Annotated in this window: 112 protein-coding genes and 1 tRNA gene (2 of these 113 cut by a window edge); 28 read left to right on the plus strand and 85 right to left on the minus strand. The window is 39.3% G+C overall.

From position 1 onward, the window contains the following. Positions 1-1,046, plus strand: partial view of a porin gene (locus I6F50_RS03320; RefSeq protein ID WP_165728728.1) — the 3' portion only. 85 nt of this gene lie to the left of the window's left edge; only the last 1,046 of its 1,131 coding nucleotides appear in the window; its start codon lies off the left edge, out of view; it ends in the stop codon at positions 1,044-1,046. Positions 1,047-1,058: 12 nt separating this feature from the next. Continuing rightward, positions 1,059-1,466, plus strand: coding sequence for a phosphate ABC transporter substrate-binding protein (locus tag I6F50_RS03325; RefSeq protein ID WP_024594050.1), 408 nt, complete (start codon positions 1,059-1,061; stop codon positions 1,464-1,466). A 441-nt stretch (positions 1,467-1,907) separates the two neighbouring features. Here I6F50_RS03325 and I6F50_RS03330 read toward each other — a convergent pair whose 3' ends face one another. The 8 genes from I6F50_RS03330 to rlmE form a co-directional block, all read right to left on the minus strand. Next, on the minus strand, positions 1,908-3,533 hold the full coding sequence (locus I6F50_RS03330; RefSeq protein WP_024590962.1) for a methyl-accepting chemotaxis protein: 1,626 nt from the start codon (positions 3,531-3,533) through the stop codon (positions 1,908-1,910). A gap of 198 nt (positions 3,534-3,731) precedes the next feature. After that, positions 3,732-3,816, minus strand: a tRNA-Leu gene (locus tag I6F50_RS03335). Positions 3,817-3,897: 81 nt separating this feature from the next. Beyond that, positions 3,898-4,251, minus strand: coding sequence for a preprotein translocase subunit SecG (gene secG / locus I6F50_RS03340; protein WP_002962769.1), 354 nt, complete (start codon positions 4,249-4,251; stop codon positions 3,898-3,900). 1 nt (position 4,252) lies between these two features. Next, positions 4,253-5,002, minus strand: a complete 750-nt coding sequence (tpiA, locus tag I6F50_RS03345; protein WP_007586641.1) for a triose-phosphate isomerase — start codon at positions 5,000-5,002, stop codon at positions 4,253-4,255. A 71-nt stretch (positions 5,003-5,073) separates the two neighbouring features. Next, positions 5,074-6,423, minus strand: coding sequence for a phosphoglucosamine mutase (gene glmM / locus I6F50_RS03350; protein ID WP_007586638.1), 1,350 nt, complete (start codon positions 6,421-6,423; stop codon positions 5,074-5,076). Further along, positions 6,420-7,268 (minus strand): dihydropteroate synthase, encoded by an 849-nt coding sequence (folP, locus tag I6F50_RS03355; protein ID WP_197141439.1) that lies wholly within the window; start codon positions 7,266-7,268, stop codon positions 6,420-6,422. Before folP ends, glmM begins: the two co-directional genes overlap by 4 nt. A gap of 78 nt (positions 7,269-7,346) precedes the next feature. After that, a complete protein-coding gene (gene ftsH / locus I6F50_RS03360; protein ID WP_032827068.1) occupies positions 7,347-9,290 on the minus strand; it encodes an ATP-dependent zinc metalloprotease FtsH in 1,944 nt (647 codons plus the stop codon). A gap of 66 nt (positions 9,291-9,356) precedes the next feature. Then, complete coding sequence (gene rlmE / locus I6F50_RS03365) at positions 9,357-9,986, minus strand: 23S rRNA (uridine(2552)-2'-O)-methyltransferase RlmE (RefSeq protein ID WP_007586629.1); 630 nt, start codon at positions 9,984-9,986, stop codon at positions 9,357-9,359. An 88-nt stretch (positions 9,987-10,074) separates the two neighbouring features. Here rlmE and yhbY point away from each other — a divergent pair, with 88 nt between their 5' ends. After that, positions 10,075-10,371 carry a ribosome assembly RNA-binding protein YhbY gene (gene yhbY, locus I6F50_RS03370; protein ID WP_002963153.1) on the plus strand — a complete coding sequence of 99 codons (297 nt, stop codon included), beginning with the start codon at positions 10,075-10,077 and terminating at the stop codon, positions 10,369-10,371. Between the two features lie 80 nt (positions 10,372-10,451). Here the strand turns inward: yhbY and I6F50_RS03375 are convergent, their stop codons facing one another. Further along, the gene (locus I6F50_RS03375; protein ID WP_165728722.1) at positions 10,452-10,955 is read right to left on the minus strand and encodes a histidine phosphatase family protein; all 504 of its coding nucleotides are present in this window, start codon (positions 10,953-10,955) and stop codon (positions 10,452-10,454) included. Then, positions 10,952-12,106, minus strand: a complete 1,155-nt coding sequence (locus I6F50_RS03380) for a serine hydrolase (protein ID WP_165728721.1) — start codon at positions 12,104-12,106, stop codon at positions 10,952-10,954. Before I6F50_RS03380 ends, I6F50_RS03375 begins: the two co-directional genes overlap by 4 nt. Positions 12,107-12,219: 113 nt before the next feature. On the opposite strand from I6F50_RS03380, the gene I6F50_RS03385 reads away from it, so the two are divergent. From I6F50_RS03385 to I6F50_RS03410, 6 genes are all read left to right on the plus strand, one after another. Beyond that, on the plus strand, positions 12,220-13,023 hold the full coding sequence (locus I6F50_RS03385; RefSeq protein ID WP_007586622.1) for a hypothetical protein: 804 nt from the start codon (positions 12,220-12,222) through the stop codon (positions 13,021-13,023). Between the two features lie 429 nt (positions 13,024-13,452). Next, positions 13,453-14,235, plus strand: coding sequence for a MipA/OmpV family protein (locus tag I6F50_RS03390; protein ID WP_010553867.1), 783 nt, complete (start codon positions 13,453-13,455; stop codon positions 14,233-14,235). Further along, on the plus strand, positions 14,225-14,608 hold the full coding sequence (locus I6F50_RS03395; protein ID WP_007586617.1) for a DUF3019 domain-containing protein: 384 nt from the start codon (positions 14,225-14,227) through the stop codon (positions 14,606-14,608). Before I6F50_RS03390 ends, I6F50_RS03395 begins: the two co-directional genes overlap by 11 nt. 25 nt (positions 14,609-14,633) lie before the next feature. Further along, complete coding sequence (locus I6F50_RS03400) at positions 14,634-15,338, plus strand: response regulator transcription factor (RefSeq protein ID WP_024590954.1); 705 nt, start codon at positions 14,634-14,636, stop codon at positions 15,336-15,338. 19 nt (positions 15,339-15,357) lie between these two features. Then, positions 15,358-16,650 carry a HAMP domain-containing sensor histidine kinase gene (locus I6F50_RS03405; protein WP_101216201.1) on the plus strand — a complete coding sequence of 431 codons (1,293 nt, stop codon included), beginning with the start codon at positions 15,358-15,360 and terminating at the stop codon, positions 16,648-16,650. A gap of 204 nt (positions 16,651-16,854) precedes the next feature. Then, positions 16,855-18,210 carry a sodium-dependent transporter gene (locus I6F50_RS03410; RefSeq protein WP_197175315.1) on the plus strand — a complete coding sequence of 452 codons (1,356 nt, stop codon included), beginning with the start codon at positions 16,855-16,857 and terminating at the stop codon, positions 18,208-18,210. Positions 18,211-18,289: 79 nt separating this feature from the next. Here the strand turns inward: I6F50_RS03410 and I6F50_RS03415 are convergent, their stop codons facing one another. Next, on the minus strand, positions 18,290-18,739 hold the full coding sequence (locus tag I6F50_RS03415) for a GNAT family N-acetyltransferase (protein ID WP_165728719.1): 450 nt from the start codon (positions 18,737-18,739) through the stop codon (positions 18,290-18,292). A 74-nt stretch (positions 18,740-18,813) separates the two neighbouring features. Then, entirely contained in the window at positions 18,814-19,557 is a 744-nt protein-coding gene (locus I6F50_RS03420; RefSeq protein ID WP_007586609.1) for a sporulation protein, read from the minus strand. A gap of 265 nt (positions 19,558-19,822) precedes the next feature. On the opposite strand from I6F50_RS03420, the gene I6F50_RS03425 reads away from it, so the two are divergent. After that, positions 19,823-21,397: a cation:proton antiporter family protein gene (locus I6F50_RS03425; RefSeq protein WP_007586608.1), complete on the plus strand. Its 1,575-nt coding sequence runs from the start codon at positions 19,823-19,825 to the stop codon at positions 21,395-21,397. 350 nt (positions 21,398-21,747) lie between these two features. After that, positions 21,748-21,972 (plus strand): DUF3820 family protein, encoded by a 225-nt coding sequence (locus I6F50_RS03430; RefSeq protein WP_007586607.1) that lies wholly within the window; start codon positions 21,748-21,750, stop codon positions 21,970-21,972. Positions 21,973-22,061: 89 nt separating this feature from the next. Here the strand turns inward: I6F50_RS03430 and I6F50_RS03435 are convergent, their stop codons facing one another. The 6 genes from I6F50_RS03435 to ilvY form a co-directional block, all read right to left on the minus strand. Beyond that, entirely contained in the window at positions 22,062-23,309 is a 1,248-nt protein-coding gene (locus tag I6F50_RS03435) for an ATP-binding protein (RefSeq protein WP_197175316.1), read from the minus strand. Positions 23,310-23,334: 25 nt separating this feature from the next. After that, on the minus strand, positions 23,335-24,027 hold the full coding sequence (locus I6F50_RS03440; protein WP_007584133.1) for a response regulator: 693 nt from the start codon (positions 24,025-24,027) through the stop codon (positions 23,335-23,337). 14 nt (positions 24,028-24,041) lie between these two features. Further along, a complete protein-coding gene (locus I6F50_RS03445) occupies positions 24,042-24,422 on the minus strand; it encodes a DUF3019 domain-containing protein (protein ID WP_197116694.1) in 381 nt (126 codons plus the stop codon). Between the two features lies 1 nt (position 24,423). Continuing rightward, a complete protein-coding gene (locus I6F50_RS03450) occupies positions 24,424-25,236 on the minus strand; it encodes a MipA/OmpV family protein (RefSeq protein ID WP_165728717.1) in 813 nt (270 codons plus the stop codon). A 447-nt stretch (positions 25,237-25,683) separates the two neighbouring features. Then, on the minus strand, positions 25,684-26,730 hold the full coding sequence (locus I6F50_RS03455; protein ID WP_197160114.1) for a GGDEF domain-containing protein: 1,047 nt from the start codon (positions 26,728-26,730) through the stop codon (positions 25,684-25,686). Between the two features lie 116 nt (positions 26,731-26,846). Beyond that, positions 26,847-27,752 carry an HTH-type transcriptional activator IlvY gene (gene ilvY, locus I6F50_RS03460; RefSeq protein WP_165728716.1) on the minus strand — a complete coding sequence of 302 codons (906 nt, stop codon included), beginning with the start codon at positions 27,750-27,752 and terminating at the stop codon, positions 26,847-26,849. Between the two features lie 138 nt (positions 27,753-27,890). Here ilvY and ilvC point away from each other — a divergent pair, with 138 nt between their 5' ends. Continuing rightward, positions 27,891-29,363: a ketol-acid reductoisomerase gene (gene ilvC / locus I6F50_RS03465; protein WP_024589917.1), complete on the plus strand. Its 1,473-nt coding sequence runs from the start codon at positions 27,891-27,893 to the stop codon at positions 29,361-29,363. 192 nt (positions 29,364-29,555) lie between these two features. After that, the gene (locus I6F50_RS03470; RefSeq protein WP_197118732.1) at positions 29,556-31,475 is read left to right on the plus strand and encodes a methyl-accepting chemotaxis protein; all 1,920 of its coding nucleotides are present in this window, start codon (positions 29,556-29,558) and stop codon (positions 31,473-31,475) included. A gap of 88 nt (positions 31,476-31,563) precedes the next feature. Here the strand turns inward: I6F50_RS03470 and I6F50_RS03475 are convergent, their stop codons facing one another. Beyond that, a complete protein-coding gene (locus I6F50_RS03475) occupies positions 31,564-31,893 on the minus strand; it encodes a GIY-YIG nuclease family protein (protein ID WP_165728714.1) in 330 nt (109 codons plus the stop codon). Between the two features lie 107 nt (positions 31,894-32,000). On the opposite strand from I6F50_RS03475, the gene I6F50_RS03480 reads away from it, so the two are divergent. Then, positions 32,001-32,360 carry an outer membrane protein assembly factor BamE gene (locus I6F50_RS03480; protein WP_004335706.1) on the plus strand — a complete coding sequence of 120 codons (360 nt, stop codon included), beginning with the start codon at positions 32,001-32,003 and terminating at the stop codon, positions 32,358-32,360. Positions 32,361-32,493: 133 nt separating this feature from the next. On the opposite strand, the gene I6F50_RS03485 is transcribed toward I6F50_RS03480, so the two are convergent. Continuing rightward, the gene (locus tag I6F50_RS03485; protein WP_007584122.1) at positions 32,494-32,817 is read right to left on the minus strand and encodes an RnfH family protein; all 324 of its coding nucleotides are present in this window, start codon (positions 32,815-32,817) and stop codon (positions 32,494-32,496) included. Further along, a complete protein-coding gene (locus I6F50_RS03490) occupies positions 32,814-33,254 on the minus strand; it encodes a type II toxin-antitoxin system RatA family toxin (RefSeq protein ID WP_007584120.1) in 441 nt (146 codons plus the stop codon). The genes I6F50_RS03485 and I6F50_RS03490 overlap by 4 nt, the downstream gene beginning before the upstream one ends. Before the next feature lie 147 nt (positions 33,255-33,401). Between I6F50_RS03490 and smpB the strand changes: the two genes are divergently transcribed. Together smpB and I6F50_RS03500 are read left to right on the plus strand one after the other, a co-directional pair. Further along, positions 33,402-33,881: an SsrA-binding protein SmpB gene (smpB, locus tag I6F50_RS03495; RefSeq protein ID WP_010553883.1), complete on the plus strand. Its 480-nt coding sequence runs from the start codon at positions 33,402-33,404 to the stop codon at positions 33,879-33,881. Positions 33,882-34,627: 746 nt separating this feature from the next. Beyond that, a complete protein-coding gene (locus I6F50_RS03500) occupies positions 34,628-37,219 on the plus strand; it encodes a TonB-dependent receptor (RefSeq protein ID WP_024608153.1) in 2,592 nt (863 codons plus the stop codon). A 59-nt stretch (positions 37,220-37,278) separates the two neighbouring features. On the opposite strand, the gene I6F50_RS03505 is transcribed toward I6F50_RS03500, so the two are convergent. Both I6F50_RS03505 and fadR read right to left on the minus strand, forming a co-directional pair. Next, positions 37,279-37,884, minus strand: coding sequence for a peroxiredoxin (locus I6F50_RS03505; protein ID WP_166421016.1), 606 nt, complete (start codon positions 37,882-37,884; stop codon positions 37,279-37,281). A gap of 364 nt (positions 37,885-38,248) precedes the next feature. Further along, entirely contained in the window at positions 38,249-38,962 is a 714-nt protein-coding gene (gene fadR, locus I6F50_RS03510; RefSeq protein WP_004335692.1) for a fatty acid metabolism transcriptional regulator FadR, read from the minus strand. Positions 38,963-39,505: 543 nt separating this feature from the next. Here fadR and dsbB point away from each other — a divergent pair. Both dsbB and I6F50_RS03520 read left to right on the plus strand, forming a co-directional pair. After that, entirely contained in the window at positions 39,506-40,024 is a 519-nt protein-coding gene (dsbB, locus tag I6F50_RS03515) for a disulfide bond formation protein DsbB (protein WP_165728713.1), read from the plus strand. 1 nt (position 40,025) lies between these two features. Then, the gene (locus tag I6F50_RS03520; RefSeq protein WP_165728712.1) at positions 40,026-40,328 is read left to right on the plus strand and encodes a DUF6170 family protein; all 303 of its coding nucleotides are present in this window, start codon (positions 40,026-40,028) and stop codon (positions 40,326-40,328) included. 24 nt (positions 40,329-40,352) lie between these two features. On the opposite strand, the gene I6F50_RS03525 is transcribed toward I6F50_RS03520, so the two are convergent. After that, complete coding sequence (locus I6F50_RS03525) at positions 40,353-40,649, minus strand: helix-hairpin-helix domain-containing protein (protein WP_165728711.1); 297 nt, start codon at positions 40,647-40,649, stop codon at positions 40,353-40,355. A gap of 312 nt (positions 40,650-40,961) precedes the next feature. On the opposite strand from I6F50_RS03525, the gene I6F50_RS03530 reads away from it, so the two are divergent. After that, complete coding sequence (locus tag I6F50_RS03530; RefSeq protein ID WP_165742291.1) at positions 40,962-41,279, plus strand: YebG family protein; 318 nt, start codon at positions 40,962-40,964, stop codon at positions 41,277-41,279. A gap of 274 nt (positions 41,280-41,553) precedes the next feature. On the opposite strand, the gene putP is transcribed toward I6F50_RS03530, so the two are convergent. Next, positions 41,554-43,032 (minus strand): sodium/proline symporter PutP, encoded by a 1,479-nt coding sequence (gene putP / locus I6F50_RS03535; protein ID WP_165728709.1) that lies wholly within the window; start codon positions 43,030-43,032, stop codon positions 41,554-41,556. Positions 43,033-43,364: 332 nt separating this feature from the next. On the opposite strand from putP, the gene I6F50_RS03540 reads away from it, so the two are divergent. Beyond that, a complete protein-coding gene (locus tag I6F50_RS03540) occupies positions 43,365-44,591 on the plus strand; it encodes an EAL and HDOD domain-containing protein (RefSeq protein WP_007584100.1) in 1,227 nt (408 codons plus the stop codon). 262 nt (positions 44,592-44,853) lie between these two features. On the opposite strand, the gene I6F50_RS03545 is transcribed toward I6F50_RS03540, so the two are convergent. Genes I6F50_RS03545 through ccmA form a run of 10 tightly spaced genes read right to left on the minus strand, consistent with a single transcriptional unit; the run spans position 44,854 to position 52,571 of the window. After that, positions 44,854-45,585 (minus strand): VacJ family lipoprotein, encoded by a 732-nt coding sequence (locus I6F50_RS03545; RefSeq protein WP_007585858.1) that lies wholly within the window; start codon positions 45,583-45,585, stop codon positions 44,854-44,856. 9 nt (positions 45,586-45,594) lie between these two features. Then, positions 45,595-46,845, minus strand: a complete 1,251-nt coding sequence (ccmI, locus tag I6F50_RS03550) for a c-type cytochrome biogenesis protein CcmI (RefSeq protein WP_197141425.1) — start codon at positions 46,843-46,845, stop codon at positions 45,595-45,597. Further along, on the minus strand, positions 46,846-47,307 hold the full coding sequence (locus tag I6F50_RS03555) for a cytochrome c-type biogenesis protein (RefSeq protein ID WP_165739534.1): 462 nt from the start codon (positions 47,305-47,307) through the stop codon (positions 46,846-46,848). Further along, complete coding sequence (locus I6F50_RS03560; RefSeq protein ID WP_165728706.1) at positions 47,307-47,876, minus strand: redoxin family protein; 570 nt, start codon at positions 47,874-47,876, stop codon at positions 47,307-47,309. The genes I6F50_RS03555 and I6F50_RS03560 overlap by 1 nt, the downstream gene beginning before the upstream one ends. Beyond that, entirely contained in the window at positions 47,873-49,843 is a 1,971-nt protein-coding gene (locus I6F50_RS03565; RefSeq protein WP_197175319.1) for a heme lyase CcmF/NrfE family subunit, read from the minus strand. The genes I6F50_RS03560 and I6F50_RS03565 overlap by 4 nt, the downstream gene beginning before the upstream one ends. Positions 49,844-49,845: 2 nt before the next feature. After that, the gene (ccmE, locus tag I6F50_RS03570) at positions 49,846-50,325 is read right to left on the minus strand and encodes a cytochrome c maturation protein CcmE (protein WP_007585848.1); all 480 of its coding nucleotides are present in this window, start codon (positions 50,323-50,325) and stop codon (positions 49,846-49,848) included. Further along, positions 50,322-50,525 (minus strand): heme exporter protein CcmD, encoded by a 204-nt coding sequence (ccmD, locus tag I6F50_RS03575; protein WP_007585846.1) that lies wholly within the window; start codon positions 50,523-50,525, stop codon positions 50,322-50,324. Before ccmD ends, ccmE begins: the two co-directional genes overlap by 4 nt. A gap of 2 nt (positions 50,526-50,527) precedes the next feature. After that, the gene (locus I6F50_RS03580) at positions 50,528-51,265 is read right to left on the minus strand and encodes a heme ABC transporter permease (RefSeq protein WP_007585844.1); all 738 of its coding nucleotides are present in this window, start codon (positions 51,263-51,265) and stop codon (positions 50,528-50,530) included. Then, a complete protein-coding gene (gene ccmB / locus I6F50_RS03585; protein WP_024608159.1) occupies positions 51,265-51,951 on the minus strand; it encodes a heme exporter protein CcmB in 687 nt (228 codons plus the stop codon). The genes I6F50_RS03580 and ccmB overlap by 1 nt, the downstream gene beginning before the upstream one ends. Then, on the minus strand, positions 51,951-52,571 hold the full coding sequence (gene ccmA, locus I6F50_RS03590) for a cytochrome c biogenesis heme-transporting ATPase CcmA (protein ID WP_165728705.1): 621 nt from the start codon (positions 52,569-52,571) through the stop codon (positions 51,951-51,953). Before ccmA ends, ccmB begins: the two co-directional genes overlap by 1 nt. A 113-nt stretch (positions 52,572-52,684) precedes the next feature. Between ccmA and I6F50_RS03595 the strand changes: the two genes are divergently transcribed. Continuing rightward, the gene (locus I6F50_RS03595) at positions 52,685-55,138 is read left to right on the plus strand and encodes a flagellar hook-length control protein FliK (RefSeq protein WP_197118704.1); all 2,454 of its coding nucleotides are present in this window, start codon (positions 52,685-52,687) and stop codon (positions 55,136-55,138) included. 2 nt (positions 55,139-55,140) lie between these two features. Continuing rightward, positions 55,141-55,449 (plus strand): EscU/YscU/HrcU family type III secretion system export apparatus switch protein, encoded by a 309-nt coding sequence (locus I6F50_RS03600; protein WP_024589934.1) that lies wholly within the window; start codon positions 55,141-55,143, stop codon positions 55,447-55,449. A 31-nt stretch (positions 55,450-55,480) separates the two neighbouring features. Here I6F50_RS03600 and I6F50_RS03605 read toward each other — a convergent pair whose 3' ends face one another. From I6F50_RS03605 to I6F50_RS03755, 31 genes are all read right to left on the minus strand, one after another. Beyond that, complete coding sequence (locus tag I6F50_RS03605; RefSeq protein ID WP_024589935.1) at positions 55,481-55,882, minus strand: DUF2802 domain-containing protein; 402 nt, start codon at positions 55,880-55,882, stop codon at positions 55,481-55,483. A 17-nt stretch (positions 55,883-55,899) separates the two neighbouring features. Further along, the gene (locus I6F50_RS03610; RefSeq protein WP_002959294.1) at positions 55,900-56,397 is read right to left on the minus strand and encodes a chemotaxis protein CheW; all 498 of its coding nucleotides are present in this window, start codon (positions 56,395-56,397) and stop codon (positions 55,900-55,902) included. A 24-nt stretch (positions 56,398-56,421) separates the two neighbouring features. Continuing rightward, the gene (locus I6F50_RS03615) at positions 56,422-57,216 is read right to left on the minus strand and encodes a chemotaxis protein CheW (protein ID WP_165728703.1); all 795 of its coding nucleotides are present in this window, start codon (positions 57,214-57,216) and stop codon (positions 56,422-56,424) included. A gap of 3 nt (positions 57,217-57,219) precedes the next feature. Continuing rightward, a complete protein-coding gene (locus tag I6F50_RS03620) occupies positions 57,220-57,990 on the minus strand; it encodes a ParA family protein (protein ID WP_007585827.1) in 771 nt (256 codons plus the stop codon). A 12-nt stretch (positions 57,991-58,002) separates the two neighbouring features. Next, positions 58,003-58,962 (minus strand): flagellar motor protein MotB, encoded by a 960-nt coding sequence (locus I6F50_RS03625; RefSeq protein ID WP_197175321.1) that lies wholly within the window; start codon positions 58,960-58,962, stop codon positions 58,003-58,005. A 1-nt stretch (position 58,963) separates the two neighbouring features. Beyond that, positions 58,964-59,728 (minus strand): flagellar motor protein, encoded by a 765-nt coding sequence (locus tag I6F50_RS03630; RefSeq protein WP_165739544.1) that lies wholly within the window; start codon positions 59,726-59,728, stop codon positions 58,964-58,966. Continuing rightward, positions 59,721-60,887: a chemotaxis response regulator protein-glutamate methylesterase gene (locus tag I6F50_RS03635; RefSeq protein WP_197175323.1), complete on the minus strand. Its 1,167-nt coding sequence runs from the start codon at positions 60,885-60,887 to the stop codon at positions 59,721-59,723. The genes I6F50_RS03630 and I6F50_RS03635 overlap by 8 nt, the downstream gene beginning before the upstream one ends. A 58-nt stretch (positions 60,888-60,945) precedes the next feature. Further along, a complete protein-coding gene (locus tag I6F50_RS03640; protein ID WP_165721591.1) occupies positions 60,946-63,153 on the minus strand; it encodes a chemotaxis protein CheA in 2,208 nt (735 codons plus the stop codon). 15 nt (positions 63,154-63,168) lie between these two features. After that, positions 63,169-63,942, minus strand: a complete 774-nt coding sequence (locus I6F50_RS03645; protein WP_007585814.1) for a protein phosphatase CheZ — start codon at positions 63,940-63,942, stop codon at positions 63,169-63,171. A 17-nt stretch (positions 63,943-63,959) separates the two neighbouring features. Beyond that, the gene (gene cheY / locus I6F50_RS03650; protein ID WP_008132609.1) at positions 63,960-64,343 is read right to left on the minus strand and encodes a chemotaxis response regulator CheY; all 384 of its coding nucleotides are present in this window, start codon (positions 64,341-64,343) and stop codon (positions 63,960-63,962) included. Between the two features lie 40 nt (positions 64,344-64,383). Then, complete coding sequence (locus I6F50_RS03655) at positions 64,384-65,094, minus strand: RNA polymerase sigma factor FliA (RefSeq protein WP_007585810.1); 711 nt, start codon at positions 65,092-65,094, stop codon at positions 64,384-64,386. Positions 65,095-65,120: 26 nt separating this feature from the next. After that, a complete protein-coding gene (locus I6F50_RS03660; RefSeq protein ID WP_007585809.1) occupies positions 65,121-65,981 on the minus strand; it encodes a MinD/ParA family protein in 861 nt (286 codons plus the stop codon). After that, positions 65,974-67,455, minus strand: a complete 1,482-nt coding sequence (gene flhF / locus I6F50_RS03665) for a flagellar biosynthesis protein FlhF (protein ID WP_007585808.1) — start codon at positions 67,453-67,455, stop codon at positions 65,974-65,976. Before flhF ends, I6F50_RS03660 begins: the two co-directional genes overlap by 8 nt. 21 nt (positions 67,456-67,476) lie before the next feature. Beyond that, positions 67,477-69,588 (minus strand): flagellar biosynthesis protein FlhA, encoded by a 2,112-nt coding sequence (flhA, locus tag I6F50_RS03670; RefSeq protein WP_197175325.1) that lies wholly within the window; start codon positions 69,586-69,588, stop codon positions 67,477-67,479. 72 nt (positions 69,589-69,660) lie between these two features. Beyond that, positions 69,661-70,791, minus strand: coding sequence for a flagellar biosynthesis protein FlhB (gene flhB / locus I6F50_RS03675; protein WP_007585806.1), 1,131 nt, complete (start codon positions 70,789-70,791; stop codon positions 69,661-69,663). A gap of 9 nt (positions 70,792-70,800) precedes the next feature. Continuing rightward, positions 70,801-71,580 (minus strand): flagellar biosynthetic protein FliR, encoded by a 780-nt coding sequence (gene fliR / locus I6F50_RS03680; RefSeq protein ID WP_165728698.1) that lies wholly within the window; start codon positions 71,578-71,580, stop codon positions 70,801-70,803. A 2-nt stretch (positions 71,581-71,582) separates the two neighbouring features. Then, positions 71,583-71,852, minus strand: coding sequence for a flagellar biosynthesis protein FliQ (gene fliQ / locus I6F50_RS03685; protein ID WP_002959325.1), 270 nt, complete (start codon positions 71,850-71,852; stop codon positions 71,583-71,585). A gap of 40 nt (positions 71,853-71,892) precedes the next feature. Further along, positions 71,893-72,633, minus strand: coding sequence for a flagellar type III secretion system pore protein FliP (gene fliP / locus I6F50_RS03690; protein ID WP_165725378.1), 741 nt, complete (start codon positions 72,631-72,633; stop codon positions 71,893-71,895). Positions 72,634-72,637: 4 nt separating this feature from the next. Next, the gene (fliO, locus tag I6F50_RS03695; protein WP_007377952.1) at positions 72,638-73,021 is read right to left on the minus strand and encodes a flagellar biosynthetic protein FliO; all 384 of its coding nucleotides are present in this window, start codon (positions 73,019-73,021) and stop codon (positions 72,638-72,640) included. After that, positions 73,018-73,416 carry a flagellar motor switch protein FliN gene (fliN, locus tag I6F50_RS03700; RefSeq protein WP_007585803.1) on the minus strand — a complete coding sequence of 133 codons (399 nt, stop codon included), beginning with the start codon at positions 73,414-73,416 and terminating at the stop codon, positions 73,018-73,020. Before fliN ends, fliO begins: the two co-directional genes overlap by 4 nt. A gap of 20 nt (positions 73,417-73,436) precedes the next feature. After that, positions 73,437-74,528, minus strand: a complete 1,092-nt coding sequence (gene fliM, locus I6F50_RS03705; RefSeq protein WP_024592743.1) for a flagellar motor switch protein FliM — start codon at positions 74,526-74,528, stop codon at positions 73,437-73,439. A 9-nt stretch (positions 74,529-74,537) separates the two neighbouring features. Then, positions 74,538-75,068 (minus strand): flagellar basal body-associated protein FliL, encoded by a 531-nt coding sequence (gene fliL / locus I6F50_RS03710; RefSeq protein ID WP_007585800.1) that lies wholly within the window; start codon positions 75,066-75,068, stop codon positions 74,538-74,540. A 57-nt stretch (positions 75,069-75,125) separates the two neighbouring features. Then, a complete protein-coding gene (locus I6F50_RS03715; RefSeq protein WP_197175327.1) occupies positions 75,126-77,213 on the minus strand; it encodes a flagellar hook-length control protein FliK in 2,088 nt (695 codons plus the stop codon). A gap of 89 nt (positions 77,214-77,302) precedes the next feature. After that, positions 77,303-77,749 (minus strand): flagellar export protein FliJ, encoded by a 447-nt coding sequence (gene fliJ, locus I6F50_RS03720; RefSeq protein ID WP_024589948.1) that lies wholly within the window; start codon positions 77,747-77,749, stop codon positions 77,303-77,305. After that, the gene (gene fliI, locus I6F50_RS03725; protein WP_024589949.1) at positions 77,749-79,083 is read right to left on the minus strand and encodes a flagellar protein export ATPase FliI; all 1,335 of its coding nucleotides are present in this window, start codon (positions 79,081-79,083) and stop codon (positions 77,749-77,751) included. Before fliI ends, fliJ begins: the two co-directional genes overlap by 1 nt. Before the next feature lie 18 nt (positions 79,084-79,101). Continuing rightward, positions 79,102-79,908 carry a flagellar assembly protein FliH gene (fliH, locus tag I6F50_RS03730; RefSeq protein ID WP_165728696.1) on the minus strand — a complete coding sequence of 269 codons (807 nt, stop codon included), beginning with the start codon at positions 79,906-79,908 and terminating at the stop codon, positions 79,102-79,104. A gap of 3 nt (positions 79,909-79,911) precedes the next feature. Then, positions 79,912-80,952, minus strand: a complete 1,041-nt coding sequence (gene fliG / locus I6F50_RS03735) for a flagellar motor switch protein FliG (protein WP_007581881.1) — start codon at positions 80,950-80,952, stop codon at positions 79,912-79,914. Beyond that, positions 80,945-82,660: a flagellar basal-body MS-ring/collar protein FliF gene (fliF, locus tag I6F50_RS03740; protein WP_007581880.1), complete on the minus strand. Its 1,716-nt coding sequence runs from the start codon at positions 82,658-82,660 to the stop codon at positions 80,945-80,947. Before fliF ends, fliG begins: the two co-directional genes overlap by 8 nt. A gap of 20 nt (positions 82,661-82,680) precedes the next feature. Then, positions 82,681-83,013: a flagellar hook-basal body complex protein FliE gene (gene fliE, locus I6F50_RS03745; RefSeq protein ID WP_007581879.1), complete on the minus strand. Its 333-nt coding sequence runs from the start codon at positions 83,011-83,013 to the stop codon at positions 82,681-82,683. A gap of 156 nt (positions 83,014-83,169) precedes the next feature. Beyond that, positions 83,170-84,636 (minus strand): sigma-54 dependent transcriptional regulator, encoded by a 1,467-nt coding sequence (locus tag I6F50_RS03750; RefSeq protein WP_197175329.1) that lies wholly within the window; start codon positions 84,634-84,636, stop codon positions 83,170-83,172. Then, positions 84,633-85,745, minus strand: coding sequence for a PAS domain-containing sensor histidine kinase (locus I6F50_RS03755; RefSeq protein WP_002959347.1), 1,113 nt, complete (start codon positions 85,743-85,745; stop codon positions 84,633-84,635). The genes I6F50_RS03750 and I6F50_RS03755 overlap by 4 nt, the downstream gene beginning before the upstream one ends. Positions 85,746-85,877: 132 nt before the next feature. Here I6F50_RS03755 and I6F50_RS03760 point away from each other — a divergent pair, with 132 nt between their 5' ends. Beyond that, positions 85,878-86,471, plus strand: a complete 594-nt coding sequence (locus I6F50_RS03760) for a DNA-3-methyladenine glycosylase I (RefSeq protein WP_197175331.1) — start codon at positions 85,878-85,880, stop codon at positions 86,469-86,471. Between the two features lie 337 nt (positions 86,472-86,808). On the opposite strand, the gene I6F50_RS03765 is transcribed toward I6F50_RS03760, so the two are convergent. Then, positions 86,809-88,245 (minus strand): sigma-54-dependent Fis family transcriptional regulator, encoded by a 1,437-nt coding sequence (locus I6F50_RS03765; RefSeq protein WP_197175333.1) that lies wholly within the window; start codon positions 88,243-88,245, stop codon positions 86,809-86,811. 432 nt (positions 88,246-88,677) lie between these two features. On the opposite strand from I6F50_RS03765, the gene fliS reads away from it, so the two are divergent. After that, positions 88,678-89,079, plus strand: a complete 402-nt coding sequence (gene fliS, locus I6F50_RS03770) for a flagellar export chaperone FliS (RefSeq protein ID WP_101162758.1) — start codon at positions 88,678-88,680, stop codon at positions 89,077-89,079. 8 nt (positions 89,080-89,087) lie between these two features. Next, positions 89,088-89,387 carry a hypothetical protein gene (locus tag I6F50_RS03775; protein ID WP_165728692.1) on the plus strand — a complete coding sequence of 100 codons (300 nt, stop codon included), beginning with the start codon at positions 89,088-89,090 and terminating at the stop codon, positions 89,385-89,387. Between the two features lie 144 nt (positions 89,388-89,531). Here the strand turns inward: I6F50_RS03775 and fliD are convergent, their stop codons facing one another. The 17 genes from fliD to I6F50_RS03860 all read right to left on the minus strand — a co-directional run bounded on the left by fliD (position 89,532) and on the right by I6F50_RS03860 (position 107,954). After that, on the minus strand, positions 89,532-90,962 hold the full coding sequence (gene fliD / locus I6F50_RS03780; RefSeq protein WP_165728691.1) for a flagellar filament capping protein FliD: 1,431 nt from the start codon (positions 90,960-90,962) through the stop codon (positions 89,532-89,534). A 60-nt stretch (positions 90,963-91,022) separates the two neighbouring features. Then, the gene (locus I6F50_RS03785; RefSeq protein ID WP_165728690.1) at positions 91,023-91,442 is read right to left on the minus strand and encodes a flagellar protein FlaG; all 420 of its coding nucleotides are present in this window, start codon (positions 91,440-91,442) and stop codon (positions 91,023-91,025) included. A 150-nt stretch (positions 91,443-91,592) separates the two neighbouring features. Continuing rightward, the gene (locus I6F50_RS20425; protein WP_197175335.1) at positions 91,593-92,993 is read right to left on the minus strand and encodes a flagellin; all 1,401 of its coding nucleotides are present in this window, start codon (positions 92,991-92,993) and stop codon (positions 91,593-91,595) included. Positions 92,994-93,328: 335 nt separating this feature from the next. Next, entirely contained in the window at positions 93,329-94,816 is a 1,488-nt protein-coding gene (locus I6F50_RS03795; RefSeq protein WP_197175337.1) for a flagellin, read from the minus strand. A 285-nt stretch (positions 94,817-95,101) separates the two neighbouring features. After that, positions 95,102-96,355 carry a flagellar hook-associated protein FlgL gene (gene flgL / locus I6F50_RS03800; RefSeq protein ID WP_165740349.1) on the minus strand — a complete coding sequence of 418 codons (1,254 nt, stop codon included), beginning with the start codon at positions 96,353-96,355 and terminating at the stop codon, positions 95,102-95,104. A 2-nt stretch (positions 96,356-96,357) separates the two neighbouring features. Then, positions 96,358-98,358, minus strand: coding sequence for a flagellar hook-associated protein FlgK (flgK, locus tag I6F50_RS03805; RefSeq protein ID WP_197175339.1), 2,001 nt, complete (start codon positions 98,356-98,358; stop codon positions 96,358-96,360). Position 98,359: 1 nt separating this feature from the next. After that, entirely contained in the window at positions 98,360-99,376 is a 1,017-nt protein-coding gene (gene flgJ / locus I6F50_RS03810; RefSeq protein ID WP_197160377.1) for a flagellar assembly peptidoglycan hydrolase FlgJ, read from the minus strand. 166 nt (positions 99,377-99,542) lie between these two features. Further along, positions 99,543-100,637 carry a flagellar basal body P-ring protein FlgI gene (locus tag I6F50_RS03815; protein WP_165729500.1) on the minus strand — a complete coding sequence of 365 codons (1,095 nt, stop codon included), beginning with the start codon at positions 100,635-100,637 and terminating at the stop codon, positions 99,543-99,545. An 11-nt stretch (positions 100,638-100,648) separates the two neighbouring features. Beyond that, positions 100,649-101,332, minus strand: a complete 684-nt coding sequence (gene flgH / locus I6F50_RS03820) for a flagellar basal body L-ring protein FlgH (protein WP_010553251.1) — start codon at positions 101,330-101,332, stop codon at positions 100,649-100,651. Positions 101,333-101,348: 16 nt separating this feature from the next. Next, positions 101,349-102,137, minus strand: a complete 789-nt coding sequence (gene flgG / locus I6F50_RS03825; RefSeq protein WP_002959420.1) for a flagellar basal-body rod protein FlgG — start codon at positions 102,135-102,137, stop codon at positions 101,349-101,351. Positions 102,138-102,158: 21 nt separating this feature from the next. Continuing rightward, the gene (locus tag I6F50_RS03830; RefSeq protein ID WP_007581863.1) at positions 102,159-102,902 is read right to left on the minus strand and encodes a flagellar basal body rod protein FlgF; all 744 of its coding nucleotides are present in this window, start codon (positions 102,900-102,902) and stop codon (positions 102,159-102,161) included. Positions 102,903-103,059: 157 nt separating this feature from the next. Beyond that, positions 103,060-104,427, minus strand: a complete 1,368-nt coding sequence (flgE, locus tag I6F50_RS03835; protein ID WP_024592770.1) for a flagellar hook protein FlgE — start codon at positions 104,425-104,427, stop codon at positions 103,060-103,062. A gap of 59 nt (positions 104,428-104,486) precedes the next feature. Further along, complete coding sequence (locus tag I6F50_RS03840) at positions 104,487-105,167, minus strand: flagellar hook assembly protein FlgD (RefSeq protein ID WP_007581861.1); 681 nt, start codon at positions 105,165-105,167, stop codon at positions 104,487-104,489. A 13-nt stretch (positions 105,168-105,180) separates the two neighbouring features. Then, positions 105,181-105,612 (minus strand): flagellar basal body rod protein FlgC, encoded by a 432-nt coding sequence (flgC, locus tag I6F50_RS03845; protein ID WP_007581860.1) that lies wholly within the window; start codon positions 105,610-105,612, stop codon positions 105,181-105,183. A 5-nt stretch (positions 105,613-105,617) separates the two neighbouring features. Then, positions 105,618-106,025 carry a flagellar basal body rod protein FlgB gene (flgB, locus tag I6F50_RS03850; RefSeq protein ID WP_002959431.1) on the minus strand — a complete coding sequence of 136 codons (408 nt, stop codon included), beginning with the start codon at positions 106,023-106,025 and terminating at the stop codon, positions 105,618-105,620. Between the two features lie 145 nt (positions 106,026-106,170). After that, positions 106,171-107,001, minus strand: coding sequence for a protein-glutamate O-methyltransferase CheR (locus tag I6F50_RS03855; protein WP_007581859.1), 831 nt, complete (start codon positions 106,999-107,001; stop codon positions 106,171-106,173). Between the two features lie 20 nt (positions 107,002-107,021). Then, a complete protein-coding gene (locus I6F50_RS03860; RefSeq protein WP_007581858.1) occupies positions 107,022-107,954 on the minus strand; it encodes a chemotaxis protein CheV in 933 nt (310 codons plus the stop codon). A 140-nt stretch (positions 107,955-108,094) separates the two neighbouring features. Here I6F50_RS03860 and flgA point away from each other — a divergent pair, with 140 nt between their 5' ends. The 3 genes from flgA (at position 108,095) to flgN (ending at position 109,623) form a co-directional block, all read left to right on the plus strand. Then, positions 108,095-108,802: a flagellar basal body P-ring formation chaperone FlgA gene (flgA, locus tag I6F50_RS03865; RefSeq protein WP_165729499.1), complete on the plus strand. Its 708-nt coding sequence runs from the start codon at positions 108,095-108,097 to the stop codon at positions 108,800-108,802. A gap of 76 nt (positions 108,803-108,878) precedes the next feature. Then, the gene (flgM, locus tag I6F50_RS03870; RefSeq protein ID WP_007581856.1) at positions 108,879-109,199 is read left to right on the plus strand and encodes a flagellar biosynthesis anti-sigma factor FlgM; all 321 of its coding nucleotides are present in this window, start codon (positions 108,879-108,881) and stop codon (positions 109,197-109,199) included. Continuing rightward, positions 109,192-109,623 (plus strand): flagellar protein FlgN, encoded by a 432-nt coding sequence (flgN, locus tag I6F50_RS03875; RefSeq protein WP_024589967.1) that lies wholly within the window; start codon positions 109,192-109,194, stop codon positions 109,621-109,623. Before flgM ends, flgN begins: the two co-directional genes overlap by 8 nt. 147 nt (positions 109,624-109,770) lie before the next feature. Here flgN and I6F50_RS03880 read toward each other — a convergent pair whose 3' ends face one another. Then, positions 109,771-115,343, minus strand: the 3' end of a protein-coding gene (locus tag I6F50_RS03880) for an Ig-like domain-containing protein (RefSeq protein WP_197175341.1). Its footprint extends 13,237 nt past the window's final position; only the last 5,573 of its 18,810 coding nucleotides appear in the window; its start codon lies beyond the right edge, outside the window; its stop codon occupies positions 109,771-109,773.

The following is a 115,343-nucleotide window of genomic DNA, read 5'->3' on the forward strand; positions in this document are numbered from 1 at the left end:
CATCAATTGTCGGTGGTAAAAGTCTGGATAGTGACAGTACTTTGTACGGCTATGATGACGATATCTCTTTTAAAAATGAGAGTAAATTCGCTTTACAATTATCTGCAGACCTACATGAAAAGCTAACAGCTACGGCTCAAATTATTGCGCGTGGAGAGGATGACTTTGACGCTACATTCGAATGGGCATACATTACTTATGAATACAGCGATGAACTGCAATTTAGCGCTGGTAAAATGCGTGTTCCTTTTTACAAGTATTCTGATTTCTTGGATGTAGGTTATGCTTATCGCTGGGTACGTCCGCCAAAATCAGTATACGGTATCCCATTTTCAACTTATGAAGGAGTTAGTGTAGTTTACAGCTCTCAATTAGGTGATTGGGATTCTACGCTTCAAGGCTTTTATGGTGCATTCGATGGTGATATTGACGTATTTGGAACAGAATTACCTGCTGAATTAAATAATTTAGCCGGTATAAACTGGAGTCTATCATACGACTGGTTCAGTGCGCGAGCTGCATACATTGTGGCCGACACTAGCATTTCATCAGAGGATAGCGGCCTAATTGGTCTCGTAAGTGTATTGTCTGATAGTGGCTTAACTAATACTGCGAATGACCTAATCACTGAAGAAGATAAAACGAGTTTCGTTGGCGTTGGTTTTTCTGTTGATTATGAAAACTTTTTGTTTGATGCCGAATATACACAATTTGAGGTTGAAGACAGTATACTGCCAGAACAGTCACAGTATTACGCATCAGTTGGTTACCGTATTGACAGTGTAATTGTTCATTTTACTTATGAAGACAATGATGACAAACATGACTCATCACGTTTTAATACCATTGAGTCAATACCAACCTTAAACTCGGCTGTAAATGGTGCTCTTGAAGGTCTTCGTGCACAAAGTAACGTATACACAATTGGTGCACGTTATGATTTTCACCCTTCCGCTGCTTTCAAAATCGACTTTAGTCGTTTTGAAGATGATATAACCGATACAGAGACGGATGTTGTAGCTGTTGGTGTAGATCTTGTCTTTTAATTGGAGCTTATGATGAAAAAATTAATTTTAGTAAGTGCACTTTCATTGTGCTCAATTAATGTATTTGCAGAAGTTGCTGTGATTATTAATCCAAGCAATGCTAGCACAGTAGATGCTGACACAATAAAAAAGATTTATCTGGGAAAAAGTAAGTCATTTAGTAATGGCGATAAAGTTAATCCTATAAATCAAGATGGTACATCTGTAGCTGATGAATTTAACGACAAAGTAGTAGGTAAGTCTAGCAGTCAGTTAAATGCATATTGGTCAAAGCTTGTATTTACAGGTAAAGGCACCCCGCCTGAAAAACTAACAACTGACCAAGCTGTTATTGATTTTGTTGCTGCTAATAACGATGCTATTGGCTATGTTGATAGCGCTAAAGTGACCGATAAAGTAAAAGTAATTGCTACCTTTTAGCAGTGAAATTGATATAAAAACCACCTACAGGTTAATACTGATAGGTTAATAAATATTTAACTAATCAATAAACCGACCTTCTGGTTCGTTTATGAAGGCTTCTGAATTTATTCAGAGGCCTTTTTTTGCAGCCCACTACAACACTTTTTCTAGCCAATAGTTACGCATCCAATTCAGAAGACTTCTGTCAGCTGAGTGTTGCGAACTGTGCAATTAATATTATTAATTTAATTCAGACTATGTTTATTGAGAACTCAGGGAGTATCCCTAAATAAATAGAGTAATAGTAAGCTAAAGTAGAGCATCACATATTACTAATAAAGCGGGAGTGGACATATACTAGGTATGTCAAACCAGATATCCAAACAAAAAAGCCAGTCAGCGGTTAACTAACTGGCATCAACCCTAGGGTTGATTTTTATACTGGCTCAGTACTAAGCTTTACTCGATTCTAAACTTAGCGGTTGCATCTAATAGGTTATCAGATAGGTAATGTAGGTTTTTGGCTACGTCGCGTACAGCAAGTAGTGAGTCCATAGTATCTTCGAACGATACATGCATATTTGACACATTATCTACTACCATAGCTGCAACGGATGTTTGTTCTTCAGTTGCTGCTGCTATTTGCGAATTCATACCATTAATTTCTAACATTTGCTCTGCGATTTTCTCTATTGAAATACCTGTTTTTTCTGCGGCTGTAGCATTATCTGTTGCCATATCACGTGCTGAAGTCATAGCAGCTACAGATTCATTTGCGGCAGTCGTTAATGATCCCAATAGTTCACGTATTTCATTAGTAGAATGTGCAGTGCGAGAAGCCAGTTCACGAACCTCATCTGCCACTACAGCAAAGCCTCTTCCATGCTCACCTGCTCGTGCAGCTTCAATAGCAGCATTAAGAGCGAGTAAGTTTGTCTGATCTGCAATAGACGTAATTACATTCAAAATCTGCGATACATTTTTTGTATCGTCCGCAAGCTTATTAATAGTCCCTGCAGCTCGATTAATTTCATCACTGAGCGTACGAGAAGCGGTAACTGACATCTGTACTTGTGTACGACTTTGTTCAACTTCTTTCTCGGCCGTTTCAGCAGCGTGAGAAGCGTTAGCTGCAGATTCTGATATATCACCAACACTCTGTTTCATTTCTTCCATAGATTGCTTAACAATTTCAGCATCAGTGGTTTGCTTTGTTGTAGCACGCTCAGCTTGTTCCATACCTTGAACTAATCGTGTTGAGTTTTCCATTAAAGGCTCACATACAGCAATAACTTCAAGAACTGTTTCTCTTAGTAAGGAAATAAATGCGTTAAAATTAATAGAGACTTGGCCAATTTCGTCTTCTGAGTTAACAGATAGCTGTGTGCTTAAAGAACCATTGCCGCTTGCTAATAAACTAAGGTTGTTAGCTGCATCACTCGCAGATGAACCTATATTCTTAGCAATCCAAATAGCCATAAACAATAATAAAATTAATGAAATAATGGATACAGCTAACATTAGAGTTAATGCTTCATCAGAGCGCGCTTTAGTGTTGGCAACCAGTTCAAAAAAACGATTATCCGCTTTTTGTTGAGCGCCTTTAAAACTTTCTAAGACAGATCCATATAAACTTGTTTTAAGCTGCGCTTGTTGCTGAATCTTACTAAAATCAGCAGTACCGTTAACCATACCTGTAGCAATACTTGAGGATATTTTTTCATAATCTGACAACTCATTAATAATATCGTTATTAATGTAGGAGTTATTAAGTTGCGTTATTAAGGTAATATTAGACTCTAAAGTTTGATATACCTCGTCTGCTTTAACTATAAGATCTTGCTCACCAAACGTAACCGCTTGGGTATAAAGTTCATCAAGCTTTTCTAAAAGCCCTACGTTTTGCGACGTTATTTTTACAACTTTATACGATGAGTTACTCATTTCATCGAGAGAAACCTTATTATCATTCATAGCTAAATAGTTTATCAATACGATCACTATGAAAGCTACTACCGCAATGCATGTTATTGCATGTATTTTTTTTGTTATGCTTAGGTTTTGAAAAGAGAAGCCTGAAGCCATACTGTGCTACCTTATTTTATTGTCTATATCTATTATCGGCTTGATATCTATAAGTGTGAGCTAAATTTGTAATATTTCTAGTTTTTTCTAACAAATAGAAGAATTATTTAACAATAAACACACATCGCTCATAAAGCAATCACAATAAATTACAGATACAAAAAAACCAGTAGCATTACTGCTACTGGTTTCTAAATTTGGTGCGGATGGGGGGACTTGAACCCCCATGCCCTAAAGCACCACCCCCTCAAGGTGGCGTGTCTACCAATTCCACCACATCCGCATTTTTTAAGCTTTCGCTTAATTTTTAAACATGTGATTTATTTGAGGACTATAAATCGTTTAACGATAGCTTTACGCTAAATTAGTTTGGTACGTCAGAGCTTTGCTCTTTAGTAGATGTTACTGGAACATCTTCTTCAACAGGAACTACTGTTTCTACTGCTGGAGCTGCTTCTAGGTTTTCCCATTCGTCAGTCTTTTTAATTTGACCAGCAGTTAGGTTTCCTAACACAATGCTTAATACAAAAAATACCGTTGCTAAGCTTGTGGTTGTTTTTGTCATAAAGTTACCTGCACCTGACGAACCAAAAACTGTGCCTGATGCACCAGCGCCAAATGAAGAACCCATATCTGCGCCTTTACCTTGTTGAATTAAAACCATTCCAACTAGAGCCAAAGCCACAACTAAATAAACTACTAATAAAATTTCGTACATCTTATACAGTCCCTTTTGCACTGTTACAGATTGCAGTAAAAGATTCTGCTTTTAGACTTGCGCCGCCAATTAAGCCGCCATCTATATCTGTTTGTGCAAATAATAATTCGCTATTTTTTTCATTAACGCTACCACCATATAAGATGGTAAGCCCTTGTGCTAAATTGCTATCAAGTGATGCAATTTTGTCACGGATAAATTTATGAACAGTTTGTGCCTGCTCTGGCGATGCAGTCTTACCTGTGCCTATGGCCCAAACGGGCTCGTATGCTATCACAGAATCTTTCAGTGCTGCTACACCTAATTTCTCTATTACTGCATCAATTTGTGCAGCAACTACTTGTTCGGTTTGGCCGTTTTCTTGCTCACTTTCGCTCTCGCCTACACATAATATTGGTGTTAACCCAACTTGCTGTGCTCTAGCAAACTTTTCAGCGACTGTTGCATTACTTTCGTTATAAATACTGCGGCGTTCAGAATGACCAACGAGTACGTAAGTTGCACCTAAATCTTTTATAAGCTGCGCATCAACTTCACCAGTAAATGCGCCAGGTGTATTTTCAGAAACAGTTTGAGCTCCTGTAGAAACACCGCTAGCTACCATTGCTGGTACAAGTGGGAATGGAGGAAATAAAACAATGTCCATCTCTTGTGATTTTACATCGTTAATAGCGTCAGACATTTGTTTAACTAACTCTAAAGAGCCATTCATTTTCCAGTTGCCTGCGACCATCGCCTTGCGTATTGCCATTATCCACTCCACATTAGAAAGCGGGCGAGATATTAACTTTTCTCGCCCAAAGTTACAAGAGATTATTGTTATTAATCAGTTTGTTTGCTCATAGATTCTACAACAGCTGCAATTTTTTGAGCGCTGTCTATTACAATCTTTTCTTGCTCGGCTTCAACCATAACACGAACCACAGGTTCAGTGCCTGACTTACGCAGTAAAACACGGCCTTTATCGCCTAAAGCAAGCTCTACTTCTGCTACAGCTGAAAGCACTTCTGGTGCTTTTGTCGGGTCAGTTCCAGCTGTATAACGCACGTTAATCATCTTCATTGGATACTTGGTAAAACCAGCGCCTAAGTCTTGCAATGTACGATTTTGTGCAACCATAGCAGCAAGTACTTGTAAGCTTGAAATAATACCATCACCCGTGCTAATTAAGTCTAGGTTTAGTACATGGCCTGAGCTTTCACCGCCAATTTTCCAGCCTTTTTGCTGTAGTAATTCCATAACATAGCGATCCCCCACTTTACTGCGAGCAAACTCGATACCTTTTGCTTTTAAAGCGTTTTCAAGGCCCATGTTAGACATAACAGTACCAACTACACCACCACCCAAATTATCATCTTGGGCTGCTTGGCAAGCAATAATATAAACCAGATCATCACCATCAAAAACACGGCCATTATGATCAACCATCATCACGCGGTCACCATCACCATCGTATGCAATACCTACGTCGGCTTTAAGTTCAAGCACTTTACGTTTAAGGGTATCTACGTGAGTAGCGCCACATTCATGGTTGATATTAACGCCGTTAGGCTCGCACGCATGTGTTATTACTTCTGCGCCAAGTTCACGCATAACAGAAGGTGCAATATGATAAGTTGCGCCATTTGCGCAATCGACAACAATCTTAAGACCTTCTAAAGACAGGCCTTGCGGGAACTGGCTCTTACAAAACTCTATATAGCGGCCATCCGCACTGACTAAACGCGATGCTTTGCCTAATTTATCTGAAGCAACACATGTCATTTGCTCATCAAGCATCGCTTCAATTTCAAGCTCTACTGCATCATCAAGCTTTAAGCCTTGACCATTGAAAAACTTAATACCGTTATCGTAATATGGATTATGTGAGGCACTAATTACAATACCTGCCTCAGCACGAAATGTTTGCGCTAAATAAGCAACGGCCGGTGTAGGCATAGGACCCAATAATACAACATCAATACCAGCAGCAATTAAACCAGCCTCAAGTGCGGTTTCAAGCATATAGCCCGAAATACGCGTATCTTTACCAATAATTACTTTTTTAGTACCACTTTGCGATAATACACGCCCAGCAGCCCAGCCTAGCTTCATTGCAAATTCAGGGTTTATTGGAGCAGCGCCTACAAGTCCACGCACGCCATCGGTGCCAAAATATTTTCTTTCTTTCATTGTGAAATTCCTTGTTCGCAGGCTTGATATACACCAAGTACATCTGCGGTTTCTTTTACGTCATGTACACGAATAATTTTTGCGCCATTTTGCGCTGCGATTAACGCACCCGCTAAGCTGCCCGCTAACCGTTCATTTGTATTTCTGTTTAATAAATTACCTATCATCGATTTACGAGATAATCCGGCCAATAATGGCAAACCTAATTTATTAAAATCGTCAAACTTAGCCAATATTTGATAGTTATGACTAAGCGTTTTTCCAAATCCAAAACCTGGGTCTAGAATAAGTCGTTCAAACTTAATCCCAGCTGTTTCACATGCTTTAATACGTTCACTAAAAAACATACTTATATCTGCAAACAAATTAACGTAATGAGGTGACGATTGCATGTTCCGGGGCTGCCCTTGCATATGCATTAAACAAATTGCTACATCTTCATACTGCGCAACCGTTTCTAAGGCGTCTATTTCTTGTAAAGCTCTAACATCATTGACTATATCTGCCCCTGCAAGTATTGCTTGTTCCATTACCTGTGCTTTACTGGTATCAATTGAAATAACGCAATCACTGTGCTGACGTATCGCTTTAATAGCGGGGATTACTCGAGCAAGTTCATCTTCTAAGCTAACATCTGGCGCGCTTGGGCGAGTAGATTCTCCCCCTATATCTAAAATTGTCGCACCGTCATCTAATAATTGCATTGCGCGCTTTAGCGCTATTTTGGGATCTAAAAACTGCCCACCATCAGAAAATGAATCCGGCGTTACATTTAGTATTCCCATAATAACGGGCTTTTCAAGATTAAGCGTACGCCCTCTCGGAAGCTTTAATATGTTAGTCATTGCCAACCTTTATTCTTTTTCTAAATAGCTGATACAAAAAAGCCCCGAAGTTCGGGGCTTTCATTACTATTTTAACGATTATTCAGCTTTGTCATCAAGGTTTGTTTCATCTTTTTTTGATGAATCATCAGTCTTTTGACTTTCATCAGCAACTGGTTCTTGAGGTTCTTCCGCTTTTACCGGTTTAGCTTCATGACGGTCATGTGCATCACGCGGTTCACGTACTGGTTGGCGTGCCATTAAATCATCAATTTGCTTAGCATCAATAGTTTCGTATTTCATTAACGCATCTTTCATTGAGTGAAGAATATCAATATTTTCTTTTAATATTTCTTCTGCTCTTTGATAGTTACGATCTGAAAGTAATCGAACCTCTGCATCAATTACTTTTGCCGTGTCGTCCGACATGCTAGATGAACGACTACCGCCACCACCCATATACATTTCGTTCTGATCTTCAGCGTAAAGTAACGGACCTAGTTTTTCACTTAAACCCCAATGTGTAACCATTTTACGCGCTATATCTGTAGCTCGTTCAATGTCATTACTTGCACCCGTTGTTACTTTATCTGCGCCGTAAATAAGCGCTTCAGCAATACGGCCACCATAAAGGCTAGAAATCATTGATTCTAAAAGCTCTTTTGAATGACTAACACGATCTTGCTCAGGCAAGTACATTGTTACACCCAGCGCACGGCCACGTGGAATAATAGATACTTTATAAACTGGATCATGTTCTGGCACCATACGACCAACAATAGCATGGCCAGCTTCATGGTACGCTGTCATTGCTTTTTCTTGCTCGCTCATCACCATGGTCTTGCGCTCTGCGCCCATCATGATTTTATCTTTAGCAGCGTCAAATTCAGCCATACTTACAACACGTTTATTACCACGCGCTGCATAAAGTGCAGCTTCGTTTACTAAGTTAGCTAAATCCGCGCCAGAGAAACCTGGAGTACCACGTGCTATAAGAGCAGCTTCTACGTTATCGCCTAATGGCACTTTACGCATGTGTACTTTAAGTATTTGCTCACGACCACGAATATCAGGTAAACCTACTTCAACTTGACGGTCAAAACGACCTGGGCGAAGTAATGCAGGGTCTAGTACATCTGGTCGGTTAGTTGCTGCGATAACAATAATACCTTCGTTACCACCAAAACCATCCATTTCCACTAGCATTTGGTTAAGTGTTTGCTCACGTTCGTCGTTACCGCCGCCCATACCAGCACCACGTTTACGACCAACAGCGTCAATCTCATCTATAAAGATAATACAAGGCGCCGCTTTTTTAGCTTGCTCAAACATGTCTCGTACACGTGACGCACCAACACCCACAAACATTTCAACAAAATCTGAACCAGAAATTGTAAAAAATGGCACTTTAGCTTCACCAGCAACAGCCTTCGCAAGTAACGTTTTACCGGTACCTGGAGGACCAACCATTAGTACACCTTTAGGAATACTACCGCCAAGTTTTTGAAACTTAGAAGGATCTCGTAAAAAGTCTACCAGCTCAGTAACATCTTCTTTCGCTTCATCACAACCTGCAACATCAGCAAACGTTGTTTTAATTTGATCTTCACTCATTAAGCGAGCTTTACTCTTACCAAATGACATAGCGCCTTTACCGCCGCCGCCTTGCATTTGACGCATGAAGAATATCCATACACCTATAAGCAGTATCATCGGGAACCAAGAAATAAATATACTTGCTAAGAATGATTGTTCTTCAGGTTGTACACCCTTCACATTTACATCATTTTTAAGTAAATCATTTATTAAGTCTTCATCGTACATTGGCATCGTTGTTTGAAAACGCTCACCACTGCTCTTAGTACCAGTAATATTTCCTGTACCGCGGTCGATAATAACTTCTTGTAAAGAGCCACTGCGGACATCTTTTACAAATTGAGTGTAACTTGTTTGACGATCAACTTGCTCGCCGCCATTAAAGCTCTGAAAGACTGACATCAGCACAACTGCAATCACCAGCCATAGTATTAAATTTTTCGCCATATCGCTCAAGGGGTTAACCTCTTGTATCCAATTAATTTAAATTCAACTAAACGCCAAGCAACTGTACTACAGTTTGTATCCAGTCGCTACTATATATACTTCCCGAGAACGGGCACGTGAGGCATCAGGTTTGCGTATTTTCACTGCTTTAAAACTATTACGTACATCTTGCAAGTATTGATCAAAGCCTTCTCCTTGGAAAACTTTAACAATAAATGCGCCATTTTTCTTTAGTACTTGACTACACATATCCAGCGCAAGTTCTACCAAATACATACTACCCGCTTGATCTACTGAGTTATTGCCACTCATATTTGGTGCCATGTCAGAGAGTACCACATCAACATTTTTACCATCAATACGTTTTAACAACGCATTTAATACAGCCTCCTCACGAAAGTCACCTTGTAAGAAGTCAACACCCGCAAGTGAATCCATCGGCAATATATCACACGCGATCACTTGGCCTTTGTCACCTACTTTTTCAGCCAAATATTGAGACCAACTTCCTGGAGCCGCCCCTAAATCAACAACTGTCATACCTGGACGAAGTATTTTATCTCTATTTTGTACTTCATCTAATTTAAAAACCGCTCGGGAACGCCAGCCTTTTTTTTGCGCTTCTTGAACATATTTATCATCAAAATGTTCTTTCAGCCATCGCTGTGAACTGGCTGACTGTTTTTTATTTGTCATAAATTAACACGCAACTAATTAGTAATATTCTCTAGATGGCGTTAGAATACCCTTAATTCAAGCCATATTCAGCAAAATTTGTATAAACATGACATTATCAAACAAACAAAAGCAGTTTTTAAAAGGTCAGGCACATAGCCTTAAGCCTGTAGTTTTACTAGGTTCTAACGGTTTAACCGAAGGCGTAGTAGTAGAAATTCAAAGTGCATTAGAAATTCACGAATTAATCAAAGTTAAAGTTCCAACTGACGATCGTGAAACAAAAGCATTAATTTTTGAAGCAATCGTACGTGAAACTGGTGCGACTAAGCTACAAACGATAGGTCACACTATTGTGCTTTATCGTCAAAGCGTTGAGAAAAAAATACATTTACCGCGTAACTAATTATTCCTGTTAAAGGATTTAGTGCGTTTAAATTAAAAAAACCAGCTTAATGCTGGTTTTTTATTATTTAACATTTTAAATCAAAAACTCATTTTATGATGGGTTACATCATATTCGCTACCATTACTACTGCGCTTCTTATTCAATATAAAGTACTGAGAAAATTGTGTTTCACTCATTGCTGGCACTTTTTCATTCGAAAGTAGCTCGGCTAGTTGCGGTGTTGTATTACTGTGCCCAATAACAACAACTACACCTTTTAGTTTTAGTAACTCATTTTTTAAATCACTTAGCTTACCTGCGTTATACACATTTATTTTGGTATTAAAATGTGCCTGCAAAGGTGCGGCTGTTTGCAACGTGCGTTTATAGTTGCTGCTAAAAAGATGTATATTTTGATGTTCTTTAAACAACGTAACTAAATTATTTGCACGTGCCTTCCCCTCTTCTGAAAGCGCTGGATTTTTACCCGTTAACTTTTCGCTATGACGAAACAAATATATCTCATCAGGTGCTGCAAACACTAAACTACAATTGAATGACATGATTAAAAAAGTGATTGCTAATATTATTTTATTATTCATATTTTTTTACCTCGTTTGTATTCTAATAGCCTGTCGATAAATTCAGTCGTTAGCTCATTGATTACGCCGGTTTCAGCATTAACTATTAAGCTAAAACCAATATTTAAGTGAGGAAATACAACCACATCACTTCTATAACCTTGCACCCAGCCACTATGATAGTAAAGTGTTTCATCAGCATAGTTATAAACGCGCCAGCCTAATCCGTAATAGGCTTCATTGAGGTGTTTTTTCCATACCCTGCGATGCATTTCTTTTTTTGTATGTGTATAAGGGCGTGTTTGTTTTGCTAGAGTATCCAATGACAAAACATCAGGATATTGGCCCAGCTGCGCTCTTAACCAAATAGCCATATCACTTGCGCTAGCGTTCACACCAGCTGCAGGTCCCACTTTATAATAATTTTTTTTAAGCTTAGCGCTATACCAGCGTTTTTTACCCCGCACATGAGGTAGAGCATAATTATTGTCATGCACCATTTGTTCAAAACCTAAGCTCGCATCACTCATTTTTAATGGCTCAAAAATAGCTTCTCGTAACCACTGTCCGTAACTTTTATCGGTGCTTTGTAATATCACATCGCCTATAAGACTAAACATAACGTTTTGATAGCCATAACATTCGCCGGGTTTGCAAATTGGTTTGACGCTAAGCAGCTTTTCAACAATACCTGGGTAATCCATACGAGATTCAATTAAATTGTCGTATGCATTAGGAACTAATCCACTTGAATGGCTCAAAAGATGAAACACCTTTAAATCATCTTGATAAACAGTCCCTTTAAAATCAGTTATGTATTCGCTAACAGGCTTATCTAATTCCAGTAGGCCGTTAGCAGCCAATTTAGCTGATAACGAGCCTGCAAATGTCTTCGAAACAGACGCGAGTCTAAACCGAGTATGCTTATTAACTTTTTGTCCATTTCGTGATTTAGTTACGCCCATGGTGTGGATGTAGTCTGAATTGTTTATATTTACAATCGAAAGCGCTGCACCGGGTATACCTTTACTTTTTAATTTTTTTTGTGCGTAACGGCCGTACTTTTTTACAAATGCATCCCAATCAGGATCCGCTTTTGCTGCAAAACCCATAGAACTAAACAGCAAACACAAAGCAGATAGGCAATACGATAAAGAGTTGAGATACTTCATTTTTTATAAAATTTATCTTTTTAACTACATCTGCGCAGATAATATCATGAAGTTTTGTTTGTACTAACGTACAATACGACGATTATTTGGTTTTAAGCGAGTGTTTAGTACTTATGCGTTTTTTAGTTGTGTCACTTTTTATTTTATTATCAACTGGTTGTGCTATTACAAAGCAACCGGCCGAACCACTGGCTATGCCATTAAAGCCAACATTAAAAAGTCAGACCTATCAACTTGAGTACACTACAGAGCACTCATCTCCAAAAGTTAAATCGGTTCAGCTTCCTGCACATAAAGTAGTTAGAAACCAAACAGTAAAAATCATTACCGATAAGGCAAGCGTAACCGATAAACTTCTATCGCAAATTAGCCAAGCACTGAACGATAAACAACTAAAAGTAACAACTAAAAATAACAGTGACTACACACTGACTATTCAGCAACTCGATTTAACTTTCACAGATGATACTAAGTACGCAATAAAGCAACCAGAGAAGCCATTTACTTTATATTCAAATGTTGCCCAGCAATACCCAACACAACAGTGCGCTGCAATATTTGCACAAGTTAGTATGCGTCTCACGCACAAGTCATCGGGTGATGTTGTTTGGTTTGCTAAATCTTCAATCGACAGTGCAAGTTTTCATCGTGAACCACTAATTTACAATTTCACCGAAGAGCAAAAAATAACAAATGAGCTTGAGGTTGTCGCTTTTATTCATCAGCAAAACACTGACGAGGCCCGAATTGAAAGACTTGGCAAAGATATTCAAATACCTCAGTACAAAACGTTGTCAAAACTATCTAGCCTTACCAAACTTAGCGGTCCATGTAATAGAACAGAAGTAAGTGCATTAACACCTATGATGCAGTTTTACTTGAGTAGTATATTAATCGATAAAATTAAAGTTCAGTAAATTAGGGTCTGTTGATCTTTACGGATTAAAATTTGTTCAAACTAGGGGCTATTTAATCGCGGCGCGAGATTTGTAACCTAGTGGGCTAAGTCAAAACCGAGCAACAAAGAGTAAATAGCCCCTAGGAAGAACCCTTTGGGCAGCGCCTGTTTGGCATTAATGCTACGTTATCGCCCATTTATGGGGAATAGCCACACTGCATAGGCTCTGCCTTACCTAAATACCAAACAGACTGCTGCAAATTTAACCTTGAAAGATCAACAGACCTAACACTTACTACATTTTTTTACAGATTAAAGGAACGAATTAACAATATACTACGCTTAATAACAAATAATAATTAGGCCCTAAGGGATGAGAAACGCTTTGCTTAACCATACTTTACTGAGCATAACACTGCTTTTTTGCTGCATTTTTAGCACGTCGAGTATGGCAAGTAACCGCTATTATGCAGATAATACGTTAGAGCCAACCCAAGGCTTTGCGTGGGATTGGAGTGCTGGTGCGGGCTTTTATATTGAAGATTCTTACCTTGTCGGCATTGAGTCTTACGATAAAGGCGTTGAGCTCGACTTAAGTCTTGCTGTTTCCTACGATAAATTTTACCTTGATTTCGATCACAATCAACTCAGTGGCGGCCTTGTAATAGGCTACAGTCTTATAGATAAATTTGATTGGGGCCTAGATATATTAGGCACAAATACTCAAGCTGGATTTGACGAAAAAGGCCTCGGATTCTATAACCATGGTGTTATAAAAGAACTCCAAGGTATAAAAAAACGTAATTACGACTTTGACGTCGGCCTTCGACTTTCTCGTCGATTTGAAAATTCTCAATTCTCTTTTGAATACCTTCATGATGTATCTGGCGCGCACAATGGCTGGGTTATAAACAGCTTTTTTAGTCACATTTTACCATGGCGAAACTGGGAGTTTAGATCTGGTGTTGGTTTAAGCGCCTACTCTGCTGACTTTACCAATTATTACTTTGGCATTGATAGCGATGAAGCCACCAGCCTTCGCCCGATTTATAGCAGCAATGCCAGTACTAGTATTATTTTTGAGTTCCATGCTGAGTACCCAATAAGCCAAGATTGGGTGTTTTTATCCGGCTGGCTTACCACATGGTTTTCAAAAGAGATTGACGACAGTCCAATTATTTCCCAAGGATATCAACACAAAGCCAAGGTAGGCCTACGTTATGTATTTTAGATGGATCTGTGTATTACTGATCTTCCCCAGTACTTTTACTGTTAAAGCTCAGGAACCTCCTGAAGCACTTATAGCAGTTCCAGACACCTGCGTTGCATTGCGCGAAGGGCGAAATTGCTATGCTGACGTAACGCTAACGTGGGAGCAACCTATCATTGGTAATTACTGCCTACGTGACGCCACCTCAAAGTACATAATGCAATGTTGGCTCAAGCAACAGAGCGGTACCTTTAATTATGCATTTGATTCACAGCAAAGTATTTCATTTGAACTATTTGACAGCAATACCTCTAAAATAATTAGTATTGCCGAAGTAAAGCTTCAATGGGTATATCAAAACAGGCAAAAAAAGCGCCGCTGGCGACTATTTTAATACCAATCGCATTAAGGATATTTTCATGGATAACTATGGCACTATTTTACTCGTTGAAGACGATGTATCACTTGCTCAATGGGTTGCTGAATACTTAACAGAGCAAGGCTACACAACGCATGTTTGTCACAGAGGTGACGAAGTAATTAGCCAAGTCAAAACGTTAAATCCAAATATCGTGCTCCTTGATATTATGCTTCCAGGGCAAGATGGTATAAGCGTGTGTAGAGAACTTCGTAGTTTTTATAATTCGCCCATCATAATGCTCACCGCACGCGATGAAGAAATGGATGAGGTCATTGGTCTAGAAGTAGGTGCAAGCGACTACATAATGAAACCTGTGCGCCCTCGTGCATTGCTAGCGCGTATAAAAGCAGCCCTTCGCCAAAACAATGAGCCAAATACCCCACACGTTAACGAGAGTGTTATTAATGTTGGTACGCTTAGTATTGATACCGAATCTAGAAATGTAAAACTCAACAAGCAAGACGTAAACATATCAAGTGCTGAGTATTTACTGCTTCATTACCTTGCGAGCAATGCAGGCCAAGTGGTCTCGCGTGACGCTGTATTTAAAGCAACCAAAGGCAGAGAATACGATGGGCTTGATAGAAGTGTTGATGTACTTATTTCTGCACTTCGTAAAAAGTTTAATGATGATCCACAAAACCCTGAAAAAATTAAAACTATTTGGGGCCGTGGATATTTACTTGTTTCTACTGCGTGGTAATAAAGTGATGAATAAATAAATGAAAAAGTTTTATATATCGCTTTTAGGCAGTGCACTTTTATCTATTGTGGTATTGGGCTGGCTTATTGATGCTTTTAGTCAACAAGCGCATACCCCACAGGATGAATTTAGTCAGCAAAGTAAAATGATTATGGGTTTTAGCAAGCAATTAGCTAACATACCCACATCTGAGCGCAGCGATTATGTAAAACAACTGGCGCTAGAATTTGATGTTTTAATTGATTATAAACCTAATGAATCACTTGCTTTACCGCCTTCTTTATTATTACAAATGCATACGCCGGGTGGGCTGATTTTAGAAGATCAGCAAGGCTTTTATATGCTTTATAGCAGCGCTGTTTTAAATCCTTTTCACTTATCAATGCGTTTAGATAAAATTTTTGATAGCGAGCAACATAACGACATTATATTAACCTTACTCTTTTACGCAGGCTTATGTGTATTTATGGGGTTTATTATTGCGCCCTTAGCTAAACGATTAACCGTGTTAAATGAAGCCGCTAAAAAGTTTGCCTCTGGTAATGTTCAAGCCCGAATAAAAGTATCGCATTTTACTTACATAAAAGACGTAGAGCTTACCTTTAACCGCATGGCCAGCCAAATAGAGAAACTTGTCGCTGAAAATAAACTAATGGCTTCAAGTTTATCTCATGATATACGCACCCCTATCGCGTGCCTGCGATTTGGTTTAGATGCGGCATTAGATAGCCATGATGAGCAAAAAGTAAAACAGTATTTAACCCGTATGGAAAATGATTTAGACCATATGGAATCGATGCTTAGTAGCTATTTAGCTTTTGCTACTTTAGAACAAAATGCTAATAAGCTGACCTATTCATCAACAAACATTAAGTCCTACCTTGAAGATATTTTAGTTCAACTTGCACCAAAACTTGAAATGCAAATGCTTAACGTACAGCTCAATAGTACAGATAAAATAATAAATGCAGATCTTCACTGGCTTGCTCGCGCAATTACTAACTTATTAACTAACGCATGTGATTTTGCAAGCCAACATATTTACCTGAGCGCAAAGTTACACGAGCAACAGCTTATAATAACGGTAGAAGATGACGGCCCGGGTATCGCTCGAGAAAATTTTAGTAATGTATTTAGCCCATTTTTTAGGGAAGAAGATCACCGTAACAGAGCTGATAAAAGTTACGGCCTTGGTCTAGCTATTGTTGAAAAAGTAGCCGACTGGCATCATGGCAGTGTTAAAGTAAGTAAAAGTACCCAGCTAGGTGGTGCGTGTTTTACTTTCACTATTGCACAGCATCATAATTCGTAAAGCAATAGTTACAGACTGTAATTAACAATTATTAAACAAAATCAACTCGTTATTTTAAACGACTCGATAACAACAATTAAAATCGATGGTTATAACACACACTTTACTTATTAAATTGTGCTAGATCAGCAAATAAGCACTTTTTATTTTTTAACATTTCCAGTAGATTGTCACCGCCGTCACACAATAGAGAAGTACAATAATATGAGCGCAGTTAGAGGCGAGTTCAGCTCTCGCTTTGGTTTTATTATGGCCGCCGCGGGTTCTGCCGTTGGTTTGGGCAATATTTGGGGATTCCCTACACAAACAGCAAGTAATGGCGGTGCTGCATTTTTAGTCGCATATTTAGTGCTTGCGTTCTTTTTAGCCTACCCCGCTTTAATGGCTGAACTTATGATTGGTCGTCATGGCCAAGCAAATGCGGTTTCATCACTTCAAAAAATATCTAATAAGCCATGGCAAAAACACTTTGCCTTTATTGTTGGTTTTGGCGGTATTTTATGTGCTGGCTTTATATTAAGTTTTTACGCCATTGTTGCTGGTTGGATGCTCAGCGCTACAGCTGAACCCATAGCCACTTTAGTTGGTGCCAACACAGCATCTACATGGTTAAGCGAGCAATCACTTACCCGAAACATTATATTCACTCTCGTCTTTATCGTACTAACTGTCGCTATTATCAGTAGAGGCGTTGAGAACGGTATTGAAAAATGGTCAAAACGTTTAATGCCCGCTCTTTTGGGGATTTTATTTGCACTTATTGCTTATGTAATGACCCAAGATGGCGCAATGGAAGGTTTAAAGGCTTACTTAGTTCCTGATTTTTCGTCTATTTTTGACGCAAAACTATTAGTTAGCGCACTAGGACAAGCTTTTTTCTCTTTATCGCTAGGTACTAGCGTAATGATTATTTACGGCTCGTACATCAGCAAAAAAGAAAATCTTGTTTCTTTAGGTGCCTATGTAACCCTTATTGATGTATTTATAGCCTTTGTAGCGGGTTTACTGATTATTCCGGCTATGTATGTAGCGCAAGCTCAAGGCGTTGAAATATTCTCGGCCTCAACAGGTAAATTACTCTCTGAAGATACGTTAGTATTTCAGGTACTCCCTGCTTTATTTGATGGAATGGGCGAAGTTGGCTTATTTGTGGGCTTTTCATTTTTTGCGTTAATGAGTATTGCCGCTTTAACGTCATCTATTTCAATGTTAGAGGCGCCAGTATCATACACTGTAGAACGCTTTGGGATGAAACGCGTTCAGGCAACCTGGTTGATTGGAGCTTTAATTGCTATCGTTAGCATTATAATTGTGTGTAACCTTAGCAGCTTATTTGGCTTAGTGATTACTTTAACTACAAAAGTAGCTCAACCTTTGCTTGGCCTGATGTGTTGTATATTTGTAGGCTGGATTTGGTACAGAAGCTCATTACTTAAAGCAATTAAAGAAGGTAATCCTGAGGTCCATAACACATTGTTTTGGAAAATATGGCCTTGGTATACCAAGTTTGTGTGTCCACTTGCTATTGGTATGGTGTTTTTACACTCATTCTTGAGCTAAATAATACCTTAACCTTAAAATAGTCTTAAATTAAAATAGCCCACATTAGTGGGCTTTTTTATAGCTGCTTAAATTGGATTTATTTAGTGAGTTTTAAAATCATATCTTGATGAGGTATACCGTCTTCTAAATATTCACTTTTATAATCCTCAAAGCCAAAAGAGCGGTAAAAATCAAGTAAGTAAGTTTGTGCACCTATATAAATATCTCGCTCAGGCCATTGTGCTTTGCAGCAGTCTATAGCTTTAGTAATAAGTAAAGTAGCATACCCATTACCACGCGCTCCTTCACTCACTAGCACGCGACCTATTGCGCTGTATTGCTCACTTTTGTCATAACAACGCGCATAAGTTTGTAGTTGCTCATTATCCAATGTATATAAATGCTGTGTATTTGAAGCAATATCTACATCATCAAGTTCAGGGTAAGGACATTTTTGCTCTACAACAAACACATCAACCCGCCCACGCATAATAGTAAAAAGAGTCTGTGTATCAAGAGCATCAAACTGCTCACATTTAAACTGCATATTAAATCCTATAAGCAAAAAACCCAGCTTAGGCTGGGTTTATTAAAATCACTCGCTAGCTTAGTTAGCTTATACTAAGTAAATAAGCGCTCTAGCTGATCACACAACTGCGATAGATTCACATGATCGTGCTCTATGGTCAAATCTACATAACCATCGCCTTTAAAGGCTCTGTCTAGCTCTATAAGCACATGTGTTTTATGTGCCTCTGGTACAAACGATAATTCAATCTCCTGAATGCCAAATAAGCTGCGGCTATTAGGTTTATACTCAAGTTCTTGGTAACACCCAGATAATGACTGAAAAGTTGAAGCCCGTAAGTGGCCTTTTTCTACGTCAGCTTTCATTAAACTAAAACCTAACTTTTCCATCGCTTGCATACACGTTTTAACCGCTTCATTAGGGTAAATGTGTAAATGATCTTTATCTGTTGGGTCAAGTGCTAAGTCTATATCTAGGCCTGTTTCTAGCCATACATGTGATTGATTATAACCTGCATTAATTTCTGTAATAGGTGTTTCAGAATGAAGACGTGCTTCAAAAGGGATGTTTTTAACTTCGCCTGGCTCAATTGTACCAATATCTGTAATTCGCCATTGCTCAATTACATGATTAGTAAAATAATCGCCATCATCACCCGCAACTTTAACACGAGTCATTAATAATAAATCTAAGCCTGCGATATCTTGGCTAACATCCCCTGCTGTGATAACTATTTGTGCGTTAAAAAGTTGACCTGGTTGTAGGTGTTCAGTTTCTAAAATAGTGTCTACTTTTGCAGCACCAATACCTACCGACGCTAAAATCTTTTTAAACATATCTCTCTCCTTAAGCTGAGCTGCTCTATTATTTGCTCTGGCTTAAACTTCTTCGTTATCGCATCTTAACCATATTTAAAAGCTAATGTCAGTGAAAAAATGTTATTTACATACTATTTACGATTAAATAAGTGTTTAATGCGCATTTTTCATACGCAGCAAGGCAAGTAATTGATTAGACGCGTTCATTTTTAGGTCTATTATATTTTCAATGGCATAAATTTTTCGTTACACTGCAACACCAAATGAAGTGATATTAAGAATTATGGAACTAATCTATTTTGCTGCCGCGTTTGTTTGTGGTTTTGCCGTTTATCAATTAAAACTACCTCCTCTTATTGGATTTTTATTAGCAGGCTTTGCTTTAAATTTATCGGGATATAAAAGTACAGAGTTGCTCGATACAATTGCAGCACTTGGCGTAACCCTTCTTCTTTTTAGTATTGGCTTGAAACTTAAAGTTAACAGTTTAATTAAACCTCAAGTTTGGGCACCTGCAACATTGCATATCATTTTTAGCAGTGCGTTATTTAGTGGTTTTATGCTGTTACTTGGCGTATTCGCTATTCCACTATTTGTTGATTTAAGTTGGCAAAGTGCTTTATTGGTTGGGTTTGCGCTTAGCTTTTCAAGTACTGTATTTGCAGTAAAAGTACTTGAAGAGCGCGGAGAAATGGCAAGCCTACACGGCAAAATAGCCATTGGTATATTAGTAATGCAAGATATCTTTGCTGTTATCTTTTTAGCTATTAGTACCGGTAAAGTCCCAAATTTATGGGCAATTGCACTAATAATTGCTTTGCCTTTATTACGACCTGTAATGTATGGCGTGTTGAACCGATCTAAACATGGTGAACTATTACCATTGTTTGGTTTTTTCTTTGCTCTAGTTGCTGGTTATCATGCATTTGAATTTGCAGGCCTAAAAGGCGATTTAGGTGCATTAATAATAGGAATGATGTTTGCCCCTCACAAAAAGGCAGGCGAGCTATCAAAATCCCTGCTTAATTTAAAGGACATATTGCTAGTTGGCTTTTTCTTAAGTATTGGTTTGAGCGCAGAGCTAACCACTAACTCCTTGATTGTTGCTATTATACTTATTTTAGTATTACCCGTTAAAATAGCGCTTTATTATGTGTTCACTAATATATTTAAACTACGCGCGCGTACATCATTACTTACTGCTTTTAGCTTATCTAACTACAGTGAGTTTGGTTTAATTGTATGTGCAGTGGCTGCAACTACAGGCATGATCACCTCTGAATGGCTAGCTGTAATGGCAATTGCTGTTTCTATTACCTTTATAATTGCCTCCCCATTAAATAAACGTTCAAACGAGTTGTACGTCAAAATTGAGCACTGGTTATTAAAGTTCGAAAGCAAAACTCGTTTAGCTGAAGAGCTACCTGTTAACCTTAACGATACTAGAATAGTCATTTTTGGTATGGGACGTATTGGTACTGGTGCTTATGAGACTATCAACGCGACTCACCCAAATGTTGTTGCAGGTATAGATATAAAACCTGAGGTGGTAGATAAGCACGTTAACAGAGGCCGCAACGTCTTAATTGCTGATGCAACCGACCCTGACTTTTGGCAACGAGTAAATCACTCACAAGTAGAAATGGTTATGCTTGCAATGCCAAAGCATATGCAAAATATCTTTGCTCTAGAGCAGCTACAAGCCTCTGGTTATAAAGGCCAAGTAACAGCTATTGCAAACTACCCTGATCAACAAAAAGAACTAGAAGAAATGGGTGTTCATTCTACTTATAACTTTTACCTAGAAGCCGGTAGTGGTTTTGCAGAGCACGTTAAACAAGAGCTATTTAACGAATAATTACTTTTTATAACGTCTATAAATAACAAGGCCTTAATCAGTTAAGGCTTTGTTATTAGTTTTTAAATAAAAAGCAATTCTATTTACATTCCTTTACAAGCCAATTCACCACAACAATGAAAAACAGGTAGACTAACTGTGTTGGTTAAATAAGAACCCATGTTCTAATAATAACTTAATTAGATCCCAGCTAATTAAAGTTCAACTAGGTTTATATCAATCAACATAAAATTATTAAATCAGAGGGCCTACTCCCTCGCAAAATAGGCTGTTTCTTGCCCGTCACAGCCTATTTTATATCTCTAAAATCCCTTACACTTACGCATACTTTAAATACATAAGTAGTTTTTATGGATCCAAAACAACTAAAAATAGCTATTAATACCATAATGCCGTTTGGAAAATATGCAGGACGGCCATTGCTTTTACTGCCAGAGCCTTATTTAGTCTGGTTTAATCAGCAAGGGTTTCCTGACTCAAAACTAGGTAGTCAACTTGCGATGATGTATGAGGTAAAACTAAATGGCCTTGAGCAAATGTTAATGCCATTACTTGAAAAAAATAAAAATAGTTGAGAACTTTTTTAAGTACTTGCGGTCTATTGTATTGCTACTTGTTGATTTTGGTTTTTTAACCGCAAAAAAAGCGCCTCTAGGCGCTTTTTTTATGTCTTTAATTTGAGGGGTAAATATACAATAAATTTAGCACCACCTAAGCTTGAGCTTTCTGCTTTACACTCTCCTTGGTGCCACGACACAATTTTAGCAACTATAGCGAGTCCTAAACCAAAACCACCGGTATCCTTGCCTCTACTTTTATCTAGTCGAGTAAAAGGTTTAAATACATTTTCTCGCTCAGCGGGAGCTATCCCCTCACCATCATCTTCAACAATCAATACGATGTGTTTTGTCTCTTGTAGCAATGAAATTTTAACTTGTTTATGAGTGTATTTGAGCGCATTGCCAATTAAATTTTGAAATACTCGCGCCATAAAGTGACTATCACAGTAATAATTTAAATGCTCAGGGAGGTTTACAGAGAGCGTTGTTCGGGCTTCAAAGTTTAGCTTTTCAACAGTTGTTTTTACCAGCCCAGCTAAGTCACAGTTTATTGGCTGTAAACTAGGTTGTTGAGAGTCTAATCGCGCGTATTCAAGCATTTCAGAAACTAGTGACTCAAGCTCGCTAATGTCTGTTTGCATGTTTGTTAAGTACTGCTCACCTTTTTCGTCAAGCATTTGTTCTTGCAGCATTACAATTGCAAACTTTAAACGTGCTAGTGGTGTTCTAAACTCATGCGACACCGATGAGGTAAGTTCTTGCTGCGCACTAAGTAAAAACTCAATACGTTGCTGCATTACCTTTAATGTATCAGTAATAGGTAAAAAGAAAGACTTAGAAGAGTCGTTTAGTTGAAAGTCTTGCAAACCCTCTACCGCTTCACACGCTTTACGTAGCTTTGCAAAGTCGCGCCATAGTAAAAAGCTCCACAGCCCAACAGGTATACCTACAATAATAAGTAGTAATAAATACGGCCAAACAGAAGGTGATTCCTGCGTTAATACACCTACCGGTCCTACTTGAAGTAATGAGTCATTACCGAGATCTACATACCAAACAATGCGTTGTTGCTTATCGTATAAGTATAAGTAGTGGTTTTGGTTGAGCTGCGATTGTTGTTTTTGAGGGAGTATTAAATCACGTCGTTCAATCACTTTACTTTCAAAGTTGTGCTTTAATTTTTTAAGACCATTTGGAGTTTGTGAGAGCAACCAGAGTGATTGCCCAAACTCATCATCTAAGAAGACCTGTTGTTGCGACTCTTCGTAAGGCCACAATTGCTCTATAACACCGCTTACTACAAACAAAGAAACGATGATATATAAATATAAGCTGGTAAACAGTTTTCCCATTAAAGCCGACTAACCTTAAATAGTTCTAAAGATCCCATGCATCAGAAACAAATAAGTAGCCTTGTCCCCATACAGTTTTTATACGATATGGCTTATCGCTGTTGTCGCCTAATTTTTTACGAATTCGTGATACGCGTACATCCACAGTTCTATCAAGTCCATCGTATTGGCGGCCAATCATATGCTGGTGCACATGTTCTCGACTTAGTACTTCACCCGCATTTGACGCTAATAGCCATAGTAACTCAAACTCGTGCGAAGTTAATACAATCTCCGAATCACTTAGTTTTACAATACGACTTGTTTTATCAATGACTAAATCACCAAACTGGAGCTCTTCGCTTGATTTTACCATGGGTTGTCCACGACGCAGTAATGCATTAATTCGCGCTAGTAATACACGTGGCTCTGCTGGTTTTATTACATAATCATCAGCGCCAAGCTCTAAGCCAAGTACTTGGTCGAAATCTTCACCTTTAGCAGTCAACATTAAAATTGGTAGAGTAAATTTATCTCTTACTTGGCGGCAAACGCTAAAGCCATCTTTACCTGGCAGCATAACGTCTAAAATCATTAAATCGGGTGTATTGTTTTCTAAGTAATTAAACACTTCGTCACCACGGTCTAATACTTCGACTTCAAGGCCATTATGTTCAAGGTAATCTTTTGTTAGTTGTTGTAAACCGAGATCATCTTCAACAAGTAAAATTTTTGGCATTAGTTGCTCCTAAATTAAAAAAAGCTCCACGGAGAGCGAAGCCTACGCCTATTTTTTTTAGCATGGGCGCTTTGTACTTCAACCTGTGTTTTTGCTATTAACACACCCGTATGAGGATTGATTAAGGAGTATATGGTCTCCACCTGAACACGCGCTTTATAATTAAATTGCCCAGAAAGTTGTTGCTCCCAGCATTGAAGCCGTTGCTCTTGCTGATACAAACAGACATCACTGTAGGCGTTTAATTGCCATTTAAATTGTAAATCAAGATCGCAAAAACCCTGCTGTTCAGAGACAACGCAGACTTTTGGAGAAACGCTAAAAAAAGGGGTTTGTGCCACACTAAAACCACTAAAAAAAGTGGTAATAAAGACAACTAATATTAAATACTTCATATTAAAAAGTACGATCGAATCCTATAAATGCAGTCATTGAATAAGTACGTTCGAAGAGCGGACTGCCATCCATAGCCGAATAGTCGTAATATGCTACATGAAAACGAAGAGAGTCAGCCTTACTCAGTGGCCAACGGGCGTCGATTTTAGCATAAGGTTGCCAACTACTACCAACGTCTATTTTGCCAAATTGAGTTTCACCCTCATTAAGTCCATAAAAATAGCTATTTAGTTCCGCAGATTTATAGTTTATTCCAAGTGTTGGCTTTATTTTGAGCTTTCCTATCACAGTATGATACTGCCACTGTAATGCTGCGCGTACACCTCGATAAACATCGGTTATATCATGCAGAGCCTGAACCGAAAAAACATGGTCTTCATTTACATAGTGATATGCAATACCCGCATCCAGTGCAATTTGCCGTTTATGTAAATTATCAATATTAACATAGCGAGAGGACGAGGCTTCATCTTGCATTACGAACTGATTGTTGAGGGCACTACTTTGTAGTGTAAATACATTTTTAGGGTGCCAGTCTATAAAAAAGCGAGACTCAGAGTTGAGTTCACCAACTAGATTAAAGTGATGCTTAGGGGTTTGCAAAAATGAATAACCAAGACGGCCATTATCAAAAAACCATTGCTCTGCATAAAACGCAACTTGAGGAATAAGCACGAGCGGAATATTATCTCCACCATGCAAAGGGTTGGTTATAACTCCAGCCCCCACGCTTAAACTCAAATGCAGACGATCGGTTGTTATATCTTGCTCTGTATAATCATCAGCATGCTTGCTTGCCTGTGTTGCTTGCACCGAAAGGCAAACAAACAAAGTGCTAAAACATAGAGCTGTTAATAATGAGAAGGCATACCGCATCAGCGTAAATCAAAGTATCAAAATAAGTGAGTTCCCCATACTAGCAAGGTCTTTTTAAACTAGCTCTAGCTGGTTACAATTATTCACAATTTGTATACAAAAATGTTAACTTTATGCTTTTCGGACTATTTATCTTTCAAGGTAGTTGTGTCTAAGGACTATATTTTGAGTTGCTTGTGTAATTTTTGACTAATAGTACTTTAAGATCCTTTGAAAATGAGGCACTACGTAGCAAATGCAATTATTCAAATAAAAAATTACTAAGAGCTAACTCGCTAAAGCTCTATTGGGTTTTACCTGCTTGTTTACCAAAACTGAAGTTGGATTAAATCGCCCTAAATTGAGCGGCTTTAACCCAAATAAATCAGAAACCTCTGGCACTTATTAAATATCAGGGGCTATTTCTATACGATTTCGTCCATGTGTTTTGGCAATGTATAAGGCTCTATCTGCACGCTCAACTAAAACAGAACTATTTGTAAATGGCCGTAAAATTGCTAAGCCAAAACTTGCTGAAATAGCACGTTTTGCAGTTACATCATGCTTTTTACGAATCGCCAATTTTGCTATTGCTAAACGAATACAATCTGCAAATGCTATTATATCGTTAATAGTGTCAAAGTAGGCTGTTATGCAAAACTCCTCGCCACCATATCTATACACATTTGCAGCTTCAGTTGTATTTTCTCTCACTTTTTTAGCAACTAGCCTAAGGACTTCATCACCCTTTTGATGGCCAAAATCATCGTTAAAGCGCTTAAAATGATCAATATCAAACATAATGAGTACGGCAAGAGAGTCTTCTTGCGCTTGCTCTGAGTATTCGAGGCAAAAGTTTACAATATCAGAATCAAACTTACCTCGATTATAAAAACCCGTAAGCGTGTCGGTATCGGCTGCTTCCTTTGAAATATTGAGTGCTTCTTTTAAATCTTTTATTTCATTGTAGGCAACGGCTAATTTAGTCTGAAACTCCCGAGCATAATCTTGCATTGCAATAGAATCGTCGGTTAAACGCTCAACACAACCTAGTATCTCATTGTAAGAGTTTACATCAACAAGCATATTTAATTCATTTTGTGAGTCGACTAAACTCGTCGTAAAGCTTTTAGAGTGATCAAGCGTTGTGCTTATATCTTGCTGAACTTGCTCCATAGTTGTATGAAATTTTTCAGTCATTTCTTGAAAAAAAACGAGATCGTCTTGCGTTAAATATTTATCAAAAATTTCTTTTGCTTTGTCTTGTGAACATGTTTGTTGCAGAGCAATAACATGGTCTAACTCAGCATTTAATGAAGGTTTGTTTCCTTGAATATAACAGTACCAAATTGCATAGTTGATGGGTGTAACCGGCATTCGGTATTTTACCATCAAAGGAATCGCCTTTTTTAGGCATTGAGCAGAATGAGCAAGTGATACGGCGTGGTTCATAAATAAACTCTCAAGCGTCATTGTTTTTATTATTAGCGCTCAATGTTAAGTAATAGTAAACTTATACGCAACCTATATTCATACTATTTAACTAACTTGCTTATTCTCTGCGCGCATTAAATCGCTTTTGCATCTAAAGTTTGCGCAATATTCCACAAAGCACTGATTGCAGGGTCATTTAACTCTTTCCTTAATACTGCCAAACCAATATCAAACCCATCAGGCGCTTGCATTTTTGGTGTTAGTATTTGTACTTTATCTTGCAGCGGGCTGTTATCTAGCACTATTTTAGGGACCATTGCGACACCTAATCCTAAGCTCACCATAGATACCATTGCTTCGTGCCCAGCAACTTGTGCGTAAATTTTCCCGTGAATATTATTTTTGCGCCACCAGTGTTCTAACCTTTGGCGAGAAAAACCTTGTTCTGGCACAATAAATTCTAAATCAGACCAATTAATGCCATCACTATTGTGTGTTAATTTTTCTGTGATCGGACATTGAATTTTTGGTCCAATTAATAAAAGTGGAGAATGCCCTATATCTACAAAAGCAATTTGCGCCGGTAACTTATTTGGCTTAGCTGCAATAGCCATTAATTCATGCCCATCTAACACACGGTTTATAGCAAGTGCAGGGTCGCCTGTATTTAATGTTATTTCTATATACTGATGCTGCGCACGAAGTTGCTCTAATATTTGATGTAAAAAACTATAAGATGCAGTAACCGAGCAATAAATACTTACTTTGCCGTAAATATGTTGTTGTGGGTCTTTCACATTCGTTTTAAAACGCTGCCAATTAGCAAGCGTTGCTGTGGCGTAATCAATAAACGACTCACCCTCACGCGTTAATTTAACACTGCGGTTATCGCGTACAAATAATGCAACACCTACCTCTTCTTCCAAGTGTTTTATATTGCGGCTCAAAGTGGGTGCGCTTATATGACAAAGCTCGCTTGCGCGTCCAAAATGAAGTGTTTTAGCCAGTGCTAAAAAGTAGTTTAAATGTTTATGATCCATGCCAAACCCAGTATTTCATATTATGAAACACTTTAATTCAAATATATCATTTTACGCAAGCAACGATTTTACATATGGTGTTTGTAAGCGCAATAAACCTTGCGCATCTAACAAACATGACTTTATAGGACACTAACAATGGCGAATTATTTCAATACCTTACCTTTACGCGAGCAATTAGCGCAATTAGCGCAATGTGAATTTATGGACGCAGGCGAATTTGCCGATGGCGTTGACGCACTTAAAGGTAAAAAACTAGTTATTGTAGGCTGTGGCGCACAAGGTTTAAACCAAGGCTTAAACTTACGTGACTCTGGTTTAGATGTTTCTTACACATTACGTGCTTCAGCTATTTCTGAGCGTCGCCAATCATTTTTAAATGCGTCTGAAAACGGCTTTACTGTTGGTACTTATGAAGAATTAATTCCTACCGCTGACGTAGTACTTAACTTAACACCAGATAAACAACATACCGCTGTAGTAAGTGCAATTATGCCACTTATGAAAAAAGACTCTACACTTGCTTACTCTCATGGTTTTAATATCGTTGAAGAAGGCATGCAAGTACGTGAAGACATTACTGTAATCATGGTTGCACCTAAGTGTCCTGGTTCTGAAGTACGTGAAGAATACAAACGCGGTTTTGGTGTGCCAACTCTGATCGCAGTTCACCCAGAAAATGACCCTCAAGGCCTTGGTTTAGCACAAGCTAAAGCGTATGCAGCGGGTACTGGCGGACATCGCGCAGGTGTACTTAAATCATCATTTATTGCTGAGGTTAAGTCTGACCTAATGGGCGAGCAAACCATTTTATGTGGCATGTTACAAACTGGCTCTATTTTATGTTTTGATAAAATGGTAGAAAAAGGCGTTGATGCGGGTTATGCATCAAAACTAATTCAATACGGCTGGGAAGTAATTACCGAAGCACTTAAGTACGGCGGCGTTACTAACATGCTTGACCGCCTTTCAAACCCAGCAAAAGTAAAAGCGTTTGAACTAAGTGAAGAGCTAAAACTAATTATGCGCCCGCTTTATAATAAGCATCAAGATGACATCATCGACGGCACTTTCTCACGCACTATGATGGAAGACTGGAATAACGATGACGTAAACTTACTTAAATGGCGCGCAGAAACAGCAGAAACTAACTTTGAAAAGACCCCTGCTGGCGATGTAGAAATCTCTGAACAAGAATTTTTTGATAACGGTATTTTAATGGTAGCAATGGTTAAAGCAGGTGTTGAACTTGCATTTGAAACCATGACAGCAGCCGGCATTATTGAAGAGTCGGCCTACTACGAGTCATTACACGAAACGCCATTAATCGCCAATACTATTGCGCGTAAAAAGCTTTTTGAAATGAACCGTACTATTTCTGATACTGCAGAATACGGCTGTTATTTATATAACCATGCATGTTTACCATTACTTGCTGATTTTATGAAAAACGTTGATACAGACATTATCGGTAAAGGCCTTGGCGAGCACAGTAACCAAGTGGATAACCAAACATTAATTCAAATTAACGCTGCATTGCGCGAACACCCAGTTGAAAAAGTAGGTGCTAAATTACGTGGCTACATGTCAGCAATGAAAAAGATTGTTTAACCCTAAACAATAAATGTTTCGCTTGTTAGAAACCAAGCCCGTATGCTTTTTGCATGTGGGCTTTTTTATGCCTGTTAATAAAACTTTAATCAATCTGGTATATCTTTGCCTATTCTGCTTAGCCAATATTTAGTTCCAAATAAATAATGTGCTAATATGTTTTTCTATTTAGTTGTAAAATTAATTAATATCATGACGATACAAAATCTTTCGATCACTCAAAAAATCACAGCTTTAGGCAGTGTTATTGCTATATGCGTAGCCGCACTGATTGGTTTGACTTCCCTACACAGCTCAGAGGATATTATTGAGCGACGTATGATTGAGTCAGAGCTCCCTAGTAAACTGCAAACAATCAGTAATCACATAGGCGGTGAAATCAACGAGTTACTCGGTGCTGCTCAGCAACTATCATCAAACGAATTTATTTTACAATGGGCTCAATCAAACAACCAAGACGATACATTACTATTAAAAGAATTAAATCGCGTTGCCCAGCAATACGATTTAGCCACAGCATCTTGGGCAAATAGAGACACTGCACAGTACTGGAACCAGAATGGGTTTTTGCGTGTGTTAAAAAACGATGCAGCCGATGGCTGGTTCTTTGCTTTTAAGCAATCAAAACAACCTTACTCTATCAGTATTTATCAAGAGTCAGCCAATGATGTGAAAATGTTTGTAAATCATCAGCAAGCTAATGGGACTGGTTTAGCAGGTCTTGCAAAAAGCATCACTGATATGCAAAAGCTATTACAGCAATTTAAAATTGAGCAAACAGGCTTTGTATTCATTGCAGATAAAAGTGGATTGATTCAGCTTCATAAAGATGCAAGTAAAGTAGCTAAAGCAAACATTGATGATTTATATACTGCAAATATTCACAGCCAACTATTTAATAGTAATGGCTTTGCACTAGAAGAAATTAATTTAAATGGCGAACCGACACTTGTAGCTGCTATGCCTATTAAAAACACCGATTTATATGTTGTAGCCCAAGTGCCAAAAAGTGAAGTTTTCGCAAGCGTAAACACCCTGCAATGGCAAATATTTACTTTTACGGTAATTACAGCATTGGTTGCGAGTTTAATCAGTTATTTGCTTGCTCGCTCACTTTCATCTCCACTTTCTAAAATGGCTGAGTTATTTTCACGCTTAGGCTCTGGCGATGCAAATTTAGCATACCGCTTACCAGAATCGAGCCAACCAGAGCTTAACAATCTAAGTAACGGCTTTAACCAGTTTATAAATAAAATAGAAACAGCGATTACTCAAGTTGCGAGCGAAAGTCACGATATTAGAAAAAGCTCTGATCATGTATTTGAACAAGCAAAACGGAACTCCCAAGCAATAGACAACCAAAAAGAACAAACAATATCTGTCGCAGCAGCAATCAACGAAATGGGCGCTACAGTACAAGAAATAGCGCAAAGCGCAGCAAATACAGCTAAGTTAACCGATAACAGCCGCGAAAATACTATTCAAAGCCATAAACAAGTACTCCAAAGCCAAGCAACTATATCAGCCCTTGCCAGCGATATTGATGGCATAACAGAGCAAGTTACTTTGCTTTCTAAAAAAACGGTTGATATTGCAAGTATTGTTGACTCAATTAGAGGCATATCGGATCAAACTAATCTACTTGCTTTAAATGCTGCAATTGAATCTGCTCGCGCAGGTGAACACGGACGCGGCTTTGCTGTTGTTGCTGATGAAGTACGTGCACTGGCAAACCGTACATCGCAATCAACCACCGAAATTCAATCTATGATTGAAGAGCTTACAAAAATATCTGATGATGTAGTTAATGATATTAGCCAATCGAAAGATAAAGCTCAGCAAAGCGTTGGTGCAATGCAAAGCTCTGTTGAATTACTTGATACGATAACCGAAACAGCAAATCAAATAAACGATATGGCTACGCTTATAGCGACTGCAACTGAGCAGCAAAGTAATGTGGTTGCCGATGTAAGTCGTAATATTGAGCAAATTAGCGAAATTAGCGATAAAGCAATGAGCGAACAAATCAATACAGAGCAAGCGATTCGCGACTTAGCCAACAGTGCACAAACACTTGATGCGCTTGTAGCTACCTTTGAACAGCATCGCTAAGCAGCTCTGATATTACACGCCAGCTATGAGCATAAGCTATATTCGAAGATAGTTTTTGCTCATAACGAATATGCTTAATTTACACAAACTAAGTACTTTTGCTATCGCCAGTATTAAATGCTAAAACGTACGCTTCCTTTTTAGCTCTAGGGAGCTTTTTTAATTGATACTCAAGCTTACTTGCTTCACTTTTATTACCTACTTGTTGTTGATGGATAAGTAAAAGAGGCCCTTTTCCTCTAAGGTTTTTAGCCCCTTTACCAGCTTGATGAGTTGCAAAGCGTTTTTCAACATTAGTCGTGATCCCTGTGTACCAATGACCAAATCGTGTTTCAACTATATATAAAAACCAAGTAGACTCAGTTTTTAAAATATTCGTTTCAATATGCTGTAAACTTTTTTCATTATCAGTGGTCAAAACATTACCTTAACGCCCTTAACATAAAACAATTGCTTAAAAGGGTTTTACCTTCAGTGACTAATCGGTATCATGCAGATTATAAAAAATAAGGATCACAACTAACAATGCAGTCGTTAAAAACTTTTTCTCTTTGGCTTATCGTCGCTTTAACACTTAGCTCAGCAGCAGGTTGCTCTAGCTGGGTATACCGAATTAACATTCCACAAGGTAACTTTTTAGAGCAATCGGATGTTGAAAAACTTCGTGTAAATATGACCCGAGAGCAAGTTGTTTATGTATTAGGTAGACCTATTGCCGAGGACGCCTTTGATAACAATACTTGGCGCTATATTTACAGCTTTAATAAAGGCCGTAAAAACGAACAAAATAAAGAGTTAGTAATTAACTTTGAAAATGAAAAGTTAGTTTCAATCTCAGGTGATTATGACCAACCTGAAAACTTTACTACACCGCTAGAGCAATAAACGTCTCAGGTAGTAAAAAAGGTGAGCATGGCTCACCTTTTTTATTGGTTTACTTAAAAAGCTTTTACCATTTTAAAAGACGTTAGCGTGTGATTTAATCTGTTAAATTGTTCGAAGTTTATGCCGATTGGTATTACTTCTCGAGTGGGCGACCACCCGTTATTTTATTTGCACGCCCCTCTTCTTTTGCTTTTTCTGCACGTTTTCTGCGGGCATCTTTAGGATCTGCAATTAGTGGACGGTATATTTCTATACGGTCACCGTCTTTTAATTCATAGTTAGCTTTTACAGTTCGATTCCACACACCTAACGTTAGCGATGTGGCATCTATTTCTGGGCACTTTTCTATAATACCTGACTGAATAACAGCTTGCTCGACTGTAGTCCCTTGTGGCACTTCAATTGATAAACACGTGGCCGTGGTCGGTAATGCAAAGACCACTTCAACATTAATCATACTCGCGCTCCATAAACCTGTTTTGCACGTTGAGTAAATGCACTCACCATATTTTTTGCTACATCGTTAAAAATCTTTCCAAAGGCAAGCTCTATTAACTTACTTGAAAATTCAAACTCTAGGTGCAAATGAACCTTACATGCTTTGGCGTCAAGCTCTTGAAAATGCCAGCGCCCTTTTAAGGTCTTAAACGGACCATCAACAAGGCGCAGTAACACGGTTTGCTCATCAACAAAGGTGTTTTCGGTGGTAAACCACTTTTTTATACCCGCCTTAGATATTTCTAAACTCGCGGTCATGTTATTATCGTGCTGTGAAACAATTTTTGAGTCTGAGCAATTTGGTAAAAACTGTGAATAAGCTTCTACATCATTAACTAGATCAAACATCTCTTTAGTGCTGTACATAACCAGCGCACTTTTTTCTATTTGTGGCATACTCACTCCCAACTGTGTGGGCGAATTTTAGCAAGCTTTGCGCGTTTCCCCAAATTTTCATGCTGCTTAAATTAAAGCTAAATTTTTAAAAGCATTATTAAAAAAATCGATGTAAAACATCTCACATTACGTATATTATAGGGCACTATGGCTAAGAAAAATTCATCAAAATCGACAAGTAATACCATCGCGCTAAACAAAAAAGCGCGACATGAGTATTTTTTACACGATAAGTTTGAAGCGGGTGTTGAACTACAAGGCTGGGAAGTTAAAAGTATCCGAGCTGGTAAAGTAAATATCACAGAAACTTATATTCATCTTAAAAATGGCGAAGCATTTTTACTTGGCAGTCAAATTCAGCCACTTATAAGTGCATCGACCCATGTAATTTGCGACCCGCTACGTTATCGTAAATTGCTATTAAGCAGACGCGAACTTGACCGTTTATTCGGTGCAACAGAGCGCGATGGCTATTCTTTAATAGCTACAGCGATGTACTGGAAAAAATGCTGGGTAAAACTTGAGTTTCATTTGGCAAAAGGTAAGAAATTACACGACAAACGCGAAGACGGTAAAGATAAAGACTGGTCGCGTGAAAAAGAACGCTTAATGAAGCATAAAGCATAATTAAAAACGCCTAATTTATTAGGCGTTTTTAATTTCACCTATATAAAAGCTCAAATAATACCAATTCTCTTAATTAAATAATCTACTTTGAAATAAGAAAATCGTATCGATAACAAGACAAAACTTGTTATACCAATCTGCTTATATATGGGGTCTATTTAACGTTAAGAAAATTACGCTAGAACTAGGCAAAAATTTTTATATCTAGTTGTTCTAAATAAAAAATTTTTAACGACGTTATAGTGCAATTTAATTCGTTAAATTGATCAAAGATTTATGCAGGTTGGTATTACTTAGCCATTATCAGCAATTACTCCTGCATTACCCCACCTCCTGTATCTAGCAGTCGTAAATCAGAAAATTTCAATGCCTTTAGCATCAACTTTAACCCCTCAAATTGATTAAGTATTACTGCGAATTGGTATTACATAATTGAATAAATTAAAAGTATAAAAACAAACATAAGTTTTAATTTATAGAAATAAATTATTACAAATTATTTCTATCATTAGCTATTCCACACATGGCTTCATGTAGCTATATGACAATTATTAACCCTATGTCCTATTCACGCTTAGTTTCACCTAGAAAACAAAGTATAAATAAGGTCATAAAACCCACAAAAAAGCATTGAAACTAATACTTAAATCACAAATCAAGCCAATTGCTAACACTTAAGTTACATGATATTAATACCCGCGCTTGTTAAGCAAATAATTTTATAATATATCAACAAGGACTTAAGGATGAAGCAATCAACTGCATTTACACCAAGCATTATTGTGGGCGCAACACTCGCATTATCAGCAGGTTTTACAACAACAGCCTACGCAGCAGAAGAAGCTAAAAAAGTAGAGCGAATTCAGGTTACTGGTTCTCGTATTAAGCGAACTGATATTGAAGGGCCTTCTCCGGTACAATCAATCGGTAGAGCTGAAATCGAAAACATGGGTTACGATAATTTACAGCAACTTCTAGAAAGAATGCCTGTAGCAGGTAGCGGTACTTTCTCTACTCGTGGTAACAACCAAGATTCAACCGCTAACGGTTCAGCTGCAGTAAGCTTACGTGGCTTAGGAGCCGATGCAACACTGGTATTAATTAATGGTCGCCGTGTATCAATTAGTGCCTTTGCTGAAGGTATCACCAACTCATTTGTAGATATTAACAGTATTCCTGTTTCTGCTATTGAGCGTATCGACATACTAAAAGATGGCGCTTCAGCTATCTATGGCTCAGATGCAGTAGCGGGTGTAGTTAACGTTATCTTAAAGAAAGATATTGATGGGGTTGAGATTAACCTAGGCTATGGCGGTACGGATGGTCCAAATTATGAAGAAACAACAGCAAGCCTAGTTTGGGGTACAACAAGCGAAAAAAGTAGTGCATCTGTTATTATCGATTACTTTAAAAACACATCTCTTTCTTCTGATGAAATGGGCAGCCTTGGCACTGCAAACCAAGCACCTTATGGTGGTGAAGATTTCCGTTCATCTCGTGGTTTCCCAGGCTACTTTTATGTGGATGGCGTTAAAACAATCGACCCTGCCTGTCCTGCTGAAAATGCAACTTCAAGTGGTAGCTGTTTATTTGATTACGGCCCATATGGATATGTTGCCCCAGCATCTGAGCGTGTAGGCGCTATTTCACAATTTGAATACCGCTTTGATAACGGCATTACTGGCTTTTTAGAAATGGCTGTTCAGCATAACAGCTCTGTCGCTGCAGGTGCACCAACACCACTTGATGAAGATGCAGGCCTTACGGTACCCGCTAATCACCCAAACAATCCATTTGGTGAAGACATTCAAATTGGTCGTTACCGTACAGTAGATGCAGGCGCTCGCCAATGGGACATTGAGTCAGACACCTTACGCTTTGTTGCAGGGTTAAAAGGCGAAATAAACGATTGGAGCTGGGAGACAGCGGTACAAAAAGGTCGCAGTAAATCACTACAAACAGGCGATCGTACACAAGGCTGGGTACGCACCGATTTCTTACAACAAGAAATTGATGCCGGTAACTATAATCCATTCGGTGGCACATATAACGACCCAGCTGTAATTGACAGAATCACAACTAGCTTAGTGCGTCGCGGTGAGTCTCATATGACCTCTTTTGACGCTAACATTACAGGTGAAGCGTTTAGTTTTGGTGGCGAAGCTGTAATGATGGCCGCCGGTATTGAGTACCGTGAAGAAGATGTAAATGATATCCCTGATGATCAATTTCAACGTGGCTTAATATTTGGTACTGAATCAGTATCAGCTTCTGCTGATCGTGAACAATACGCTGCATATGTTGAGTTCTCAATCCCACTTGCTGAAAACCTCGAACTACAATTAGCCGGTCGTTACGATGATTATAGCGACTTTGGTACAACAACAAATCCAAAAATAGCTCTGCGCTGGGCACCGACTGATGAAGTAACGGTTCGTGGTTCTTGGGCGCAAGGCTTTAGAGCGCCTTCGTTAGCGCAAATAGGCTTAGGTCCATCACAAAAAAGCCAATTTTTTGTTGATACACAGCGCTGTGAACAAACAGGATTAGATTGCCAAGCACTTGATTACAACATTGAGTTCTCTGGTAACCCTGATTTACAAGCAGAAGAGTCAGAATCATGGAACGTGGGCGTTATCTGGGCACCAACAGCTGAGTTTGGTTTAAGTGTTGATGTATGGAGCATTACTCAAGATAATAAAATCGATGAAGAAGAATTTGGTCCTATTTATGCTGCAGAATGTGGTAACCAAAATAGTACCGTATGTGTTCGTTTAGCTCCTACAGGCGGAGCAAGCTTAGGCACAATACAAAAAATACACAGCACATTTAAAAATTTATCATCGCAAGAAGTGTCTGGTGTTGATGTTTCAGCAAACTATAACCACTCTCTTGATGACTTAGGTTTACTTAAATTTAATTTAGAGTGGGCATATCAAGATAAGTTTGAAAAAGATGGTCGTGATTACACGGGTGAATATGGCTACCCAGAGCATCGCTTTATTTTCTCAACCAACTGGGAAATTGGTGAGTTTAACACCAATGTAAATATCAGTTATGTAGGCGAATTTGAAGATACGCCTGATATCGACTTTGATGGCAATTTAGACTTTGATAGCAATACTTCACGTATGATTGACTCGCAAACGCTTGTTGATTTACAAACGTCGTACCGTATTACTGAATCAGCTAAAATATCTTTAGGTGTTAATAACTTATTTGATGAAGAGCCACCATTTGCAATTGGTGATGGCGATGGCGATTTATACGGTTATGCATCAGCTGTGCATAATCCTCGTGGCCGCTACTTGTACACTAAAGTAAGCTTTTCTTTCTAAATAAAAGACACAAAAAAACCGCCAATTGGCGGTTTTTTTATTTAAAACTAAGGGCTAAATTATAGATCGCCTTCGTTTTCAGATAAGAACTTAGCAACGCCTTCAGGGCTTGCGTCCATACCTTTTTTACCTTCAGTCCAACCAGCAGGACATACTTCACCGTGTTCAGTGTGGAACGCTAGCGCGTCAACCATGCGAAGCATTTCGTCGATGTTACGACCTAGTGGTAAATCGTTCACTACTTGGTGACGTACATTGCCTTCTTCGTCGATTAAGAATGAACCACGAAATGCAACACCTGCTTCTGGATGCTCAACGTCATACGCTTTACAAATTTCGTGTTTAACATCTGCAACTAGTGCGTATTGAACTTTACCAATACCGCCGTCTGCAACAGCAGTGTTACGCCATGCGTTATGTGAGAATTGTGAATCGATAGAAACACCAATTACTTCTACGCCACGCTTTTGAAACTCTTCAAAACGCTTATCAAATGCAATAAGTTCAGAAGGACATACAAACGTGAAATCTAGTGGGTAAAAGAAGATAACTGCTTTTTTACCTTTAATTGTTTCATGAAGGTTATAGCTATCTACAATTTCACCGTTACCAAGAACAGCTGCAGCGGTAAAGTCTGGTGCCTGGCGGCCTACTAATACACCCATTTTATTCTCCAAATATTTTGAGTTTGTTTTCAATTGCTTTCGCAATGCTGGTACTTATATGGGCGCTAAAAATTAAAAACCAATAGCGAACACATATAATTAATTGGCATTCTAAAGTTATTCACTACAAAAGAACAATCGCATTTAACGATGTGAGCAATCGAAAATAACGAACACTTACAACTTGCACTAATCTGCTTGAATAATAGGTCTATTTTGAAGTGTAAATTGCGTTGTAATTAGATAGAACTTTTGACGTTACTGAAGAAAGCTTAATACATTAAATTGTTTAAAAATTCATATAATGCGGTATTAATTTTTACAGCTACAAAAAAACCTGCAAATGCAGGTTTTTCGTTTAAATTTAATCCATTATATCTGAGGGCATATCGCCTCGAATTTTTTGCCAAATCTCACCTGTTTGATGACCGTATTTACGCATCATCGAAATAGCACCATCGTGCTCTTTATTTTCTGCCAAGATTGTTAAATCTTTATAAAACTGACGAGCAAGTTCACGAGTTCCGGCATCAGAGAAGTAATGACAACCAATCTTTGAATAAAAGCCTCTAAAACCGTTGAGTATTAATACATAAATACGGTTATTACCCGCAACGGCTAATTCGTGATGAACTTTATAATCGTAGTCAGCAAATGCCTGCGCAGTGTCTTCTAGCTCATGACTTTGTGATAAAATTTCAATTACACGTTCAGGATTTAACTTAATTGCAGCACGTGTATAAATAGCACTGATATTAGTACGTGCAGATAAAAGCTGATCTGTCAGCTCTGGCATCTTGTCTTCATCTAAGCGCGCTAGTGTTTCAAGAATATTTAAGCCAGACGTCTCCCAAAAGTTATTTACTTTTGTTGGTTTACCATGCTGAATTGTTAACCAACCATCACGTGCTAAACGCTGTAATACTTCTCTCAAGGTCGTTCTTGTTACACCAATTAACTCTGAAAGTTCTCGCTCGGCAGGTAGAATTGAACCTGGAGGGAAATCGCCGTTCCAAATAGATTCAACTATATATTCTTCAGCAAATCCTGCTGGGCTTTTCGCTTTAAAAATTCTCATCCAGTTCCCACTCGAATTAATCAACACTCATCGTTTTACACGAATAACTGACTGATTGTACCAGACGAAGCATAACTAACAAGTAAAGTCAGATATATTAATAAGCAAATGAGTAGAAATTAAAGATTAATAAATAATAAAATTTAGGTTTTTCTAATATCGCTACAATGTATAAATATACAGAGCAATATTCATTGTAGGTACATTGTAATTATTGGTATTTTTATTTACACCATACTTAGCTGAATCAACTTAATACACATAAGTACATTAAAAAGGAACACCTATGCAACAGAGCGTTCTAACAGCAACTTTAAAGAAGTGATTAGGCAATGCACCAATGTTGTATAAGTAAGCGATATAACTTAGCTTATGTATCAATGGGAACTAAGTAGAGCGCCATGTAACCTCTGCTGAGGCTGTATTGAGTAGTCAATAATTTCATCTTATAAAAAGCGACTTCGGTAGCTTTTTTTTCCTTTTTGTTGCCGCATACATTATCCTAGGTCATAATCTAACATCTTATTTAAACGCGGAATTTTTATGAACTGGCTTGCGCAATTACCCACCCAACGTACCCCGTGGCTTTTATTTACAGCTATCGTTTTTTTACTTGAAGTGACCGCCCTTTTCTTTCAATACCAAATGGGATTGGCGCCTTGCATAATGTGCATATATCAACGTACCGCTGTACTGGGTTTATTAGGTGCAGGCATTGTAGGTTCGACTAAACCACAGAGCAAAGCAGTTCGTATATTAGCGTATGTAATTTGGGGTGTATCGAGTGTTTGGGGATACCTTATAGCTCGCGAGCATATTGATATGCAAACCACCACAGACCCTTTTGCATTTAGCTGTGAGTTTGAACCAAACTTCCCATCGTTTATGCCGTTACACGAATGGATACCTAGCTTTTTTCAGGCGACCGGGGATTGTGGAAATATAGATTGGCAGTTTATTGGTTTGAGCATGCCTGCTTGGATGGAAATTATATTTGCGCTATTCTCAATCACTTTGTTTGCGTTAGTGATTAGCCGCTTAATAACAAAAAAATCGATTTAATATGTTTACCTTTTTTTCAAGCCAATTAGATGATCTTAAACACTTAAAAGTGCGCAAGCGCCAGGACGTAATAGCACTTTCGTTAAGTATGTTATCGCCAACTGATAAAGTGTTACTACGTATTATTAAATTAATATTACTAAGTCCACTATTTTTAATATTCACGGTATTTAAAGGTTGGATATTAATCCCGTTTTTGATACTTGGTGGGCTTTGCTATCCGCTATTAACAACACCTATTGAAATTAACTTTGCTAAAAAGCACTTAAGCGATGCATTAAAACAATTTAATCAGGGCGCATAGCGCCCTGATTATTACTTAATAGCTTTAAAGTGAAATTTTCCCCTCTAATTTAGCTAATAGTTTTTTACCAATTCCTTTAACTTGCGATAAATCACTGACGCTTTTAAATTCACCGTTTTCTTCACGATAATCCACAATTGCCTGCGCTTTTTTCTTACCTATACCCGGTAGCTTAGCAAGCATATCTGCATCAGCATTATTTATACTAATTGTCTCAACTTGAGGCATTTGCTTGGTTACTTCCGATAGTTGTGCATATACGGTAGTTGCAGGTAGTAAGCATAATAAGCTTATGATGAGTAAATTTTTTAACGTTTTCATTAAACTTGCCCTTATTCTTCTTTTCTTAATTTTGAGTATTGCTCAGGAAATCAATAAATAAGGAACTGTAAAGTTCATCACTTAAAGTGTACCTAAGCGCATTATCACTATGATCCGAAATCCTGAAAATGCAGCTGGTACAACAAGTGATTGCTTAACTAAAGTAAAGTTACCGTTTTTTGTCAAATTTAAGACACCTAAAAATTAATACTTCACGCTTGCAAATTTACTTACAAACCATTACTGTACATAAAAACAGTAATCTAATGGTTTTTACAAACCACGGTGCCAAGCAATTTTGCAGGAGAAATCATGGCTGTTGTTGTTAAATATGTTGTAGAACGAAACGGAGTCGAGCGTATGACGTTTACTACCAAAAAAGAAGCTGATGCTTATGACAAGATGCTCGATATAGCAGAATCACTTGAGCTAATGCTAGAAAAGGTAGACGTACCGCTTAGTGAGCAACAAATTGAATCACTTGCTTTAGAAATAGCGAAAAGCAAAGATGACTTTATGACTATATTAAAGGGCGGCAAAGATCCCGTTGTTGCCAAAGCGCCAACAAAAAGTAAAAAGTCAGATAATGTTGCATCAATTGAAGATAGCAACGATAAAAAAGCAAGTTAATTCGTAGATTGCCCTTTCCTCGGACGGGACAAACTAAATAAAAAAGGGAGCAACTAAGTTGCTCCCTTTTTTATTATACCAATTCACTTAATTAAGTGATCTATTTTGAGGGTAAAAAAACGTGTTGATAGCTAGGCAAAAAATTCGATATTTAGTTGTTCTAAATGATAATTTTTTAACGCCAGTAGCGACACATTAGCCCCGCAAAATGATTAAGTATTATTGCGGATTGGTATTAATTACTACTCATTCAAAAATGAGTAGTAATTGCTATTTAAAGCTCTTTTTCTACTTCATCAAATAAAGCGGTAATGTTTTGCTCTGGCTCTTTTGTAGCTAAGCTAACAACAACAATTGCGATACTAGATAAAATAAAGCCAGGTACTATTTCGTACATAAAGCTACTTAAGCTTTCACCATTAATAGTAAACGGACCATAAACCCAAACAAGCACTGTAAACGCACCTACTAACATACCCGATAACGCACCGGCAAAATTCATACGTTTCCAGTAAAGGCTGAACAGTACCAATGGACCGAAAGCAGCACCAAAGCCTGCCCATGCATTACTTACTAGGTCTAAAATAGAGCTATCTCTGTCGTAAGCTAAGTAAATAGCAAACATAGCCACTACGGCAACGCTAATTCGACCAACAGTAACTAATTCAAAGTCGCTAGCATCTTTACGTAAAAATGTTTTATATAAATCTTCAGTCAATGAACTTGAGCTTACTAGCAATTGCGATGAGATAGTACTCATGATAGCAGCCAAAATTGCAGCTAGTAAAAAGCCAGCAATAAGTGGGTGGAACAATAACTCAGAAAGAATTAGGAAAATCGTTTCAGGATCTTCAACTACAATATTATTTTCATAAGTATAAGCAGCACCAAATATACCAGTACCAACAGCACCAAGGGCAGCAACAATCATCCATGTCATACCAATACGGCGAGCTTTAGGCATATCCTTAACACTACGTACCGACATAAAACGAACGATGATATGTGGTTGACCAAAATAACCTAAACCCCATGCCATTGCAGAAATAATACCCAATGCAGAGCCTGCTCCAATCCAGTTAAGCATATCTGGATTTACACTATGTAAAGTAGATTCTAGAGGTTGTTCAAGTAAAGAGTATGCAACAGTAGGCACTAGAATCAGTGCGATGAACATAATACAACCTTGCACGAAATCAGTTAAGCTAACCGCTAAAAAACCACCAAACAAAGTGTATAAAACAACGACACCCGTTGTAATGTATAAACCCACTTCATAACTTAAACCAAATGAGCTTTCAAACAATTTTCCGCCGGCTACAACACCAGATGACGTGTAAAGAGTAAAGAAGACTATAATCACAACAGCTGATACAACACGTAATAAGTTTGACTTATCATTGAAGCGATTTGAGAAGTAATCTGGGATTGTTATAGAGTCATTTGCTTTTTCAGTGTACACACGTAATCTAGGTGCAACTAACAGATAATTTAACCAAGCACCAATCACCAAACCAATTGCTATCCATGTACTACTAAAACCAGTAACAAACATCGCACCAGGTAGGCCCATTAAAATCCAGCCACTCATGTCAGATGCACCTGCAGATAGTGCAGCAACACTTGGTGATAGATTTCGTCCACCTAACATGTAACCTGATACATCGCCAGTAGATTGCTTATATGCATATAGTCCGATACCTAACATTACAACAAAATATAATGCTAGTGAAATAATCATTCCTGTTTCCAAATTAGCCTCCGCATAATTATTAATAACAGGCTCTTGATCCGAATATTGACTCTTAAAATATTATAATAAAGACACTATTAGGATAAAAACCATTCTCGCTGACTATATCATGCCTAACAATAAAATCTCCAACTTGTTGCTTCCAGCTGATACAAAAATACTCATGTTGAATAATTTTAAAGCGAATTGGTAAAATATAATGAATTAAATAGAAGAAACACCTTAATTTATAATGATAATTTATTAATCATGCAAATATACGTAATGCTATTTTGAATCTTTTGCCATATATTATTACAATACCCAATTACATCACTCTTACGGAACTGTTTATGTATTTTTACGCTGCACGTCAACCGATTTTAGATAGAGATAAAAAACTTATCGGTTATGAGCTTTTATTTCGTGATGGCGTTGATAACGTATTTCCCGATATAGATGGTGACGAAGCAACAACACGACTTATAGAGGGTAGCCAGTTTAATTTTGGTTTAGAAGATTTAACTGACAATAAACCTGCCTATATAAACTTCACCCTAGAAACACTATCAAAGGGTTACCCTACACTACTAGGTAAAGACACTATAGTTGTAGAAATACTTGAAACTATCCAGCCTGGTAAGCGTTTATTAGCTATCGTTAAAGATTTAAAAGATAAAGGTTACACTATTGCTCTTGATGACTATATTCATCAACCTGTATGGCGTCATTTTTACCCATTTATTGATATTATTAAAATAGACTTTTTAGCATCCGATATAGATACAATAAAAACGGTTCTAAACGATTTAAAACCGCACTCACATATTAAGTTACTTGCCGAAAAAGTAGAAACCTATGAAATTTACCAACAAGCTTTAGAGCTTGGGTTTGATTATTTCCAAGGATTTTTCTTCTCAAAACCTGAAATGGTACAAAGTAAGGCTCTACCACCTTCAGAAATGGCATTAGCTGAATTACTTTACGAAACATCAAGTGTTGATATGGATCTTAAGAAAATCACTGATGTGTTTGAACGTGATGTAAACCTATCTTATAAATTACTTAGGTATTCAAATTCTGCCGCATTTGCAAGACGCGCAGAAATAAGTACCATTAAGCAAGCTCTTATAGTGCTTGGCGCCAATGAAATTAAAAAGCTATTGTCACTACTGTTTGCAGCACAAGTATCAGCAGACAAACCTGTAGAGCTAATTAGGCTATCGCTTACGCGCGCTCGATTTGCTGAATTGCTCGCTATATCCCATGGGCAGTTTAAAGATACCGGCATGGCATTTTTAACCGGTATGATGTCGCTAATGGATGCTATTTTAGATGAGAGTATGGAAAGCGTAATGAAAAAGCTTCCACTTTCTAATGATATAAAAGCAGCGCTATTAAACGATGAAGGCTTGCTAGCAAAATATTTAAACTTAGTTAAATACTACGAACAAGCAAACTGGTCAGCTGCAAACGAGCTAACGAAAGAGCTAAATCTAGGTGAAAAAGTTCCCGATGCTTATCATGAAGCGCTAGCTTGGGTTAATGAACAAATGCAGTTAGTAGTGAACGAAAAATAAACTACCTGAACTCTGGTTAAGATATTTACTAATATATTAAATCATAATGATATTTAAATTTATTTTTCTCTAGCCAGAGATTTTCAGTGAAAACAAGGCGAACTTACGCGTCAATAGTTAGCCTATTGCAAGTAAATTCAACGTAGTTAGCGCTGAAAATAACTGCTCGAGATAGATTTATTATCCAGAGTTCAGGTTAAATATATAAACAGCAAATAAAAACGCCAGCATTTAGCTGGCGTTTTTATGAGTGGCTTTTCAATTATAAACTTTCTAAAAAGTCTTCATCAAAATCAGCTGGCTCTTCTTTTATTGGTGGGTTGCCATCGTACAGCTCATAAATCTGACGCTGGAAGTAAATATCTTTTACAAATAAGTACGGATCAAGTGAATCATTTAATAACCCTTCTTGTGGGATTAATGATGCACGCGCCTCAACTGCTTTTAAAACAAACACTAGAATAGTTTGTGGAGTCGTTAGCGCAACTTCAGGTAATACAAAGTTGTCGACTACATCACCGGTCAGGTTACGTGCTGTTGTAGGACCCATGCCAGGTAGCATTAAATAAGCACCATCACCCACGCCCCATACACCTAACGTTTGTCCAAAGTCTTCATCTACAATTTCAAGACCAAGTGAACTGGCTACATCAAAAATACCAAAAATACCAACCGTAGAGTTAACTAAAAAACGCGCTAAGCTCACACTTGCATTACCCGGTTTACCTTGCAAACCCGCATTAATCATATCGACAGGTGCTGTAATATTACCTGTAAAATTAACAATACCGTTTCTTACCGGTACAGGCGTTACTTCAACATAACCTACAGCAACTGGGCGCAATAAATAAGCATCCAGTACATCCATATTAAAGTCGTATAACGGACGATTAATACTTTGCAGCGGATCTCTGTCATCTACTTTGCTTTGTGGTACTTGAGCACACCCGGCTAGTATCAATAAACATAAAAAAGTAAAACTGTGTTTTAACATCTAACGTCCTTAAGGTATTAATGTATCAATTTGAAGTTGGTAGTCACTTACACTTTCACGCTTTAACGACTCTGAATGACCTTCTAGCTCACCAGAACTTGGCATAACCGAGTCATCTATAGAAATACGCGCCGAAATAATAATATTTTCTGCACTAGATAAGTTAAGCCCTGCAACCATTGCACTACTATCACTCAACTCAACTGTAATTGGAAATGAATAATTAGCGAGTTTAACAGCAGCTAATGGCATTGGCGAACCACTTGCTGCTTTTGCAAATATAAACAAGATACCGTCTTTTGGCTGTTTATCTATAAGCTCTTTTGCAATGTCGACTGTAACTGCAATAGCACCCGTTGTAGTAACTGGCATAACAGAGCCTTCCGTTTGCATTTGCTTCTCTATATCAGCGATACGCTCAGAGATCATGCTATAACGAGAATCATTTTTTTCCATACTCGCAAGTAAAACTTCAAATGCAGCTTTGGCTTGAGGCCAATCTTTACGTTCATAAGCAATGAGTGCTAATAACGAAATTGCATCTAAATTGGTAGGCTCAACTTTTAGTACTTTTGAGAGCATACCTGCCGCACGAGTCATATTAGCTTCGCTACCTTCTAGTAATAAAACTTGGCTATAACTAATAAGTACCTGCATATTATCAGGATTCATACGAAGTGCTTTATCAAATGACTGCTGCGCCATGTCAAATTCATTAAGCGACATAGCAACTCGTCCAAGTAGCATCCAAGCAACTTCATCATCACCTGAGCGGCTAAGCTTTGTACGAAGTGCCAATGCAAAAGCCTGCAGCTCATTTTGGCTAAGCGGCTCACCTTTTTGCATTACAGCACGCTCGCCGTAATCAGCTAAATTATCCATTGCATCATGCCAAGCCGAAATTTGCTGCTGACTACCCGTTAAACCATAAAAAACACCTGTTAGAGCAAGAACAAATGCGCCACCAGTTAAAGCAAAAATACGATTATTACCTTTGCTGTTTAGTGATTTTTCTGGTGATAACTCATTCAATAAACGGCGTTTTAATTCAATAATTGATTCTGCATGATTTACGGTATCAATACGCTGATTGTCTAAATCGGTTTGTAAATCAACTAAACGCTGCTCATAAATGCTAATTAACTCAGCATTGGCGTTATGAGTAATTGTTTGAACGCGCTCTTTTTTTAAAAAAGGCAACATCACAAACCCAAGAGCAACCAGTGTGAGTAAAGCAAAACACGCCCACATTAAAATCATTTAACTTTGCTCCTGACGTTTATTTTGTTCAATTAGCTTAGCTAACAACATTTCGTCGTCACTGCTCCACGTTTGTTTTACTGATGCTTTTCGCTGGCGAATAACAATAAAACCAAAGCCGACTATGACAATTAATACAGGTAATACCCAAAGTACTAAAGTCGCTGGTGTAACTGGTGGGTCGTAATGAACAAAATAGCCAAAGCGGTCAATCATGTAATCAATCACTTCGTCTTTGCTCTTACCTTCTTTAACCAATACGAGTACTTTATCGCGCAAGTCTTTAGCAACCACAGCGTCAGAGTCCGCAATGTTTTGATTTTGACACTTAGGACAGCGCAGCTCTTTAGTTAGCTCTTCAAACAATATTGCTTGTTTGTTGTTATCAAATTGATAGCGATCTTGCTCTGCAAACGCACAGATGCTTACAAAAAGGCTAAGCGTAAGTAGTAACCATTTCATTATTTAAGCTCCTGCATAATTGGCGCAAATTTAGCACGCCATACTCGCGGGTTTATATCGCCCGTGTGATGCAATAAAATAGTGCCGTTTTTATCGACTAAAAATGTTTCAGGCGCACCTGAAACACCTAAATCCAACGACAAAGTACGATGTAAATCTAAGATATTAAATTGATATGGGTCACCCGCACGTTGCAGCATATCGCTCACTTCACTGCGAAGTGATTGCATATCAAAAGGGCCATCAAAGTCAGCATCGTAACCTTGTACGTAATAAAGCCCAATAATTTTAACGCCTTGCTCACGTAACTTAGTTAAATAACCAAGTTCAACTAAACATGTTGGGCACCAAGTACCCCATACATTTAGTAAGTAAACTTCGCCTTTTAAAGACTCGTTGGTCCACGGCTTAATATCTTGCATTAAATCAGGTAGATTAAATGCTGGCATTTCTTGACCTAACCGACCCGTTTGAATTTCACGAGGATTAGCAAAAAGGCCTTGGTATAAAAATACACATACAAAAGCAAATACTAAAAGCGGCGCAATAGCTAAAATTTTACGGTTCATAAAACATTCTCCGATGCAGCTCTACGCGCTGTTTTAGCTGATGTGCGGTAGCGTTTATCAAATAAAATCATAAATCCAGCTAGGGAAATAAGCACACCACCAATCCACATCCAACGAACAAACGGTTTATGATAAATGCGAAGTGACCATGCACCTTGGCTCAACTGCTCACCTAACGCTAAGTATAAATCACGTGTAAAGCCTGCATCTATGGCCGCCTCGGTCATAAACTGCATACCAATATCATACTTACGTTTTTCGGCATGTAAGCGTGTTACTAGCTCATTGTTTTTAAGCACCGATACAACACCCGCATGACCACTGTAGTTCGGCCCGCGAATAGTTTTAACACCATCAAAACGGTATTCATACTCGTTAAGCTGAACTGTATCGCCTTGCTTCATCGATACGTCACGCTCAACTGAATACGCCGATGTAAGCGTTACACCTACAATAACAAACGAAATACCAATATGCCCAAGCACCATAGCCCAGTAACTTACACCTAAGCGTTTTAAACCTTCTTTTAAGGTGCCATGCACTGCGGCTTTAGTGTAAATGTCGATCCCAGTTGATATTGCAATCCAAACCGCAAGCGTAGTGGCCAGTAGCGTAAGTGGTTTTACTAAATCGTAACTTGAAAACAACCAAGCACAGGTAATCACTACACTGGCTAATACGCCCATTAATATTTTGTTTTGTAAGAAAGCCCATTTATTTTGCTTCCAGCGTAAAAATGGTCCTATACCCATCAAAATAGCAAATGGTACTAAAATTATTGCAAACATCTTATTAAAAAATGGTTCGCCAATAGAAATACTGCCCAAGCCCATTTCTTTATGAACCATAGGTAATAACGTACCCAGCAATACGATTAATGTAGCAACTACTAAAAATATATTATTGAGCCATAACGCCACTTCGCGTGATACAAACTTGTATCGGCCTTCACTATGTACTTGCGATACACGCAGTGCATATAACGCTAAGCCACCACCTACAACGATGCCTAAAAAGGCGAGTATAAATAAGCCTCTATCAGGGTCTGTTGCAAAAGCATGCACCGATACAATAATACCCGAGCGCACAATAAAGGTGCCTAACAAGCTTAATGAAAATGCTGCGATAGCAAGTAGTACGGTCCACGATTTAAATACACCACGTTTTTCGGTTACGCTTAATGAGTGTAGTAATGCTGTAGCTACAAGCCATGGCATTAATGATGCGTTTTCGACTGGATCCCAAAACCACCAGCCGCCCCAGCCAAGCTCTGAATATGCCCACCAGCTACCAATTGTGATTCCTAGAGTTAAAAAGCCCCATGCAGTCATTGTCCACGGACGTGACCACTTAGCCCATGTGTTATCAAGCTTACCGGTTAACAACGCAGCAATAGCAAAAGAGAAAGCAACTGATAGCCCTACATAACCCATGTACAGTAATGGCGGGTGAATAATCATGCCCGGATCTTGAAGTAACGGATTTAAATCACGCCCTTCAACAGGGAAATAAGGGAGTAGGCGCTCAAACGGGCTTGAAAGTAGTAAGGTGTACATCATAAAACCTACACCTAAAAAACCAAGTACGCCCAATACGCGAGCACGTAGCACCCAAGGTAATGATTTAGAACGCGCAGCGACAACGGCAGTCCAACCAGCTTGCATTACTAACCACAGTAAAATAGCGCCTTCATGGCCGCCCCATGTAGAGGTGATTTTGTAATACCAAGGCAGTGTACTACTTGAATGATATGCCACATATGATACGGTAAAATCATCCGTTACACTGGCGTAAATAAGTGCTGCAAAAGAGATTAAAACAAAAGCGAATTGCCCAATTGCTAAAGAGGGAGCTGCACGCATTAATCGAAGATTACCGGTATGCGCGCCCCAAAGAGGAAAAATACACAGTAAAACGCTTAGCACCATGGCAAGCGTTAAAGAAAAATAACCAATTTCTGGGATCATAGCTAATTACCACTATCTAAGTTGTATTTTGGTTTTTCGTGCTTAATACCTTTAACTGCCTCTGCAACCTCTGCTGGCATATATTCTTCGTCATGCTTTGCAAGTACTTCAAATGCTTCAATAACATTAGGTTCGATTAATACGCCCTGCGCTACAATGCCTTGCCCCTCACGAAACAAGTCTGGCAATATGCCTTGATAACGCACGGTCACTAATGGACCTGTATCAATTAGCTTAAAGCTTACTTGTAAGCTCTGTTCATTACGCTCAACCGTGCCTGGTACAACCATGCCACCAATACGTAGCTTTTGGCCAATGAATGGTTTTTCTTTATTAGGCCCTTTGCCATCAATAAGTTCGCTTGGCGTATAAAAAAGATTAATATTTTCTTGAAGTGCATAAAGCACTAAGCCAATTGATCCACCAATACCAAACAGTACGGCAATAATTACCAATAGGCGCTTTTTACGTCTTGGATTCATGAGGCTTGTTCCTGTTTAGCTTTTTTAATTCGCGCTTCACGTATTATTTGTTGCTCAACTGAAGCCATAATACGTTTAGTATCTCTTAAAGAGTTCACTAAAATACCAAGTAAAATAAGAGCGCATGTACCAAAAGAAAGCCAGATATAGAACCCATAGCCTCCCATTGCAATAAAATCAGAAAAAGAGTCAAACTGCATAATTACCCCTTATTTAACAACAAACGCACCCACGGTCGGTGCTTTTCGCGTTGCAAAATTTCATTTTTAAGACGAATTAAAGTTACTGTTCCTACAAAAGCAGCAAAGGCTAAAATATTAACCATAAGTGGCCAAAACATACTTGGGTCTATTGCTTTGGTGTCTAGTTTTGTAATGCTTGCGCCTTGGTGTAGCGTATTCCACCACTCAACTGAGTAATGAATAATAGGTAAGTTGATTACGCCCACAATAGCTAAAATAGAAGCCGCACGCCCTGCTGACTTCTTATCTTCAAATGCATGATAAAGCGAAAGCACGCCAAGATATAAAAATAATAAAATAAGTTCCGACGTTAAACGCGCATCCCATACCCACCAAGCACCCCACATAGGTTTACCCCATGCAGCGCCAGTAATAAGCGCTATAGCTGTAATACAAGCACCAACAGGCGCTATAGCAATAACGGCAAGTTCGGCATTTCGTAGTTGCCATACAAGTGCAACAACAGCTGCAATAGCCATTGATGAGTAAGCGCCCATAGATAAAATGGCGGAAGGAACATGAATAAAAATGATACGGTAGCTGTCTTTTTGTTGGTAATCGGCAGGTGCAAAACCAAGCCCCCATACCCATCCAACAATCATACTAACTACAGTAACTACGGCAAAATAAGGCAGTAACGTATTGCATAACTGGTATGCACGCTCTGCTTTAGCATAGGGATGTAACCACTTCCACATTAACTTACACTCACTTTTAAAGCTGACGATATGGCAATTGGTGCGCTAATAATAGCAATAAGTAACATTGCACCAAGGATGGCAAGCTGCCCACTATAATCCAGCGACATAGAGCTGGTATCGATAGCCGACGTTGCAAAAATCAAAACAGGAATATACAAAGGCAGTACGAGTAAACTCATCAAAATACCCCCTTTTTGTAATCCTACAGTAAGCCCTGCGCCTATTGCGCCAATAAAGCTCAATAGTGGAGTGCCTAATAATAATGTTAAAACAGTCGCTGTTAACGCCGTACTTTCTAGGTTTAACAACAATGCAAATAGCGGCGTCATTAATACAAGCGGTAAACCTGTTACCACCCAGTGAGCAGCCACTTTAGCAAGTACGGTTAACGATAACGGGTAAGACGATGCAATTAACTGCTCCAATGAGCCATCATTAAAATCATCTCTAAACAGTTTATCCAAGCCCAGCATGGTAGAAAGTAATGCGGCAACCCAAATAATTCCCGGTGCCATTCTCGCTAGTAAACCAGGCTCAGGCCCGATTGCTAACGGAAATAATGAAATTACAATTAAGAAGAACAAAATAGGATTTACAATTTCAGCGCGCTGGCGAAACGCAAGTTTTACATCTTTGGTAAATACCGCACTAAATAGCAACCAATAAGAATGTTGACGAGTCATTAGTGACGATACTCCAGTGTAACCGTTTGCAAGTTACTAAAATGGGTCGTTAAGTCTTGGTGAGTCGTTAATAAAATAGCACCACCGCTTTGTAAGTGTTCAGTAAATCGGTGCTGCAAAAAAGCAACACCGCTTTTATCAAGCGCGGTAAATGGCTCATCAAGTACCCATAATTTAGAATCACTTAACCAAAGCCTAACCAAAGCTACACGTCTTTGTTGTCCAGCAGATAACATTCTAACCGGTACATCTTCAAGTCCAACAAGGCCAAGTTGCGCTAAAATGGGATACAAGTCAGGCTGGTTTATGTAGCCATTAATTTGTAACCAATGACGAACATTTTCAACGGCACTAAGCTGAGTATTTACACCTGTTTTGTGGCCTATAAAGAGTAGTTCTCTGGCATACTCTTCGTAATACTTAGATATAGGCTGTTCTTGAAATAAAACAGCTCCTTCATCAGGCACAGAAAAGCCTGCGATAATACGCAATAGCGATGTTTTACCAGCCCCATTAGGGCCCGCTAATTGCATGATTTGACCGCTATTAAGGCTAAAATTAAGATCCGCAAACAAACAACGATCTTGCTTGATGCAGGTGACGGACTTAATGTGTAACAAGATGACGATTCTCTCTGCCAAAAATTAGGCGTTAGTCTACCATAATGATAGGGTAATACGAATATTGCTTTAAAATCGATTCACTTAAAATAGAGAAAACTTGATTTAAAATAATGAATACGCCAACGCAAATAACATTATCTAATTCATTGGTTATCAATCAATCGACGAACCCTCAAACCAATGAGTTATCGCAATTACCTAATGAGGTACTTGCGGCTAAAAACATTCAATTTTCGAAAGACTCGATTACGCTTGATGTATTTATTGATAAACATTGGCAGACATTAAGACTTGGCACTACAAGCGCACCTCAAAATTTACAAAAAATAGCCAGTGCTAACATACAACTTAATCCCGATGGCAAACAGCTCAACATCACGCCAAACACTACAACCCTTACTTTAAATCAACCAGTACAATTACAGCGTTTATTAAATTATGTAAGCACGGGCACTGAGGTACAAAGCCAACCAATGGATTTACAAGTGGTTATGTCCCCTACCCCAAAATTAGTAATTGATAAACTTAACGCCAGTATTGCCATAAATAAAGACGTAGCGCAGTTACTTTTAACCGAGCAGCCTTTAAAAGTAGTTGTTAGTACTACTAACAAAGGCGCACAGCTTAATGTTATTAATCGCTTTGCAGATACAATTCATACGCAACCACTTAGCCAAACTAAACTTACTAAATTACTCGTGGCCTTATTACCTAGTGCGCAACTTCAAGCAACACCTAAACTAGCTATTTTGACCCATCCTCAAAAGTCAGGTTCGTTTACAACGCCTATTACTAATCAACAAGTTAGTGAACTACCCAATACCCCCATTAAGGTAAATTTAATAAATCAGGCTGATAAATTACTTATTAAAACCGATACTAATAATATAAAAGTGACGCTTAATAACTCATTTTCTAAACCGTTTAACGAGTTACTTTTAGCTCAAAAAAGCAGTGTCCCTGAAATACCTTTTTCTGCGTCCACTATTAAAGCAAGCCCACTGCTTACACCTAATAGCCCAATAAAATCGTGGCTACAAAATAGCTTTAGTGATTTAAAAACGCGAATTAATGATGCAGTTAAATATTTTGAAAGTAAGCCCTTTGCAGCAGCAAATAAATCTGAGTTAATGCCGCCGTCTGCATCATCTGCGATACAAAGGCCGAGCTTAGTTATGCAATTAACAGTATCACCGTTGAATAGAGTGAATATTACCCAAAATGTAAGTACTGCGTTAAATAGTAATACGAGCAATACTTTACCAGAGCACTTTTCAAGACTTCCGCCACTTGTACAATTAACTCAGCAAATAAAAGGAAGTGTTAGTGTTTGGCAATCATCTACAAATATAACAACAGCTAACACGCCAACGCCAAATAATATTACTCAAAATGGAGTGGCGAGCGCTAAGCCAAGTAATTTAAACGCGAGTCAATTGAGTGCTCTGAATATTAGTACTAACAGTAAAGTTGATACGTTAATTAAGCCTACAAGTGAAATTGTTACTAAAGGGCAAATAACCTCTTCAGTGCAACCAGTAATAAACGGCAACAATCAAAACAGTGCAAACTCAGCCACGATTAAAAACATTCTCCCATTAGCAGAGCCGTTATCTAATATTGCCTCTCGTAGTCAAATGCTACAACCAATAGAAGCAAAGCTATTAAGCACATTATTAAAGCTTCCTGATACCACAATCCCTACGGATAGATTAGCTGGTAACAAACAGCTTTTAAGTAGTCAAATTACTGACATTACAAATAGAGCAACAAAAGACACGCCCGATTTAACTCGCTTAATTAACCAAGCATTTAATCGCATGGTCTCAAGTAATAATGTTAACCCTGCGACCATACAGCGTGAAGTATTAGCCACCTTACAACCATCTCAATTAACGGGTGATACACTACAAAGTAGCTTCACTAAAGGACTTGAACACGTTGCAGTGAGTATTTTAGCAGCCCCTATAATTAGCCAATCAGTAACACCGATAAGCTTTAATAACCAAACTGGCTTAGATGCACTTTTACAAGTACTCATACCTACTTTTAAAACAGGAAACGCGGGAGCAAAAATACTTGAGCAACTGCAGCAAGCTCAAGTTCAAGCATTGGCTAGCGAAATCGTACAAGTTAAAAACACACTTACCCAAGTAAGTGTTTCAACACCAAGTCAACAACCAGACACAAACCCGCTTGCACAATTTTTATTACCAATGAAATTGCCGCCTGAGGCCGCCCAAACAGAAATAACATTGGGGCAATATAAAAAGCCAAGCGCAGATAAATTAGAAGATAAAAATGTATGGTTTGTCAGGCTAAACTTTGATTATGCACAGATTGGGCAATTACAGATTACCGCTGAGTTAATGGATAAAGCACTCGATTGCCAGCTATTAGCCTCAAGCCAAGAAGTAAGCGCAATTGCTCACCCTCACTTAGATAATTTAAGATCCAAACTAGCTAAGCATGGTTTACAGGTTGGAGAGCTCAACTTAAAGCGAGGCGATGCAAATAATCAGGCATTTTATAAATCTCATGCAATTATTAATATTAAGGTTTAGTAATGAGTGATACACCTATTAATAAGTCAGCCATTGGGCTTTTATACGAAGCTGGCAACACCCCCACTGTAAGCGTAAAAGGGTTTGGTGAGTTAGCTGACGAAATAATTGCAGCGGCAAAATTAAAAGGAATTATGATCCACGAAGATGCAGCGCTTGCTAAAACGTTGTCGCATTTAAGCTTAGGGGAAGAAATCCCTAAAGAGCTTTATTATGTAATTGCAGAGCTTATTGCGTTTTCGTATGTATTAAGAGGTCAATTTCCGCCAGGCTGGCAAGACTTTCAAGGTAAGTTAAATATTAAAGCGTGAGATTATTTACACGCTTATAACTAAAAAGGCGCTAAGCGCCTTTTTGTTTATGTAGTGAAAATAGTAATTCGGCTTCTGCTCGCGGTAATTCGCATTCGCGTATCACCTCATCGAGGTCCGCACCTAACTCAACCATTTTTACTGCACGAGAGTAAATTTTAGCATCAGGGTCATCGTATTTTTGCGCAGCTTGTTGTTGTATTAAATCTTGATTTTGTTGCTCAACCTCAAGCACTCGCTTACCAATACTTAAAAGCCCTGTTCTAAGCTCTGAAATTTCACTTCGCAAAATATGAGTTTGCTCTGAGCTATCTTTAAGCTGCTGTAATACAGCATTAACTTCATTCACTTGTTTGTTTTTTAATGCAATTATTAGCGCAAGCGATATAAGTCCTACCGCTAACGCTGATATAGCTATACTAAGTAACAGCATAATTTATTTGGTAAAGCTTATATATCGCTTAACTCATCCCATTCATCATCGCTGAGTAACTTGTTTAAATCGACTAAAATCAGTAGCTCATTATCACGATTACAAACGCCTTGAATAAACTTAGCACTTTCTTCAGTACCAACATTTGGTGCACTATCGATCTCAGAGCTGCGTAAATAAACGACTTCAGATACGCTGTCGGCTAAAATGCCGATAACTTGCTCTTCAGCTTCAATAATTAATATACGAGAATTATCGGTTGCATCAGCAGCTAACAAACCAAAACGTGCACGAGTATCAATAACAGTTACAACGTTACCGCGTAAGTTAATAATACCAATAACGTAAGAAGGTGCACCTGGTACAGGGGCTATCTCTGTATAACGAAGTATTTCTTGTACTTGCATTACATTTACGCCGTAGGTTTCTTCCTCTAGCTTAAACGTAACCCACTGTAAAATTTCATCATTATTATCTGCGTTTTTATTTGCTGACAGTAATTTATCTTGATTCATGCTATTACCCCGTAATGGTCGTTACTACTGACGGCTATCTAAGCCTTTCTCTAATAATATATTTAAATTATCTACATCTATTAAAGCACACATTTTTTCTTTTATAACACCAGCAAGCCATGGGCGCTTACTTTTATTTGTACGCCATTTTACATCTTCTTTACTCAATGTAATGTTATTTATCAACTTTTCAGCTAATAAGCCCCACTGGCTATCACCTAAGGTAATTAAATACTGATAATCTAAAGACGCCTCTAATTTATCATCATACTTTTCTGGCATTACCCAACGAGCAGTATCAACAACATTAAGCTTTTCTTCTCTGTTGAGCATAACGCCTTTAAACCACTTTGGCTTACCAAATAAATGATTTACTTCACCTAATTGATGTATACCGCCTAATGCTTTTAATGGCACAGCCAATGTTAAACCAGCAACTTCAAAAAATAATGCCTGAAATTCACCATCAAAATAGTCAGATTGGCTGGTGGTTATAATCTGTGGTTCTGGTTCTTCTGTAGTCGTACTTATCGACTCTATTACTTCATCGTCAATGGCTTTATTAACTTTTGCGGCTTCAAAAATCGGTTCAACTATTGGCTTAATTTCAGAATTAAGTAAATCTTGATCAAATATTTTTTCTGCCGCTTTTATCTGTTCTTTTGGTTTTAAATGAATATGTTCTTGCTGCGAGTCGTGTGGCATTTGCTCAAGTAATTTTGCGACTGGCTCAAGGTTATCTACAGGCTCGTCTTCACATAACAAAGCCCCTAGGTATTGTTTCATTACTTTTTCATTAGCAAATAATTGCTTACTCATTCATTAACCTTGTTCAATTAAATATTCTAGCAGTGCTTTATATGCGTATACACCACGCGAACGAGGACAATACTCTACAGGCACTTTTTGCGCAAAGCTTGCATCTCTAAATTTAGTATCTACCGGTATCACACCTGGCCAGACTTTATCACCATACGTACTTTGCAGTGTTTTATATGCTTCTAACGATGCTTTAGTACGTTTATCATACATAGTAGGGATTATAGTATATTGATAATCTTTCGCTTGAGAGGTTTGCATTAATTCCATAGTGCGCATCATTCTATCAAGCCCTTTCAGTGCTAAAAATTCCGTTTGCACTGGCACTAAAATTCGCTCACTTGCTGCAAGCGCATTAACCATTAACACTCCTAAAACTGGGGGGCAATCTAAAATGGCATAATCGTAATGTTCACTGATTTTTGCAAGCGCTTTTTTTAGTATTAATCCCATACCTGTTTTATTACCCATGCTTCTATCAAGCGTGGCTATCGCCATTGTTGCGGGTAAAATATCTAGGTTTTCAAGTGTTGATGGGCATAAAGCTTGAAGTATCTCTTCACTTTGCATGCTCGTGCCACGCGCAAAAATATCATATACGCTGACTTCCAAATCTTCTGAGTCAATGCCAAAGTAATAAGTGAGTGATGCATGAGGGTCTGTATCAATAAGCAACACACGCTTACCCTGCAAAGCTAAAATACCAGCAAGGCTCACTGCTGTTGTTGTTTTACCAACACCACCTTTTTGATTTGCGACAGTCCAAATCTTCACATTACATCCTAATTACTGTTCATTGCGCGTTGTTATGCGAATACCACCATGAGGCAAACGAATTATTTTTATTGTATCGTCATCTGAAGGGAGCTCAATTTCAGGCTCTTCCGCTACTGGCTTAACGGCTTGTTCATCACCTTTAATGTCTTGTATCGGTGGTAAACCATACTTAGAAAGTGCAATAACAACTTTACGATTTTCTGCTCGCCCTTGTTCTGTATCGTTACTTACAAAAGGTGAATATTGACCATAACCTTCTATCGCCATTCTGGCAGAATTAATACCTAATGCTTCCAGCTCTACTAAAATAGATGTTGCTCTAGCAACCGAGAGTTCCCAATTTGAGCGAAATATTTCATTGCGAATACTTTCATCATCAGTATAGCCACGCACCCTAATATAGTTATCTACTGGAGCAATAATATCTTTAACAATTTTGACGACTTGCTTTGCCCTAGAGTGTGCAACTGAGCTACCACTTGAAAATAACATACCTGAGCTTAGCTCTATAATCAGCCAATCTTGATTAAGCTCTAAACTGGCTTCTCCATCACGAATTTCATCAATAAGCGCTGACTGCAGCTTAGCAAGTAAGCTATCGAGTGGTTTTCCTAAATATTTTTGTTGTATGTTACTTGTATCACTTTGACCGTCGAGTAACTCTGGACCTTGTTCTTCTTTTAAAATACTTTCACCATAAAGAACTTCTTGTTCAGGTGTCACTCTATCAGTCAATATTCCATTACCATTGACGCCCTCACCTTGCTGGGAGTGCTGGCGGGCAGATTTATCAAAAACGTGTTCAAGGGAGTCTGACAATATTTGAAATTGTTCTTCTTTGTTGATCGCTATCGCATACAGCACCACAAAAAAAGCAAACATAATGGTCATGTAATCGGCATACGATACAAGCCAACGCTCTGTATGTTGATTTTTTGGAGCAGAGTGACGAAGTCGTCGGCGTAGCATGTTATTCGTCCACTAAATTAGGACGCTCTACACGGTAGGCTTCAAGCTTTAATTCTATATTTACTGGGCTTTCGCCAACGCTTATCGCAATCACACCTTCGGCAAGCATTTCATGGTAAAGCATTTTTTGCTCTACACGCTGTTTTAACTTATTTGCCATAGGTAAAAACAATAAATTAGCTAAACCAACACCATAAATGGTCGCGATAAATGCCGTTGCAACGCCTGCACCAAGCATTTGTGGATCGGTAATAAACGACATTGCCTGTATTAAACCAAGCACAGCACCTAAAATACCAATGGTAGGACTGTAGCCCCCCATCGCTTCATAAACACGTGCGGCTTCAAGCAAGCGATCGCGTTCTAGCAGTAAATCAATTTCAAGCGTGTCACGTATTTTTTGCTCTGAGCAGCCATCTACAAGCAAGCTTAAACCTTTTGCTGCATATGCATCTGGGTGAGCTAGCGCTTCGTTTTCAAGCGCTAAGTAACCTTCTTGACGTGCCTTATGAGACCATCGCTTAACTTGCTCTATTGCATCTTCAATATCATATTGTGGCGCAACAAAAACCCAAGAGCTCATATTTAGCATTTTTTTAAAGGTACTTGCTGATGTTTGTAACATAACAGCGCCAAGCGTGCCGCCTAATACAATAATAAGGGCAGGACCATTAAATAAAGCAGAAACAACGCCGCCTTCTAAAGAGTAACCTAGACCTATTGCACCCAGTGCTACAAATAGTCCAAATATTGAGAGTTTATCCACAACCTACCTCTCTCTTGATACGTGCTGCAACATCGCTTAATGCTAAGCTTTCACTCGAAAGCCCCGCATTAGCAATGGCTTGAGGCATTCCATAAACAACACAGCTTTTCTCATCCTGCGCCCAAATAGTTGCACCCGTTTGCTTTAACATTCTTGCACCGTCACGTCCATCAGCGCCCATGCCTGTTAAAACAATAGCAAGCACATCGCCTTGATACGTTTTTGCTGCACTGGCAAACGTTACATCTACACTCGGTTTATAACTTATTCTCTCGCTATGATCTTCAAATACGCGCAGTGTTCTATTTGCACCACGCCCTTCTACCATCATCTGCTGTCCGCCAGGCGCTAGATAAGCCGTTCCTGGTTGTAAGCGGTCACCTTGTTGCGCTTCTTTCACTTTTATTAGGCACAGACCATTTAAGCGTGCTGCGAAAGCAGGTGTAAAAGCCGCAGGCATATGCTGAATAAGTAAAATAGGGTGAGGGAAATTAGCTGGCAATTGAGTCAGTATAGTTTGTAGTGCAACAGGGCCACCTGTAGAAGTGCCAATAGCCACAAGCTGGTATTGCTTTCCACTTGCTCGCATTGAGGCAATATTTGAACCTGACGATGTTGTAGGGGCTGCTCTTTGAAAGCTTCTATCGGGTTGTTTTATCGAAGGCGTTAGTGTGTTTGTTCTTTGCGAAAGTGAGCTTGTTATCGGTTTAGTTGATATTACTGGCTTAGGTGGTGTTGCAGCCTTAAACGTTCGCGGTAAACGTCTTCGCCCTATATCTTTCACTTTATTTTGTAAAAGCTTTATAGCGTCTTCATTATTGCGAGCGATGTCTTCAAATTTTTTCGGTAAAAAATCCATTGCTCCAGCATCTAGCGCATCAAACGTTGCTGTTGCGCCATCACGTGTTAGTGATGAAAACATTAAGATAGGCGTTGGATTACTCGCCATTATCTCTTTAACTGCGCTAATACCATCAAGCACAGGCATTTCGACATCCATAGTGATCATATCTGGACGTAGCTGAGCTGCTTTTTCAACAGCTTCTCTGCCATTCACAGCAAAGCCTATAACTTGTATGTCGCTATCTTGCTCAAGAATTTCGCTTACCCTGCGGCGAAAAAAGCTTGAATCATCAACAACTAAAACTTTAACGGCCATTTAGCTCTCTTATTAAATTTATGCGTAGGTATATATTAAATATATACCTACTTTATTATTAGCCTGCGTAATGTTTTAACATGTTTGGAACGTCTAAAATCAGTGCAATGCCACCATCCGAAGTTATTGTAGCACCCGCCATACCTGGTGTTCCTTGAAGTAACGCATCAAGCGGCTTAATCACTACTTCTTCTTGGCCAATTAATGAGTCAACAACAAAACCAATTTGCTGCGTACCAATTTGCACAATAACTACATGGCCTTTTGCTTTTCGCTGTGAACGATCTGAGCCTTTAACTAACCAGTGCTCGAGGTAGAATAACGGTATTGCCTTTTTACGCACAATAATTGTTAATTGCCCATCAACCACATTTGTTTTCGTTAAATCTAAGTTGAATATTTCACTAACACCTGCAAGTGGTAACGCAAATGTTTGTGCGCCAACAATTACCATTAAGGTCGGTAATATGGCTAAGGTAAGTGGTACTTTTATCTCTAAAATAGTACCTACACCTAACTCAGATTGAATACTTACAGAGCCGTTTAATTGGGTGATTTTAGTTTTCACCACATCCATTCCAACACCACGACCTGAAATATCAGATATCTCTTCTTTTGTAGAAAAGCCAGGTGCAAAAATTAGGTTGTATGCTTCAGTGTCAGAAAGTCGACTCGCTTGATCGTGATCGAGCACGCCTTTACTAATTGCTATTTTTTTCAGTTTCTCAGCATCCATACCAGCGCCATCATCTTTAATGGTCAACAAAATATGGTCGCCTTCCTGAGACGCTGATAAAGTAACATTACCTGTTCTAGGCTTACCGGCAGCCTCACGAACAGCTGGCATTTCAATACCGTGGTCAACTGAGTTTCGAACTAAATGCACAAGCGGATCGGCTAGTGCTTCCACTAAGTTTTTATCTAAATCGGTTTCTTCACCTACAAGTTGTAAGTCAATGTCTTTGTTTAAGCTGCGTGCTAAATCGCGTACTACGCGAGGGAAACGACCAAATACCTTTTTAATTGGTTGCATTCGCGTTTGCATAACCGCGCCTTGAATATCAGCAGTCACTACATCTAAGTTAGAGATTGCTTTACCCATTGCTTCACTGTCTGAATTGGTCGCTAAACTAACCAAACGATTTCGCACAAGTACTAACTCACCAACCATATTCATAATTTGGTCAAGTCGTTTTGTATCTACGCGAACTGTCGTCTCTGCTGCTGGTGGCGCTGATTTTTTAGGCGTTGCTGGCGCTGCTTTAGCAACCGGTTTTTCTACCGGTTTAGAAGCGGGTGCTTTTACAGGTTCTGGTTTTTTTACAGGCACACTCGCTTTTGCAGCTGGTTTAGCTGGGATATTGGGCTGTTTCACAGCTGGAGTGCTTTCTATTGATTTAGGTGCAGTGCCTTTACCATGAAGTTCATCAAGAAGCGCTTCAAATTCATCATCACTAATTTCATCATCTGATGAATTAGCAGTATTTGACGCTGGTTTAGCTGGTTCTACAGGTGCTTTAACTACACTACTTTGCTCAGGTGCTTTACTCGCAACCTCACCAAAACTGCCAACTCCATGTAACTCGTCTAATAAGCTGTCAAATTCATCATCAGTAATATCACCATTAAAATCACTACTACTTGCTACTGGCTTTTCAACTGCAGGACCTTGTCCTTTACCGTGTAGTTCATCAAGTAAGTTTTCAAATTCATCTTCAGTGATTTCGTTTATTTCAGCATCACTAACCGAAGGAGTTCCGCTAAACATTTCATCAAATGCAAATGGATCTTCCTCATCAGCTATTGGCGTATCAACTACTTCATCAAGAGGTTGTTCAACGTCAGTTTCTGAAGCGACTCCGTTAAGCTCGGCTTCTGTTGGAGGTAGGCCCAAAATGTGGAGGGTTTGAAGTAACTCAGGATCTGCTGGTTCTGGCTTATCCCTATTTTGGATAGTCGCGAACATTTCATTAATGGTGTCGAGCGCTTGTAAAATAACATCCATTAACTCTGAATTGACCGTTCGCACGCCTTGACGTAGTAAATCAAATACGTTTTCAGCGCCGTGGCAAGCATCAACAAGTTCTGTCATAGCTAAAAAGCCTGCACCACCTTTTACAGTGTGAAAGCCTCTAAATATGGCATTTAGTAACTCGGTATCTTCTGGATTATTTTCCAGTTCAACTAACTGTTCAGATAAAAGCTCTAGGATTTCTCCTGCCTCTACAAGAAAGTCTTGTAAAATATCTTCATCGACTTCAAACATGCAGTTACTCTCCTCTTAGAAGCCCAAACTTGATAAAAGATCATCGACTTCATCTTGATCAGATACAACATCATTACGCGATTCTTTATCAATAATAGGGCCTTCAGGACCTGCTAAAGTTTGTGTGGCAACTGGTTCTTTTATTTTTTGTTGTTCTACTTTATTCGCTGTGTTGTCACTGTCATCTTGTTCAGCAAACGCTGTTAAAAGATGAAGTAAGCTTTCTTCTACTTCTCTAACAAGTTCTATAACACGGCGAATAACTTGACCTGTTAAGTCTTGATAGTCTTGAGCCATTAGTACATTTGTCATTAAGCTTTGAAGCTCATCCGTTTTATGATGAGAGTTATTCATAAACTTATCGATACTATGGCAAAGTTGTTTAAACTCACCAAGCTCAATCTCCCGGCTCATTAAACGATCCCATGTCGGTTTGATATGAGATATTTCATCTGCAAGTTGCTGAGCTATAGGTAAACTAGCCTCAACAGCATCCATTGTTTTATTAGCCGCATTTTCTGTCATTTCTATAACATAATTAAGCCGCTTTTTAGCATCTGGAATCGCATCTGTCGTTATGTTAGTTAAGCGAGTATCAAGCTCAAAGCTTTTAAGTGCTTCGTGCAGTTGACGAGTCAACTTCCCAACTTCAGCAAATAATTTAGACTGCTCTTGCGAAGCTGTCTCTAAAATCAACTGATTAGCTTTATCTTGCTCATCGTTTTCTAAATAAATGACGAGTTGACGAGCTTGTTCTAACGTTATTTGAGGCGCAGCTGGTGCTGACATAAGCCTCTCCCCCATCATTAGCCTAAGCGTTCAAATACTTTTTCTAATTTAGTTTTTAATGTTCCAGCCGTAAATGGCTTAACAATATAACCATTAACGCCAGCTTGCGCTGCAGCAATTATTTGTTCTTTTTTAGCTTCTGCCGTTACCATCAATACAGGGATATGTTTTAACTTATCATCTGCACGAATTGCTCTTAGAAGGTCAATACCTTGCATTCCCGGCATATTCCAATCTGTAACCACAAAATCAAATACTTGATTTTGTAACATAGGCAGAGCTGTAGACCCGTCATCAGCTTCTTGAACGTTAGTGAAACCTAAGTCACGTAATAGGTTTTTTATAATTCGTCTCATCGTTGAAAAATCATCAACTACAAGAATTTTCATGTTTTTATCCAAAACATCCCCCAGTGAGGTATTAACCTTAGTTTACTTACTACTAGTTTATCCAGTCATTGATTTTAGCTTTAAGCTTAATCATCGCCTGACCATGTATCTGACTTACACGCGATTCACTTACATCGAGTATATGTCCTATTTCTTTTAAATTCATTTCATCGTTATAGTATAAAGAAAGTACCATTGCATCACGCTCTGGTAATGACTTTATTGCATTTAGCAAAGACTCATTAAACCGATCATTTTTAACATTATTAAAAGGTTTGTCTAGCGCTAAATCTTGGCCTACGGGAGTAATAACATCCTCATCTACACCAAGGTCTTCTATACCTAATACTTTACTGGTATTAACATCATTTAAAATATGATGGTACTCATTGAGTGAAATTTCAAGTTTTTCAGCAACTTCTGTATCTGTTGGTTCGCGATTCAGACTGCTTTCGAGCCCAGTAATTGCTTCTGCAACTTGTCGGCTTTTACGGTGTACTGAACGAGGAGCCCAATCACCACGGCGCATTTCATCAAGCATAGCCCCGCGAATACGAATACCGGCGAAGGTTTCAAAGCTTGCGCCTTTTGTTGCATCAAAGTTTTTTGAAGCTTCTATTAAACCTATCATTCCTGATTGAATTAAATCATCAAGCTGAACGCTAGGTGGTAATCGAGCAATTAGATGACATGCCACTTTTTTAACAAGTGATGCATGTTTCTCAACAATCACATTTAAGTTTTGTGTTGATTGATATCCCATAGCTCTATTCACCAATGTTGTCATAATTAGCCGTTTACTAGTTTCTCAATGAAAAACTCTAAATGCCCAGATGGTTGATTTGGTATTGGCCATTTAACTGCTTTTGTCGCCAGCGCTTTAAACGCGAGAGCGGCTGGCGAACTTGGAAAGAGCTCAACAATCACCTTTTGGCGACGTGTTGCTTTGCGCATATTTTCGTCATAAGGAACCGTTGCTACTAGCTCCATTGAAACATCTAAAAAGCGATCGGTAACTTTAGATAGTTTTGCAAACAATTCAGTGCCTTCACGCATACTGCGGACCATATTGGCAACAATTTTGAACTTATAAACACCGTGCTCGCGGCTTAATACTTTAATAAGTGCGTAAGCATCGGTTATTGATGTTGGTTCATCGCACACTACAACCATTACATCTTGTGCTGCTCGTGAGAAGCTTAGCACCATGTCTGAAATACCAGCGGCTGTATCTACAATTAAAATATCAAATTCGGTATTCAATTCGCTAAATGCACGAATTAGCCCGGCATGCTCAGATGGCGATAATTCAACCATACTTTGCGAGCCCGATGTAGCAGGTACAATTTTAATACCAGCAGGCCCTTCAACTAAAATCTCGTCAAGCTCACATTCACCTGACAAAACGTGTGATAAATTGCGCTCTACACGTAAACCAAGCATCACATCACAGTTTGCTAAACCTAGGTCAGCATCCAGCACTAATACTCTATTACCTTGTTGCCCTAGTGCAATAGCGGTATTTAGAGAAACATTTGTTTTCCCCACCCCACCTTTACCACCGGTTACAGCGATAACTTTTACGCCGTTGTTATTGTTTTGACTCATTTTGCGCAGGCCGCTTGCTTGATCTAATACTGTGTTAATCATACATCCCTACTGTACTTGGCGCCACTGCTTGGTGCCTTGAATGTTGTGCTTTTGTTCTTTTTAAATATAACTGCTCAGCCTTTTTCACTAGTTTTTCAGCATTTGCAACACGAATATCTTCTGGCACTCGTTGACCGTTAGTAAGATACCCTATTGGAAGGCGATTTTGAATCGCAATACTAATAATCTCACCCAAACTTAATGATTCATCTAACTTAGTGAAAATACAACCACTTAACTGTACTTTTTTAAAGTGACGTACTGTTTCTTGTAATACATTAATTTGTGCCGTCGCGCTTAGTACTAAGTAGCTGCGAATATCCACACGTTGGTTACGCATTAACGTGTTTAACTGCTCAGTTAAACGTAAATCTCGCTGACTCATACCTGCTGTATCAATTAATACTAGACGTTTATTTCGTAAATGATATAAAACTTCAGCTAATTCATTAGCATCTTTAACTTGCTTTACACCACAACCAATAATACGGCCGTAAGTAGCAAGCTGTTCATAAGCACCAATTCTGTATGTATCAGTGGTTATTAAGGCCACTTTATCAGCGCCATATTTTTGTGCGCCTAAAGCTGCAAGCTTAGCAACTGTTGTTGTTTTACCAACACCTGTTGGACCCACTAACGCATATACACCACCTTGGCGAAGTATTTCATTATTGGTTGTTTGCATTTGATCTTCGACCATCGTTAACAACGCTTTCCAGCCTTGCTTACGAGATACATCATCAGGTACAAAACATGCCATTTGTTGCGCTACTTCTTTATCAATACCCATACCGACTAAGCGGTCAACCATGCAAGCGCGTGTTGGATCGCGACGCGCCATATCTTGCTGCATTAAGCCTGATACTTGATGCTCAAGTAATTGACGAATTGCGTTCATTTCTTCACGCATTGTTGTCATTTCTTCGCTTTCATTATTGGGTGTTTGTTGGCGAGCAGTTACTGGACTATCTAAATCATCAAAGTCGCTGTCTAAATCATCAAAACCTAAGCTATCCGCTTGAGTTTGTGGACGAACTGGCGCTGCATTTTCAGGAGCAAACATATTTTTAGTACGCTGTTCCATAACTGGTTCTTGATAGTTATCGGTAGTATCAATACCTGATTGTGAAAACATTGATGCAAGTTCAGGGGAGCGAGGACGCGGTGATTGGCGCTCTAACAAAGCCTGTAGGCTGTCAGCCACTTTTGCCTGCGGCTCTGGTTTGGCACGCTGAGGCTCTGGTTTTACAAAATTATGCATACTTTGCTGTGGTGCTTGAGCACGCGGCTCTGCAGTACGTTGTGGTTGCGCTGCTACTTTAGGGGCTGCTTTGTCATAATCAACTGCCGCTACAATTTCTACACCGTTAGCCAGCTTCTTATTTGACATAATAACCGCATCAACACCTAACTCATCTTTAACTTCTTTAAGTGCTGTGCGCATATCTTTAGCAAAAAAACGTTTAATTTTCATAATTCAACCCCTGTTAAAATCTTATTGTTGGCCTACAGAGCTAACAATCTTGATCTGTCTTTCGTCTGGTACCTCTTGATAAGACATCACTCTCAATCCTGGAATGGTGTACTTAACAAAACGAGATAACACAGTGCGTAACATTCCTGACGTTAGCAATATAGAAGGTTCACCGGCCATTTCTTGATTTTGATGCGCTTGTGTCAATGACACTTGAAGTCGCTCTGCAAGTCCAGGCTCAATACCGGCACCTTCATCGCCTGCATTTTGTAATGACTGATGCAACATCTGTTCCAACTCAGGTGCCAAGGTTATGACAGGGATTTCTGATGACATGCCAACCGCATCTTGAACAATTAACCTACGCAGAGAAATACGCACTGCAGCCGTTAATACATCGGGGTCTTGGCTACGCGGACCATACTCAACAAGGGTTTGAACAATTGAGCGCATATCGCGAATAGCTACACCTTCATTCAATAAATTTTGCAGTACTTTTACAATTGCAGTTAATGGCAACACATCAGGTACTAGTCCTTCTACTAAGCGAGGATGGCTTTTAGCAAGCATATCAAGCAGGTTTTGGACTTCTTCATGCCCTAGTAACAACGCCGCACTGTTAGTTAATAACTGGCTAATATGAGTGGCGACTACCGTGGCTGAATCTACAACGGTATAACCTAGTGATTGCGCTTCATCTTTTTGATCAGGCTTGATCCATACTGCATCAAGGCCAAACGCAGGATCTTTAGTTTCAACCCCTTTAATTGGGCCAAATACTTGCCCTGGGTTAATTGCTAGCTCGTCGCCATGTTTTAGTTCGCTTTCACCGGTTGAAACACCCATTAGCGTTATTCTGTAAGCATTAGGGTCAAGCTCTAAATTATCGCGAATATGAACAGGCGGTACTAAAAAGCCAAGTTCTTGAGAAAGCTTTTTACGTACACCTTTAATACGATTAAGTAGCTCACCACCTTGAGATTGATCTACCAACGGAATTAATCTGTAACCTACTTCTAAGCCAATTACGTCAACCTGTTGAACATCATCCCAACCAAGTTCTTTTTGCTCTTGTTTATTGGTAATACCTGTTGCAGCGCTTCCGCCACTGGCGGCTTCTTCGGCTTCTGCTGCAGCGGCTTTTAACTTAGTTTGCTGTGTGTAGTAAGCTAAATAACCCAGTAACGCACCTAAACTTAAAAAAGCAAAATGCGGCATACCAGGCACTAAACCCATGATGATCAAAATACCTGAAGCAATAAAGAGTGATTTTTCGTTACCTAGTTGTTTCTTAAATTGGTCACCCATATTGAGCGACTCATTTTGACGTGTTACAACAATCGCGGTACCAATTGAAAGCAGTAAAGAAGGGAGTTGAGCAACTAAGCCATCACCAATGGTAAGTAATGTATATACTTCCATTGCGTTGCCAAAACTCAAATTATGTTGAATCATACCGACAAATAAACCACCAACAATATTGATGATTAATATAACAATACCTGCAATGGCATCGCCTTTTACAAATTTACTCGCACCATCCATTGAGCCGTAAAAATCAGCTTCGCGAGTTACTTCCTCGCGGCGGTCACGCGCTTGCTCAGCACTGATAAAACCAGCGTTTAAATCGGCGTCGATTGCCATTTGTTTACCCGGCATTGCATCAAGGGTGAAACGTGCAGATACCTCAGAAATACGCCCAGCACCTTTGGTAATTACCACAAAGTTAATAATAATAAGGATTAAAAATACGACCAAACCAACTGCGTAGTTACCACCAATAACAACTGAGCCAAACGCTTCAATTACTTTACCGGCAGAATCACCACCATTATGACCTTCAAGTAATACAACTCGAGTGCTGGCAACGTTAAGCGCTAAACGCATAATCGTAGCGATTAGTAATACAGAGGGGAATATACCAAACTCAACCGGCTTCATCGTGTAAACAGTCACGAGTAAAACCACTAATGCGAGGGCAATATTAAACGAGAAAAGAATATCGAGTAAAAATGGCGGTAACGGTAAAATCACCATTCCCAAGGCAGCAAGCACAAGTAAAGGAGTACCTACCCCTTTGGCATAGTCTTTTTTGTCTCTGTTAAGTTGTTGTAATACCGTTTTAAAACTCATAATTCTACAATTTCAAAAAATTGACACTACGTAGAATTAGCAATAACTATTCCAAGTTACTAAGTTAACGGTTTAATACTTGTAGGCATCGGGGATTGGGAGCTTGTTATTGAGCTTAGTTGGACGTTTACCGCGCCCTTTATTAAAGCGCTTAAGCTGAAATACATACGCTAAAACTTGCGCTACAGCAGTAAATAGCTGATCAGGTATTTGCTCTCCTACTTCAGCCGTATGGTAAAGCGCTCGGGTCAACATGGGGGATTCTAAAATAGGTACTTCGTTCCCTATTGCTACTTTTCTAATTTGCATCGCCATTTCATCAATACCTTTAGCAAGTACTATAGGCGCACCTGCGCGCTCTGTATCGTATTTTAATGCTACAGAGTAGTGAGTTGGGTTGGTAACAATAACATCAGCGTCAGGGACATCTTGCATCATACGGTTTTGCGACATTTGCCTTTGTGTTTGCCTAATACGCGCTTTTATTTGTGGGTCACCTTCAGAGTTTTTATACTCATCTTTAATTTCTTGCATTGTCATTTTAAGTTGTTTGTTATGGTTATAACTTTGAAATGGTGCATCAATAGCCGCAATAATAATTAAAGTGCATGAAAGGCCTAAAAACATCCAGCCTAAAATCTCTAAGGCATGAATAATATTACCTGGTGCACTTTCTAAACTTAAATGCAGTATTTCATCAAAATAGGTATTAATTAAAAATATAGCAAAACTTGCAACCAAACCAAATTTTAAAAGTGACTTTACAAGCTCAATAGCCGCTTGCGGGCCAAACATACGTTTAAAGCCTTTCATTGGCGACATTTTACTTGCTTTAGGTGCAGCGGCTTCCCAGCTAAAATTAAAACCACCTAGTAACGTATTCCCAATAAATGCAGCCAAAACTATAATTAATACAAACATAGCCATAGGAAACATTAAAGCGTCTGCAACCTCTCCCCATACGGCAAACATTTTAGTGGTATCAAAGGCTTCGTTGCGATTTAAGCTAAGGGTTCGGCCCATTACATTGTATAAACCTTTGCCAATTTCTGGCCCATACATCAAAAGCGATATAGCCGAAAAAATAAGTACAAACATGGTACCTAGCTCTTTTGAGCGCGCTATTTGGCCTTTCTTTTTAGATTCTTCAAGCTTTTTGGATGTGGGTTCTTCTGTTTTTTCTTGTCCTGAGTCTTCAGACATGACTTTCCCCTAAGGTGAGCAACCAACTAAAGTACACATTAGCTCAACCATTTTTAACCATTGAAACTCAAACTGAGTAACAAAGTTACCTAGTGTCGCCCAAATAATAATAAGTCCCGCTACCAAGGTAAACGGAAAACCAATAGAGAAAATATTTAATTGCGGTGCTGCACGCGTCATAATACCAAACGACATATTAATAACGAGCATCGCGGTAAGCGGTGCAAGTGAAAGTACAAGTGCTGTAGTAAACATCCAGCCGCCCCAGGTCACTATGTCCCAGTAATGATCTACAGACCACCATGTGCCATCAATGGGTAGCACTTGAAAACTATGCACCACCATTTGAATCATCATTAAATGACCGTTAAAAGCAAAAAATAATAGGGTGGCCAAAATAAGGAAAAACTGGCCCACAGCAGGCACACTCGCGCCATTAGAAGGGTCAATAACCGAAGCAAAACCTAAACCGGTTTGCATCGCGAGTATTTGCCCTGCTAACACAAAAGTATTTAATAAAAGTATAGATGCAAAACCAATAGCAACACCAATCATCATTTGTTGAATAACGACTAAAATCATCTCAAACGAAAATAAATTAGTGAATGTAGCTGGGGGCAGAACAGGAACTACAACAAAAGTTACAACAACCGATAAACCCATTTTTATACGTGTAGGAACATTTTTAGCCCCCAAACCAGCCATAATCATAATCATTGAGCTAATGCGTACCAGCGGCAACAAAAAATCGCTCAACCATTGAATAACGACAGCAAAGGGGTATTCCACGTTTAACCTGCAATTTCAGGAATAAGTAATACTAGGCGAGTAAAAAAGTCCATTAGCTCTTGAGTAAGCCAATGCCCACCCACAATAAGCGCACTAATGGTAATTAATAAACGAGGTAAAAAGCTCAATGTTTGTTCATTGATAGACGTTGCGGCCTGAAACACAGCCACAACTAAACCAATAATTAAGCCTGGGACTACAATTGCAGACACAAGCTTAATAACTAAAAAAAGAGCGTCACTTAGGATATCAACAAAAATTTCCGGTTCCATGTTGTACTCCTATTGTTGGGTCATGTTAATGCTTTGCATACTAAGTCCCTAAACCAAAGCTTTTGGCTAGAGTACCCATCACTAAGCTCCAGCCGTCTACAAGTACAAATAACATAATTTTAAACGGTAAGGACACAATCATGGGTGAAAGCATCATCATACCCATCGCCATTAATACTGAGGCGACCACTAAATCAACAATTAAAAATGGGATAAAAAACATAAACCCTATTATAAATGCGGTTTGCAATTCACTGGTTACAAAGGCGGGTATAAGCACTATTAACGGTGTATCTTGTGGCGAATCTAGCTGATCGTAACCTGCAATTTTAGCAAACGTTTCTAAGTCTTTGAGACGCACTTGAGAAAGCATAAAGGCTTTCATTGGCTCTTTAGCCAGCTCTAAAGCTTGTACTGAAGTAACCTGCTCATTTAAGTAAGGTTCTATAGCTCGCTCGTTTACCTGCTGATAAATAGGCGACATTATAAAAATACTTAGAAAAAGCGACATCCCTAATAACACTTGGTTCGACGGTGTTTGCTGCAAACCAATCGCTTGGCGCAAAATGGCGAGTACAACAATTATTCGTGTAAAGGAGGTCATCATAATTATGGCAGCCGGTATAAAACTCAGCGCCGTCATAATTGCTAAAACTTGTAACGTTACTGAGTAATCTTGTGTGCCATCAGCGTTTGTTGTAATAGTAAGCGCATCAATTCCTTCTGCGCTTACATTTGGTACAAACACCATGGCAAAAATAATAAGCAGCCACTTTGTCATAGGTTTAATTCTTTTTATTTTGGTTTGATTGCGGGTTTAAAAGTTTACCAAATCGTTTAGCGAGTTCAGGTAGTTCTTTTTCACTTAATGGAGTTTCTAACTTGTGTAAGTAATTAATACTGTGGGGAGTTACACCAAGTAAATGCTGAGCATTATCTATCTCAACAACCATTAAACGCTCGCGAGAACCCAAAGGTAGACTTCTGACTACTTTAAATTCATCGCTGTTTGCTAAATTTGGATTAAGCTTTTTAACAAAAAATGCCAGCACAATAATTAGTACTAGCACCATTACAAGCGACAGCACCATAGAGAGTATATCTCCAGTAGGTGTTGCCACATCTGCTTTTGAAAAAACGGAACTCGTTAAAGCAACTAATAAGCTCATCGTAGTTTTTTGATCCGCTCTACTTGGCTTATCACGTCAGTTAAGCGAATACCAAACTTGTCGTTTACTACAACTACTTCACCATGGGCTATCAAAGTACCATTAACTAGCACGTCTAGCGGCTCGCCCGCAACACGGTCAAGCTCAACAACAGAGCCTTGGTTAAGTTGCAATAAGTTACGAATATTAATTTTAGAGCGTCCTACTTCCATTGAAATAGTAACGGGGATATCTAAAATAGTGTCGAGTTTTCGTTTTTCATCGCCACTCATTTCGTGTTTTGAATCACTTAACTCATCAAGCTCTGCAACATGTGCTTCGCTACTATCATCTGGAGCTTCGGCTTCTGCTAATGCTGCTGCCCATTCATCCATTGTGTCTTGATCATCGCTCATACTTTTAACCTTTTAATCAATTACCAGTCTAAGTCTACACCGTCAGAGAGGTGTAAATCATCTTCTAGTTCTGCTAATTCTGCATCTGAGTCAATTTTCTTGCCGCCTTTGGTAAATACATGCAGCTCAGATTTAACTGAATCAGGTCGTTTAATTTTTTCACTAATTTGAAGCGCAACATTATCGCGAGAGCGACCCATTTTGGCTCTAAATGTAGGTAGTTCTTCAACAAATACGGTTATATGCTCAGGCATTTCAACCGGAATAATATCACCGGCTTTGAGTTCCATAATTTGTTTTAAGGTTAAATCAACTTCAAGTAACTGAGTTGATATTTCAACCTCTACATCCATTATTTCATCGCGAAGCGCTTTGCTCCAACGTAAATCAGTATCTTCAGTATCAGACTGAACACCCGCATCTAACAGCTCTCGAATTGGCTCAAGCATTGAATACGGAAGTGCAATATGAAAATCGCCACCGCCACCATCGAGCTCAATATGAAAAGAACTAATAACCACAACCTCAGTTGGGCTTACAATATTAGCCATAGCTGGATTTACTTCAGAATCGAGATATTCAAACGATACATCCATAACCGGTGCCCAAGCTTCTTTATAATCTTCAAAGATTATTTTAAGAAGCATTTGTACAATTCGGCGCTCTGTTGGGGTAAATTCTCGGCCTTCTATTTTTGCATGATAACGCCCGTCACCACCAAAAAAGTTATCTACCAAAATAAACACAAGTCGTGCTTCCATGGTAATCAGGCCAGTGCCTTTTAAAGGTCTAAAACGCACCATATTTAAGCTGGTTGGAACAAATAGAGTATGAATATACTCGCCAAACTTAATCATTTGCACGCCGTTAATAGACACCTCTGCGGTGCGGCGCATCATGTTAAATAGGCTAATTCGCATATGACGAGCAAAGCGTTCATTAACAATTTCCAGCGTCGGCATACGACCACGCACGATCCGATCTTGCGAAGAAAAATCGTACTGAAGCGTACCTCCTCCGCCATCTTCACCGTCGTGTATATCTTCCTCTTCAACATCATCAACGCCATGTAATAGCGCATCAATTTCGTCTTGGGATAATAAATCGCTCACGCTAACCCCTTATTGCATTACAAAGCCGGTAAACAATACCCGCTCAATTACTTTGCTGCCTTCAACATCCATTAAGGCTTTTTGTACCTTTTCAAGTGCAGAAAAACGAAGTGTTTCTTTACCTGAGCTCGTACTTAACTCATCAGCAGTTGTAGTAGAAAACACGCTTAGTAGCGTCCCTTCTATTAGTGGAATGTGTTTTTTGGCTGTTTCTTCATTTACTTCGCCACGTACTAGTAACTGTACTTTAATTTGCACAATTCTGTCGCGACTTGAACCGGGAACGTTAAATACAAATGGGCGTGGCATTGACACATATAAAGCACTGCCTATTTCAGCTGAATCACCAACTGCAGCAGAAGGTGCATCTGCTGACATCGCAGTCTCTTCATCTAAGGTTTCAACTGGCGCATCCGAACCCGACATAAAAAAGTAACCTGCAGCACCGCCTACAATAAGTAGTACAGCTACTATGATTATTATTAGTTTCTTTTTACTTTTACCGGTTTCTTCAATTTCTAAACTTGTTTCTTCAGCCATCATGATTCCTTTAATCGCAAAGGTACTTGCTTGTTTTAGTTATTATAATAGCAGCACTTAGGCATAGTAATCTATTGATGATGAAGTTTGTTGTCGAGAACTTTGTGCAGTGTTATTTGCTTGCTCGTCGTTTTCATCATTAACTGACTTATTATTAGCCAAATTACCTTGGGGTCCACTCTCACTTTGCTCAGCAGTTTCGCCACCTGATTGCCCATAAGAAATAGTGCTTTCACCAAGCTCTAATCCTTGTTGCGCTAACATTTCACGTAAGCGCGGCATTGATTGTTCAAGTGCTTCTTTGGCTTGCTGGTTTTGTACTACAAAGTTTATATGCGCTTGTTCTGCATCGCTACGAATACGTATTTGCATACTGCCCATTTCGGGAGGATCTAGGCGAATTTCTGCTTCTTTGTTATTAATGCTCAGCATTGAGCTAACGCGCTCTTGCAGTAATTTAGCTGCATCACTTTTAACAATATTAATTGCCTGCATTACACCAGGATCAATACTTACTTGCTTAACTTGCGATGTACTTTGTAATTGTTGAGTTTGTATTATTTGGGTATCAAGTAAGCTCTGCTCGTAACTTAATGAGTCGTATTGGCTTAATGTGCTCACTTGCTGAGTATTTAAAGCAGCTGTAATTTGCGTAAATACTTGTGCCACGCGTACAGGAGTTTGTTCTGCAGTTATTTTTTTAAGGGCATCTTTTTGTAATTCTTCAAGTGATTTTAATAAATCATCACGCTTAGTTGAGGTTGTTACGGCTTTATTTAAATCAGCCTCTTCGTTTGTTGATGTCTTTAAGCTTAACTTTTGTGGATTATATACTGTGTTAGGAGTCTCTGACGCTACAAACGTTTTTGAGTCTGCCTTAGCGGTATCGGCAAGTCCTATTTCAATTGAAGCTTTTAATTCATTAACTGTTTGCTTAAGCACTGCTAATTGCTCGCCTTTAGGCTGCTCTGTTTTAATATAAGCGTTTAATTGCGTTAATAAGCTTTGTTTTTCAGTTGTATTAAGTGAATTGATTTCTGCGCTAAAAGAGTGTTTAGCTACGCTACCCTGTGCTTCTTCATTATCAGTAATAAATTGCGCAAGCATTTGCTTAAGATTTGAAGTGCTACTAGTTGCGTTACTGGTTGAATCAGTATTTTCTAATACCTTAATTTGCGCGTTAAGTTGTGAGCGCTGCTCCAGCGTTAAACTAGCAATAACATCATTAGCTTTAATTAAGCTCTCATCTTTAGTCATTAACGTATCTATTGCTGCATTATTATCAGCTTCAGTTGCGGCTGAAGAAGACTGAGTAACGCCCGCTTTGTCGGTGAGTGTTGGCAAAACTATATTATTTTCATCAGCAGACTTATTTTGTCCTATTTGCTCTCTAGAACTCATTGAGGTTGAGACAACTTCAGTTTTTTCTAATATAGGGCCAATGCTGTCATCGGGCTTTTTATTTATAGAATTTAATGGCCCTTCAATAGCTTCAGCAACACCACTTTTCCGATGCTTGCCTTCATTTAATGGTAACGAATTCAAAGATGGTGAGCTAAAGTTATCGCTTTTTGAATCAGTTAATTTAGCCGTTTTAGAGTCTACATTAGTGGCAATTGGATTTTGCACTACACTCGCTGTATTCGCTTCTTTAGCCGATACTTCATCACTTGTATTAGTGGATGCAATTATTGATGTGCTTTGTAATTCTGAATTCTCTATTTCTGTGTTTTCTATTTCGGTATTCTCTGCTTGTGTAGCTTCTAGCTCTGCATTTTCTGATTCTAAACTGTTAGTTGCATCGAACGGCTTATTGACCGAAGTGCTCATTGCTTGTGCTGAATTAATTTGATCAAGCATCTCAACAGGCACAAAAGTAACTTCATCTGTTGTTACTTCATCTAGCTTTACGCTCAGATTTTCATTTTCTTCTGGCTGTTTATGCTTAGGTATGGCAATAGAGTTTTCGGCATTGGGATTTTTATTGCCTTTAAGCAAAGGCTCCATAGAGTTATGCGCTTCGTTTAGTTGACTTAAAAATTCATCGCCTAAATTTTCTTCGCCATTAGCTAAGCTATTGTCTTTAAAAGCTAACAGTGAGTCTTTTTCAGAAGAAACTAAAAACGAAATGTTATTCATCGCCATAAATCACCTAATACCATTACGGCAATATGCCACCGCATACCGCCAAAAGTTGAATTCCACTAAGTAATAAAGCAATTAACGTGCCTGAATTACAAAGCTTTACGACGTTGAAAAAACTGATTAGCTGAAAATTCATCTAACATTTTTTGCTCATTTTTTGCCATTAACGCATTCGCTTTGAGTTTTTGATTTTCGATTAATTTGGCGACTGCTTTAGCTTTAATTTGCTGCTTAAGCCACAGCGTTTTACGTTGAGTAACAACTTGTTTAGCCGTATTTACGGTACTTGCTTGTTGACGAATTGCTTCTTCAATTTTAGCTATAAAGGCATGGTACTGCCCAAACCCGGCGCTGGATAAACCCGACTTACCTTTTAGGTGTAACTGCTGAGAGTATTCCAGTCTAAAATTATTTAAACCTTGTAGCTTTTGTTGATTCGATTGCAAGTTTTGATTAGCTTGTAAGTAACTCATGCGCAAATTTTCTTCTTTATCATTTTCAATTTTGAGCAATAAATCGAGTTTGTTTTTAGCCATTATGCTTGTCCTAATAACTGAGCAAGACCTTGCAGACCATCATCGTAACTAATGACATCTCGCATACCTTGTTGTAAAAATGCATTTACTCTTGGCATCATGTTTATAGCTTGGTCGAGCATTTGATCGGTCCCTTTTTGATAAGCGCCTAAGGTAATCATGTCTTTGTTTTGTTGATACATTGAATACACTTGTTTAAGCACTCGGGCTTGTTGCATATGCGGCTCAGAAACAACTTGAGGCATAACACGCGAAATCGACTTTTCTATATCTATAGCGGGATAGTGCCCACTGTCAGCTAAATCACGCGATAGTACAATGTGGCCATCTAATATAGCTCGCGCTGCATCAGCAATAGGGTCTTGCATATCATCGCCTTCACTCAACACCGTAAAAAAGCCAGTAATTGAACCTTGCCCTTCACCGCCATTACCAGCACGCTCCACCAGCGCAGGTAATTTAGCAAACACCGAAGGCGGATAACCCTTTGTAGCGGGCGGCTCGCCAACAGCAAGTGCAATTTCACGTTGTGCCATTGCGTAACGTGTTACCGAATCGAGTAACAATAATACGTTTAAACCCTGATCTCTAAAATACTCTGCAATAGTTACGGCGCTCTCACAGCCTTTTAAACGCATAAGTGGTGATGAATCAGCTGGCGCTGCAACAACTACTGAACGTTTGCGCCCTTCTACACCGAGTATTTCTTCAATAAATTCTTTTACTTCGCGGCCACGCTCCCCCACTAAGCCAACAACAATGACATCAGCTTCGCTACCTCGGGTCATCATACCGAGAAGTACTGATTTACCCACACCAGAGCCTGCAAACAAGCCCATACGCTGGCCTTGCCCTACTGTGATAACCGAGTTAATAGCACGCACACCTACATCCATAGGCTTAGTGATTGGTCTTCTTGAAAGCGGGTTTATAGTATTTTGCGCAAACTTTAAATGATGCTCAGCATTAATTTTACCAAGGCCATCTAGCGGTCGCCCTAAACCATCCACCACGCGGCCTAATAAACTCATTCCTACAGGTAAACCTAAATTATTTACTTGAGGAATAACACGCGCACCAGGTAATACACCAGAGATGTGGTCGTTAGGCATTAAGTACAAAGTTTGATCGTTAAAACCGACTATTTCGGCGTCTACAAAGCCGTTCATAGTTTCTATTTTACATTGGCTACCAACGGGTGCACGTAAACCTCTAGCCTCAAGGGTAAGGCCAACAACACGCGTTAAAATACCTGCCACAGCAGGCGCCGGGGTTTTAATATGTTGTTGATATTGAGATAAGCGTTCGCTTAAAGGTGCACGTTGAGTTGACATAATACGCCAATAAAATAGTTAGATACCACTATTATGCAAAAAACTATCCAACGTTTCTTTGACACGTGTTTTAAGGGTCATGTCGAGTGACGATTGCGCTGTTTTAACTTCACAGCCACCGCGCTCAAGAGTGGGCTCTGCCATTAATTGCCAGTTATTATCAATAATGGTTTGTTCGCCGTAGCTCTCTTTTATGAGTTCTAAGTCTTCGGGGTTTAAATGGATTCGTACTTTTTCTTGCTCCGCATTAAGTGAATCAATACTTTGCTTTAACGTATGTAAAATTACATCAGGCGATGTTTTTACTTCTTGATAAATAACAGCTTCCGCCAACATGCTAGCAAGTTGTACTAATTGCTTTTCAGCTTGTTCGTCCACTTTATCTAGCGGTGCAGTTAACCCCTCTAAAATGGTTTTTAAACTTGTTAACTGCTCTTCAATTAATGGTTTTACGTCATCAAGGCCTTGTGTTTTACCTTGCTCTAACCCTTCTTTGTAACCTGCTTCTTTACCTTCGCCAACGCCTTTTTCAAAGCCGTCTATGTAGCCTTGCTCATGACCTTGCTTAAGGCCTTCTTCGTACGCGTCTTGTCTAATGCGTTCAAGCTCAACCATGGTAAGCGCAGGGAGTTCTGGTTCTTGTGGCTCATCAATAGGCATTTCTTCGGCTAATTCTTTTTTGTACAGCTCACTAAGCGGTGTGCCGTAAGCCGTAGAGCGATTGCCAAAGCTGCTCTCATCTGGTGCTACATCCGGAATAGCCCAGTTTTTTAATAATTCATCTGCTTCATCAGCCCGAAGTGTGCGTCCTTTGAGTTTGCTCATGGTTTACAGGAACTCCTCGCCACCGCCGCCGCCCAGCTGAATTTCACCTGAGTCAGATAAACGACGCGCTGTTGATAAAATCTCTTTTTGCGCCGCTTCTACTTCGCTTATACGTACCGGTGCCATAGCTTCTAAATCATCAGCAAGCATTTCGGCTGCACGCTTAGACATATTGCCCAGTATTTTGTCTTTAAGCGCATCGTCGGTGCCCTTAATTGCTTTCATTAATACGTCTTGTTGTACTTCTCGTAGGATTGCTTGAATACCACGGTCTTCAACATCCATTAAGTTTTCAAACACAAACATTAAGTCTTGAATTTGCTGCGACATCTCTTCGTCATGTTCACGAATAGAGTCCATTAACTGCCCTTCTACATTGGTATCTAGGTAATTCATAATATCTGCAGCGGCTTTTAAGCCACCCATTTTAGCAGCTTGTGCACCTGCTTGGCCGGCAAATTGTTTTTCCATAATTTCGTTTAGCTCTTGCAGTGCTGCCGGCTGAACTTCTTCAAGGTTTGCAATACGCATGGTTAAATCTAAGCGCACTTTTTCAGGGAACTGAGCAATAATCTCAGCTGACTGCTCTGGCTCTAAATACGATAATACAATGGTTTGAATTTGTGGATGCTCATTACGAATAATATTCGCTACCTGCTTAGAGTCCATCCATTTTAATGAATCCAAGCCTTTAGCGCCTGAGCCCATAACAATTTGGTCAATAAGGCTAGCGGCTTTGTCTTCACCAAGTGCTGCAGTAAGCGCTTTTTTAATAAAATCTTCTGACTGAAAACCAATGGTACTAAAGCTTTGAATTTGTTCTATAAACAAGTTGTGTACAGCGCTAATTTTAGCTTGAGATAAATCCTGTAAACCAGCCATCGCCATACCCACTTTTTGTACCTGTTTAGGTTCTAAGTGTTTAAGGATTTGCGCGGCATCTTCTTCTGATAAACTCAAAAGTAATATAGCGGCTTTATCTACCCCATCTAGCTTATCAACATCAAAGGCTGGCGGGAGTTGTTTTTGTTCTTGATCAGTCATCTTCTGTTAACCACGCTTTGACTACTTGTGATGATAGTTCTGGTTCGTTAGCTACAAGGGCACGAATCGCTTTAAGTAAATCTTCGTCGCCATGTAAATCCGGTAACTGCAGTGTACCATCACTTGAGAAACCAACCGAAGCAGAATCAAAGTCTTTATTTAGCATATCAAGTGTATTGTCGCCAATATCTACGCCTGAACTTAATGCATCTTCGTCGTATTCTTCTAGTGTATCGTCTGGGTAAATTAAGCGTTTAAGCATTGGTTTTACTACTGCCATTATCAATACAATGATAACTAAGGCGCCTAATACAAGGCGGGCTATTTTCATAAACCAGTCTTGTTCCCACAGTGGCACTTCTATTGCTAAATTTGTTTCTTCACGTACAAACGGCACTGTCACTACTTCAAGTGCATCACCACGTTGCATATCAAAACCTACACCACCTTGCAGTAAGCGACGAATATTTGACAATGCCTCTACCGAGCGTGGAGTCATGGTTGTTTCACCGTTTTCTCCCACTTTAGCAATGTAGTCAACAGCAACTGATACGCTTATTCTACGTATTACACCACTTTGCTGGCGCTTATGAGAAATTGTAGTGTCGAGTTCATAATTACGCGTGGCTTCTTTGTGGCTGCGTGTTGGTGATGTAGCTGTGCCTGCACCACCTTGCCCCGCAACCTCAGGAATGTTCGAGTTTAACGGTGGCTGATTTGTAAGCGCACCTGGAATACCAACAGCTAGGCCGCCAATGTTATTTTCTTCAAATGTGGTTTCGCTTCTAACCGCTGGTAGGTCTGGGTTATAACGCTTTTGAGTTTCCTCAATCGAGCTAAAGTCCATACTCAAATCAACTTGAGCTGTATAGTTTGCAAGCCCAACAACCGGTATTAAAATACTGTCTATTTTTTCAAGGTACTCTTGTTCGCGCTTACGTTCTAAATCGTATTCTTTACGAGAGCGTGCTGCTAATGAGCTTTGCGAACCTGAATTTAGTAATCGACCATTTTGATCGGTAACAGTAACTCGCATAGGCTCTAAACCCTGTACTGCCGAAGCAATCATATCAACAACAGAATCTACTTCTTCACGGTCAAGTGAGCGTCCACGTTTGAGTGTTAATACAACTGTAGCGGATGGTTTTTTCTCTCTGCGGGCAAATACGTTTTCTTTAGGAATGGCTAACAATACTTTAGCGCGAGTAATATTATTAAGCTCTTCAATGGTCCGTGCTAATTGCTGTTCACGGCCATGTTTTAGGCGTTCGCGCTCTAAGCGTTGGCTTACACCAAAGCCCATATCTTGCATAATTATGTCAGAGCCCGACGCTGGCCCTTGCTCTAACCCTTCGCGGGTCATTAACAATTTAATATTTTGGTATTCGCTTTCATCAACCGACACAACGTTGCCATCTAGTTGATATTCAATTTGTTGCGCATCTAAAAAGTCGAGCGTTTGAATAAGCTCTTCAGTTTGCATTTTGCCTAACGGGCGCATATCTGGCTGACGAGCCCAAATAATAATAAAAATCGCGATAGCTAAACAAATAGCCAATGCTATAACCAATGTTACTTGGCGCAATACATCAACACCATTTAAAGCACTTAAGTAGCCTGACTTTTGTTCTTGTTGATCATCACCACCACTTTGGTCAATACCGCCACCAGCAAGTGCTAGGTCTGTAGATTGGTTAGATTGCGCCACAATAATTCTCCACTACCTAATTAAACAGGCATGTTCATGATTTCTTTATAAGCTTCAACAAGTTTATTACGAACCTGTACTGTAGCCTCAAAAGCAACTGACGATTTTTGAGAAGCAATCATCGCCTCAGCAAGCGATACACTTCGATCACCCATCTCAACTGCTGTTACTTTTTGAGCGGCATCTTGTTGTAATCCGTGCACTGAATTTAGTGCATCACTTAGCATGTCGCCAAACTGGGAAGTAGAAGTAGGTTGAACTTGAGTCGGCAATTTATTTATTTGATTATTACGGCCGGCTTCTAAAGCCATTGATTGCATTTCTTGAAATACAGCACTGTTTTGAATTTTCATAATTTATCTCTGACACGCAGTGAACTCTTACAAGTAATAAAGCACAAAGCATGCCAAATAATTAATTGTTAAAATACATGGGGTTAACTTTGATTTGTGTTAGTCAGAGTTTTGACAACCCTAAGCTTGCACTGCAAACTTAGGGTTTATAGGAGGTTATGCAGGAAGTGAAATACCTAAATCGCGCATTTGCGCTAGTTTATAACGTAAAGTTCGTGGGCTTATGCCCAACGTTTCGGCAACGTCTTTACGCTTGCCTTGGCAACGCGCAAGAGTTTCTAAAATAATGCGATGCTCTTTGTCTTTAAGCTCATCTTTATAGCTACCGGTATCTGCCGCTAGTAAACCTTGCTTAGGCTCATCCTCGGCATGCGATTTTTCATCATAATATGCAGAGCTTAGCGTGCTTTTATCAACGCCTTTATCTGCGTGAGCTAATTCTGTTGGCGATACTGTTTGCGCCGATGCCAATGATGGCTCCATAACAAAGTTATTAGATACTAAGTTTTCGATAAAAATAGCATGCTCGTTTATTGTATCGCCACTTCGCAATATAAGTGCACGCTGTATAACGTTATCAAGTTCGCGCACATTGCCAGGCCACGCATGAGCCAATAACTTTTGCTCAGCAGCTTTATCTAAATATGCCATGGGCTCTTTGCTTTTACTTATATGGCGCTCAATTAAATGCTTAGCCAATACAATAATATCGCCAGGGCGTTGGCACAATGGTCGCCACATTAGTGGAAAAACATTAAGCCTGTAATATAAATCTTCTCTAAACTGATTTTCAGACACGGCTTCTTTTAAATCACGATTACTGGTTGCCAAAATACGTACATCGAGCTGGATTGTTTTACGACCCCCTAAACGCTCTACTTCACGCTCTTGCAGTACGCGTAAAAGTTTAGCTTGTAGCCCTAAGTCCATCTCAGTAATTTCATCAAGTAAAATAGTACCGCCTTGTGCTTGCTCAAACTTACCCGGACATGCTTGAATCGCCCCCGTAAAAGCTCCTTTTTCGTAACCAAATAACGTGGCTTCGAGCATATTTTCAGGAATTGCCGCGCAGTTAATCGCCACAAATGGCTCATTACATCGGCTCGACTTATCATGAATATAACGAGCAAGTACTTCCTTACCTGAACCACTTGGGCCAAGTACCATCACACTTGCATCAGAGCGTGCTACTTTACTCGCAAGCTCCAATAATTGAATACTAGTTGGGTCGGCAACAATAGGTCCGTCGGTTTCTTTTGCTTTTTCAGGCAGATAACGACTCACCATATTTAACAGCACTTCAGGTGCAAATGGTTTAGCCATGTAGTCAATTGCACCTAGGCGCATGGCTTCTACCGCATCGTCAATTGTGGCGTACGCCGTCATCATCAATACAGGTAAATCAGGGTGGTTTAATTTAATACTGCGTAGTAAATCCAGTCCACTCATTGCGCCCATTTGCACGTCGCTTACAACAAGCGAAAATTGATCTTTTTTAAGCAGTAACATTGCTTGCTCAGCACTGTTGGCTGCAACACATTCAATACCCGACATTTCAAGGGTATCTATTAAGGCTTCACGAAGCCCTGCGTCATCTTCGACAACTAAAATAGTGTTACTCATAATGAACCCTCTAGTTTAGATGTTGCTTTAATAGGCAGTAACAAACTAAAGCAGGCACCACCCTGCGTATTATTGGTCACATCAACACGACCTTGGTGCGCACTAGCAACCGAACTCACTACAGCAAGCCCTAAACCTGTGCCCTGACTTTTTGTAGTAAAAAATGGTTCAAAAATTTTATCGCTTTGGCTTAAATCAACACCTGGGCCATTGTCGCTCACACTGATACGAACCATATCTAAATCTTTTAAATCTCTTTGTGCGCTAATTTTTACTTTTGCGCCGCTGCCAATAACTTGAATACTATTGTGCACAAGATTTTGAATAGCACTGGCCAATGCCGTTTTATTACCGACTATTTGTATATCTGGCTCTGGTAAGCTTACATCCAGCTCACTTTCATTAAGTGCGACCATCGCATCAGCGCCCGCTTTAACTTCTGTTAAAAGCTGCTGCATTGAAACTTGCTCAACAACTTGCTGATCGCCACTTTTAGCAAATAACAGCATGTCGTTTACTTGAGTTTCTAAATCTTTTAAACGCGACATTAACTTTGTTTGAAAGTTATCGCGAGATGCTTCGGGTAAGCGCTTTGATCCTAAATTAGCGGCGTAAAGCATAGCGGCTGAGAGCGGTGTACGGACTTGATGCGCCAGTGACGCAACCATTTTACCCAGCGCGCTTAATCGCTGCATATGTGCAACACGTTTTTGTAAACGGCGAGTTTCGGTTAAATCCGTCATTAAAATAAGTTGCCCAGGCTCTGGTGCTAAAGCGGTAATATCAAGCTTTATTAGGCGCCCGTCTTTTAAAGACACTTCGTGACCATCGTCTTGATGCGGCCTAAAAGAGCGCTGAATAACATTAAACCAGCGTTCGCCTTCAAGTGGCTCGCCAAGCATATCAATCGCTATTTGATTCGCTTTTGCAATCAACCCTTTGCCATCAAGTACAACCACGCCTGCTGGCATGGTATCAACCAAATGCGAAAGCCAACTTGCTTGCTTGCGCAGATCGCTTAATTCACCAATGTACTCCTCTTGAAGTAAACATGGGTTATACTGATTTGCAGAAAAAAACTGTGGTTTTAGCACGCTAGCAAGGGCCATAATCAAATCTCGAATTGATGTAGATATATGTCTAAATGCACGATTTATACCAAAATTTATTTACATACTTATCATTAAGTTACATCAATAATTTGAGCGACATAAAAATGACGCACACAAAAAGGAATAATAATGAGTGAGCAAATAAAGTGCCGTTGCCCGTGGCTCGACACTACTAAACCCGACTACGTTATTTACCATGATGAAGAATGGGGCGTCCCTCTTTATGATGATTCAAAGCTGTTTGAATTTATCACGCTTGAATCCGCGCAAGCCGGCTTAAGCTGGTACACAATTTTAAAAAAACGCAGCGGTTATAAAAAAGCATTTGCTAATTTTGATGTACAAAAAGTGGCACAATTCACACAAGATGACGTTGAGAGACTAATGCTTGATGAGGGTATTGTGCGCAACCGATTAAAAATTGCGGCAACCGTCAACAATGCAAAGCGCTTTATAGAAATACAAAAAGAATTTGGTAGCTTTAGTCACTACCAATGGCAGTTTGTGGGTAATAAGCCGATTATAAGTAATTTAAATAACGTTGAGGACTACCCAGCAATTACAGAGGCATCAACTGCATTTGCTAAAGATTTAAAAAAACGGGGTTTTAAGTTTTTAGGACCAACCACGGTTTACGCTCATATGCAGGCCTGCGGTATGGTTAACGATCACAGTAATGATTGTTTTAGAAAAGAAGAAATTATTAAGGCTTTTAGTGGGTAAGTGATTTATAACCATAAAAGTGATTTGTTCACAAAGAGGTTAAGAGACGCTGCGCTTTAGAGAAGTGACGCGTAAGTTGACTATGGTTTCTCATTTACCTTCGTTTTTCTCTTTGTGAAATAACGTTTTATTTAAATGATTAAAAGTCTTGTTTTTCACGCGAGCAAGTCTAGCGTCTACAACAAAAATAAAAACCGTGTAGGTGCGAATTTACTTCGTGCTCTTGCTAATATTTTTAAGTAAAGTGCGGTATAAAACCGCACCTACAAAACGAGGGGTTCTTTATCTACTGTGTTTGGCCAATTTATAACTAAACACTGACAGCTGCTTTTAAACCTTAATCTCTTGAAAGATTATACTTTTTCATTTTCTCAACGAGTGTTGTTCTGCGTACACCTAGTATCTCTGCAGCGCGAGCTACAACGTAATCATAGCGCTCTAACGCTTGGGTTATTAAGCTAATTTCAAGTTCGGCTAAATAATCTTTAAGTTCAATACCACCATCTGGCAATAGCCCACTACCCGTTTGGCTAAACTCAGCGTCTGGCTCACTTTCGTAATCGCTAAAACCGGTGCTAAATATATCGTTAAAAGCATCTTTTTCCATTAACTCTTCAGGGTATTCTGGCTCGTAGGCTTCAACTTCAATGTAACGATACTTGTTAGGCAAGTCGGGAATATCAACCACTTTTTCAGGGAACATAATAACCATGCGCTCCACCAAATTAGCAAGCTCACGAATATTACCAGGCCAAGCATGTTCTTTTAAGCTCTCAACTGCGCGCTCTGTAAACTTAGCGGTAGAACCTGTTTGGTCGTTAACACGGCGCATTAACTCTTTTAAAAGCAGCGGAATATCATCAGCACGCTCACTCAGCGATGGGTTTTCGATAGGAAATACATTTAAGCGGTAATATAAATCTTCCCTAAAACTGCCCTCTTCAATCATTGTTTCAAGATTACGATGCGTAGCTGCAATAACGCGTACATCAGCCTGAATCGCCTTTGTACCACCAACTCGTTCATAACTTCGTTCTTGCAATACTCGAAGTAACTTAACTTGCATTTGCAGTGGCATATCGCCTATTTCATCTAAAAATAACGTGCCGCCTTGAGCAAGTTCAAAGCGCCCTTTACGAGCCGATATAGCACCCGTAAATGCGCCTTTTTCGTGGCCAAATAGTTCGCTTTCGAGCAGTTCTGCCGGAATAGCACCACAATTAACAGGCACAAACGGTCCATTAATGCGCTTTGATAGCAGGTGAACATTACGGGCAACCACTTCTTTACCTGTGCCCGACTCACCTAAAATAAGCACGTTTGCATCGGTTTTAGCCACTTGTTCAATTAAAAAGCGAACATCTTTAACCGCATCGGTTTCACCAACAAGGCCATCAAACGTTTTGTGTGGTTTACTGTGCTTATGCTCATTTGGCAACATTCGCTGATACTGCTGGCAATCGTGGAGTAACTGAGTTGTCACTTCGTGATTAAATGGCTCGCAAATAAGCCCCACCACATTAGCGATACTTAATAGTGGTTTTAGCGTTTCGCCAATTAATAAAAAGGGTAGAGTTGGATAGCGTTTAATTAAGCTTTCGTGGTCAAGTGATTGCAACGCTCCTAAAATAATCATGCATTCTTGCTGCTGATATTTTTTGCATTCTTGTTCAAAGCAGTCTTCGCTTAATAGTTGAACTGCTTCACCAATAAAGCCAAGTGAAGCATTTAATCCTATTGCGCGGTTGTTATTATTATCTAAAATCAAGATCATATTTAGCGAGCCGTACTTTCACTAATTTGTATAATTAGTTAAATTGTAAGCCAGTTCAGCATGGATGCAAGTGATAGCGGCAGTTTTTTGACATAAACGCCAAAAAACAGACGGGTTAGTTAAGTCAATCATACTTAATAGTTAATCATTAAGTATGAGTTGTAGTTTTAACTTAGTTATTACTTAGCCATTACCTAGCTATTACTTAACTGTAACTTAGCCCTAAAAATTAATTTACTCGGCAATAAAAATGCTATTGTTAGTAAATAAACTCAATTATAAATTTAAGTTGAAGTTACAAATGCCGATATATAGATAAGTGAAAATGCTTGGCATTAATATTGCTTTGTTCTTATAAAAGTATAAAAGCTTAATTAATTTTTTGTATTAGCTTTCACATAATTTTATCGTTTTAAATTTTAGGATTTTCCCATGGCTCATGTCTCAGTAAAAAAATACAGTCAAGTTCGTGCTAGCAGCATTGCCGAAATGGCACCTTACGAACAAATAAACCTTATATTCAGTAATATTATTGGTCGTTTAGCTGCAACAAAGGGCTTTATTGAGCGCAAAGAAATAGCAAAAAAAGGTGAAAATATTTCAGCATGTATTTTGTTATTTGGTGCACTGCAAGATGCACTTAATTTAGAAGTAGAACAAGACCCTAGTATTTCTAACAATTTATTGGCACTTTACGATTACTGCCAACGTCGCTTAACGCAAGCTAACCTACATAACGATATTGAAGCAATTACTGAAGTATCAAGTATAGTTAAAGAAATTAAAGAAGGTTGGGATAATATCCCACTAGATCAACGCAACCCTGCGGTTTAATTTTAATTATGGATTCGCAAACACCAATAAGCCATGCTGAGCAGATACAAGCATTACTTAGTAACATTGAAGTGTTGGTAAATGATAATAATGCAGACGAAGCTCAGCCTCTTTTAGACACTTTAAATACTAAACTAAAGCAATGGTGCGAAAGCAGCGACGGCCCAAGTGCAGAGCAATTAGAATTAATTCAGCTTCGTATCAACACTATTTTAGTAACAGCGAATGGTGCAAAAAACGAATCTTCTAAAGCTATTATTAAACATAAAAAGTCAGGAAAGGCGATAAAAGCTTATAAAGCCATCTAGTGAATAGGTTTAATAAACTACCTTTATTCAAACTAAATACATGGCTATATCTTACTATTTGAATCAAAGAGCAATACACAAAAAAAACCGCTAAGTTTAAACTTAGCGGTTTTTTATTAAATCTATAATATTCTTACTCAGCTATTAATTTGATTGCCTAACTACGCCTGGCATGTTCTCTAATTGAGCTTGGACATAGCTGCTGGTGTTATTAAGGCTCGCCACCAATAAATCCATCGCATTATATTGAGAATATAAACGAGCTGATAACGACTCCATTTTACTTGTTAAACTTTCTCTTTGATCATCTAAATCATCTAACTGATTTGTTTTACTATCAATTCTGTTTTGGATAATACCGTCAGAATCTGTATAAAAACTAACTAAATCATCAAACGACTGTGCAAAGCCATCATCATTACTACCAACAAAAAATTGCTGTACTAAACTAACATCGGATTTAATTTGATCATTCAATGTGTCACTATCCAAGCTAAGCACACCATACCGGTCAGTTGTTACTCCTAATTGTGAAAGTGATAACGAACTCCCTCCTACATTTACTGAATCTGTTATTGTATCTCGCAGTTTAGACATTACACCACGTAATAATGAGTCCCCAGCCATTACGCCAACGCCATCTTCACCTGACGCACCTAAGGTGTTACTAAGCTCTAACAACTCGTTGTAACTACTGATAAAACTATTTAAACCTGTTTTAATATTATTATTGTTCTCAGTAACTGATATGTCGCTTATGTCGTCATCGATGTCATGCAGTTTCTTAACATTAATGTCAACACCATCAATAACATTGCTAAACTCATTAGTATTACTTGATACAGTCAACGCACCATCAATTGTTATCTGTGCATTTTGTGCAGCGTTAACTTGCGTTAGGTTAGTTGTATGATTAACAGGGTCTGCGTCTGATACATCATAAGCTAATCGAGATAATCCGCCAGTATCAGTATTATTACCGTCATCGTCTTGTACGGAAATTGTAATTGCGTTGTCTTCACCGGTTTCTTTACTTGTAAGTACTAAATGCTGACCTGTATCACTCGTGACTATAGTGGCCACAACTGAATCATTACTATCATTGCCAGTAAAAGGGCCGTTATTAATTTGGTCTCGTAAATCTTCTAACGTGTTTGTAGCCGATAAAACCGTAGAAAAACTATTTGTGCCAGAGCCTATCGTGATTACACCCGCACCTATAGCCTCGTCTGCAGCAAACGCAGGGGAAGATAACTTATGAGCTTGTGCTAATGCGTCTACTTTTACGTTATAGCTTCCAGGCTGCGCATTTTCATCTGCGCTAATAGAGATAAAGTCATCAGTACCTGATGTACTACGCTGCTGGTATTTATCACTATCCCCCAAAGCTTCCATTGAGGTTTGCACTTTTTCGAGCGCTGACTTAAGTGCGCCAACAGCTGAAATATCTGTTGTTAAATTAGCTTCTTTAGTATTTAAACGAGCTTCAGCAGGTGCTTGTTCAGCATTAACTAATGCATCAACAATATCTGATACGGCTAAACCTGAGCCTAAGCCATTAAACGAAATAGACATACTTCACCTCTTAAATACTCAAAAATAAACTAACTTATTATTAGTGATTGGAACTACTCACTAAACCGTTTGATCAATCAAAATACCTGCCGATTCAGATAATTTAGAAACTAAACTTAACACTTCCTCAGAAGGATATTGTTTAATGACTTCACCACTGTTTTTATCAAGAACTTTAATTACATCGCGGCCTGAATCTTCATCAACTTTAAATTGTAAACTTCGGTTCATTTCGCCCATAAAGTCCTGCAATTGTTGCGCCATCTCTTCTAACTGTTCACGCTCTAAAGGCTGCTTTTCCGTAGGGTTTATATCGTATTGGTTTTTCTGTAATTGCTGTTGATTTTGTTTATCCACTTGATTTACATCATCAACAGCTCGTTCGGTTAAAGAGTGAACAACCGGTCCTACCTGCTTGTCATTTCCAGCGGTTAGATTAGATAACGTTGTAACCTCTGCATTTGAAGTAATTGTATTCATAACAGATTCCTATGTGTACTTAATTAAACCAACAATAGCTTAATTTTAGCCCTTGAACCATAAAAGGAGGTAGCTAAAGCCACCTCCTTTTATTGTAAAGCTAATACTGACTTTATGTACTAGCTAACCATTAAGCTAACGCTTGACCTATTAACCTAATAAGCTAAGTGCTGTTTGTGGCAACTGATTCGCTTGCGACAAAATTGATGTACCTGCTTGTTGCAATATTTGGTTTTTCGTCATCTCTGCAGTTTCTGTTGCAAAGTCAGTGTCTTGAATTCGGCTACGTGATGCAGATACGTTCTCAGAAATATTTGCTAAGTTACTTATTGTGTGGTCAAAACGATTTTGAACCGCACCTAAGCTCGCTCGTTGTGAGTCGATGTTTGCAATCGCGTTATCAATAATTGCTAGCGCATCTTGCGAGCCCTTTTGGCTTGTAATATCAACGTCAGAAACATCATTTAGCTTACTTGTTACATCAGTTGTACCGGCGGCTAAAGACGCATCGCTTGCTTTAGCACTAAATGTTTCTGAAGAATTCAACTGAACAGCACCTGACACTCTAGTTGCACCAGCTGCTGTATTTAATGTTACGGCTGTACCAGCGGTCCCATCATAACCTTCTGGAGTAACATCAAGTTCAACTGTTGGCGTACCAGCGCTGTCGGTTAAACCTGCAAATGTAATATCTGCGCCGTTATTATTTGATACAGAAAGAGCACCATTTTCAATTGTTGCTGTAACACCATGATCATCAGTAGCACTGTTAATGGCCTCTGCTAATGCTTGCTCATCACCAGCTTTAGTACCAGTACCAACAAATGATAGCTTTTCGCCATTAAGTTCAAAACTTACAGATTCATCTTCAGCAGCTAGCGCAGAAAGAGATAAGCCAGCTTCAGTTCTTGCTTGAGCTGTAACACCTGTCGAGCTCGTTACACTGTTAATCGCGGCAGCGGCATCTTCAGCACTCGCACCAGCAGCAATAGTAACTTGAGCGTCATTACGCCCAGAAATGTCATATGTACCACCAGCAACAGCACTACCAGCTAAAGCAGCTGTTGCAGCTGCAGCTTGACCAAAACCATCAGCTGCTGCTGATTGTAAATTAACTTGGTTAGACCCAATTTTTTCTGCCGCTACACTAGACAATGATACGTTAATTGTTTCGTTTGCATTTGAACCAATTTGGAATGATTTTGAACCGAAGCTGCCGTTCAATAATTGCTGACCACCAAACGAAGTCGTATCTGAAATACGTGTTAGCTCTGTTGATAAAGCTGATACTTCTTTTTGTAGCGCTTCACGGTCTTCTGATGAATTTGAACCATTCGCTGATTGTAGTGCTAGTTCACGCATACGTTGTAAAATACTTGTAGACTCACTCATTGCGCCTTCAGCTGTTTGCGCCATTGAAATACCATCGTTTGCATTTCTTTGAGCTACGCCTAAACCATTTACTTGTGATGTTAAACGATTTGAAATTTGTAGGCCTGCCGCATCATCTTTTGCGCTGTTAATACGCATACCCGATGATAAACGCTCCATTGATNGTCGCTAAATCAGAACCTGATTGAGATAGGTTACGTTGTGCGTTTAATGAAGATACATTTGTGTTTACTGAAATCATAAGAAAACTCCTGATTACTTTCGTAAAAGTACTGTTTTGATTTAACCAAGAGCCGTAACAAATTTATGTACAAGCCCCTTACTGATTAACTTAACGGCAGGAAGTAAAATACCTTTAGTTTTTATTTAATAAATTGTACAAAAGTAAGTTAAACGCATAATTCAAAATGGTTTAATAAAAAATCAAATAATAAAAAACAAAAAAAGCGCAATAAATTGCGCTTTTCTAATACAAAAAAATGCTGTTAGTTTAATTAACCGCCTAGTAAACTAATCGCGGCTTGTGGCACTTGGTTTGCTTGCGATAAGATTGACGTGCCCGCCTGTTGCAAGATTTGATTTTTAGTCATATGCGCAGTCTCTACTGCGAAGTCGGTATCTTGAATACGGCTGCGTGATGCAGATACATTTTCAGCAATATTAGCAAGGTTACTAATTGTATGACTAAAGCGGTTTTGTACCGCACCTAAACCTGCACGTTGAGAGTCAATATTAGCTATTGCGTTATCAATTACTGATAATGCATCCTGCGACCCTTTTTGGCTGGTAATATCAATATCCGCTGCATTTTCTAAAGCACTTGTTACTTTAGTATTAACAGCATCAACAAAAGTAGTACCTGTTGTGCTAAAGGTATCTGATGAATTTAATTGGATAGCTCCAGCTATTCTGCCTGAGTCAGTTCCGCCTGTTGCAATAGTAACTGTATCACCATCTGTGCCATCATAGCCTTGGGGGATAATACCTAAGGTAGAACCCGTGCCGCCAGTAAAACCAACAATTTCAATATTTGCACCACTATTATCTGAAACAGACAGCACACCATTATCAATAGTGGCTGTAACACCATGCTCATCTGTTCTACTGTTAATAGCTTCAGCCATTGCTTGTTCGTCACCTGTTGCAGTTCCTGTTGCTACAAATGACACTTTTTCGCCGTTCAACTCAAAACTGACAGACTCACCTGCTGTCGTTTGTGTGCCCGTAATATCTAAACGCGCTTCTGTTCTGGCTTGTGCTGAAACACCTGTAGCACCTGTTACCTGATTTATTAAATCAGCAGCCTCTTCAGCACTAGCGCCAGCTGGAATAGCTACAGTAGAGTCTTCTCTTCCAGAGATTGCTAAATTACCATATGCTATTGTACTTGCAGCAAGCGTACCGGTGCCCGTTTCATTTACTTGACCAAAACCATCGACAGTAGTTGCAGATTGCAGGTTAGTTTGATTTGCACCGATTTTTTCTGCTGCCACACTTGAAAGTGATACATTTATTGTTTCGTTAGCGTTAGCGCCAACCTGAAATGTTTTGCTACCGTAGCTGCCATCTAATAATTGTTGTCCACCAAATGAGGTGGTATCGGCTATACGTGTCAATTCAACCTGTAAAGCTGATACTTCTTTTTGCAGCGCTTCACGATCTTCTGGTGAATTAGATCCGTTTGCTGATTGAAGTGCAAGTTCACGCATTCTTTGTAAAATACTTGTTGATTCACTCATTGCACCTTCAGCTGTTTGCGCCATTGAAATACCATCATTAGCATTTCGTTGAGCAACTGCTAGGCCATTTATTTGCGATGTTAATCTGTTTGAAATTTGTAGACCTGCGGCATCATCTTTTGCGCTATTGATACGCATACCTGATGATAAACGCTCCATCGAAGTTGCTAAGCCTTCACCTGATTTAGTTAAGTTACGTTGTGCGTTTAGTGACGACACATTAGTATTTACTGTTAATGCCATTTTACCATCTCCTAGGTTTAAACAGAGTGTGGTTCAACACGATTTAACAGGAACCACTGTTCGATAATTTCTTATAATAAGAAAAGCATTTACTGTGCCAACTTTAATTTATTTCTAACTCATTGTTTTTAATGATAAATATACAGCTTGTTAAATTGTAAATAAAGAGTGAAGTTGTTTCGGTGGGAGTGACATTTTTTTGCCGCAATTTTGTAGATAGTTATTGCCGCTTTAAAGTAGGTAAAGCGGCAAGGTATTTCTGCTTATAATCTGCTTATAACTTGCTTATAAGTAATCGAATAACGAGAGGTTAGTTAAACGGCCAAAAGTTGCTTGCGATGCTTGCAGTGCCGTTTCTTGTTTGGTTAGTTCGCTAATAGCTTCTGCCATGTCTACTTCGACTAAATCAGAAAGGTTACTTTTGTTTTGAATATCTTGTGCAAGGTTAGAGTCGCTAACGCTATCAACTGCGTTCATACGCCCACCTAAACTTGCTTGGGTAAACACAACTTGTTCACTGGCATTTTGTAATTGCACTAAGCCATCGGCTAACACTTCTTGAAAATCATCACCTTCAAGTGTGCCATCATTTAAACCTGTAATAAGTGATTGTAATGTATTGAGTACGTTTTCTTTGCCTGGCTTTTCAAGGCTAAAATCAAGCTGCCCAGGTGCTGAACCTTCAAATTCAATCTTCATACCTGCAAAATCGATTGGCTCATCTGTAACCTCACCCGTTACTGCGGGGGTTAGTGCTGCGCCGTCTCGGTATATTTCGTAGGTTTGTGGATCAGTTGCTGTAGCACCTGGGCTTACTAATACACTATAAGTATTTGCTGTTGCTGAAGCTGTTGGGTCTGCGTTGTAATTTGCTTGATGAAATTTATCAAACTCAGCTTGGCCGTCAACATATACACTTGCCGCTGTAATAGAGCCTGAAACACTTGCCGTGTTAGATTCTACATTTAATCGCGCGTTAGTTTTTTCAAACGTATCAAAACCGTTATCACTCGCTTTAATCGATACACCTTCAGCTATAGTTATTTGGTGCTGGCCTTGGTCGCCATTATAGGTGTACTCACCCGCTGCAGAATCAAACTGATATGGCTGCGTACTGTCTTGGTATCCTGAAAATATAAATTTACCGTCTTCTGATCGGGTGTTCATTAAGTTAGCTAACGTTTGTTGAATGCCGCTAAGTTCTGATGCAATCGATTTTAAATCGTCTTTAGTGTACGCACCATTACCAGCTTGAATAGTGAGTTCTTGCGCTTGTTGAATATTGGTATTTATACTTTGCAATATGGTTTCCTCTGTTTCGAGGCGTCCACTTAGCTGAGCAATATTTTTTGTATATTGCTCGTTTGTTTGTATTTTATTTGAATATAGCATTCCTTGCGAAATAGCAGCTGGCGCTTCTGAGGTAGTTAAATACTTTTCACCTGTAGTTACTCGCTCTTGAGCATTTGCAACACCTTGTTGGTTGTCGAGTATTTTATTTATGTTGTTTTGGTACATTAAATTATTTGATAAACGCATAATTACCTCGCCGCATTTAATAAGGTGTCAAAAATTTCTTGAGCTGCTGCTAAAACTTGTGCTGATGCTGAATATGATTGTTGAAAACGCAGTAAATTTGCGGCCTCTTCATCAAGGTTTACTCCAGATAGTGATTCATACCATGCCTCAGATTGCTGTGCTAGAGCGTCAAATGCAGCCCCACTTGTGATTGCTTGGCCAGTTATAACACCTATATCACTCACTAATCCTGAATAAGCTTGGTTGAACGTTTTATGGTTGTCGGCCGTTGCTGTTGTTTCTACGTTTAGACGGACTAATTCACCATTTTGTAAATCAGCTAATTTTAAACCATTACGGTTATCATCAAAGCCGCCTTCGTTAAACTCAAGTGTAAAGGTATCGCCTGTTGCTGGTGTACCTTCTATATCAAAATCGAATCCGTAGGTATCAAATGGAGCGCCCGCTTGCGATAACATTCCTTTTGCAGGAGGCGTAATAGTAAAAGTATTCGTTCCGCTATTATCTGTAATTTGATATTCGTTAGCATTACCTGTTTTAACAAGCGTTATTTCGCCGTTAGTTAAGCTTGGTGTTGAAGTAAATCCACCAGAGGTAACACTTGTTACTTCTCCAGCTGAAATAGTAGCGGTACCTATATTATTTAAATCGTTAGCAGTACGAATTGGCGATGCTAGTGCTAAATCTTCTGCGCGCCCTGTTGCAAGTGTAATACTTGAAGCGGCATCTGAATTAAGCTTTATTTGAAACTGATCACCCTCAACACCTGCCCCAGATACATTTACTTGAAGACCAAATGATTCTCCAGTAGTAGTCGATGAATCAATAACACCTGACGATATATCAGCAAGTGAAGGCTGCCCTAACGGATCGCCTTTGTTATCTATAGGCTGAATACTTACTTCATTAGCATTGCCTGTATAGGTAATAATAAAGTCACTGGCAGGGAGTTCACTGCCCTTACCTGGCTCTACCGTTGCAGTCATACCGGCAGTACCTGTGTTAGCTTGATACGCATAAGCGCCAACGGTAGGAATATTAAAAATATTACCCCCTAGCTGACCTGTTGCATCCATACCCAATTTGTTTTGTTCGTTAAATGCATCAGCTATCGCTAAGCCCATTTGACCAATTTGGTTTTGCGCAGGGACTAATATGTCATCTCTAAAAGCAAGTAAGCCGCCAATTTTTCCTTTAAGCTTACTTACATCAACTTCAAGCGGCACTGCTTTGCCACCATTAACGTCAAGCGTGAATTCTTTAAAATTAGGATCGGGGTCGCCTGTCATCGAAAATAAGTTAAATGCGCCATTTTGCATAACCACCGCTTCGCCTGTGCCCATAAAAACGAGTTTTTCGCCATTTGGACCATCAAGCGTTTCTATGTCTATTAGCTCTGATAAGTCGCGTATTGCTTTATCGCGTTCGTTATAGGTAGAGCTCGCATCTGCGGCGTTATTAGTGCCATTAACTGCTGCAATATTTTGATTTAGCGTGCTAATACTTTGAATTAGTGAGTTTGCTTCATCTGAAAATATTTCGAGCTGCTCGTTCACTACACTTTTTTGATCAAGCACGATGCCCGAAAGTCTATCCATTTGATCAATTAAGCTTTGCGCATCTGTCATTACTAATGAGCGGGCAACGGTAGATGACGGCTGATTAAGCGCTTCTTGCACGTTATTAAATAAAGAGTTAATTCCGGTCGAAAGGTTGTTCGACTCTTCAGAAAAAATAGTATCAACTCGATTAGCCTCAGTAATAAACTGATCGAAAAACGATTTATTAGAGGTGTCACGATTTAGCTGTGACTGAGCAAACTCGTTTAGTAATCGGTATGTTTCGCCTCGCCCTACTTGGTTATCAACCATAGTGGTAAATTCAGTACGCTCACGTACGTAGCCTACGGTATTTACATTGGCGATATTTTTACTTGTCGTTTGCAATAGCTCCGAGCTTGCTCTAACCCCAGAACTGGCAATGTTTAATAAATTAAACGACATGTTACTCTACTCCTTGGCGGATCACGTTTGCCGCAATGTCTTTTAGCTGACTGCTATTGAGTACTTTTTTTATTTTGCTGGCATAATTTGGATCGGTTGCATAACCTGCTTTTTGTAATGAATCTAAAAAGTCGTTTGGTTTTGCTGTATTTTGTAATGCTTCTTTGTAGCGTGGGTTTTGCGTTAAAAAATCAACGAAGTCGTTCACGCTATCTTTAATTGAATCGTAGGCTCTAAAGCTGGCTTGTTTTTTAACGGGTGTGCCTTGTTCAAACTCAAGCGTTACTTTGCTTGCTTTATCGCCTTCCCAGCTTTTATCTGACTTAATATTAAATAAGTTATTTGAGCTGCCACCGTCACTTTTATTAATAATGTGTTTACCCCAACCGGTTTCAAGTGCCGCTTGAGCAACCATTACCGCTGGGTTTAAACCTATTTTTTGCGCTGCAGTTTTAGCGTGTTCCCACACTGAACTTACAAACTCTTCTGCATTTTTAAATGTTGGGCTATCGGTTTTAGACTCTGTAGTATCGACTTTAGGCTCAGCAATATCGGCTTTAGTACTCTTAACGATAAGATCGGGTTGCTTATTTTTTTGCTCATGAGGAAGAGCGGATCCGACTTGCGTATCGCTAAAAATATCGTTGGTTGTTCTAAGCACAGAGCCTGGCATAAAGTTTTTAGACTCAGGCGATAACTGCTGAACAATTAAATCGGCAAGGCCTAACGAGCCATTTGATGAAAGCTCTGTTGAAAGTTGCTGATCGTGCATTTCTTCAAAAAACTTTACGCCACTTGAATTAAATGGACTGTCTTTGTCTTCAAATGCTTCGTTAGCTTTGCGCATTCCTTTGAGCAACATTTGCGTAAAAATGGCTTCAAATTGTGCGGCCGCTTTTTTGAGCGCAGCTTTAGAGGCATCAGTTGATGCATCGCCACTCGTTAAGGCTTCTTTACGAAGTGAATCTAAGTTGCCTAAATCAAAAAAGTTTTGTTTATCGAGGTGATTAGTTTCCATCGGCTTTTTGACACAAAATGAATAATGCAGTTAAAAATGCAAAAATTGAGCCACTACCGATAAAACAAGGAAGATAAAAATAATAAACTTAAGTTGCTGTAAATAAAAAGCCCTAGCTTCAAAAATATAGGGCTTAAGTAATACGTTATTTATTGACTTGGGTTATTTATATAACAACTAACTGTCCGTTAATTGCGCCGGCTTCTTTTAGTGCTTCTAAAATAGCCATTAAGTCACCAGGCGCTGCGCCTACTTCGTTAATTGCGCGAACTAAATCGTCAAGGCTTACACCTGGATTAAATACAAAGGCGCGCGAGTCGTCTTGGTTTACATCAATAATACTTTGCTGTGTGACAACTGTATCACCGTTTGCTAGCGGGTTTGGTTGTGACACATTTTGTTGCTCTGCAATTGTTACTGTTAAGCCACCGTGAGTTATAGCCGCAGGCTGAAGCTTAACGTTTTTGCCAATAACAATTGTACCGGTGCGCGAGTTAACTATAATTTTAGCGGCCATGTCAGCTGGTTTAAATTCTAAGTTTTCGAGTGTCGATAAGTACGATACACGCTGGGATGCATCGCGTGGTGCAATAACACGGATAGAAACAGAATCAATTGCTTGTGCGCTATTTGGGCCAACTAAGTCATTAATTGTTTTTTCTAGGCGTTTTGCCGTTGTAAAGTCTGGACGGTTTAGGTTGAAGGTAATGTAATCGCCTTGCATAAATGGGCTTTCTACAGTGCGTTCAACTGTTGCGCCATTTGGTATACGACCAACTGTAGGGGTATTAATTACAACCTTACTACCATCAAGGCCTTGTGCGCCTAAGCCACCAACAATTAAGCTTCCTTGTGCAATTGCATACACGTTACCGTCTACACCCTTTAAAAAAGTTTGTAGTAAAGTACCGCCACGTAAACTGCCTGCACTACCAATAGAAGAAACCGTAATATCTATTGTTTGCCCGGGCTTTCTAAATGCGGGTAATTCTGCATGCACAGCAACAGCGGCAACATTTTTAATTTTAGGACTTTGAGTTGAAGGCAGCGTAATACCAAAGCTGTTCAACATGCCTCTAAAACTTTGTTGTGTATATGAGTTTTGCTCACCAGTGCCCGGTAAACCAACCACTAAGCCATAACCAACTAATTGGTTAGAGCGCACGCCCTCAACCATAGACACATCTTTTATGCGCTCAGCACTGGCAGTAAACTGCCAACCCAATAACGCAACTAAACATAAAGCTTTAAGGCTATTCATGTTGTTACCCTCTAAAATGGAAACAGCGAACTGCTAAAGAAACGTGTAAGCCAACCAGGACTTTGCGCTTCTTGCGTTTGCCCTTTACCTGAGTATTGAATACGTGCATTAGCAATACGATTTGATTCAACCGTATTATCGGCGCTTACGTCTTGAGGGCGTACTAGCCCTTCTAAACGAATAAACTCTTCACCGGTATTAAGCGTTAGCCATTTTTCGCCGCGTATAACTAAGTTACCATTAGGTAAAACGCGCATTACATTAACCGAAATATCACCCACTAAGCTGTTTGACTGGTTTGATTTTGAATCGCCCGTAAACGACGAATCGCTACCAATACCAAACTGAATACTATCGCCACCTATATTTACAGGTAGACCACCTAAGCCAATCACTGGGTCTAAGCTTGCGTCGGTTTCTTTGTCTGTTTCTGTTTTAGCGGCTTTTGTTGCTTGAGTAGACTCTTGCAATTTAACCGTAATTATATCGCCAGTACGTAGCGCTTTTTTATCAGAATATAAGTCGTTTGATGTATGAGTATTAAACAATGAACCTGTGGCTACCAGCGGCTCTAAAATAGGCTCGGGGTACATAGGTGCGTAGTAAGGGTCGTCCTGCACTACTTCACTATTTTGCGTAGACATACAGCCACTTAAAAATAACGTGCCCGCTGTAAATAAAATAATATTACGCATAATTCCCCCTACTCTATTAAAGCTGTTGATTGATATAACTCATCATTTCGTCAACGGCCGAAATTACTTTTGAGTTCATTTCGTAAATACGCTGAGTTTCTATTAGATTTACGAGCTCTTCAGTTACATTTACGTTTGAAGTTTCGAGTGAGCCTTGAATAATGCTACCTAACCCTTCAACACCAGGGTTACCTTGTACCGGCGCACCACTTACAGCTGTTTCGGTATAAAGATTTTGACCGATTGGCTCAAGACCCGACGGATTAATAAAATCACTAATAGTCAGCTGACCAATGACCACGTTATCGGCTTGGCCTGCAACACGTACAGATACTTCGCCGTCTTGCGAAACCGTAATTGATTGCGCGTCATCTGGTACATTCATTTCTGGCTGAATCACATAACCTGCGCCCGATGTAACAATTCGTCCATCGCCATCGGTAGTAAACTGGCCGTTGCGCGAGTAAGCAATATTGCCATCTGGTTGCAGTACTTCAAAAAAACCTTCGCCAGAAATCATCCAATCTAGTGAGTTTTCGGTGGTCAACATGTTGCCTTGCGTAAACTCTTTTTGGTTAGCTACAACTTTTGCACCCGCACCTAACATTAGGCCCGATGGCATTTCGGTATCTTGCGATGAACGACCGCCCGGCTGATTAATATTTTGATAAAGTAAATCTTCAAATATAGCGCGACTTTTTTTGTAACCTACGGTACTCGCATTCGCTAAGTTATTTGAAATAACCGATATATCGGTTTGTTGGGCGTCTAGCCCCGTTTTACTGATCCACAATGCTGGATTCATAATCGTGTCCTCACTTTAAAGTTAAACAATGCGTAACAGCTGATCTTGACGCTCGTCAATTTCTTCAGCTGTTTTCATTAATTTCACTTGTAATTCAAATTGGCGCTGGTGGCTTATCATGTCGACCATTTCGTGAACTGGGTTCACATTCGACATTTCAAGCGAACCACTTAAAACTTTTACATTGGCAGAGGTATCTACTGTTACATTTGCTTTTGGTCTAAATAAACCATCGTTACCTTTTTCGAGCTGTGAGCTATTTGCTTCTACCACTCTAAGCGTGTCTATTTCTTCTAAAAAGTTAGCGGGGGCGCCTTGTGGTCGAACTTGAATAGCGCCATCTTGGCTAAACCCTATTTTTTCGACTGGGACGGGTAAAATAACAGGTCCCCCTTCGCCAATAACTTGACGACCGTGGCTGGTTACGAGCATGCCTTGAGCTGTAACGTTTAACGTACCCACTTTGGTGTAAGCTTCATTACCGGAGGCATCTTGCACAGCAAGCCATGCGTTATCGCTCATTGCGATATCTAAGTCTCGCCCGGTTTGAACAATGCCACCCGATACCATGTTTGAACCCGGACGCTCTTGCATTGAAAATACACGTGTAGGCAAACCTTCGCCAAACGCTTGCATAGAACGCGCCTGCGCAAAGTCAGCTTTAAAACCCGTTGTATTTGCATTTGCCAAATTATTGGCTTTTAAAGCAAGCCCTTGTAGGCTTTGCTTAGCGCCAGAGGCCGCAATGTAGACCATTTTGTCCATAGTATCGACTCACATAAAAAATCTCTGAACTTACAAATGCAAAATAGATGCCAGATTAAATTTGACGCAACATTGAGAGGTATTTAGAAGGGCTTGCAAAGAGGACTTATAAAAAAGGCTGCAAAAATGCAGCCTCATATATTTAATAGGGTTTAGCTTATCGAATCTGCAAAATACTTTGCTGAATAGTTGAGTTAACTTCAAGCGCACGTGAGTTTGCTTGGTAATTACGCTGTGCAGTAATTAAGTCTACAAGCTCATTAGTAAGGTTAGTATTTGATTGCTCAAGTGCTGATGAGTTAATTCCACCAAACGTACCCGAACCAGCTTCACCCGCTACAGGTTCACCTGAATCAATACTTTGCTTCCAGCTTGTATCACCCACTTGTGATAACCCTTGTGAATTTGGAAAACGTACCATAGCCACTTGGCCTAGGAATGTTGAGTCACCATTACTGTAAGAAGCGACAATTTTACCGTCTGTTCCTATATCAATTCCGGCTAAACGACCAACCGTTGAGCCATCTTGATCGAGTGCTTTTACTTCAAAACCACTTGAATACTGAGTTGGGATACGTCCTGCCGTGTTATTTTCATCGCGCCAGTTAAGCTCAATACCAGTACCTGGGAAAGTTGCACCATTGTCTAGTAATGTTGATAAACCAGCACCAGAACCCGCTGGTAGTAGTATTTCATCAAAAGTAGTTGTATTTGTATTTGCCACACCACCTGTTGTTGATGGTAAACCACTTGAGTTAAAACCAAGGGTGGTAAGTGGTGTATAAGGCGCGGTTTGTTCTCCACCAGTTGTGCCATCAACTACTTTGCCATCGAGTGTTGCGTATACTTCCCAACTGTTATCTGTACCACCTGCTGCGGCATCATCTTCTTTAGCAAAAAAGTATTGTAAAATATGTGGTTCACCTAGTGAATCATATACCGTTGTTGACGTAGATGAGTTATAAGTACCACTAGAAGCAGGGTCAAAATCTAGACCTGTTGGATCCGCCGTTGCATCTAAGTTAAACGACAAAAATACATTTTCTGTTGCGCGAGGTGAACCAGACGAATCAGGGATTTGAATTGGATCAGTTGTGCTCAAACTTACCGACGTTGTATCACCTGTAGATGAATCAACTGGGAATGCTTGTAAAAAGTTACCTTTTGCGTCAACCATAAAGTTATCTTGGTTAAGCTTAAATGCACCTGCACGTGTATATGTTAAATCTTGCGAAGATAAATCGTCGGTCATCGCAAAATAACCTTCACCAGTGATTGCTAAATCAAGTGAGTTATTTGTAAATTGCAGTGAGCCTTGATGAAACTGCTGCGCAACCATGGTTGTTTGCACACCGTCACCATTTTTAGTCTTACCAGAGCTAAATACTGATGAAGCGTAAACATCGGCAAACTCAGCGCGTGACTCTTTAAAACCTGTGGTATTAACGTTTGCAATATTATTTGCCGTTACGTCTAAATCTTTTTGCGCGGCAGCAAGGCCGGTTAATGCAATATTGAAGCTCATAATTCACCTCTAACCTGTTAGTCTGTGGCCTGCTAGCAGGCGAAAAATACTAAAATTTATTACGCGATTTCTGCTACATCTGTCAGCCTAACCGCACCTTCTTTAGTGTTAATAATAATGCCACTTGAGCCATTAATATTAACGCTTTCAATGTTCTTGAATGTAGCAATGGGCAAGCTTGAAAATTCGCCGTCAGTACTTCCTTCGGCGGTTACTGAGTATTCACCTTCAGGTAAACGCTCACCGGCTTCATTTTTGCCATCCCACGCAAAACGTACTGCACCTGCTGATTGAGAACCCATATCAATAGTTCTCACTAGCTGACCTGATGCATCTGTCACTTTAATTTTTAAGTTATCAACGGCTTCTTCTGCCACTGCCGAGCCTCTGGCATCACCAGTTTCATTTAAATCTAAGGTGTTTGACTCAAGTAAAGCTTGCTTGCCAACAAGTGTTGATGCTTGCAAAGCTGAATTTGATGTCATAGATGACGCTAAGCTATCAAAATTTGAATTTAAATCGCTAATGCCTTGCGCCATTGTGAAACTAGTCATTTGCGCAATCATTTGATCGTTATCCGCAGGGTTACTGGGATCTTGAAACGATAATTGCTGAGTTAACAAAGAGAAAAAGTCTTCTTGTGTTAACGCATCACTCTCATTATCACTGGTCGCTACTTGCGATTCTTGCCAGCGTATAGAGTCTAAATAGGATGAAGATGTACTAATATCGTTACTCATAACCTACCCTCGGTTACCGCTGCCCTAGCAACAGTGTTTTACTTAGCATTTGCTTTGCTGCATCAGCAACTTGCACGTTTGTTTGGTAAGAACGAGAGGCAGAAATCATATTTGCCATCTCCTCTACAACATTGACGTTGGGTTTATAGATATAGCCATTTTCATCCGCACTTGGATGGTTTGGGTTATATTCAATTTGTAATGGTGCATTACTTTCAACAATGCCCAAAACCTTAACACCAACTGCGGAGCCCTGTTGGTTACTTACTGATGCTGAAGCCTTTGTTAGCTCAGCCGCAAATACAGGTTGGCGCGCTCGGTACGTTTTGTCTTGAGATGAACTAATGGTATTAGCATTAGAAATATTACTAGCTGTAGTATTTAAGCGAACGTTTTGTGCGCTCATACCCGAACCTGCAATATCGAAAACATTATATAAACTCATAATTTTTATCCTTGACTACCGAGAGCTTTATTCAGGCCTTTAAATTTACCGCTTAAAAATTGCAAGCTGGCCTGATACTCCATAGCATTCTGTGTATACAAGTTTCGTTCCACTTGTATATCAACCGAGTTACCATCACCTGTATCTGATTGATTTGGCAAACGAAATGATTCTGAACTGCCCATACTATGAGTACCTCCACCAATGTGTTTATCATTAGTTCTTACCATAGTATTGCCGCTTTGCTGGGTTGACCTTGCCGCTTTTAATGCAGAGGCAAAATCAATATCTTTTGCTTTATAGCCAGGCGTATCAGCGTTAGCTATATTAGTTGCAATTAATTCAGCTCGCTGTGAACGGATCAACATGGCTTGCGGATGCACACCTAATGCTTTATCAAAACTGATAGCCATAACCTTCTCCAAAAAATTGACTTACCCATGAATAAAGCAAAAAATAAGCCATTAATATTAGGAAGTGTTATATTTTTATAAGACTATGTATCTAAATAGAAAAACGACGCTTGGTGCGTCGTTTTAGGGAAATGAATTAACTTAGTTATTTCTTTTGGTAAATGATACCGGGGTTGCATCTAACCATATCAAATTCAGTACTTAGACCAGTTAGGGACTCTGACGCTCCTAAAAATAAGTACCCTTTTGGGTTTAATGCTTGTGCAAACTGATTAATAATTTTAGCTTTTATTTCAGGCGCAAAGTAAATAAGTACATTACGGCAAAAAATAATATCAAACTTGCCCATTAACGCGTAAGAATCAAGCAAATTCAGGTGCCTAAAACTAACTTGTTTTTTTATTGTATCGTTTACTTGTGCCATACCATTGCCGCTGTCTTTAAAAAACTTTTTACGACGCTCTGCAGATAACCCTCTGGCAAGTGCAAGCGCGTCATATTCTGCATTTTTACACATATCAAGCATGGTATTAGATATGTCGGTACCAATAATTTGTGCACCCATACGAAGCACACCAGGTTGCTTAGTATTAAATTCAGCTACTGACATAGCTATTGAATAGGGTTCTTGTCCTGATGAGCTGGCAGCAGACCAAATTTTTAAAGGCCTTCTCAAGTCTTTAAACTCAGGAAAAAGCTTATTTTGGAGCAACTCAAACGGGTATTGATCTCTAAACCACAACGTTTCGTTTGTGGTCATTGCATCAACCACAGCGGCTCTTAATTGCCGCTCGTGAGGCCCGAGAGTTTTACTAACCAACTCCGATAAAGATCCCACATTAAATCGAGTCATTAACGGAGCAAGTCGGCTTTTAACTAAATACTGTTTGTTTTCACCTAAAACAATGCCGCATTGCTGCTCTAAAAACGAACGAAACTGGTCGTATTCACTTTGCTGCAAATCTTTATTATTCAAGTTAGTAGCACCTATTTTTGTTAATCACAATGAACCCACTTTTTAACCGCTGTTGCTAATTCGTCTGGGTTAAATTTAGCAATAAAGTCATCTGCCCCGACTTTTTCAATCATAGCCTGGTTAAAAACACCACTCAAAGAGGTATGCAAAATAACATGCAAAGGTGCAAGTTTGGGATCTGCTTTTATTTCAGCTGTTAAGGTATAGCCGTCCATTTCTGGCATTTCAACGTCTGAGATAAGTAACGCTACTCGCTCAGTAATATCGTTTTTACAATCAAGCTCTGCTATTTCTTTTAATCTTATAAGTGCTTCTTTACCATTTTTGGCAAGCTCTGTTTGCACGCCTAACGGCTCTAGGGCACGTTTAACTTGATTACGCGCAACAGCAGAGTCGTCTGCAATAAATACGATACGTTCGCCTAAATCTTTTTGAATATCGCCGCTTTGTGCAACTTCAGCACTTACTTCTGTGTTTACTGGGCAAATTTCGTTGAGAATTTTTTCTACATCGAGAATTTCGACTAATTCATTTTCGATTTCGGTCACTGCCGTTAAATATGAATAACGCCCAGCGCCTGATGGCGGTGGCATTATTTTTTCCCAATTCATATTTACAATACGTTCAACTCCGCCCACTAAAAACCCTTGCACAGAGCGATTGTATTCAGCAATGATTATGAAGCTGTCTTTAATGTTGTCGATTGGGCGTCCACCTACAGCCATTGATAAATCAATTACTGAAATAGTTTGACCACGAATATGTGCAACACCACGAATATACGGATTAGATTTTGGCATGCTTGTTAGTGGAGGGCATTGCAGCACTTCTCTCACTTTAAATACATTAATACCAAAACGCTGACGCCCTCTGAGCTTAAATAAAAGTAATTCTAGGCGGTTCTGCCCAACCAACTGTGTGCGTTGGTTTACTGAGTCTAAAATGCCTGCCATTCAAATCTCCTAAAGAAAACAAATAATACGGAACGATAATTGCTTTCTATTTATAAAGCTACATAACATCGCGGGTGCGTCTACTTTTTGACGCAAAATATTTATACCCTGTTTGAAACCATAAGCATAGTCGAAACATTATGAGTTTGTTAAAAAAAATCAGAAGATACAGTGTTTTTTATTTTGTTACTAGCTTGTGCTTTGTATTCCCTTTGCAAGCTAAAGTGTTTAGTAAAGATTTATTACAAGACATGGCCGTTGCTTATATAGCTAAGCAGATTGGTACATTGCAAAATACTAATACTCAATTAAGTGCACTGCCTTTAGATAGTCGCATTCCTGATCGTGTCTGTAATACTGAGCTTGAATTATCAACATCCGATGAGCCACCATTTAACCGCCAAGTAACCTTACAAGCTAAGTGCAATGATGCGCAAACGTGGGCTCAATACGTTCATGTAAGAGTTGTTGAAATGGCCCCAGTTGTTGTTGCCACCGCTAATTTATCCCGCGGTGAAGTAATAACTAAATCGCATTTAAGTATTGAAATGAAACCAACTCACTTTGTACGAATACAGTACTTAGATGACCCCACAATGCTAATAGGCAGCAGAAGTAAACGAAATATTAGAAGTGGTATGCCAGTATTACTAAACCAAATTTGTATGGTGTGTAAAGGTGACTCTGTTAATATTTACGCTAACCTTAGAGGCCTTAGAATTAAAACCACAGGTATTGCTTTAGAAGACGGTACTTTGGGCGAACAAATACAAATAAAAAACAAAAAATCAGGTAAAGTTTTAAATGCGCGAGTAGATGGTGTAGAGTCTGTTCAGGTGAATATTTAATTTAGATTTATACTAAAGTATCCTACGTATATGCCGATAACATGGCATAAGTTGGGTAATATACGGGTTTATTATTATGGTTAATCAAGTTAATGGCAGTAATCAACAAGCTAATGCGTTAACAAATGCAAAGCAACAACAAGTTGATTTAAAAAAAGATAACGCAAATACACAAGCGACGCAGACTCCTTCGCCTAAAGCAGCAAGTGACTCTGTAAGCTTAACGCCGCAAGCGCAGCAATTAAAAACGCTTCAAGATAAAGCACAGCAATCGTCTGGATTTGACAGCGATAAAGTTGCTGAGCTTAAAAAAGCAATAACCGAAGGTAAATATCAAGTGGACAGTGAAAAGCTTGCTAAAAACTTAGCTGATTTTGAGTTTAATGTGTATGGCTGATCATAATAGTTTAATTAGCGTAAAACTAAACCAACAAGTAAGTTGTTTAGATTCTTTGCATACGCTATTAAACGACGAGCTTACTGCTATTGCTTCACGACGTGGTGCTGGTTTAAAAGAAATTACCCAACAAAAAATGTCTTTTTTAACTAAGCTAAGCACTCTTGATAAAGAGCTAAGTAAGCTTATTGCCAGTAACGATACACAAAATCCTGAAATATCTGAGCTAATAAGCCAAGTTAAAACTCAACTTGCGCAATGCCAAAAACAAAATAATGTTAATGCTCATGCTGCCCGCCAAGCGCAACTTAGTGTTAAACAATTAAAAGAGATATTAATTGGCGCACCAACGTCAATGACCTACGATCAAGCCGGTAAATCTGTAAATACCGAGAGTAAATTGGTTCGTAATTTAAAAGCGTAAGCCCAAAATTTTACATTAAAAAAGCCTTATTGATATATCAATAAGGATTTTTTAATGTCCTTTGTTCTTAAATTTCGTTATAAATAATATCCATTTGCTTAATAATGTAAGCCCCCTTAATAAATAATTAAGAGGGCTCTATTAATATTAAATATCCGTTTGATTATTACTACTTTCAATTAAGTGTTTAATCATCTCTTCCGATTGATTTTGCACATCAACCGCAGGTGCTGCTGCATCAATGCTTCCCCCACTTTGAGCTGGAGTATAAGCAATTGCAGAGCCTTCGTCCTCAACCAGTGTATTTAGCGCTATAAGCTGCTCTGCATCTTCGCTAATAATAACGTCATCAATATTAAGCGGTTCCGCCGAACTCATTTGGACCGTTTGCTCAGGTGTTGACAGACCACTCAAGTTACCTAAGTCAATTGTTTCAGTGCTTAATACGTTGCTGCTTGAAACTTCATTAGGAATTGTATCGCCTAGAGCCGACTCTTCGCTAAATGATGCAGGGATTGTATCGCCAGAGGCTGAGCCTGATTCAGAGGTGTAAATATTGCCGGACTCGATAAACACATCATTTCCATTTTTAACTTGATAATTACCAGCTTCGTCCACAGTATAGAAATGCGTGTTTTCAAGACCTGTACCCAGTAAACCTAAAAGATTCAGATCTAAATTAGTAGAGTCCCAATTACCTTGAGCATCTACAACTGCATATGGCGCTGAAGTTAATGCTAAATCAATGCCTAAAACTAATGAGTCGAAAATATAGACCTTACTTCCCTCACCGCCATCAGATGTACCTTCGTAACCAACCAATATCCCTATACCCAATAAATTAAGTAAGTACTCAGGTTCTACTGTAAAGTTGATCGGTGTATTATCAATAACCAATCCAGATAAACTACCGCTTGATGTTGCGTTTCCAGAACTATCGGTCGCTACAGCTGTTACTGTATAAGCCCCATCAGCTAAGGTAGTATTAGCTGTTACGCTCCACTCACCAGATGCATCAGCAAATACTGTTTCAGTTGCCTCTGTAGCGCCACTAAAGATAACCGTTACTGACTCACCTGGAGCGGCTGTACCTGTTATAACTGGGTTTTGATCTGTAGTTAGTACCAATCCTGAATCAATTGTAATACCTGAGTCAATTGCGCTACTTGATGATTGCGTACCAGTATTACTTGCACCATCAACAATGCTTACATCAACGCTGTAGTTGCCCTCAGGAAGTACTTCTGCTGATGTCACACTCCACGTCCCATCAGCTCCAACTGTTGTTTGAACATTGTGAGTGGCACCAGCTGAATCAGTAAACATAACTATAACCGCTGCACCTGCAAAGCTTCCAGTAACTGACCCCGTAACAGTAGGCGTTGTATCTTGCCCTACCAATATTGGATCTATGACTACAGTTGGCGCTGTGTAGTCTGTGCTTGACACCATAGTATCGCTAGCAGAATTACCCGCTGTATCGCTTATTGATGCTGTTGCACTAAAGCTACCTTCACTAAGCGCGGTGGTAGCTGTTACTGACCATGTGCCACTTCCTGAAACTTGAGCGGTAATAGTTTGTGAATCATTATTAGCATCGGTAATAACAACACTCACATTTGTACCTGCTGGTGCATCACTTGTACCTGTAATTGTTGGTAACGGGTTATTAGTAACAGGTAACTGGTTAACTTCAACTGTTGGTGGTGTTAAATCAATAATGCCACCTAGGCTTGTAGAACTTGTAAGCCCTAAGTTTTCAACTGTAGCACTTACAGTAAAGGCACCTTCAGCTAATGGTGTTGTAGGTATTAGAGTCCATACACCTGCAATAGCTTGGGTGTTATATGTCGTTGCTGTACCGCTACTATCGGTAATAACTACCTGTACGTCACCTGCTAATATATCTGTGGTACCTGTAATTGTTGGCGTTGTATCGCTTGTATCTACAATTTGATTAATTAACAAACCTGGTAAGGTTGTACTAATAGTGCCCGTTTGCGTAACTGTTGCTATATTCCCAGCATCATCTGTACTTATTGCCTCAATTGTTAAGTCACCTTCAGCAAGTAAAGGAGTAACAATAAGCCATGTTCCGTCTCCTAATACCGAAGTGGTAACTACATATAATGTATCTGTAGAGTCAGTAATATTTACGGTAATTAAACTTCCTACCTCTTCATCGCTTGTCCCTTCAATAGTAGGTGTTAGCGTATTAAGTACACCAAACGAATCAATTCCTAGCGCTGGCGCTATAGTATCTATGGTTACTTGCTCAATGGCCGACTGCCCTGTATTACCTGCGGCGTCAGTTATACTTGCAGAAACAGTATATACACCATCTGATAAGCTAGTAGTTACTAAAGACCACTTGCCATTGGCATCAATTAAAGTATTAAATACCGTTTTTTCACCATTACTACCAATAACAGTTACATCAATATTTGTGCCTTCAGCTTCTGGTGATGTACCTGAAAGCTCTAATATATCTGTATTGCTAATGCTCAGTGGTAAAATTCCAACCACTGGTACTAGCGTATCAACGACGAATTCAAGCGTATCGGTAACTACATTACCTGCATCATCAGTAATACTCACATTCGCAACATGCTGCCCTTCAGTTAGTGCATCTACCTCGAGTGAAAATAACCCAGCTGCATTAACCGTGGTGGTTAAAACTGAACCGCCATCTAGTTGTATTTCAACAACACCATTAATTAAATCACTGGTACCTTGGATTATTGGCGTGGAGTCTGATGTTGTGCCAATAACCTGTAAGCCAAGTGTTGGCGATATTGTATCCACCACTGCGGTAAGTAGTTGCGTGGTAGTAATACCGACCTCACTTAACACGTCAACTGTTACGCTAAATGCCCCCTCAGCTAATGATTGAGGAACCTGCACAGCCCACGTATTATCGGCTTGCACTATAGCCGTAAGCTCTTGTACTACATTTTCGCTATCTACCACTTTAACTAGCACTTCAGTGCCTGATGCTTGGTCGGTCGTACCACTAATTATTGGTAAATCGCCCTCACCAGTAGCAAAGTCAACTACCGCATTTAGTACTGGGGTTGAAGCATCTACATCAGCAGTCGTAATAGTGATGGTGTTACCCGCATCATCGGTTGCAGAGGCTTCAATAACTGATAAGCCAATAACATTAACGGCTAGGCCTAATAGCTCCCAATCACCATTTGCATCTGTGGTTACATCGTATGTTAAATCGAGTAAATCACCTGCAAGCTCTAGAGTAACCGTAACGGTTTTACCTTCGCCCAAATCAGATGTACCAGATAAAGAAACCAACTGACCTAATAGGAACGAAGGCACAATTGTTAGCTCTGGTCCCACGGTATCAACCTCACCACCGGTTTTATTGTCGACCGAAGTATTGCCCGCAGCATCGCTAATAGTTGCACTAACACTGTAAACACCGTCAGCTAAAATATTATTAGCAGCCGCTTGCCAGTCTCCATTGCCATCGGTTTGAACGGTCATTTGATGAGAAACTCCAGCAGAATCAGTAAAGGTAACTATAACGTTTGTATTTGCTTCGTTAGATGTGCCTGTAATTAATGGAGTGCTATCTTGAGTCAGTATTAATGAACTTTGATTAATACTAATCTCAGGAGCAATTGTATCAATGGTTGCTGTATTTGTTGCGTCCCCGGTATTACCAGCGCTATCAGTAACAGAGACTTCAACTGAATAATCTCCTTGTGATAGAGAGCTAGTTGCCTCTACAGACCATACACCACCAGTTTGAACTGTTGTATTTACAGTATGCTTATTCCCTAGTGCATCGGTAAATACCACAGCAACTGCATCACCTACCATGGCACCTGTCACATTCCCTGAAATACTTGGAGTTAGATCGGTACTTCCAGCAATATCGTTAATGGTCACAACTGGCGCTGTTATGTCAACTTCCCCTGTAATACTTGTGTTTACAGGATTACCGGCAGTATCTGTTGTTGAAGCTAAAACCGTGTAAGTGCCCTCGCTCAACTCTGTACTTGCAGCGACTGACCATGTGCCATTTGCACCAACCGTAGCATTAACCGTTTGCTCTGCACCTAAGCTATCAGTAATTAAAATAATAACTAATGCGCCTTGCGGTGCGGTTGTTGTGCCTGAAATTGTAGGCGTTGTATCATTTAAAGTTACAAGCGGCGTAATACTAAGCGTTGGCGCGGTTAAATCGATAACACCGCTACCTGTTGTATTACTCGTTAAGCTTCCTTCAGTTACACTTGCCGAAACAGTAAATTCACCTTCAGGAAGAATAGTTGTCGCATCAACACTCCAAATCCCGCCTACTACCGTCGTAGTTACAGTATGTGAAACGTTATTAACGTCAGTTATAACGACTGTGATCACCGAGTTATCTATTGCACTACTTGTGCCTGATATTGCTGGTGTTTGATCGTTCGTATCAACAATTGTATTAATATTAATTGTAGGCGCATTGGTATTTAAAGTTGCGGTACTATTTGCAACTGATTCATTCCCTGCGGCATCAGTAACACTTGCAGAAACTGTAACTTCACCATCAGTCAGTACATCTGTAATATCTACAGTCCAAGCACCTCCTGCACCAACAACAGTTGTGTAAGTCTCGGTACTATCTCCATCGGTCACAGTTACTGTAATACTCGTGTTTTCAGGTTCATTGGATGTGCCTGAAATAGTTGGCGTGCTGTTATTAATTGTACCTAATGCATTTATAGTAATACTTGGTGCTTGAGTATCAACAAAACTCGAACCTGTATCAGAGCCTGTATTACCAGCATCATCGGTAATACTTACCTCTACATCATAATTGCCATCTGGCAAGCTTGGCGCTGTAACTTGCCAATCGCCGCTAGCATCAACTATTGCGGTTAAAGTATGTATATCACCGTTGCTATCTGTAATGACTATATCGACCACCGTATTCTGTGGTTCAGTTGAAGTACCACTTACAATTGGTGTATTAGTGTTAAATACAGTTATATCATTAAGTACAATAACAGGTACTTGGGTATCAATTGTTAAATCAATAGTCGTGCTGCTGATATTATTAGCGTCATCGGTAATACTTACTTGCGCCGTATAATCACCATCAACAAGTGCTACGGGGACATCTACTTGCCAATTGCCATCAGTACCCACAGTTGCTGTTAGTGTTTGACCACCAATAATAATGCTTACATCTGCACCTATCTCATTACTTGTGCCTGAAATTGTAGGTGTTGTATCTATTGTCGCGTTAACTTCGTTCACAATTAATGTAGGATCAACACTGTCTATTTCACCTTGAGCCTGCTGCGTTGTTAAGTTACCAACACTGTCTCTAACCTCTGCAACAACGGTATATTGACCTTGCGCTAGCTCTGCAGGTACAGCAACAGACCAGTCGCCACCGGCTTGAACTGTCGCAGTAAACGCTTGGCTTTCTCCTTCACTATCAGTCACGGTTATATTAATTACAGTGCCTTGCCCCATATCGGTGGTGCCGCTAATTACTGGCGTACTGTCATTAGATAAAGCATCGACACTAACGGTTAATTCTGGTGCTACGTTATCAAAATCAAGTGTATTGATTGTTCTGACATTACCAGCTGCATCCGTTGCACTGGCAGTCACATAGGCAAGGTTTAGTAAAGGTACTGTTATGTTTGCAAGCCCCCACGTACCATCAGGATTTGTCGTTGCTGTATAAGTTGCACCAACTA

The sequence above is a fragment of the Pseudoalteromonas sp. NZS127_1 genome (assembly GCF_015864295.1).
Classification (GTDB): domain Bacteria; phylum Pseudomonadota; class Gammaproteobacteria; order Enterobacterales; family Alteromonadaceae; genus Pseudoalteromonas; species Pseudoalteromonas arctica.

Excerpts from the sequence above, each read along its gene's own strand:
- I6F50_RS03330 (WP_024590962.1), bottom strand. The coding sequence starts at position 3,533 with ATGGCTTCAGGCTTCTCTTTTCAAAACCTAAGCATAACAAAAAAAATA.
- flgG (WP_002959420.1), bottom strand. The coding sequence starts at position 102,137 with ATGAATCCAGCATTGTGGATCAGTAAAACGGGGCTAGACGCCCAACAA.
- I6F50_RS03540 (WP_007584100.1), top strand. The coding sequence starts at position 43,365 with ATGTATTTTTACGCTGCACGTCAACCGATTTTAGATAGAGATAAAAAA.
- I6F50_RS03775 (WP_165728692.1), top strand. The coding sequence starts at position 89,088 with ATGGATTCGCAAACACCAATAAGCCATGCTGAGCAGATACAAGCATTA.
- yhbY (WP_002963153.1), top strand. The coding sequence starts at position 10,075 with ATGACATTATCAAACAAACAAAAGCAGTTTTTAAAAGGTCAGGCACAT.
- tpiA (WP_007586641.1), bottom strand. The coding sequence starts at position 5,002 with ATGGCAATACGCAAGGCGATGGTCGCAGGCAACTGGAAAATGAATGGC.
- ilvC (WP_024589917.1), top strand. The coding sequence starts at position 27,891 with ATGGCGAATTATTTCAATACCTTACCTTTACGCGAGCAATTAGCGCAA.
- secG (WP_002962769.1), bottom strand. The coding sequence starts at position 4,251 with ATGTACGAAATTTTATTAGTAGTTTATTTAGTTGTGGCTTTGGCTCTA.
- I6F50_RS03530 (WP_165742291.1), top strand. The coding sequence starts at position 40,962 with ATGGCTGTTGTTGTTAAATATGTTGTAGAACGAAACGGAGTCGAGCGT.
- fliD (WP_165728691.1), bottom strand. The coding sequence starts at position 90,962 with ATGTCTATTTCGTTTAATGGCTTAGGCTCAGGTTTAGCCGTATCAGAT.
- I6F50_RS03420 (WP_007586609.1), bottom strand. The coding sequence starts at position 19,557 with ATGTTTAAAAAGATTTTAGCGTCGGTAGGTATTGGTGCTGCAAAAGTA.
- I6F50_RS03610 (WP_002959294.1), bottom strand. The coding sequence starts at position 56,397 with ATGAATCAAGATAAATTACTGTCAGCAAATAAAAACGCAGATAATAAT.
- fliN (WP_007585803.1), bottom strand. The coding sequence starts at position 73,416 with ATGAGCGATGATCAAGACACAATGGATGAATGGGCAGCAGCATTAGCA.
- I6F50_RS03645 (WP_007585814.1), bottom strand. The coding sequence starts at position 63,942 with ATGTCAGCACCAGCTGCGCCTCAAATAACGTTAGAACAAGCTCGTCAA.
- I6F50_RS03655 (WP_007585810.1), bottom strand. The coding sequence starts at position 65,094 with ATGGGATATCAATCAACACAAAACTTAAATGTGATTGTTGAGAAACAT.
- flgH (WP_010553251.1), bottom strand. The coding sequence starts at position 101,332 with ATGCGTAATATTATTTTATTTACAGCGGGCACGTTATTTTTAAGTGGC.
- I6F50_RS03430 (WP_007586607.1), top strand. The coding sequence starts at position 21,748 with ATGGATCCAAAACAACTAAAAATAGCTATTAATACCATAATGCCGTTT.
- I6F50_RS03640 (WP_165721591.1), bottom strand. The coding sequence starts at position 63,153 with ATGTTTGAAGTCGATGAAGATATTTTACAAGACTTTCTTGTAGAGGCA.
- I6F50_RS03840 (WP_007581861.1), bottom strand. The coding sequence starts at position 105,167 with ATGAGTAACGATATTAGTACATCTTCATCCTATTTAGACTCTATACGC.
- flgB (WP_002959431.1), bottom strand. The coding sequence starts at position 106,025 with ATGGCTATCAGTTTTGATAAAGCATTAGGTGTGCATCCGCAAGCCATG.
- I6F50_RS03750 (WP_197175329.1), bottom strand. The coding sequence starts at position 84,636 with ATGAGTAACACTATTTTAGTTGTCGAAGATGACGCAGGGCTTCGTGAA.
- I6F50_RS03390 (WP_010553867.1), top strand. The coding sequence starts at position 13,453 with ATGGCAAGTAACCGCTATTATGCAGATAATACGTTAGAGCCAACCCAA.
- I6F50_RS03410 (WP_197175315.1), top strand. The coding sequence starts at position 16,855 with ATGAGCGCAGTTAGAGGCGAGTTCAGCTCTCGCTTTGGTTTTATTATG.
- rlmE (WP_007586629.1), bottom strand. The coding sequence starts at position 9,986 with ATGACAAATAAAAAACAGTCAGCCAGTTCACAGCGATGGCTGAAAGAA.
- I6F50_RS03755 (WP_002959347.1), bottom strand. The coding sequence starts at position 85,745 with ATGGCCCTTGCTAGCGTGCTAAAACCACAGTTTTTTTCTGCAAATCAG.
- I6F50_RS03325 (WP_024594050.1), top strand. The coding sequence starts at position 1,059 with ATGAAAAAATTAATTTTAGTAAGTGCACTTTCATTGTGCTCAATTAAT.
- fliG (WP_007581881.1), bottom strand. The coding sequence starts at position 80,952 with ATGACTGATCAAGAACAAAAACAACTCCCGCCAGCCTTTGATGTTGAT.
- I6F50_RS03785 (WP_165728690.1), bottom strand. The coding sequence starts at position 91,442 with ATGAATACAATTACTTCAAATGCAGAGGTTACAACGTTATCTAATCTA.
- ccmB (WP_024608159.1), bottom strand. The coding sequence starts at position 51,951 with ATGACTCGTCAACATTCTTATTGGTTGCTATTTAGTGCGGTATTTACC.
- I6F50_RS03525 (WP_165728711.1), bottom strand. The coding sequence starts at position 40,649 with ATGAAAACGTTAAAAAATTTACTCATCATAAGCTTATTATGCTTACTA.
- flgA (WP_165729499.1), top strand. The coding sequence starts at position 108,095 with ATGAGTTTGTTAAAAAAAATCAGAAGATACAGTGTTTTTTATTTTGTT.
- I6F50_RS03560 (WP_165728706.1), bottom strand. The coding sequence starts at position 47,876 with ATGAACCGTAAAATTTTAGCTATTGCGCCGCTTTTAGTATTTGCTTTT.
- I6F50_RS03490 (WP_007584120.1), bottom strand. The coding sequence starts at position 33,254 with ATGCCACAAATAGAAAAAAGTGCGCTGGTTATGTACAGCACTAAAGAG.
- I6F50_RS03485 (WP_007584122.1), bottom strand. The coding sequence starts at position 32,817 with ATGATTAATGTTGAAGTGGTCTTTGCATTACCGACCACGGCCACGTGT.
- I6F50_RS03385 (WP_007586622.1), top strand. The coding sequence starts at position 12,220 with ATGCGTTTTTTAGTTGTGTCACTTTTTATTTTATTATCAACTGGTTGT.
- I6F50_RS03375 (WP_165728722.1), bottom strand. The coding sequence starts at position 10,955 with ATGAATAATAAAATAATATTAGCAATCACTTTTTTAATCATGTCATTC.
- fadR (WP_004335692.1), bottom strand. The coding sequence starts at position 38,962 with ATGAGAATTTTTAAAGCGAAAAGCCCAGCAGGATTTGCTGAAGAATAT.
- I6F50_RS03480 (WP_004335706.1), top strand. The coding sequence starts at position 32,001 with ATGCAGTCGTTAAAAACTTTTTCTCTTTGGCTTATCGTCGCTTTAACA.
- I6F50_RS03440 (WP_007584133.1), bottom strand. The coding sequence starts at position 24,027 with ATGCCAAAAATTTTACTTGTTGAAGATGATCTCGGTTTACAACAACTA.
- I6F50_RS03405 (WP_101216201.1), top strand. The coding sequence starts at position 15,358 with ATGAAAAAGTTTTATATATCGCTTTTAGGCAGTGCACTTTTATCTATT.
- flgE (WP_024592770.1), bottom strand. The coding sequence starts at position 104,427 with ATGAGCTTCAATATTGCATTAACCGGCCTTGCTGCCGCGCAAAAAGAT.
- I6F50_RS03505 (WP_166421016.1), bottom strand. The coding sequence starts at position 37,884 with ATGGGTGTATTAGTAGGCCGCCAGGCACCAGACTTTACCGCTGCAGCT.
- I6F50_RS03625 (WP_197175321.1), bottom strand. The coding sequence starts at position 58,962 with ATGCTACGCCGACGACTTCGTCACTCTGCTCCAAAAAATCAACATACA.
- I6F50_RS03715 (WP_197175327.1), bottom strand. The coding sequence starts at position 77,213 with ATGGCGATGAATAACATTTCGTTTTTAGTTTCTTCTGAAAAAGACTCA.
- I6F50_RS03380 (WP_165728721.1), bottom strand. The coding sequence starts at position 12,106 with ATGAAGTATCTCAACTCTTTATCGTATTGCCTATCTGCTTTGTGTTTG.
- I6F50_RS03435 (WP_197175316.1), bottom strand. The coding sequence starts at position 23,309 with ATGGGAAAACTGTTTACCAGCTTATATTTATATATCATCGTTTCTTTG.
- I6F50_RS03395 (WP_007586617.1), top strand. The coding sequence starts at position 14,225 with ATGTATTTTAGATGGATCTGTGTATTACTGATCTTCCCCAGTACTTTT.
- fliQ (WP_002959325.1), bottom strand. The coding sequence starts at position 71,852 with ATGGAACCGGAAATTTTTGTTGATATCCTAAGTGACGCTCTTTTTTTA.
- I6F50_RS03765 (WP_197175333.1), bottom strand. The coding sequence starts at position 88,245 with ATGATCTTGATTTTAGATAATAATAACAACCGCGCAATAGGATTAAAT.
- fliE (WP_007581879.1), bottom strand. The coding sequence starts at position 83,013 with ATGAAAATTCAAAACAGTGCTGTATTTCAAGAAATGCAATCAATGGCT.
- I6F50_RS03860 (WP_007581858.1), bottom strand. The coding sequence starts at position 107,954 with ATGGCAGGCATTTTAGACTCAGTAAACCAACGCACACAGTTGGTTGGG.
- fliS (WP_101162758.1), top strand. The coding sequence starts at position 88,678 with ATGGCTCATGTCTCAGTAAAAAAATACAGTCAAGTTCGTGCTAGCAGC.
- I6F50_RS03555 (WP_165739534.1), bottom strand. The coding sequence starts at position 47,307 with ATGAAATGGTTACTACTTACGCTTAGCCTTTTTGTAAGCATCTGTGCG.
- flgC (WP_007581860.1), bottom strand. The coding sequence starts at position 105,612 with ATGAGTTTATATAATGTTTTCGATATTGCAGGTTCGGGTATGAGCGCA.
- I6F50_RS03605 (WP_024589935.1), bottom strand. The coding sequence starts at position 55,882 with ATGCTGTTACTTAGTATAGCTATATCAGCGTTAGCGGTAGGACTTATA.
- I6F50_RS03830 (WP_007581863.1), bottom strand. The coding sequence starts at position 102,902 with ATGGACAAAATGGTCTACATTGCGGCCTCTGGCGCTAAGCAAAGCCTA.
- fliH (WP_165728696.1), bottom strand. The coding sequence starts at position 79,908 with ATGAGCAAACTCAAAGGACGCACACTTCGGGCTGATGAAGCAGATGAA.
- ccmD (WP_007585846.1), bottom strand. The coding sequence starts at position 50,525 with ATGCAGTTTGACTCTTTTTCTGATTTTATTGCAATGGGAGGCTATGGG.
- flgN (WP_024589967.1), top strand. The coding sequence starts at position 109,192 with ATGGCTGATCATAATAGTTTAATTAGCGTAAAACTAAACCAACAAGTA.
- I6F50_RS03600 (WP_024589934.1), top strand. The coding sequence starts at position 55,141 with ATGAGTGATACACCTATTAATAAGTCAGCCATTGGGCTTTTATACGAA.
- I6F50_RS03595 (WP_197118704.1), top strand. The coding sequence starts at position 52,685 with ATGAATACGCCAACGCAAATAACATTATCTAATTCATTGGTTATCAAT.
- ftsH (WP_032827068.1), bottom strand. The coding sequence starts at position 9,290 with ATGGCGAAAAATTTAATACTATGGCTGGTGATTGCAGTTGTGCTGATG.
- I6F50_RS03760 (WP_197175331.1), top strand. The coding sequence starts at position 85,878 with ATGAGTGAGCAAATAAAGTGCCGTTGCCCGTGGCTCGACACTACTAAA.
- flgJ (WP_197160377.1), bottom strand. The coding sequence starts at position 99,376 with ATGGAAACTAATCACCTCGATAAACAAAACTTTTTTGATTTAGGCAAC.
- I6F50_RS03445 (WP_197116694.1), bottom strand. The coding sequence starts at position 24,422 with ATGAAGTATTTAATATTAGTTGTCTTTATTACCACTTTTTTTAGTGGT.
- I6F50_RS03580 (WP_007585844.1), bottom strand. The coding sequence starts at position 51,265 with ATGTGGAAGTGGTTACATCCCTATGCTAAAGCAGAGCGTGCATACCAG.
- flgK (WP_197175339.1), bottom strand. The coding sequence starts at position 98,358 with ATGTCGTTTAATTTATTAAACATTGCCAGTTCTGGGGTTAGAGCAAGC.
- I6F50_RS03415 (WP_165728719.1), bottom strand. The coding sequence starts at position 18,739 with ATGCAGTTTAAATGTGAGCAGTTTGATGCTCTTGATACACAGACTCTT.
- fliL (WP_007585800.1), bottom strand. The coding sequence starts at position 75,068 with ATGGCTGAAGAAACAAGTTTAGAAATTGAAGAAACCGGTAAAAGTAAA.
- ccmE (WP_007585848.1), bottom strand. The coding sequence starts at position 50,325 with ATGAATCCAAGACGTAAAAAGCGCCTATTGGTAATTATTGCCGTACTG.
- ccmI (WP_197141425.1), bottom strand. The coding sequence starts at position 46,845 with ATGATTTTAATGTGGGCGTGTTTTGCTTTACTCACACTGGTTGCTCTT.
- I6F50_RS03545 (WP_007585858.1), bottom strand. The coding sequence starts at position 45,585 with ATGTTAAAACACAGTTTTACTTTTTTATGTTTATTGATACTAGCCGGG.
- I6F50_RS03795 (WP_197175337.1), bottom strand. The coding sequence starts at position 94,816 with ATGGCATTAACAGTAAATACTAATGTGTCGTCACTAAACGCACAACGT.
- fliP (WP_165725378.1), bottom strand. The coding sequence starts at position 72,633 with ATGACAAAGTGGCTGCTTATTATTTTTGCCATGGTGTTTGTACCAAAT.
- I6F50_RS03400 (WP_024590954.1), top strand. The coding sequence starts at position 14,634 with ATGGATAACTATGGCACTATTTTACTCGTTGAAGACGATGTATCACTT.
- I6F50_RS03425 (WP_007586608.1), top strand. The coding sequence starts at position 19,823 with ATGGAACTAATCTATTTTGCTGCCGCGTTTGTTTGTGGTTTTGCCGTT.
- folP (WP_197141439.1), bottom strand. The coding sequence starts at position 7,268 with ATGACTAACATATTAAAGCTTCCGAGAGGGCGTACGCTTAATCTTGAA.
- I6F50_RS03520 (WP_165728712.1), top strand. The coding sequence starts at position 40,026 with ATGTTTACCTTTTTTTCAAGCCAATTAGATGATCTTAAACACTTAAAA.
- I6F50_RS20425 (WP_197175335.1), bottom strand. The coding sequence starts at position 92,993 with ATGGAGCGTTTATCATCGGGTATGCGTATTAACAGCGCAAAAGATGAT.
- glmM (WP_007586638.1), bottom strand. The coding sequence starts at position 6,423 with ATGAAAGAAAGAAAATATTTTGGCACCGATGGCGTGCGTGGACTTGTA.
- flgM (WP_007581856.1), top strand. The coding sequence starts at position 108,879 with ATGGTTAATCAAGTTAATGGCAGTAATCAACAAGCTAATGCGTTAACA.
- fliI (WP_024589949.1), bottom strand. The coding sequence starts at position 79,083 with ATGTCAACTCAACGTGCACCTTTAAGCGAACGCTTATCTCAATATCAA.
- I6F50_RS03615 (WP_165728703.1), bottom strand. The coding sequence starts at position 57,216 with ATGAGTAAGCAATTATTTGCTAATGAAAAAGTAATGAAACAATACCTA.
- flgL (WP_165740349.1), bottom strand. The coding sequence starts at position 96,355 with ATGCGTTTATCAAATAATTTAATGTACCAAAACAACATAAATAAAATA.
- fliJ (WP_024589948.1), bottom strand. The coding sequence starts at position 77,749 with ATGGCTAAAAACAAACTCGATTTATTGCTCAAAATTGAAAATGATAAA.
- ilvY (WP_165728716.1), bottom strand. The coding sequence starts at position 27,752 with ATGGATCATAAACATTTAAACTACTTTTTAGCACTGGCTAAAACACTT.
- I6F50_RS03815 (WP_165729500.1), bottom strand. The coding sequence starts at position 100,637 with ATGAATAGCCTTAAAGCTTTATGTTTAGTTGCGTTATTGGGTTGGCAG.
- I6F50_RS03660 (WP_007585809.1), bottom strand. The coding sequence starts at position 65,981 with ATGATTAACACAGTATTAGATCAAGCAAGCGGCCTGCGCAAAATGAGT.
- dsbB (WP_165728713.1), top strand. The coding sequence starts at position 39,506 with ATGAACTGGCTTGCGCAATTACCCACCCAACGTACCCCGTGGCTTTTA.
- I6F50_RS03635 (WP_197175323.1), bottom strand. The coding sequence starts at position 60,887 with ATGGCCGTTAAAGTTTTAGTTGTTGATGATTCAAGCTTTTTTCGCCGC.
- flhF (WP_007585808.1), bottom strand. The coding sequence starts at position 67,455 with ATGAAAATTAAACGTTTTTTTGCTAAAGATATGCGCACAGCACTTAAA.
- flhB (WP_007585806.1), bottom strand. The coding sequence starts at position 70,791 with ATGTCTGAAGACTCAGGACAAGAAAAAACAGAAGAACCCACATCCAAA.
- smpB (WP_010553883.1), top strand. The coding sequence starts at position 33,402 with ATGGCTAAGAAAAATTCATCAAAATCGACAAGTAATACCATCGCGCTA.
- I6F50_RS03455 (WP_197160114.1), bottom strand. The coding sequence starts at position 26,730 with ATGAACCACGCCGTATCACTTGCTCATTCTGCTCAATGCCTAAAAAAG.
- I6F50_RS03565 (WP_197175319.1), bottom strand. The coding sequence starts at position 49,843 with ATGATCCCAGAAATTGGTTATTTTTCTTTAACGCTTGCCATGGTGCTA.
- fliO (WP_007377952.1), bottom strand. The coding sequence starts at position 73,021 with ATGAGCTTATTAGTTGCTTTAACGAGTTCCGTTTTTTCAAAAGCAGAT.
- I6F50_RS03500 (WP_024608153.1), top strand. The coding sequence starts at position 34,628 with ATGAAGCAATCAACTGCATTTACACCAAGCATTATTGTGGGCGCAACA.
- flhA (WP_197175325.1), bottom strand. The coding sequence starts at position 69,588 with ATGAGTTTTAAAACGGTATTACAACAACTTAACAGAGACAAAAAAGAC.
- I6F50_RS03470 (WP_197118732.1), top strand. The coding sequence starts at position 29,556 with ATGACGATACAAAATCTTTCGATCACTCAAAAAATCACAGCTTTAGGC.